Source organism: Paenibacillus camelliae (genome assembly GCF_023715345.1).
In the GTDB taxonomy this organism is placed as follows: Bacteria; Bacillota; Bacilli; order Paenibacillales; family Paenibacillaceae; genus Pristimantibacillus; species Pristimantibacillus camelliae.
Genome location: NZ_JAMBNY010000001.1, coordinates 57,672 through 173,014 on the forward strand (window position 1 = coordinate 57,672; position 115,343 = coordinate 173,014).

At 41.4% G+C, this 115,343-nt stretch carries 123 protein-coding genes, 2 riboswitches and 1 other annotated feature (2 of these 126 cut by a window edge); of the genes, 97 read left to right on the plus strand and 26 right to left on the minus strand.

Translation table 11 applies throughout. The annotated features are described in order from the left end of the window. From M3180_RS00260 to M3180_RS00290, 7 genes are all read left to right on the plus strand, one after another. Positions 1–776: the 3' end of an APC family permease gene (locus M3180_RS00260; protein WP_251665218.1), read on the plus strand. It extends 844 nt beyond the left edge of the window; the window shows 776 of its 1,620 coding nt (coding positions 845–1,620); its start codon lies beyond the left edge, outside the window; it ends in the stop codon at positions 774–776. Between the two features lie 480 nt (positions 777–1,256). Further along, a complete protein-coding gene (locus M3180_RS00265) occupies positions 1,257–1,940 on the plus strand; it encodes an MOSC domain-containing protein (RefSeq protein ID WP_251665219.1) in 684 nt (227 codons plus the stop codon). A gap of 32 nt (positions 1,941–1,972) precedes the next feature. Beyond that, positions 1,973–2,947, plus strand: coding sequence for a phosphotransferase (locus M3180_RS00270; protein WP_251665220.1), 975 nt, complete (start codon positions 1,973–1,975; stop codon positions 2,945–2,947). 21 nt (positions 2,948–2,968) lie between these two features. Further along, complete coding sequence (locus M3180_RS00275) at positions 2,969–3,904, plus strand: polysaccharide deacetylase family protein (RefSeq protein WP_251665221.1); 936 nt, start codon at positions 2,969–2,971, stop codon at positions 3,902–3,904. Positions 3,905–3,934: 30 nt separating this feature from the next. Beyond that, positions 3,935–4,894 carry an AAA family ATPase gene (locus M3180_RS00280; protein ID WP_251665222.1) on the plus strand — a complete coding sequence of 320 codons (960 nt, stop codon included), beginning with the start codon at positions 3,935–3,937 and terminating at the stop codon, positions 4,892–4,894. 5 nt (positions 4,895–4,899) lie between these two features. Then, entirely contained in the window at positions 4,900–6,006 is a 1,107-nt protein-coding gene (locus M3180_RS00285; protein ID WP_251665223.1) for a DUF58 domain-containing protein, read from the plus strand. Further along, positions 6,003–7,331, plus strand: coding sequence for a DUF4129 domain-containing protein (locus M3180_RS00290; protein WP_251665224.1), 1,329 nt, complete (start codon positions 6,003–6,005; stop codon positions 7,329–7,331). The genes M3180_RS00285 and M3180_RS00290 overlap by 4 nt, the downstream gene beginning before the upstream one ends. Positions 7,332–7,405: 74 nt before the next feature. Here M3180_RS00290 and M3180_RS00295 read toward each other — a convergent pair whose 3' ends face one another. Together M3180_RS00295 and xerS are read right to left on the minus strand one after the other, a co-directional pair. Continuing rightward, the gene (locus M3180_RS00295; protein ID WP_251665226.1) at positions 7,406–8,410 is read right to left on the minus strand and encodes a YpdA family putative bacillithiol disulfide reductase; all 1,005 of its coding nucleotides are present in this window, start codon (positions 8,408–8,410) and stop codon (positions 7,406–7,408) included. Between the two features lie 67 nt (positions 8,411–8,477). Beyond that, complete coding sequence (gene xerS, locus M3180_RS00300; RefSeq protein ID WP_251665228.1) at positions 8,478–9,560, minus strand: tyrosine recombinase XerS; 1,083 nt, start codon at positions 9,558–9,560, stop codon at positions 8,478–8,480. 147 nt (positions 9,561–9,707) lie between these two features. Here xerS and M3180_RS00305 point away from each other — a divergent pair, with 147 nt between their 5' ends. The 3 genes from M3180_RS00305 to M3180_RS00315 are packed head-to-tail and all read left to right on the plus strand — an operon-like array spanning position 9,708 to position 11,726. Continuing rightward, positions 9,708–10,397: a DsbA family oxidoreductase gene (locus tag M3180_RS00305; protein ID WP_251665229.1), complete on the plus strand. Its 690-nt coding sequence runs from the start codon at positions 9,708–9,710 to the stop codon at positions 10,395–10,397. Between the two features lie 18 nt (positions 10,398–10,415). Further along, on the plus strand, positions 10,416–11,462 hold the full coding sequence (locus M3180_RS00310; protein WP_251665230.1) for a lactonase family protein: 1,047 nt from the start codon (positions 10,416–10,418) through the stop codon (positions 11,460–11,462). A 45-nt stretch (positions 11,463–11,507) separates the two neighbouring features. Next, on the plus strand, positions 11,508–11,726 hold the full coding sequence (locus M3180_RS00315; protein WP_251665231.1) for a cold-inducible protein YdjO-related protein: 219 nt from the start codon (positions 11,508–11,510) through the stop codon (positions 11,724–11,726). 107 nt (positions 11,727–11,833) lie between these two features. Here M3180_RS00315 and M3180_RS00320 read toward each other — a convergent pair whose 3' ends face one another. Further along, positions 11,834–12,148, minus strand: a complete 315-nt coding sequence (locus tag M3180_RS00320) for a DMT family transporter (protein ID WP_251665232.1) — start codon at positions 12,146–12,148, stop codon at positions 11,834–11,836. Continuing rightward, positions 12,149–12,520 (minus strand): DMT family transporter, encoded by a 372-nt coding sequence (locus M3180_RS00325; protein ID WP_251665233.1) that lies wholly within the window; start codon positions 12,518–12,520, stop codon positions 12,149–12,151. A 210-nt stretch (positions 12,521–12,730) separates the two neighbouring features. Between M3180_RS00325 and M3180_RS00330 the strand changes: the two genes are divergently transcribed. Next, positions 12,731–13,636: a radical SAM/SPASM domain-containing protein gene (locus M3180_RS00330; protein WP_251665234.1), complete on the plus strand. Its 906-nt coding sequence runs from the start codon at positions 12,731–12,733 to the stop codon at positions 13,634–13,636. 372 nt (positions 13,637–14,008) lie between these two features. Here M3180_RS00330 and M3180_RS00335 read toward each other — a convergent pair whose 3' ends face one another. Beyond that, positions 14,009–14,797 carry a helix-turn-helix transcriptional regulator gene (locus M3180_RS00335; protein WP_251665235.1) on the minus strand — a complete coding sequence of 263 codons (789 nt, stop codon included), beginning with the start codon at positions 14,795–14,797 and terminating at the stop codon, positions 14,009–14,011. Positions 14,798–14,924: 127 nt separating this feature from the next. On the opposite strand from M3180_RS00335, the gene pyk reads away from it, so the two are divergent. After that, complete coding sequence (pyk, locus tag M3180_RS00340; protein WP_251665236.1) at positions 14,925–16,343, plus strand: pyruvate kinase; 1,419 nt, start codon at positions 14,925–14,927, stop codon at positions 16,341–16,343. A 138-nt stretch (positions 16,344–16,481) separates the two neighbouring features. Here pyk and M3180_RS00345 read toward each other — a convergent pair whose 3' ends face one another. Next, positions 16,482–16,769, minus strand: coding sequence for a hypothetical protein (locus M3180_RS00345; protein WP_251665237.1), 288 nt, complete (start codon positions 16,767–16,769; stop codon positions 16,482–16,484). A gap of 216 nt (positions 16,770–16,985) precedes the next feature. Between M3180_RS00345 and M3180_RS00350 the strand changes: the two genes are divergently transcribed. From M3180_RS00350 to M3180_RS00375, 6 genes are all read left to right on the plus strand, one after another. Next, positions 16,986–18,542 carry an ABC-F family ATP-binding cassette domain-containing protein gene (locus M3180_RS00350; protein ID WP_251665238.1) on the plus strand — a complete coding sequence of 519 codons (1,557 nt, stop codon included), beginning with the start codon at positions 16,986–16,988 and terminating at the stop codon, positions 18,540–18,542. A gap of 168 nt (positions 18,543–18,710) precedes the next feature. Continuing rightward, positions 18,711–19,058: a hypothetical protein gene (locus M3180_RS00355; RefSeq protein WP_251665239.1), complete on the plus strand. Its 348-nt coding sequence runs from the start codon at positions 18,711–18,713 to the stop codon at positions 19,056–19,058. 68 nt (positions 19,059–19,126) lie between these two features. Further along, a complete protein-coding gene (locus tag M3180_RS00360) occupies positions 19,127–19,765 on the plus strand; it encodes an NAD(P)H-binding protein (RefSeq protein WP_251665240.1) in 639 nt (212 codons plus the stop codon). 185 nt (positions 19,766–19,950) lie between these two features. Next, on the plus strand, positions 19,951–20,046 hold the full coding sequence (gene comI / locus M3180_RS00365) for a competence inhibitor ComI (protein WP_227793437.1): 96 nt from the start codon (positions 19,951–19,953) through the stop codon (positions 20,044–20,046). A gap of 402 nt (positions 20,047–20,448) precedes the next feature. Next, positions 20,449–21,168, plus strand: coding sequence for a YebC/PmpR family DNA-binding transcriptional regulator (locus tag M3180_RS00370; RefSeq protein WP_251665241.1), 720 nt, complete (start codon positions 20,449–20,451; stop codon positions 21,166–21,168). A 26-nt stretch (positions 21,169–21,194) separates the two neighbouring features. Beyond that, entirely contained in the window at positions 21,195–22,106 is a 912-nt protein-coding gene (locus M3180_RS00375; RefSeq protein WP_251665242.1) for an alpha/beta hydrolase, read from the plus strand. A gap of 412 nt (positions 22,107–22,518) precedes the next feature. Here M3180_RS00375 and M3180_RS00380 read toward each other — a convergent pair whose 3' ends face one another. Continuing rightward, positions 22,519–23,079, minus strand: coding sequence for a maltose acetyltransferase domain-containing protein (locus tag M3180_RS00380; RefSeq protein WP_251665243.1), 561 nt, complete (start codon positions 23,077–23,079; stop codon positions 22,519–22,521). A gap of 339 nt (positions 23,080–23,418) precedes the next feature. Between M3180_RS00380 and M3180_RS00385 the strand changes: the two genes are divergently transcribed. Continuing rightward, a complete protein-coding gene (locus M3180_RS00385) occupies positions 23,419–24,339 on the plus strand; it encodes a tyrosine-type recombinase/integrase (RefSeq protein WP_251665244.1) in 921 nt (306 codons plus the stop codon). Here the strand turns inward: M3180_RS00385 and M3180_RS00390 are convergent. Beyond that, positions 24,336–24,734, minus strand: coding sequence for a thiol-disulfide oxidoreductase DCC family protein (locus M3180_RS00390; protein WP_251665245.1), 399 nt, complete (start codon positions 24,732–24,734; stop codon positions 24,336–24,338). The two genes, M3180_RS00385 and M3180_RS00390, sit on opposite strands and share 4 nt — an antisense overlap. Before the next feature lie 58 nt (positions 24,735–24,792). Here M3180_RS00390 and M3180_RS00395 point away from each other — a divergent pair, with 58 nt between their 5' ends. Further along, positions 24,793–25,887 carry a metallophosphoesterase gene (locus M3180_RS00395; RefSeq protein WP_349774450.1) on the plus strand — a complete coding sequence of 365 codons (1,095 nt, stop codon included), beginning with the start codon at positions 24,793–24,795 and terminating at the stop codon, positions 25,885–25,887. A 106-nt stretch (positions 25,888–25,993) separates the two neighbouring features. On the opposite strand, the gene M3180_RS22655 is transcribed toward M3180_RS00395, so the two are convergent. The 4 genes from M3180_RS22655 to M3180_RS00405 all read right to left on the minus strand — a co-directional run bounded on the left by M3180_RS22655 (position 25,994) and on the right by M3180_RS00405 (position 28,767). Then, positions 25,994–26,125 (minus strand): hypothetical protein, encoded by a 132-nt coding sequence (locus M3180_RS22655; protein WP_285855540.1) that lies wholly within the window; start codon positions 26,123–26,125, stop codon positions 25,994–25,996. 151 nt (positions 26,126–26,276) lie between these two features. After that, complete coding sequence (cydS, locus tag M3180_RS22660; RefSeq protein ID WP_285855541.1) at positions 26,277–26,402, minus strand: cytochrome bd oxidase small subunit CydS family protein; 126 nt, start codon at positions 26,400–26,402, stop codon at positions 26,277–26,279. Beyond that, a complete protein-coding gene (locus tag M3180_RS00400; RefSeq protein ID WP_251665246.1) occupies positions 26,389–27,420 on the minus strand; it encodes a cytochrome d ubiquinol oxidase subunit II in 1,032 nt (343 codons plus the stop codon). The genes cydS and M3180_RS00400 overlap by 14 nt, the downstream gene beginning before the upstream one ends. 9 nt (positions 27,421–27,429) lie before the next feature. Beyond that, positions 27,430–28,767, minus strand: a complete 1,338-nt coding sequence (locus M3180_RS00405) for a cytochrome ubiquinol oxidase subunit I (RefSeq protein ID WP_251665247.1) — start codon at positions 28,765–28,767, stop codon at positions 27,430–27,432. A 276-nt stretch (positions 28,768–29,043) separates the two neighbouring features. On the opposite strand from M3180_RS00405, the gene M3180_RS00410 reads away from it, so the two are divergent. The 3 genes from M3180_RS00410 to M3180_RS00420 all read left to right on the plus strand — a co-directional run bounded on the left by M3180_RS00410 (position 29,044) and on the right by M3180_RS00420 (position 30,910). Continuing rightward, complete coding sequence (locus M3180_RS00410; protein ID WP_251665248.1) at positions 29,044–29,421, plus strand: fluoride efflux transporter FluC; 378 nt, start codon at positions 29,044–29,046, stop codon at positions 29,419–29,421. After that, the gene (crcB, locus tag M3180_RS00415) at positions 29,418–29,789 is read left to right on the plus strand and encodes a fluoride efflux transporter CrcB (protein WP_251665249.1); all 372 of its coding nucleotides are present in this window, start codon (positions 29,418–29,420) and stop codon (positions 29,787–29,789) included. Before M3180_RS00410 ends, crcB begins: the two co-directional genes overlap by 4 nt. Before the next feature lie 128 nt (positions 29,790–29,917). Further along, on the plus strand, positions 29,918–30,910 hold the full coding sequence (locus M3180_RS00420; protein ID WP_251665250.1) for a glycoside hydrolase family 43 protein: 993 nt from the start codon (positions 29,918–29,920) through the stop codon (positions 30,908–30,910). A gap of 135 nt (positions 30,911–31,045) precedes the next feature. Here the strand turns inward: M3180_RS00420 and M3180_RS00425 are convergent, their stop codons facing one another. Next, a complete protein-coding gene (locus M3180_RS00425) occupies positions 31,046–31,585 on the minus strand; it encodes an NADPH-dependent FMN reductase (RefSeq protein WP_251665251.1) in 540 nt (179 codons plus the stop codon). Positions 31,586–32,165: 580 nt separating this feature from the next. Between M3180_RS00425 and M3180_RS00430 the strand changes: the two genes are divergently transcribed. The 3 genes from M3180_RS00430 (at position 32,166) to M3180_RS00440 (ending at position 35,504) form a co-directional block, all read left to right on the plus strand. Beyond that, positions 32,166–32,474, plus strand: coding sequence for a Dabb family protein (locus tag M3180_RS00430; RefSeq protein WP_251665252.1), 309 nt, complete (start codon positions 32,166–32,168; stop codon positions 32,472–32,474). Between the two features lie 223 nt (positions 32,475–32,697). Then, positions 32,698–33,681, plus strand: coding sequence for a ketoacyl-ACP synthase III (locus M3180_RS00435; protein WP_251665253.1), 984 nt, complete (start codon positions 32,698–32,700; stop codon positions 33,679–33,681). 341 nt (positions 33,682–34,022) lie between these two features. After that, on the plus strand, positions 34,023–35,504 hold the full coding sequence (locus M3180_RS00440) for an Lsa family ABC-F type ribosomal protection protein (protein ID WP_251665254.1): 1,482 nt from the start codon (positions 34,023–34,025) through the stop codon (positions 35,502–35,504). Positions 35,505–35,678: 174 nt separating this feature from the next. Here M3180_RS00440 and M3180_RS00445 read toward each other — a convergent pair whose 3' ends face one another. Beyond that, positions 35,679–36,380 carry a GntR family transcriptional regulator gene (locus M3180_RS00445; protein WP_251665255.1) on the minus strand — a complete coding sequence of 234 codons (702 nt, stop codon included), beginning with the start codon at positions 36,378–36,380 and terminating at the stop codon, positions 35,679–35,681. 114 nt (positions 36,381–36,494) lie between these two features. Here M3180_RS00445 and M3180_RS00450 point away from each other — a divergent pair, with 114 nt between their 5' ends. From M3180_RS00450 to M3180_RS00470, 5 genes are read left to right on the plus strand one after another with little or no spacing between them, the layout of a single operon-like run. Next, a complete protein-coding gene (locus M3180_RS00450; protein WP_251665256.1) occupies positions 36,495–38,099 on the plus strand; it encodes an ABC transporter substrate-binding protein in 1,605 nt (534 codons plus the stop codon). A gap of 3 nt (positions 38,100–38,102) precedes the next feature. Beyond that, positions 38,103–39,092: an ABC transporter permease gene (locus M3180_RS00455; protein ID WP_251665257.1), complete on the plus strand. Its 990-nt coding sequence runs from the start codon at positions 38,103–38,105 to the stop codon at positions 39,090–39,092. Next, a complete protein-coding gene (locus M3180_RS00460) occupies positions 39,082–39,891 on the plus strand; it encodes an ABC transporter permease (RefSeq protein WP_251665258.1) in 810 nt (269 codons plus the stop codon). The genes M3180_RS00455 and M3180_RS00460 overlap by 11 nt, the downstream gene beginning before the upstream one ends. A 15-nt stretch (positions 39,892–39,906) precedes the next feature. Then, on the plus strand, positions 39,907–40,701 hold the full coding sequence (locus M3180_RS00465; protein WP_251665259.1) for an ATP-binding cassette domain-containing protein: 795 nt from the start codon (positions 39,907–39,909) through the stop codon (positions 40,699–40,701). Continuing rightward, positions 40,698–41,306: an ABC transporter ATP-binding protein gene (locus tag M3180_RS00470; protein ID WP_251665260.1), complete on the plus strand. Its 609-nt coding sequence runs from the start codon at positions 40,698–40,700 to the stop codon at positions 41,304–41,306. Before M3180_RS00465 ends, M3180_RS00470 begins: the two co-directional genes overlap by 4 nt. Positions 41,307–41,453: 147 nt before the next feature. On the opposite strand, the gene M3180_RS00475 is transcribed toward M3180_RS00470, so the two are convergent. After that, entirely contained in the window at positions 41,454–41,780 is a 327-nt protein-coding gene (locus tag M3180_RS00475; protein WP_251665261.1) for a YnfA family protein, read from the minus strand. 147 nt (positions 41,781–41,927) lie between these two features. Here M3180_RS00475 and M3180_RS00480 point away from each other — a divergent pair, with 147 nt between their 5' ends. Continuing rightward, positions 41,928–42,326, plus strand: a complete 399-nt coding sequence (locus tag M3180_RS00480; protein ID WP_251665262.1) for an RrF2 family transcriptional regulator — start codon at positions 41,928–41,930, stop codon at positions 42,324–42,326. A gap of 169 nt (positions 42,327–42,495) precedes the next feature. Next, entirely contained in the window at positions 42,496–43,404 is a 909-nt protein-coding gene (locus M3180_RS00485) for an NAD(P)/FAD-dependent oxidoreductase (protein ID WP_251665263.1), read from the plus strand. A gap of 184 nt (positions 43,405–43,588) precedes the next feature. On the opposite strand, the gene csaA is transcribed toward M3180_RS00485, so the two are convergent. Beyond that, on the minus strand, positions 43,589–43,918 hold the full coding sequence (gene csaA, locus M3180_RS00490) for a chaperone CsaA (protein WP_251665264.1): 330 nt from the start codon (positions 43,916–43,918) through the stop codon (positions 43,589–43,591). 320 nt (positions 43,919–44,238) lie between these two features. Beyond that, positions 44,239–44,475, plus strand: a binding site (T-box leader). A gap of 93 nt (positions 44,476–44,568) precedes the next feature. Between csaA and M3180_RS00495 the strand changes: the two genes are divergently transcribed. From M3180_RS00495 to M3180_RS00520, 6 genes are all read left to right on the plus strand, one after another. Then, complete coding sequence (locus M3180_RS00495) at positions 44,569–46,122, plus strand: 2-isopropylmalate synthase (RefSeq protein ID WP_251665265.1); 1,554 nt, start codon at positions 44,569–44,571, stop codon at positions 46,120–46,122. A 213-nt stretch (positions 46,123–46,335) separates the two neighbouring features. Continuing rightward, positions 46,336–47,547, plus strand: a complete 1,212-nt coding sequence (locus M3180_RS00500; RefSeq protein WP_251665266.1) for a GNAT family N-acetyltransferase — start codon at positions 46,336–46,338, stop codon at positions 47,545–47,547. Between the two features lie 70 nt (positions 47,548–47,617). After that, positions 47,618–48,409: an SDR family oxidoreductase gene (locus M3180_RS00505; RefSeq protein WP_251665267.1), complete on the plus strand. Its 792-nt coding sequence runs from the start codon at positions 47,618–47,620 to the stop codon at positions 48,407–48,409. 236 nt (positions 48,410–48,645) lie between these two features. Continuing rightward, positions 48,646–49,353 (plus strand): SGNH/GDSL hydrolase family protein, encoded by a 708-nt coding sequence (locus M3180_RS00510; RefSeq protein ID WP_251665268.1) that lies wholly within the window; start codon positions 48,646–48,648, stop codon positions 49,351–49,353. A 228-nt stretch (positions 49,354–49,581) separates the two neighbouring features. Next, complete coding sequence (locus M3180_RS00515; protein WP_251665269.1) at positions 49,582–50,517, plus strand: aminoglycoside phosphotransferase family protein; 936 nt, start codon at positions 49,582–49,584, stop codon at positions 50,515–50,517. 364 nt (positions 50,518–50,881) lie between these two features. Continuing rightward, positions 50,882–52,624 carry a proline--tRNA ligase gene (locus M3180_RS00520; RefSeq protein WP_251665270.1) on the plus strand — a complete coding sequence of 581 codons (1,743 nt, stop codon included), beginning with the start codon at positions 50,882–50,884 and terminating at the stop codon, positions 52,622–52,624. Between the two features lie 117 nt (positions 52,625–52,741). Here the strand turns inward: M3180_RS00520 and M3180_RS00525 are convergent, their stop codons facing one another. After that, positions 52,742–53,356, minus strand: coding sequence for a TetR/AcrR family transcriptional regulator (locus M3180_RS00525; protein ID WP_251665271.1), 615 nt, complete (start codon positions 53,354–53,356; stop codon positions 52,742–52,744). Positions 53,357–53,541: 185 nt separating this feature from the next. On the opposite strand from M3180_RS00525, the gene M3180_RS00530 reads away from it, so the two are divergent. From M3180_RS00530 to M3180_RS00550, 5 genes are all read left to right on the plus strand, one after another. Further along, the gene (locus tag M3180_RS00530) at positions 53,542–54,729 is read left to right on the plus strand and encodes a YhgE/Pip domain-containing protein (RefSeq protein ID WP_251665272.1); all 1,188 of its coding nucleotides are present in this window, start codon (positions 53,542–53,544) and stop codon (positions 54,727–54,729) included. A gap of 279 nt (positions 54,730–55,008) precedes the next feature. Then, entirely contained in the window at positions 55,009–55,962 is a 954-nt protein-coding gene (gene argC, locus M3180_RS00535) for an N-acetyl-gamma-glutamyl-phosphate reductase (protein ID WP_251665273.1), read from the plus strand. Positions 55,963–56,223: 261 nt separating this feature from the next. Beyond that, complete coding sequence (locus M3180_RS00540) at positions 56,224–56,748, plus strand: helix-turn-helix domain-containing protein (RefSeq protein ID WP_251665274.1); 525 nt, start codon at positions 56,224–56,226, stop codon at positions 56,746–56,748. Positions 56,749–56,833: 85 nt separating this feature from the next. Further along, positions 56,834–57,913, plus strand: coding sequence for an AI-2E family transporter (locus M3180_RS00545; RefSeq protein ID WP_251665275.1), 1,080 nt, complete (start codon positions 56,834–56,836; stop codon positions 57,911–57,913). A gap of 391 nt (positions 57,914–58,304) precedes the next feature. Further along, positions 58,305–59,285 (plus strand): aldo/keto reductase, encoded by a 981-nt coding sequence (locus M3180_RS00550; RefSeq protein WP_251665276.1) that lies wholly within the window; start codon positions 58,305–58,307, stop codon positions 59,283–59,285. 169 nt (positions 59,286–59,454) lie between these two features. Here M3180_RS00550 and M3180_RS00555 read toward each other — a convergent pair whose 3' ends face one another. Then, positions 59,455–59,664: a hypothetical protein gene (locus M3180_RS00555; RefSeq protein WP_251665277.1), complete on the minus strand. Its 210-nt coding sequence runs from the start codon at positions 59,662–59,664 to the stop codon at positions 59,455–59,457. A 165-nt stretch (positions 59,665–59,829) separates the two neighbouring features. Here M3180_RS00555 and M3180_RS00560 point away from each other — a divergent pair, with 165 nt between their 5' ends. Further along, entirely contained in the window at positions 59,830–59,988 is a 159-nt protein-coding gene (locus M3180_RS00560) for a YfhD family protein (RefSeq protein WP_251665278.1), read from the plus strand. Positions 59,989–60,006: 18 nt separating this feature from the next. Continuing rightward, entirely contained in the window at positions 60,007–60,375 is a 369-nt protein-coding gene (locus M3180_RS00565) for a hypothetical protein (RefSeq protein ID WP_251665279.1), read from the plus strand. Positions 60,376–60,467: 92 nt separating this feature from the next. On the opposite strand, the gene M3180_RS00570 is transcribed toward M3180_RS00565, so the two are convergent. Together M3180_RS00570 and shc are read right to left on the minus strand one after the other, a co-directional pair. After that, positions 60,468–60,806 carry a L,D-transpeptidase gene (locus M3180_RS00570; RefSeq protein ID WP_251665280.1) on the minus strand — a complete coding sequence of 113 codons (339 nt, stop codon included), beginning with the start codon at positions 60,804–60,806 and terminating at the stop codon, positions 60,468–60,470. 58 nt (positions 60,807–60,864) lie between these two features. After that, a complete protein-coding gene (gene shc / locus M3180_RS00575; protein WP_251665281.1) occupies positions 60,865–62,760 on the minus strand; it encodes a squalene--hopene cyclase in 1,896 nt (631 codons plus the stop codon). 181 nt (positions 62,761–62,941) lie between these two features. Here shc and M3180_RS00580 point away from each other — a divergent pair, with 181 nt between their 5' ends. The 8 genes from M3180_RS00580 to M3180_RS00615 all read left to right on the plus strand — a co-directional run bounded on the left by M3180_RS00580 (position 62,942) and on the right by M3180_RS00615 (position 72,295). Beyond that, positions 62,942–63,484, plus strand: coding sequence for a hypothetical protein (locus tag M3180_RS00580; RefSeq protein WP_251665282.1), 543 nt, complete (start codon positions 62,942–62,944; stop codon positions 63,482–63,484). An 84-nt stretch (positions 63,485–63,568) separates the two neighbouring features. Further along, entirely contained in the window at positions 63,569–65,821 is a 2,253-nt protein-coding gene (locus M3180_RS00585; protein WP_251665283.1) for an ATP-binding cassette domain-containing protein, read from the plus strand. Positions 65,822–65,990: 169 nt separating this feature from the next. Then, positions 65,991–66,317: an ArsR/SmtB family transcription factor gene (locus tag M3180_RS00590; RefSeq protein WP_251665284.1), complete on the plus strand. Its 327-nt coding sequence runs from the start codon at positions 65,991–65,993 to the stop codon at positions 66,315–66,317. Next, positions 66,317–66,706 carry an SRPBCC family protein gene (locus M3180_RS00595; RefSeq protein WP_251665285.1) on the plus strand — a complete coding sequence of 130 codons (390 nt, stop codon included), beginning with the start codon at positions 66,317–66,319 and terminating at the stop codon, positions 66,704–66,706. The genes M3180_RS00590 and M3180_RS00595 overlap by 1 nt, the downstream gene beginning before the upstream one ends. A gap of 54 nt (positions 66,707–66,760) precedes the next feature. Beyond that, the gene (locus M3180_RS00600; protein WP_251665286.1) at positions 66,761–67,468 is read left to right on the plus strand and encodes an FAD-dependent oxidoreductase; all 708 of its coding nucleotides are present in this window, start codon (positions 66,761–66,763) and stop codon (positions 67,466–67,468) included. 291 nt (positions 67,469–67,759) lie between these two features. After that, entirely contained in the window at positions 67,760–70,177 is a 2,418-nt protein-coding gene (gene helD / locus M3180_RS00605; RefSeq protein WP_251665287.1) for an RNA polymerase recycling motor HelD, read from the plus strand. Between the two features lie 159 nt (positions 70,178–70,336). Then, a complete protein-coding gene (locus M3180_RS00610) occupies positions 70,337–71,668 on the plus strand; it encodes an acyl-CoA thioesterase/bile acid-CoA:amino acid N-acyltransferase family protein (protein ID WP_251665288.1) in 1,332 nt (443 codons plus the stop codon). 207 nt (positions 71,669–71,875) lie between these two features. Beyond that, a complete protein-coding gene (locus M3180_RS00615) occupies positions 71,876–72,295 on the plus strand; it encodes a DUF1259 domain-containing protein (RefSeq protein WP_251665289.1) in 420 nt (139 codons plus the stop codon). A 79-nt stretch (positions 72,296–72,374) separates the two neighbouring features. Here M3180_RS00615 and M3180_RS00620 read toward each other — a convergent pair whose 3' ends face one another. Further along, entirely contained in the window at positions 72,375–73,568 is a 1,194-nt protein-coding gene (locus tag M3180_RS00620; RefSeq protein WP_251665290.1) for an MFS transporter, read from the minus strand. Between the two features lie 228 nt (positions 73,569–73,796). On the opposite strand from M3180_RS00620, the gene M3180_RS00625 reads away from it, so the two are divergent. Continuing rightward, positions 73,797–75,509: a hypothetical protein gene (locus tag M3180_RS00625; RefSeq protein WP_251665291.1), complete on the plus strand. Its 1,713-nt coding sequence runs from the start codon at positions 73,797–73,799 to the stop codon at positions 75,507–75,509. 176 nt (positions 75,510–75,685) lie between these two features. Then, a complete protein-coding gene (locus tag M3180_RS00630; protein WP_251665292.1) occupies positions 75,686–76,318 on the plus strand; it encodes a LysE family translocator in 633 nt (210 codons plus the stop codon). Between the two features lie 55 nt (positions 76,319–76,373). On the opposite strand, the gene M3180_RS00635 is transcribed toward M3180_RS00630, so the two are convergent. After that, a complete protein-coding gene (locus M3180_RS00635) occupies positions 76,374–77,723 on the minus strand; it encodes an amino acid permease (protein ID WP_251665293.1) in 1,350 nt (449 codons plus the stop codon). Positions 77,724–77,928: 205 nt separating this feature from the next. On the opposite strand from M3180_RS00635, the gene bcbE reads away from it, so the two are divergent. Continuing rightward, positions 77,929–79,221, plus strand: coding sequence for a bacillibactin exporter BcbE (gene bcbE / locus M3180_RS00640; protein ID WP_251665294.1), 1,293 nt, complete (start codon positions 77,929–77,931; stop codon positions 79,219–79,221). A gap of 122 nt (positions 79,222–79,343) precedes the next feature. Here the strand turns inward: bcbE and M3180_RS00645 are convergent, their stop codons facing one another. Both M3180_RS00645 and M3180_RS00650 read right to left on the minus strand, forming a co-directional pair. Next, entirely contained in the window at positions 79,344–79,820 is a 477-nt protein-coding gene (locus M3180_RS00645; protein ID WP_251665295.1) for a GNAT family N-acetyltransferase, read from the minus strand. A gap of 38 nt (positions 79,821–79,858) precedes the next feature. Continuing rightward, positions 79,859–80,812: a TRM11 family SAM-dependent methyltransferase gene (locus M3180_RS00650; RefSeq protein WP_251665296.1), complete on the minus strand. Its 954-nt coding sequence runs from the start codon at positions 80,810–80,812 to the stop codon at positions 79,859–79,861. 209 nt (positions 80,813–81,021) lie between these two features. On the opposite strand from M3180_RS00650, the gene M3180_RS00655 reads away from it, so the two are divergent. Continuing rightward, complete coding sequence (locus M3180_RS00655) at positions 81,022–81,996, plus strand: hypothetical protein (protein ID WP_251665297.1); 975 nt, start codon at positions 81,022–81,024, stop codon at positions 81,994–81,996. Positions 81,997–82,056: 60 nt separating this feature from the next. On the opposite strand, the gene M3180_RS00660 is transcribed toward M3180_RS00655, so the two are convergent. After that, entirely contained in the window at positions 82,057–82,515 is a 459-nt protein-coding gene (locus tag M3180_RS00660) for a hypothetical protein (protein WP_251665298.1), read from the minus strand. A gap of 204 nt (positions 82,516–82,719) precedes the next feature. On the opposite strand from M3180_RS00660, the gene arsR reads away from it, so the two are divergent. From arsR to M3180_RS00790, 26 genes are all read left to right on the plus strand, one after another. Next, the gene (arsR, locus tag M3180_RS00665) at positions 82,720–83,034 is read left to right on the plus strand and encodes an arsenical resistance operon transcriptional regulator ArsR (RefSeq protein WP_285855542.1); all 315 of its coding nucleotides are present in this window, start codon (positions 82,720–82,722) and stop codon (positions 83,032–83,034) included. A 69-nt stretch (positions 83,035–83,103) separates the two neighbouring features. Continuing rightward, positions 83,104–84,399, plus strand: a complete 1,296-nt coding sequence (locus M3180_RS00670; RefSeq protein ID WP_251665299.1) for an arsenic transporter — start codon at positions 83,104–83,106, stop codon at positions 84,397–84,399. A 15-nt stretch (positions 84,400–84,414) separates the two neighbouring features. Continuing rightward, the gene (gene arsC / locus M3180_RS00675; protein WP_251665300.1) at positions 84,415–84,816 is read left to right on the plus strand and encodes an arsenate reductase (thioredoxin); all 402 of its coding nucleotides are present in this window, start codon (positions 84,415–84,417) and stop codon (positions 84,814–84,816) included. Positions 84,817–85,056: 240 nt separating this feature from the next. After that, a complete protein-coding gene (locus M3180_RS00680) occupies positions 85,057–86,088 on the plus strand; it encodes a TlpA family protein disulfide reductase (RefSeq protein WP_251665301.1) in 1,032 nt (343 codons plus the stop codon). 107 nt (positions 86,089–86,195) lie between these two features. Beyond that, a complete protein-coding gene (locus M3180_RS00685) occupies positions 86,196–86,456 on the plus strand; it encodes a metal-sensitive transcriptional regulator (protein ID WP_251665302.1) in 261 nt (86 codons plus the stop codon). 47 nt (positions 86,457–86,503) lie between these two features. Beyond that, a complete protein-coding gene (locus M3180_RS00690; RefSeq protein ID WP_285855543.1) occupies positions 86,504–86,983 on the plus strand; it encodes a DsrE/DsrF/DrsH-like family protein in 480 nt (159 codons plus the stop codon). Between the two features lie 10 nt (positions 86,984–86,993). Next, positions 86,994–87,335 (plus strand): rhodanese-like domain-containing protein, encoded by a 342-nt coding sequence (locus tag M3180_RS00695; RefSeq protein WP_251665303.1) that lies wholly within the window; start codon positions 86,994–86,996, stop codon positions 87,333–87,335. Positions 87,336–87,346: 11 nt separating this feature from the next. Next, complete coding sequence (locus tag M3180_RS00700; protein ID WP_251665304.1) at positions 87,347–87,646, plus strand: rhodanese-like domain-containing protein; 300 nt, start codon at positions 87,347–87,349, stop codon at positions 87,644–87,646. A gap of 56 nt (positions 87,647–87,702) precedes the next feature. Then, a complete protein-coding gene (locus M3180_RS00705) occupies positions 87,703–88,263 on the plus strand; it encodes a sulfurtransferase TusA family protein (protein WP_251665305.1) in 561 nt (186 codons plus the stop codon). Between the two features lie 50 nt (positions 88,264–88,313). Continuing rightward, on the plus strand, positions 88,314–89,441 hold the full coding sequence (locus M3180_RS00710) for an MBL fold metallo-hydrolase (RefSeq protein ID WP_251665306.1): 1,128 nt from the start codon (positions 88,314–88,316) through the stop codon (positions 89,439–89,441). 26 nt (positions 89,442–89,467) lie between these two features. Next, positions 89,468–89,695: a sulfurtransferase TusA family protein gene (locus M3180_RS00715; RefSeq protein WP_251665307.1), complete on the plus strand. Its 228-nt coding sequence runs from the start codon at positions 89,468–89,470 to the stop codon at positions 89,693–89,695. A 58-nt stretch (positions 89,696–89,753) separates the two neighbouring features. Next, positions 89,754–90,533 (plus strand): sulfite exporter TauE/SafE family protein, encoded by a 780-nt coding sequence (locus M3180_RS00720; RefSeq protein WP_251665308.1) that lies wholly within the window; start codon positions 89,754–89,756, stop codon positions 90,531–90,533. A 453-nt stretch (positions 90,534–90,986) separates the two neighbouring features. Further along, positions 90,987–92,054: a ribosome small subunit-dependent GTPase A gene (rsgA, locus tag M3180_RS00725; protein ID WP_251665309.1), complete on the plus strand. Its 1,068-nt coding sequence runs from the start codon at positions 90,987–90,989 to the stop codon at positions 92,052–92,054. Continuing rightward, on the plus strand, positions 92,051–93,064 hold the full coding sequence (locus M3180_RS00730; protein ID WP_251665310.1) for an aminoglycoside phosphotransferase family protein: 1,014 nt from the start codon (positions 92,051–92,053) through the stop codon (positions 93,062–93,064). The genes rsgA and M3180_RS00730 overlap by 4 nt, the downstream gene beginning before the upstream one ends. Before the next feature lie 206 nt (positions 93,065–93,270). Then, on the plus strand, positions 93,271–93,588 hold the full coding sequence (locus M3180_RS00735; RefSeq protein WP_251665311.1) for a PadR family transcriptional regulator: 318 nt from the start codon (positions 93,271–93,273) through the stop codon (positions 93,586–93,588). After that, positions 93,575–94,144: a DUF2812 domain-containing protein gene (locus M3180_RS00740; RefSeq protein WP_251665312.1), complete on the plus strand. Its 570-nt coding sequence runs from the start codon at positions 93,575–93,577 to the stop codon at positions 94,142–94,144. Before M3180_RS00735 ends, M3180_RS00740 begins: the two co-directional genes overlap by 14 nt. 65 nt (positions 94,145–94,209) lie before the next feature. Beyond that, positions 94,210–95,013, plus strand: a complete 804-nt coding sequence (gene lgt / locus M3180_RS00745; RefSeq protein WP_251665313.1) for a prolipoprotein diacylglyceryl transferase — start codon at positions 94,210–94,212, stop codon at positions 95,011–95,013. Between the two features lie 106 nt (positions 95,014–95,119). After that, positions 95,120–96,382, plus strand: a complete 1,263-nt coding sequence (locus M3180_RS00750) for an erythromycin esterase family protein (RefSeq protein ID WP_251665314.1) — start codon at positions 95,120–95,122, stop codon at positions 96,380–96,382. A gap of 277 nt (positions 96,383–96,659) precedes the next feature. Further along, on the plus strand, positions 96,660–97,730 hold the full coding sequence (locus tag M3180_RS00755; RefSeq protein WP_251665315.1) for a S41 family peptidase: 1,071 nt from the start codon (positions 96,660–96,662) through the stop codon (positions 97,728–97,730). Positions 97,731–97,817: 87 nt separating this feature from the next. After that, a riboswitch (ZMP/ZTP riboswitch) is annotated at positions 97,818–97,897 on the plus strand. 47 nt (positions 97,898–97,944) lie between these two features. Further along, positions 97,945–98,790: a bifunctional 5,10-methylenetetrahydrofolate dehydrogenase/5,10-methenyltetrahydrofolate cyclohydrolase gene (locus tag M3180_RS00760; RefSeq protein WP_251665316.1), complete on the plus strand. Its 846-nt coding sequence runs from the start codon at positions 97,945–97,947 to the stop codon at positions 98,788–98,790. A gap of 216 nt (positions 98,791–99,006) precedes the next feature. Beyond that, positions 99,007–99,363 (plus strand): hypothetical protein, encoded by a 357-nt coding sequence (locus tag M3180_RS00765; protein WP_251665317.1) that lies wholly within the window; start codon positions 99,007–99,009, stop codon positions 99,361–99,363. 25 nt (positions 99,364–99,388) lie between these two features. Beyond that, positions 99,389–99,922 (plus strand): DUF5412 family protein, encoded by a 534-nt coding sequence (locus M3180_RS00770; protein ID WP_251665318.1) that lies wholly within the window; start codon positions 99,389–99,391, stop codon positions 99,920–99,922. Positions 99,923–100,042: 120 nt separating this feature from the next. Beyond that, positions 100,043–100,627 (plus strand): hypothetical protein, encoded by a 585-nt coding sequence (locus M3180_RS00775; protein WP_251665319.1) that lies wholly within the window; start codon positions 100,043–100,045, stop codon positions 100,625–100,627. A gap of 195 nt (positions 100,628–100,822) precedes the next feature. After that, positions 100,823–101,674 carry an ABC transporter ATP-binding protein gene (locus tag M3180_RS00780; protein WP_251665320.1) on the plus strand — a complete coding sequence of 284 codons (852 nt, stop codon included), beginning with the start codon at positions 100,823–100,825 and terminating at the stop codon, positions 101,672–101,674. After that, complete coding sequence (locus M3180_RS00785; RefSeq protein ID WP_251665321.1) at positions 101,671–102,381, plus strand: fluoroquinolone export ABC transporter permease subunit; 711 nt, start codon at positions 101,671–101,673, stop codon at positions 102,379–102,381. Before M3180_RS00780 ends, M3180_RS00785 begins: the two co-directional genes overlap by 4 nt. Beyond that, complete coding sequence (locus M3180_RS00790; RefSeq protein ID WP_251665322.1) at positions 102,378–103,106, plus strand: ABC transporter permease; 729 nt, start codon at positions 102,378–102,380, stop codon at positions 103,104–103,106. Before M3180_RS00785 ends, M3180_RS00790 begins: the two co-directional genes overlap by 4 nt. Positions 103,107–103,275: 169 nt before the next feature. Here M3180_RS00790 and M3180_RS00795 read toward each other — a convergent pair whose 3' ends face one another. Next, positions 103,276–103,710, minus strand: coding sequence for an adenine nucleotide alpha hydrolase family protein (locus tag M3180_RS00795; RefSeq protein WP_251665323.1), 435 nt, complete (start codon positions 103,708–103,710; stop codon positions 103,276–103,278). Positions 103,711–103,834: 124 nt separating this feature from the next. Next, positions 103,835–103,987, minus strand: a riboswitch (cyclic di-AMP (ydaO/yuaA leader). Between the two features lie 670 nt (positions 103,988–104,657). Between M3180_RS00795 and M3180_RS00800 the strand changes: the two genes are divergently transcribed. The 13 genes from M3180_RS00800 to M3180_RS00860 form a co-directional block, all read left to right on the plus strand. After that, complete coding sequence (locus M3180_RS00800) at positions 104,658–107,540, plus strand: Na+/H+ antiporter subunit A (RefSeq protein ID WP_251665324.1); 2,883 nt, start codon at positions 104,658–104,660, stop codon at positions 107,538–107,540. 1 nt (position 107,541) lies between these two features. Further along, a complete protein-coding gene (locus tag M3180_RS00805; RefSeq protein ID WP_251665325.1) occupies positions 107,542–107,883 on the plus strand; it encodes a Na(+)/H(+) antiporter subunit C in 342 nt (113 codons plus the stop codon). After that, the gene (locus M3180_RS00810) at positions 107,876–109,360 is read left to right on the plus strand and encodes a Na+/H+ antiporter subunit D (RefSeq protein WP_251665326.1); all 1,485 of its coding nucleotides are present in this window, start codon (positions 107,876–107,878) and stop codon (positions 109,358–109,360) included. Before M3180_RS00805 ends, M3180_RS00810 begins: the two co-directional genes overlap by 8 nt. 6 nt (positions 109,361–109,366) lie before the next feature. Next, the gene (locus M3180_RS00815) at positions 109,367–109,846 is read left to right on the plus strand and encodes a Na+/H+ antiporter subunit E (RefSeq protein WP_251665327.1); all 480 of its coding nucleotides are present in this window, start codon (positions 109,367–109,369) and stop codon (positions 109,844–109,846) included. After that, complete coding sequence (locus M3180_RS00820) at positions 109,843–110,139, plus strand: Na(+)/H(+) antiporter subunit F1 (protein WP_251665328.1); 297 nt, start codon at positions 109,843–109,845, stop codon at positions 110,137–110,139. The genes M3180_RS00815 and M3180_RS00820 overlap by 4 nt, the downstream gene beginning before the upstream one ends. After that, complete coding sequence (mnhG, locus tag M3180_RS00825) at positions 110,126–110,482, plus strand: monovalent cation/H(+) antiporter subunit G (protein WP_251665329.1); 357 nt, start codon at positions 110,126–110,128, stop codon at positions 110,480–110,482. Before M3180_RS00820 ends, mnhG begins: the two co-directional genes overlap by 14 nt. Positions 110,483–110,494: 12 nt before the next feature. Beyond that, complete coding sequence (locus M3180_RS00830; RefSeq protein ID WP_251665330.1) at positions 110,495–110,788, plus strand: hypothetical protein; 294 nt, start codon at positions 110,495–110,497, stop codon at positions 110,786–110,788. 236 nt (positions 110,789–111,024) lie between these two features. Continuing rightward, positions 111,025–112,245: a GTP-binding protein gene (locus M3180_RS00835; RefSeq protein ID WP_251665331.1), complete on the plus strand. Its 1,221-nt coding sequence runs from the start codon at positions 111,025–111,027 to the stop codon at positions 112,243–112,245. Between the two features lie 155 nt (positions 112,246–112,400). After that, positions 112,401–113,111 (plus strand): lantibiotic protection ABC transporter ATP-binding protein, encoded by a 711-nt coding sequence (locus M3180_RS00840; protein WP_251665332.1) that lies wholly within the window; start codon positions 112,401–112,403, stop codon positions 113,109–113,111. Then, positions 113,105–113,827, plus strand: a complete 723-nt coding sequence (locus M3180_RS00845) for a lantibiotic immunity ABC transporter MutE/EpiE family permease subunit (protein ID WP_251665333.1) — start codon at positions 113,105–113,107, stop codon at positions 113,825–113,827. Before M3180_RS00840 ends, M3180_RS00845 begins: the two co-directional genes overlap by 7 nt. 8 nt (positions 113,828–113,835) lie before the next feature. Next, the gene (locus tag M3180_RS00850; protein ID WP_285855587.1) at positions 113,836–114,579 is read left to right on the plus strand and encodes a lantibiotic immunity ABC transporter MutG family permease subunit; all 744 of its coding nucleotides are present in this window, start codon (positions 113,836–113,838) and stop codon (positions 114,577–114,579) included. Positions 114,580–114,588: 9 nt separating this feature from the next. Then, complete coding sequence (locus M3180_RS00855; RefSeq protein WP_251665335.1) at positions 114,589–115,248, plus strand: response regulator transcription factor; 660 nt, start codon at positions 114,589–114,591, stop codon at positions 115,246–115,248. Next, positions 115,239–115,343, plus strand: the 5' portion of a protein-coding gene (locus M3180_RS00860; RefSeq protein WP_251665336.1) for a sensor histidine kinase. The gene runs 1,281 nt beyond the window's last position; 105 of the gene's 1,386 nt are visible here — the first part of the coding sequence; it begins with the start codon at positions 115,239–115,241; its stop codon lies beyond the right edge, outside the window. Before M3180_RS00855 ends, M3180_RS00860 begins: the two co-directional genes overlap by 10 nt.

The following is a 115,343-nucleotide window of genomic DNA, read 5'->3' on the forward strand; positions in this document are numbered from 1 at the left end:
GTGATGCCAGCTCACAAGCGGCTGAGGAGACGATTGAGCCGAAGGTAAGAACGGCATGGTCGGCATTGCTCTCAACGTGCTACTCCTATATGGTCGGGATGATTTTAATGCTTGTGCTTGCGATTGTATATATGAACTTAGGTATCCAAGCAAATGGGGCAGCGGGTGAGCAGTGGTTTATGATACTTGCTGAACGGACGCCACAGCTTGGCGTTGGGCTGATGCTGCTAGCTTTACTAAGCTGCTGGTTTTCAGGCTCAACGTTATTGCATGTTAGTGCACGTACATTAATGGCAATGGCACGAGATGGCATTATTCCTTTGAAACAAACGTTATCTAAAATCAGCTACAGTAAGCAAAGTCCTCAGCACGCCGTCATTGGCGTACAAGTACTAGCATGTATGATGCTGCTGGTGCTTTATATGATCGGTTCAACTGAGTTTTTCATCGTTAGCAGTTTGATCTCGTTCATTAGCTATGCTGTAATCTATGTGCTGCTTCTGTATGGCGTACCTCTCGATCAAAAAACAACGCTGTGGAAGCTAGAGGAATGGGATAAGCCGATTCGCTTACTAAGCATACTTGTACTAATCGCATTAGTCAGTGCTGCTGGTTCTAGCTTGACTGCTTATGAGCTAGCCATCATCATATTACCTACTCTAGCAGTGCTTATCTACGCTGTCATAGCCAATGGATTTACGACAAAACTGCTGCAATATGATGTGACGAGCAGTCGAGATTTATTCGAACGAGAAAGAGAGCTGCCTTTACAATGAAGAGGGGGAGGTAGCTGTTTCTTAAATTGTGATTAAGGGTACTTCATGGAAGAAAATTAGATGATGAGTGATAGATCATAAGCGAAGCGATAGATAGAATCTGAAGACAACGATGAAATCTCAAAGCCTATGACTACCCATTAACATCAAGAATGACCCTATAAATAATCTATAACATGAATATTTAATAGAGGAACTACAGATATTTATATGGTATAAAGAATATAGAGTTATAGATGGCGAAAGAGTGGAAGGCATAGTGGATTATAGTCGTTGTGGCCATTCGTTATTTTGGGGAAATAAGCTGCTTATCGTTACTTATATTTCCCGGGTAAGCGCAGAACTTTACAAATGTCGCCTTGCTTTCGACGGTAGAACACGAAGCAAGCAGCAAGTTATTTTGTCGAAATGACGCATAAAATCTAACTATTTTGCCAATTCCGTCAATTAGAAGCTATAATACTTGTAGGTGGTGAATTCATGGAAATAAGAAGGGAAATTGTGAAGAACGTGCCTGAAATTATCTCCTTTCAAGTTGGAGTTCCTCAGATGATTAAGCATGGAAAGAAAGAAGTTCCAACCGCAATCTACAAGCAATTTTCTAATAAAAGTCACTACGTATCCTCACTTGGTGTGGAGGGTGACGAGCAAGGTGATAAAATTCACCACGGCGGAGTAGATAAAGCGGTATGTGTCTATCTTCAAGAAAGCTATAAGCATTGGGATCAGCTAGGGAGACCACTTGAGCCCGGCGCATTTGGAGAAAATATGACGATTTCAGGCCTTGAAGAGGATCAAGTATTAATTGGCAATACATATCGAATAGGTTCACTTATTGTTCAAGTTAGTCAGCCAAGACAGCCATGCTTTAAGCTCGGCATTCGTAATGAATGGCCACAGCTCGTACAGCTATCAATGGAAAGCGGTTATACGGGGTTCTATCTAAGAGTGCTTGAAGAAGGAGAAGCAAGCTTAGGTATGGAAGTAGAACTTATCGAGCAAGCACAGCATTCCATGTCGATTAAGGCTGCCAATCGCATCATGTATAGTAAACAAAGTACAGTACAGCAATACGTGCAGCTCGCATCAATTACTGAGCTTGCTGAAGTGTGGAAAGAAAGCTTGGCAAGAAAAATAGAAAAACTAAAGCAACAGACTCGTTAAAAAAGAGGAAAATAGAAGAGGGAGGCTCATCAATGGAAGGTTTTATGTCCGCTGAGCTGGAGCAGCTTTTAGGCCAGTATGCATGGCACGGTCAGCCACGGATCATTCCTGGCTTAAGCGGCATGAATAATACGACGATTTTTCTCGAAGACGAGCAAGAACGATCCATTATTCGAATTTACAACAATCATGCTGACCAGCAAAAGCTGATGTTCGAGCATCAGATGCTGCAGGCATTGCAGAAGCAGACATTAACGATCGCGACACCAGTACCAGTAATTAACAGGATGGGGAGTACCGTATCTAAGCTGCAAAACGGAAAGCTAGCGGCCCGCTATCGTTACATTGAAGGCGAGCGTCCATCGGTTGCGAATGCTAAGCAATTAAACAGCCTCGCGGAGGCTACTGCAAAGCTTAGTATAGCGCTGTCAAAGGTTGAGTTAAGTGAGGTGCCTGCATATAGCCCATATTATCAGCTGGCTCAGAACTATCTTCCTCTCGATGAGCCTACAATGCTTCACTTACTCGGACACGAAGAGATTGCCCAGCTAGAAGAGCAGCTTTTGCTTATTCAGCAGGAGCGTGGCCAGCTGGAAGAGCTGGAGCATCAATTAAGCAAGCTTCCCCATCAATGGATTCACGGGGACATTAACTGTAGTAACGCACTTACTGTACAGGATAACGTGATCGCTATTCTTGATTTTGAATTTGTAACACGTGATCTTCGTGCTATGGAGCTTGCAGTGCTGCTGTCAGAGCTCATTAAGCCTAATATCGACGAGGTCACAGCAAAACTTCTTTCGATGCAAAAAGCGTACGTGTCGATTGTAGCCTTAACTGACAGCGAGCTAGCATTGCTGCCTGAGCTTATTAAGCTGCGAAGCGTGGATGTTGTCATGCATTTTATTGAACGCTTCATGCAGGGGATCGACCCGATTGGTATCGTTGTAGCTATGATCAAGAACGCAGCTTATACCATTACATTTGTAAATGAGCAAATGAAATAAGATGAAGGTGAGGGATGTACGATGAGTTTAACGCTGGCTCAGCAGTTAGGCTATACAGAGCAGGATCGTCTGCTCATTATTAATGGGGATGATTTTGGGTTAAGTGCATCCTTCAATGCGGGCATTCAAGAGCTGCTCGAGGCGGGCGCAATAAGCTCTGCTACGGTGATGATGCCATGTGCATTTGCTCGTGCTGCTGCCGCATGGAGTGCAAAGCATCTGCAATATGATGTTGGTGTTCATTTTACGTTCACTAGTGAATGGGAGGCTTACAAATGGGCTCCTGTTACACGCAATGCGGACGTGTCGAGCTTGGTGACAAGTGAGGGATATTTCCACAGTGATTGCTTAGGCTTTGAGCAGTCAGCGGCGCCAAGTCAGGTCGCGCTTGAGCTGTATCATCAGATTGAAATGGCGCTGCATCTCGGGATGAAGCCTACTCACGCGGACAGCCATATGGGCAGTCTGTACGGCTTAGCGACAGGCAAGCACTTTTTGCTGGAAGCACTTGATGTATGTGCGCATTATGGCCTCCCATTCCGCCTTCCGAGGTTCGTAAATGAAGCTCAGCAAGAGGTCGTACCAGCTCAGCTTGCTCCACAATTGGCAGCGCTTGCGCAGCTTGCTGACCAGAAAGGAGTTGTTATCGTCGATTATTTGATCGGACTTCCCTTCGAATCAAGGGGAAATGAGACAACGGATAGCTTTCTGCAGGAGCTAATGGATTATCTAAAAAAGCTAAAGCCAGGTGTATCGGAGCTAATTGTACATCCAAGCAAGCCAGCAGCAGAATTACAGTCTTTTCATGGTCAAGCAAGCAAGCGGGTTATTGAATGGGAAGCGTTAAGTAAGCCGGATGTGAAGCAGTTTTTACAAGAGCAGAATATTAAGCTCATACACTGGAGAGAATTGCAGCAGCTTCAGCGAAACCAATCACGGCGAAGTTATCCATTCTAATAAGGAGTCTATATTATTGGAGGCGGTTTAGTGAACCATTCATCGATACAGGATATTTTTCAAGCCGTAAAAAGCAATGTAGGAAAGGTTATTGTCGGGAAAGAAGAGGTTATTGAGCAGCTAGTGATTGCATTAATTACGAACGGTCATGTTCTGCTAGAGGATGTACCGGGAACGGGTAAAACGATGCTGGCGAAAGCTCTAGCCAGCTCGTTATCCCTGCAATTTAAGCGCATCCAATTCACACCAGACTTGTTGCCTTCTGACCTTAGCGGTATACATTACTACAACCAGAAGAGCGGAGAGTTTGAATTTAGAGCAGGGCCGATCTTCAGCAACGTACTGCTTGCTGATGAGATTAATCGTGCAACGCCAAGAACACAATCGAGTCTGCTGGAATGTATGGAGGAGAGACAAGTGAGTATCGATGGAATTACGATGCCACTCGGTTCTCCGTTTATGGTTATTGCTACACAAAACCCGATTGAGCAGCAAGGAACCTTTCCACTTCCAGAGGCTCAGCTAGATCGTTTCCTATTTAAGATAAAAATGGGCTATCCAACAAGTGATGAAGGACTACAATTATTGAAGCGCTTCAAGGATTCCAACCCACTTATGCAGCTGCAGTCAGTAATAACGAAGCAGCAGCTGGAGGAAGCTTCTGCTAGCTATATGAGTGTTAGTATATCGGACGAGCTGCTTGCCTATATCGTTGCGATTGTCGAGGCTACACGTGCCTTAGATGATGTCCAGATCGGTGTTTCCCCACGTGGAAGTCAAGCCTTGCTACGAGCAGCTCAGGTTTATGCTGCGCTACGGGGAAGAAGCTATGTCGTACCGGATGATATTAAAGCGATGGCTTCTCCAGTTCTTGCGCATCGTCTTGCGCTTAGAGGCATTCATCGAGGCAGCGATGCGGCAGAGCAAGTCATTGCTAGGGTTCTGCAGCAGGTTGCTGTACCAACAGAGCCAATGCCACATGGAGTGTAACGAAGATGGTGCTGTTTTGGTTTTTGTTAACGACATTAATAATCATTGCGATTCAGAATATATTGTTTCGCAGGTTGGGCTTTCGCAAAGTAGAATATACGAGACAATTTGTAGATCGTACCTGCTTTCAAGGGGATACCACATTGCTTGTTGAAACCTTAAGCAATAAAAAGAGGCTGCCAATCCCTTGGCTTTACGTTGAATCTTCTTTAGAGGCGGCCTTACAATTTTCACATCAAGATAACTTCTCCGTTAGTAAAGGGACTCATTATCAAAATCACCAAAGCTATTTTACACTATCAAGTGACCAGCGAATTAAACGAACGCACGCGCTTGTTCCTATGAGACGAGGCGTCTATAATTTGCAAACGGTAACATTAACGAGCGGGGATTTACTCGGTATATCTAGACAATCGAAGCAAATTCCTCTGGATTCCCAGCTTATTGTTTATCCGAAGCCGATCACGATTCCTTTCGATCGAATTCCTTACCATAGCTGGCAAGGTGATCAGATCGTTAAACGATTCATTATGCCTGATCCATTCATCACGGCTGGTACTAGACCCTATCAATATGGAGACTCCTTAAAAGCAGTTAATTGGAAGGCGACAGCGCGTACAGGTGCGCTGCAGGTTCATCAGTATGAATTTACTGCGAACCGAAAGCTGCTCATTATTGTAAATGTTGATGACAATGAAGGCATGTGGCGTGCCGTTTCTAATATTGAATTGATCGAGCGGAGCATTAATGTAGCAGCTGGTGTGGCTAAGCTTGCGATAGATCAAGGGATGGAGTGCGGCTTTGCTGCAAATATGCGAGGTATTGAACATGCGGATAGTGTGTGGGTTGCTCCAGCTCGTGGGGATGGTCAATGGTATGGCATGCTAGAGGTGATGGCACAGCTACTGCTTGAGCGGACAGAGCCGCTGAACGATATGCTGCTCCGTTATGCTGAGGAAGGCTTGTCACAGCACGATATATTTATTATTAGCACCTATTGGAACGAGGCAAATGAGCAGGCGGCACAGCAGCTTCGACGCAACCAAAACGCTGTGCTTGTGCTTCAGACAGACGAGCTGTCAGAGGACTTAGCGAAGGAGGCGGTCCAATGAAAGCTACGAATCTGAAACGATATGCTATGCCGTTGTGGCAGGGCATCGTGGAGCTCATTTACTTTTCTCCGGTATGGCTAACGATTGCCATCTATAGCTTACCGCTTTCGTTAATTATCCCTTGGGGCTTATCGTTGCTAATAAGCTATATGCTACCAAGAGTGGTCGCACACCATCGTACGAGCATTAGGAATGTATATCGTATAGCAACGGTCCTTGTGCTAGGCATCGCGCCGCTCTTGCTTATTACTGCTGTTACCGCCGTAGAGCTAACATTAATCGCGTGGCTTGGCTGTGCATTCGTAGGTATTCTCGTTGTACATAGTAGTTTTCGAGCTTTGCTAATGCAGTGGACCAACAGCTTTTCTGTCATATTAATGCTCATATTGTTGCTATCAACGATTGCGCTGCAGCTGTTAAAGGTTATCGTACTTCATGAGCTTTCCGACTATAATACGATCTATTATGGACTAGGCATTATCGCATTCGTGCTTTTTCTATATATTCATAATGAGCGTACCATTAAGGATCAGCAGATGATTGATGAAGGCTCGTCGACGATTAAACGCTCGGTCATGATGAATCGCTGGTATATTTCGATTCTAGCGCTTCTCATTATCGGTATTGCTAGCGCAAGAGAGATTCAGCGCTTCATCGAGCGCTATGCAGAGCAGCTGTTTGCAGCCATTCTAGCTTGGTTGTTTACAGATAGAGAGGCTGAGCAGCAAACAGCAGAAGCGCCGGCAGCGCCAATGCAGCCGATTATGGAGATGGGACCCGAACAGGAGCCGTCAAAGTTTTGGCTATTGCTCGAAACGATTGTAAAGTGGCTCGCTATCAGTGCCATAGTCGTTGGTGCTATTTTTCTATTGATATATGCCGTGAAAAAGCTTTTGCCTGCTATAAAGAAATTGCTGGCGCATTTGCTTAAGCTAAAGTCACTGCAAAGCAGTGCTGATAAAGGCTATACCGACATCATTGAAGATATTAAGCATGAACGACATAAGGAAAAGCAGCAAAGGAAACATAGAAGGCCTGCCTCTCCAGTGAAAAAGTGGGGGCGTTTATCGCCTGCGGAAAAGGTTAGGGCATTATATCGCTCAGTTATCGAGCATGGCTTGCGCAGTGGAAAGCCATTAGCGCAGCATTTAACGGCTAAGGAAAGTATAGCTCTGCTGAAGCAGGAGGAGGCAGTCTCATCACAAATGTATGATCAGCTGCTTGATCGCTACAATGATGTGAGGTACGGTGAGCTTGAGCCTAATGAAGCCGAGGTAGAGCAGCTGCGTACTCAAGTAGAGAATGCTTCAAAACATAAACGTTGATTGCAGCTGTGTTGCGGTATCTGATCAGAACGATAGAAGGGAGTCCTGCTAATCGATAGCAGGACTCCCTTTGCTTATTCTGTATGAGCTGTGACGTTGCCTTCTCCTAGAGTCTTTAGATGGGCTGCGATCTTGTCACCATGGAACCTTCCAGATTCAATGAAGATCTCATTTGCATCCTCTTTGCGAGAAACAACAACACCTGCCAAATATATGCCCGGCACATTACTTTCCATCGTTTCTTGATTGAAGGTTGGATGTCCTTCCGGTTCAAACGTGACGCCAGCTGTAGTTAGAAACTCATGATCTGGGTGAAAGCCCGTTAAGGCGAGGACATAATCATTGTCTAGATTGATTATGCCTTCTGGTGTTGAAACCTCAATAGTACGATTGTGAATCTGTTCAACGCGAGAGGAGAAGAGCATTTTTATATGCCCGTTTTCTACCTTGGACTCAATGATTGGTCGAACCCATGGCTTGATGCTTTTAGAATATTGCTCCCCGCGATAAATAATTGTAACTCGCGCACCAACACGCTCAAGCTCTAATGCTGCATCGATAGAGGAGTTGCTGCCTCCAATAATCGCTACCTCTAGCCCCGTATATGGGTGTGCCTCGCGGAAAAAATGACTAACCTTCGGAAGCTCCTCGCCAGGGATGCCAAGCATATTCGGATGATCGAAGTAGCCAGTAGACACGATGACATATTTCGCTTCATATTGGTAGGGTTCATCGTATTGATTAACAGCATCAAGTATAAATCCGTTATCCGTTTTTGTAATACGCTGGACAGTCATAAACGGTTGAATACGCAGGTTATGACGCTGAGCAGCGGTACGATAATAGTTTAACGCTTCTAGCCGAGTTGGCTTGTCGTTGGCCGTTGTGAATGGAATGTCGCCAATCTCTAAACGTTCCGCTGTACTGAAAAATGACATATATGTAGGGTATTGTGAGATTGAATGAACGATATTTCGCTTTTCGATAACTAGCGGTTTAATACCGATTCGTTGAAGTGAAATCGCAGCTGCAAGACCACATGGTCCAGCTCCAATAATAATCGTATGTTCTTGTATCATCAGTAGGTTCCTCCTCGTAAGCTTGTATCATTGTAACTCTTTTATATAAAGTGAGCAAACGAAGCCGTTACTCCTCCTTAGAGCGATCAATCGCTTCAGCCATCGTTTTATCGGTTAGGTGAGCATAGATTTGCGTCGTTTCTGGTGAAGCGTGTCCGAGCTGCTCTTGCGTTTTATAGATATCATTGCGCAAATAGTAATCAGTCGCAAAGGAATGTCTAAGCTTGTGAACGGATAAATAAGGCTTGCCAAAATGCGTTGCGTATTTGATAACCATCGCTTGAATGGCTCGCTTCGTCATTCGTGAGCCTTCTTTTTTGCCATTGGCAATCGCTAGAAATAAAGCTTTTTCTCTTTTCGGTGCATGATAGCTCATGTCGCGCAGCTCCATGTATCGCTGCAGATCCTCGACCGCTGCTTGACGAAAGTAAACAGGAGTTTTGAACGTTTCGTCGTTTTTACCTTTACGAAACACATAAACTAGCTTTTTCTTCATATCGACATCGTCAACATTAAGATTGACAAGCTCTGAGACACGGAGTCCTGAATGAAGAATTAAGCTTATAATACAGCTGTCACGGACAACATTTAATTGATAGGAATACATTGCTTGCTTGTTGCGGGCGATATCCTTGCCATAATCACTACGCACGTAATGGAGAAATTCATCGATCTCATGCTCCTGAAGCAGCTTTCCTTCGAGCTTAGCAGCTGTATCCTTCGCCTTATGCGTGCGTTTAATGGCGACCTTGGCCATGACATTGCGTTTAAGCAGTGGGTAAAACTCTTCATCCTCAGCAATTTGGCTTAAATAATGAAACAACGAGCGCAGGGATGATAGCTTGCGCGTAATCGTCGTTCGGCTATTCCGTTCCTCCTTGTAGGTGGATAAAAACAATCGGTAACCATCGATCGCTTCCATCCGCAGCTGCTCAAGCTCTATTAAGCTCACATCCTTAACGGACGTAGCCTTTGATAGACCCTCTGCCATAAGCCAATGAAAAAAGGTCTCGTAATCTCGAATATACTCTAGCAAAGAGGAGGGAGACAAATCTGGCAGCTTGTATTGGATAAATTGTTCAACATACCAAGGCATGCTCGGAAGCCTGCGATCTAGCTCTTGTCGATCCTTAACTTTAATAATATTCATTGCATGATCTCCTCTATAATAGAAAAACTACCTTTAGTCAATATTGTACCAACTGTTGCGTTGGGGTACAATAATTGAGACTTAGCAAGAAACGAGCAATCGTTGAACAATAGCGCTACATTGGCTTAGGATGAGGGGGATATTACGTTGAAGGTAGAAATATGGTCTGATTTTGCTTGTCCTTTCTGTTACATAGGTAAAACATATTATGAGCGTGCACTTGAGCAATTTCCGCATCGCGAGCAGATTGTGACTCAATATAAAAGCTTCGAGCTTGATCCAAATGAATCACAAAAGCGCCCTACAATTGAATCATTAGCTGAGAAATACGGAACCTCCGTGCAGCAAGCCAAGGAAATGACGAGTGGTGTGGCAAGTCGTGCCAAGGAAGCTGGCTTAACGTTCAACTTTGAACATATGATGACCATTAATTCACTGGATGCCCATCGAATCGTGCATTACGCTGAAACCGTTGGAAAGTCCAAGGAGCTTGTTGAGGCGCTGTTTTATGCATACTTTACTGAAAACAAGGACCTATCCGATCGCCAGGTGCTTATATCCATAGCTGAATCTGTCCAGCTTCAAGTGACAGAGGTGCTAGAGGATGAACAGAAATATAAAGCTCAGGTTAGAGCGGATGAATTTGAAGCACAGCAGCTAGGTGTTCGAGGCGTGCCGTTTTTTGTAGTCGATCGCAAATATGCCATTAGCGGCGCTCAGCCTGTATCTGTATTTGTAGATACGTTGAACAAGGCATGGTCTGAGCGTTCAAGTGGCTTACAGCATGTTGAAGCTGATGGTGATGATAGCTGCGGTCCTGATGGATGTAAAGTTTAATAGGGGAGAGTGATAAGCATGTTATTATTTGTTGGTTCTTATGCAGAAGAGACAGAACAAGGTGTAGAACTATTCAAATTCGATGAAACAAACGGACAGCTTGAGAAATTAGCCGGTTATTCAGGACTAAAAAATCCGACATTTCTAAATGTTAATCCTGCCCAAAATAGTGTTTATGCGATATGTGAGCAAGTCAATGACGATGGCGGGAAATCAGGGGCAATCGCACATCTACGTTACAGTGAAGAAGGCTTCGAGCTTGTAAAGCTTCAGCCGTCCGTAGCTGGTACAACCTGTCATATTCAACGAGATGAGCATAATAATTACTTAATCGTTACAAGCTATCATGGTGGAATGGTTGGCCTTATTAAACTGAACGAGGATGGATCGCTTGGTCAGGTTGCAGATATTGCCCAGCATGAAGGTCGTAGCGTAAAGCCTCAGCAGGATCGTCCACATCCACATTCAAGCTTCTTTAGTCCAGATGGCAAGTACTTGTATGTTCAGGATCTTGGATTAGACAAGCTGATGATCTACGCACTAGACCGTGAGCAGTCTAAGCTGATCAAGCAGGGTGAGGCTGATCTGCCAGCTGGCTCAGGCCCGCGTCATTTAACATTTCACCCGACAAAGCCCATCGCTTATGTCATCAATGAGCTGAATTCTACAGTTACTGGTTTTAGCTATGATGCTGCAACGGGAGCTTTGACAGAGCTTCAGCATATCTCAACATTGCCAGAGGGATACACCGGTGAAAATGGCACAGCAGAGATTCAAATTTCGGCAGATGGACGTTATGTGTATGGATCGAATCGTGGTCATGATAGCATTGTCGTTTACGCCGTAAATGAGCAGGGGGAGCTATCCGTTATTCAGCATATTTCATCCGGCGGAGGACATCCTCGACACTTTACTCTGACGCCATCCGGTCGACATCTGCTAGTGGCAAATCGTGATAACAACAATATAGTTGTGTTGGAGCGGGATGCTGAGACAGGTCAACTACAGTCCATAGGTAAAGAAGCATTCTCGACTAAGCCAGTTTGTCTTATTCCTGTTCAATAACATTCTAAAAAAAGACACTAACGTACGTAAGGGGAACATTTAAGCGTGACTACTACTAATACATCAACAGATCTAAAACCTACCAAAATTTTGAAATGTAAAAATGCTGAATGTAAAGCGTGGGTTCGTGAAGAATTTGCGCAGCCCGACCAAACCTGTCCAATTTGCAAAGGCCCTATGCTTCGAAGCATGCGCCATTTGCCATCGGTGCAGAATAAAGTTCCGCGTCAGCCTAAAAAGCCAAAAAGTGAATTTGATATTTAAATACAAAAAAGCAGCAGTTCCGCGAGAGAACTGCTGCTTTTTTTGTGTAGCTCATTTAGTTTTAGTATATAGCGAAAATAGATAACGTGTAGATAAACGTGTTATTGCTAGCTTAATAGCTTAAGACCGATTACAGAAGCGATAATGACTGCAATACAGAACAAACGAGCTGCATTTTTAGACTCTTTATAGAAGATAATCCCTATAAGTGCACTTCCAGCAGCGCCAATGCCTGTCCAGATCGCATAGGCAGTACCCATTGGCAGCTCCTCTAAAGATAGCGTTAGAAATAAAAAGCTTAAGCCGAATCCGATCACGGTTATCGCTATATTTTTGAACGATATTTTCTCGTTTAGCTTGTTAATGCCTATTACACCCAGCATCTCAAATAAACCTGCTACAATGACAAACAACCAGCTCATCTAAGCATCCTCCTTCGCTGCGCGCGATTCTTGTTGCGAACCGTCATCTGAACCATGCTCAGCAAGCTTTAAGCCTATTACAGCTGCTAATAGTGCTGCAAGCAATCCGATTTTACCCCAATGTACGGGCTCATTGAATATCAGCATTTCAACGATTACTGTACCAGCAGCACCTAAACCTACAAATACGGAGTATGCCGTGCTTGTCGGTAGCTTATAAGTTGTTAAAATAAAGAGATAGAAGCTTAAAATAATTGCGAGAATTGTACCGATCCATTGAAGTGGGGTAGTGGAGTATTTTAAGCCAGAAACCCAAACAACCTCGAACAAACCGGCAATAACGACGATTAGCCAGTACTTATTGTGCTTCATTGTGAATCCTACCTTCCAACATAACTAGAATAATAACAGAAGTAGCTTAAGCTTTTATTGAAATGTGATAGCTTAAGCTTTTATTGAATAAGAAGGATTATAGCGCAGGTATGAGGGTGAAGCAATAGTCCATCGCTAGTATTGATGTGCTTGCTTAGCATAGTGTGATATGATGAGGTTATACTAATAGATGAAGAGGCGTAAGAAGAAATGAATAGAAGATTTAAGAAATTTTATATTGAAACAACAAGCATTTGTAATTTATCTTGCTATTTTTGTCCTCCAACAGAGCGTGCAAAGGGATTTCTATCTATCGAGCAATTTTCACATACATTGGATGAAATAAAACCATATACGAACTATATCTATTTTCACGTAAAGGGAGAGCCGTTGCTCCATCCGAAGCTGGATCAGCTGCTTGATATTGCACACGACAAGGGCTTCAAGGTCAATATTACGACGAATGGGACGCTCATTCGGAAAAATAGAGAAAAGCTGCTTGGCAAGCCTGCGCTACGCCAAATGAATTTTTCATTGCATAGCTTCGATGGCGATCCGGGCAGTCGTGACCTAAAGCAATATTTAGCTGACATCTTGGAATTTGTAAATGAAGCTCGAGCAACAACCGATATGATTACGTCATTTCGTTTATGGAATTTATCTGAGGATAACGAAGAGAATGTTAAAACGAGACGCAATCGTGAGCTGCTTGAGATGATTGAGCGAGCATTTGAGCTTGATTACGAAATCCAAGAGGTGTATATACCTGGGACAGGCTCAGGTATGAAAATTGCCGATCGTGTCTATATTAACCAGGATCCACAGTTCCGCTGGCCGGCACTTGATGAGGAAGAGGACGATGGGGTAGGCTTCTGTCATGCGCTGCGTAATCAGGCAGGCGTATTGATAGACGGAACGGTCATCCCTTGCTGCTTGGATGGAGAAGGCATACTCAAGCTTGGCAATGTAAATGAGCAAAGCTTCTCCGACATTATCGCAGGTGAACGTGCAACAGCGATTTATGATGGTTTTTCACGTAGAAGAGCGGTGGAGGAGTTGTGCCGGAAGTGTGGGTATAGGCAGCGGTTTGGCAAAACCTCCAAGAAGGAAGCGTAGATGTGGCTTAAAACGTCCGACTTTGATGACGATATAGGGCGTTGTAGTCTAGTCGACGGCGAATCTTGAACGCTACCGAAAACTCCGGTGCTCACGTACCAAATACGTACGCTGCGCTCCTCGTTTCTAGTAATAGCACCCAGCGGAGCACAAGTCCCAATATAAGCGACCCTCCTTCCGTAGGAAGGTTCGAGCGATAGGGGGACTTGAGCGGAGCGATGAAAGCCGAGCTATTAAACCTTCATTGGAAGGGGGAGGTATAATAGCACGACTTTGATGACAAAATAAATAGTTAACCACATTAATTACTAGTATCCTTAATGTGGTTAACTATTTTTGTTTAAAGCTATTTGACCGCTTGTTATGCGGTATTCAGGAGCTTGAGCCGCTTCGTTCTTGCATGTAGTGACTTGGTGGATTGCCGAACGTACGCTTGAACAGACGTTGGAAATACGATACATCGGCATAGCCCAAATACTCCGAAATCTCTGTAATCGATAATAGGGAAGCGGACAGCATATACATCGCTGTTTTCATCCGTACTGCATGGACATACTCGCTAATCGTCTGACCCGTTCCTTTCTTAAATAGGGAAGCGGTATAGCTTGGACTACGTCTTATATAGTCGGCAAGTACATCCTTCGTAATCCTCTGACGATAATGAGATTGTATGTACTGCTTCATACGTTCAATATGAATGAGTGATGCAGGTGCCAGCTCCCCGCGATCTAGCTCGCGCTGCCAAAGGACAAGTGTATCAAGCAAGTAAGCACCAATTCGTAGTGCTGCGTAAGGCTGTTCCTCCTGTAGCTCCTTCCACAGAGGGCGCAGGCGCTCTATGCTGCGATCATACAAGCCCGTCGATAGAATGAGCCAATTGTTTTTCTGTAATAGCGGCAGCACTTGTAGAAGCTCCTGGCTGCATGTGAAGGAGAAGCTGTACTTTTGATGTAGTCCTGTTTGCGTTGAACGCTCCTCATAGGAGCAATTAGCTGGTGCGAGCACAAATTGACCTTTTTCAGCCGTCATCGTGACATCAGAGGTATGAAAGATACAACTACCGTAGGTAATGATGTAAAAATGATACTCCGCGCTGCTATGTTCAATGGAAGATGATCGGTTAGATCCTTCCGTATGTGTTAATGTCAAATTTTCGAGCATAATGTCACCTCGGTACACTATAGTTCATCCATTATACTATATTTCATGTACTAGAAGTATAAAAAGGGCTAAAATGGAGACATCATAACAACCAAAAAGAAGTTTTAATGTCAGAAGGAGATCAAAAATGAGCCACACTAAAATTGTATGTACAATGGGTCCATCAAGTAATTCAATTTCGATTCTTAAGGAAATGATGCTGGCAGGCATGAACGTTGCACGCTTGAACATGGCGCATGGCGAGCTAGCTGATCATAGCGCACGCATTAAGCTTGTTCGTGAAGCTGCAGAGGAAGCTGGTAAAATTGTTGCAACGATGATGGATATTAAAGGTCCTGAAATCCGTATCGGTACGCTTGAGGAATCAAGCTACGAGCTAAAAACTGGCGATACATTCACACTTACTACAGAGCAAATCACTGGTAACGGTAAGCGTGTAAGTGTCAACTATCCGGATATGACAAGTGTTATTAATGCTGGTGATGTTATTCTTATTGATGATGGTCTAATTGAGTTACATGTGAAGGAAGTGCAAGGCTCTGATATGCATTGTGAGGTTATGAACGGCGGTGCATTAAAACCTCGCAAAGGTGTCAATTTGCCAGGTATTCGTACGACTTTACCGGGAGTAACTGAACGCGATATCGTTCACATTAACTTCGGTATCGAAGAAGGAATTGATATGATTGCTATGTCCTTCGTACGTAAAGCCGAGGATGTTCTAGAAGTTCGTCAAATCCTTGAAGATCAAGGAGTTTCTCATATTCAAATTATTTCTAAAATCGAAAACCAAGAAGGTGTCGATAATCTAGATGCGATTATCGAGGCTTCTGACGGAATCATGGTAGCTCGTGGTGACCTCGGTGTGGAAATTCCAGCAGAGGATGTACCAATGATTCAGAAGGTAATGATTGAGAAATGTAATAAAGCTGGTAAGCCAGTTATCGTAGCAACTCAAATGCTTGATTCTATGCAAGTTAATCCTCGTCCAACGCGTGCAGAGGTTAGTGACGTTGCAAACGCGGTGCTACAAGGCGCTGACGCGATTATGCTTTCTGGCGAATCTGCTGCAGGTAAATATCCGCTAGAATCAGTTAAAATGATGGCGATGATTGCTGAGCGTACAGAATCTACAATCGATTACTCGGATAGCTTCAACAAGCATATGAATACAAAATCTAGCTCCGTTACTGAAGTAATCTCACAAGCAGTTGTAAACAGTTCACTGCAAATTGGTGCGAAAGCGATTCTTACACCAACAGAAAGCGGCTTTACAGCACGTATGGTTTCTAAGTATCGTCCAAAGGCACCAATTATTGCGATCACTCCAAACGAAAAAACTTTGCGTCGTCTATCACTTGTTCGTGGCGTATTCCCTGTAAAAGGCGAATATGTAACAACAACAGATGATATGTTCAACTCTGCGATTCGTAACAGTGTTCGAGCAAACTATGTTGAAGCTGGTGACTTCGTTGTGATCTCTGCGGGAATTCCAAGCGGTCGCGCTGGTGCAACAAATCTTATTAAAATTCATCAGGTTGAGTAGATGTAACGAGTTAGAGCCTGTTAGGTACGCCTAGCAGGCTTTTTCATTTGCTAATTGTAATAGGCATCTATTGAAAAGCATAAAGCCAGCGTGCATCGATCGCACACTGGCTTTAATAGGAACCATTACATCGAAACGTCAAGCCTTTAATAACGGAAATTCTGGATTTGGATATTGAAATTCATTGCGATAGCATTGTGTCGATTCATCATAGATCGATTGAGACAGCTGATGCGATATTTCAAATATCGGTAACGATGGTTCGATATGTAGTGTCGAACCAAAGAAGGAGCAATTGACAAATTCAAAATCCATACAAGTTATTAATATGACGCAGTTCGAGAAGATACAGTTTTTGAAGGCAAAGCCATCAAAGCAAATCGTTTCGTTTTCAAAATGTTCATTCATAATTAAGCTAAGTTCCATCAGTTAGTCACCTCAAAGAAAAATTTCGGAATAACGTAATGGTAACAAATCGCTACATTTTTGTTTGTCACTTTATGTATGGCGGATTGCATATACTTATCGACAAAACCTGTGAAAGAGTGATAGACTTTGTATGTTTTTATAGGAAACGGTTGAGTATAGAGCGGATTTCCGATTATAATATAGCGAGAAATGAACAAAGAATAGGGTGCTTACATGAGTATATTAAACGTAGAACGTCTGAGCCATGGCTTCGGCGATCGTGCAATTTTTAATGATGTTTCTTTTCGCTTGCTAAAGGGCGAGCATATCGGATTAATCGGTGCCAATGGTGAAGGTAAATCCACATTTATGAATATTATTACAGGCAAGCTGCAGCCAGACGATGGAAAGGTTGAATGGTCACGTCGGATGCGTGTTGGGTATTTGGATCAGCATGCCGCGCTGCAGAAAGGAATGACCATTCGTGATGTGCTTAAGGGAGCATTCCAATATCTGTTCGATATGGAGCAGGAAATGAACGATATGTATCTTAAAATGGGCGATGTATCTCCAGAGGAGCTAGAAAAACTGCTGGAGGAAGTAGGCAACATTCAGGATACATTGACGAATCAGGATTTTTACCTAATTGATGCAAAAATCGATGAGACAGCTCGTGGCTTAGGGCTTACCGACATCGGTCTCGACAAAGATGTACATGATCTAAGTGGTGGTCAACGTACGAAAGTATTGCTTGGGAAGCTATTGCTAGAAAAGCCGGATATTCTGCTACTGGATGAGCCGACGAACTATTTGGATGAGCAGCATATCGAATGGCTAAAGCGTTACTTGCAGGAATACGAAAATGCATTTATATTGATCTCTCATGATATTCCGTTCTTAAATAGCGTCATTAATTTGATCTATCATATGGAAAATCAAAAGCTTGAGCGATATGTTGGCGACTACGATCATTTTATGCAGGTTTACGAGATGAAAAAGCAGCAGCTTGAGTCTGCTTATAAACGACAGCAGCAAGAAATTGCTGATCTTAAGGACTTTGTTGCGCGTAACAAAGCGAGCGTTGCAACACGTAATATGGCGATGTCACGTCAGAAAAAGCTCGATAAGATGGAAGTCATCGAGCTGGCGAAGGAAAAACCAAAGCCGCAATTTAATTTTAAAGAAGGCCGCACGTCTGGCCGTCTCATCTTCGAAACAAAGCAGCTTGTTATCGGTTATGGTGAGCCTTTGTCCCGTCCGCTTGACCTCCGCATGGAACGCGGACAAAAAATTGCACTTGTCGGTGCTAACGGTATCGGTAAGTCGACACTACTCAAATCCTTACTCGGCATCATTCCTGCTGTTGATGGAGAGGTCGAGCGCGGAGAGAGCTTAGAGATTGGATACTTCGAACAGGAAGCACGTGAAGATAACTATAACACTTGTATTGAGGAGATATGGAAGGAATTCCCGTCCTATACACAGTTCGAGGTACGTGCTGCACTAGCCAAATGCGGCTTAACGACGAAGCATATCGAAAGTAAAATTCAAGTACTGAGCGGTGGAGAAAAAGCAAAGGTTCGTCTATGTAAAATCATTAACCACGAATCCAATGTTCTCGTGCTCGATGAGCCAACGAACCATCTGGATGTTGATGCGAAGGAAGAGCTGAAGCGTGCGTTAAAAGCTTACAAGGGCTCTATTCTGTTGATTTCGCATGAGCCTGAGTTTTATAAAGAGGTTGTTACCGAGATTTGGAACTGCGAATCCTGGACAACGAAAGTATTTTAATTAGATTTATTAAGAGAGACGGACCTTAGTCCGTCTCTTTTTTATGTTCTCATATCTTCTATACTCTATTGTCGTTGCTTGAATGGAGTCATGCAGGTTAATTCACCTATGTTCTGCAACATTCCCGTCAAAGTTTCGTCTATCCTTCAAAAGGGAGGAGAAACTGTCATGAGAACATTAAATATGATGGCCATCATCATGATCCTCGCAATGCTGTTCGTGGGATGCTCTACTATAAATGAAGATCAATTAATTGAATTTACAATTGCCAAAAGAATTGCTGAAGAAGCTCTTACCACAGACGAGAGGTCAACTGTGTTGCCGTGGAAAAGGGAAATTGTCACTCCCATTTCTGTTGAAAGGGTTCCTAGTTATATAGATACGAAGGACTTATCCACTGACGCGAAAATTTACAAGGTAGAGATTCAGACTAGTAAGGATGAGATTGTTGGACCAATAGATATCTATGTTGATGTCGTAAGCGAAACAGTTATTGGACGCCAACTTAGAAATTAGCATTAGTAAAAAAAGGAAACGTTGATATGAGCAAAACGTACTATATGTATATATTTAGGAGGTGTATAATGGACAGGCGTTATAAGATAGCGATCATCGGTGGAACTGGCAGGGTAGGGCGTTATGTTGCGGCGCATGCAGTACGAGAAGGCTATCAGGTTCGGATGCTTGTTAGGGATCGTAATCGATTGACGTATCACGACGAACAGATCAAAGTAATTGAAGGACAAGTTCAAGAGCTTAATACGTTACGAACACTTCTAGAAGGCTGTGATATAGTTATCAATACATTTGGGCAACCAGCAAAAGAAGATCCGATTTATAGCAAGGTAACGGCGGATTTATTTCGTGTGATGAACGAGCTTAACATTAGTCGTTATATCGGAGTTTCAGGTGCCTCTTTAACGATTAATGGAGATAAGAAGAATGTAATAAATAGAATTGGAGCAAGCTTGTTTAAGCTCTTCTTCCCTAAATTAATTACAGATAAGCTGCTAGAGTGGGACATTATGTTAGCTAATAAGCAAATCGACTGGACATTGATCAGACTACCCTTTGTGATAGACAGCTTACAGTCTAAGAGGATTAAGGAAAGCTTAATCGATATGCCAGGTACTAAGATTACGAATCAAGATATCGCAGCCTTTATTGTTAGCCAAATCAACGCAAGAACATATGTACATAGAGCTCCTTTTATATCACATTGAGGAATGAGCAGCTCTATTCGCAAGCTCAGCAAGACTTCAGTGCTTAACATTGCACTTAACCTGTATTGCTATCTGATACTTAAATTACTGTAGGTAAATATTGTATATTAAGAAGATTGAAGGTAAAATAGAGCTACAATTGAATCTTGGGTGGGTATGGTTTCCCTTCGAAAGGGGGTGAGGCCATGGAAGTGAAGGATGCGTTAACGATTATGTTTCTTTTTGGATCGTTCATTCTTGCACTTTTAACATACATTAATAACAACAACAAGAAAAAGTAAAACCCACCCGAAGATTGACAGCCGACGGTGGGTTTAAACCATTTATGACTTAAATGGGAACATCCATCCAAGCCAATTGTACTGACCAAGTGTTCCAGCACTTGGTCTTTATTATGTATATATTACCATATACGAGTAGATTAGCAAAGGTTCAAATCAGTAAAAATTATACATGAATATACGTAATATTAATTATGTAAACTAAGTATATTAAATGAGTGATTTGGTTAAAGGTGACAACTTAAATATTAGCTAATAAAGTCGAATCGTGCAAGTGTTTTACATTGTTCATTTAATGCAAATTCAATTCAAATTTTTATGTTTTAAATCGGTTTAGCTGTGTTTTTATTACTAAATACGCTATAATGGTATTGTACATTTTATGAAGAAAGTGGGAGCAAGATGGGCCGTAAATGGAATAATATCAAAGAAAAAAAAGCGTCGAAAGATGCAAATACAAGCCGTGTCTATGCGAAATTCGGAATTGAAATTTATGTAGCAGCAAAAAAAGGTGAGCCTGATCCTGAATCAAATCGTGCGCTAAAGGTCGTTCTTGAGCGTGCGAAAACATATAACGTGCCAAAAGCGATAATCGATCGTGCGCTAGAAAAAGCGAAAGGCAGTGCGGATGAGATCTACTCTGAGCTGCGCTATGAAGGCTTTGGTCCCAACGGATCAATGGTTATTGTTGACGCGTTAACGAATAACGTCAATCGTACTGCGCCAGAGGTACGTTCTGCATTTAATAAAAATGGCGGCAGTATGGGCGTGAGCGGTTCTGTATCGTATATGTTTACACAGACGGCTGTTATCGGGATATCTGGAAAAACCGAAGATGAAGTGATGGAGCTTCTAATAGAAGCTGATGTTGATGTTCGCGATATCCTTGTTGAGGATGAGGACATTATTGTTTACGCTGATCCAGAGTATTTTCAGGCTGTACAGGAAGCCTTCCAAGCAGCAGGTGTTACTGAATTTAATGTAGCAGAAATTACGATGCTGCCAAACAATGAGGTAGATCTATCTCCTGAAGCTCAAGCACAGTTTGAAAAACTGATTGATGCGCTGGAGGATCTTGAGGACGTGCAGCAGGTATACCATAACGTTAATCTAGAAGATTAATTAACAAGAGAAAACGGAGGTTCGGCATGCATATCGAAACGATTCAGCTGTGGGAGGAATTCCCACAAGTAACGTTAACGGCTTACATCCCATACGAGGTTGCGCAGGAAGGACAAGCAAGTCCTAAGCCAGCTTTATTGGTATTGCCAGGTGGGGGCTATCTATATACTTCTGATCGTGAAGCAGAGCCCATTGCATTAAGATTTGCATCGCTTGGCTACCGTACATTTGTGTTGCATTATAATACGTACTACGGAGCGGCTCCTCTTACAGCAGAGCAGCAGAGCAATCCGAATCCACACGTCAAATTTCCACAGCCACTATACGATGCGGCAAAAGCAATTGCCACGATTCGTAGCAGGGCGGCGGAATGGAATATCGCAGAAGACCAAATTGCTGTTGCTGGCTTCTCAGCAGGAGGACATCTAGCAGCAAGCATCGGTGTACACTGGAATAGAGCGGATGTAGCCGAAAAGCTTGATGTTCAACCAGAAGCAGTGAAGCCGAATGCACTAATTCTTGGTTATGCGTTAATTGACAATCAGCTAGCTATGGAATGGATGACAGAGCAAGATAAAGAAAAATTTACTGGTCTGTATAATGAAATTAATAAAGCAATGTTTGGTGAAAAACAAGCGACGGCAGAGGAGCTAAAGCAGCTTACTCCATCGCATTTTGTAGGACCGCATACACCGCCAACCTTCCTGTGGCATACATCAGAAGATGATCTCGTCTTGTCTGCACATTCATTGACCTTTGCCTTGGAGCTGTGCAAGCATCGTATACCGCACGAGCTGCATGTATTCGAGAAGGGCGGACACGGCTTGTCTCTAGCTGATGCTACGACTTCTACGCATGCAGGACAAATGAATGCAGCGGCTTCGCAATGGGTTGAGCTGGCGCATCATTGGCTGCAGTTGCATTTTACAGTAAAATGAAGCTAACTCATTCTAAAAATTCATTTTAAAGATGAGACAACAAGTTAAATCCGCCACGACGATCATTCTGCGACAAGGATGTCAATCGAAAGGCGGATTTTTTATAATAGTATTCATAAAAATAATTATGTAAACTAATATGGATTAAAAGATTAATTTATTGTTTAAATGGATAATCGACTTTTGCTGTAAAAAATATTAGTTGTAGGTGTCAGTAAAAATAAGTATTAAATTATGTTCTTAATGATTCAATCCATAAAAAAGAAGCTAGGTAACGAAGAGGAGAAGGCCAGTGAATATAAAAAACGGTAGTCCAGGACATAATTGACCCAGACTACCGCTTTCTCACTTGCACTATATATCACATCTCGTAACGTTCATAACATTTATAACGTTCTGATGATCCTTGATCTTACAATTCAATTTCCTTAATAATTCTAGCAGGATTTCCGCCTACGACAACATTGTCCGGTACGTTCTTCGTTACGACTGCACCTGAAGCAATCACCACGTTGTCACCAATCGTTACCCCTGGATTAATTGTAACATGACCGCCGATCCAAACATTATTGCCAATGGTTATTGGTTTAGCAAACTCCACACCAGAATTACGCTCGGTTGGATGGAGGGGGTGGGTAGCTGTGTATATATGTACACTAGGGCCTAGCATGCAGTTATCTCCGAATCTTACTTCAGAAACATCTAAGATGGTGCAATCGAAGTTTGCAAAGAAATTTTCCCCAACGTAAGTATTATAGCCGTAGTCAAACCGAATATTCGGCTCCATATATAGATTGTTTCCCGTTGAGCCGAGTAATTGCTTAAGAATGGAAGTGCGCTTCTCAATCTGGTCATCCTGCGACTCATTAAATTCTCTAACTAGTTTTCTAGCACGCAAACGATCTGCACGAAGCTCGGGATCTCCAGCAAGGTACAATTCGCCTGCAATCATCTTTTGTTTTTCTGTTTTCATCGTAAGCCTTCTTTCAGTATAAGTTCGTATATATACAACGATACAGGTTTGACCTTAACAATTCAAGTAAAAGTGGGGGCATGTTAACCAGTATAAGCATCAGTGATTATAGATCTCTTTAACGGATACAAGTCAATAGAGTTGAAATTAACAGTTGAGGCGTACGAGATTAATGATTTGTGTGATTAGCTTATGCGGCCCAAAACTGCTATAATAAAGTGCACAAAATCTATGTTTTGCGCACTTTTGATTTTAAGCGATTTTATTGGACAGGGTCGAGCTCTTATTGGCTACTTTCTCAGTTGAATAATACATAAATTGTAAGGGGATGGAAACCTGATGATAGAAGAGCGCTATGAAGAGCCGGTTAACGTATTTCAGCTTTGGATGAAGCAGGCCGGCTATGCAGATACAACAAAAAAGGAATATGTAAGAGAGGTTCGGAATTTTTTAGCTTATTTAGATGGTACTGAGCTTAAGCATGTCAAAAAGCTAACGATTGTTAGCTACCTTGTTCAGGAGAAGGAGCAGCTATCTGACCGTGCTAGAAATCGAAGCCTTGCAGCACTGCGAAGCTTTTTTAAAGCACTTATTGACTTTGAGCTGGCTGTAACCAATCCAGCGCAAGAAGTAAAAAAATCCAAAACAGAACGAAATCGTAAACCGATTTATTTGGAGCAAGAGTTGCTTGCATTAACGATCAATTATATAGAAGGGAAATACCAAGAGCGTAACATTGCACTACTGTTATTAATGGCATACTGTGGATTGCGGGTAGGAGAGGTGCATCGTCTAAATATAAGCAACTATGATGAGGAGAAAGCAACGATTACCGTGCTTGGAAAAGGGAGGAAGTGGAATGAAATTCCGTTAGCACCCGAGGTTAATCAATATATGAAGCGTGTGGTACAGCAAAGAATTCAGCCTTACCGCCCGCAGGACGAAGCATTTTTTATCTCTCAAAAGGGAAGAAGGCTTTCTATCCGCCAAATACAAAAAATTATATCGGAAATGTTTAAGCAGCTAAAAGCTGAACATGCTGAATTACAAGGACTACAATTGTCCTGCCATAAGCTTCGCCATTCCTTCGCTACGTTAATGTTACGAAACCAAGTGGATATTCGAGTCGTAAAAGAACTAATGGGGCACAGCTCCATTGATACGACGATGATCTATACCCATATTCACGATGAAGAGAAGAAGCATGCTGTAGCATCGATTCGTATGCCTGATCTACAAACCGAAATAAACGTCCGCTAATCTAAGTATCGGGCTCTTATCTCAGGAGTGGGGAGCATGCATGCTTTCGCTTTGCCAAACCATTGATAGCGACGCTTAGCAATATATCGATAGACAGCATTACGAATGAAGCCAGGGATGATATACAGTACCTGAGCAAGCGGCCAAGCTCGATGTAAATATTTTGTAAGACGGATCGCGGCATCAGAGTATACATAGGCTTTACCGTGATCGATTAGTACAAGCGAGTCAAGCTCGACTGGAAGCTGGTGCTTATCGCGAAGCGCTTGACCGAGCTCACCTTGCTGTGAGGCAAAGCGAATGTTCGTATGTGGATCTCGAGCAATAATCCATTGAACCGTACCATTGCAGAAAGAGCATTCCCCATCGTATAGCAGTATGGTATGTGTGTTCATGCGATCACCCCTTTATTACTTTTTTTATTACTATAATAGAAAGGATGTCAAACTACAAGTGATTTTCATACTAATTGTGACACTCCTCATTTATGCGGGATTAGTGTTTTATGTGGCATGGAGCGGTTATCGCGGAATAGGAATTAAGGGCAAACGATGGTTTCTCATAGCCTACAGCATAATCATGTTATTCCTTTCTGTATCCTTTATTTTAGCTAGATTTGGCAGTGGCAGCACGCTATTAGCCGTTATCGGAAACTACTGGTTAGCACTATTTAGTTTATCTTTAATGATCTTACCACTGGTTCATCTTATCATGCTAATTCTGCGATTAACGTCATTACATCGGGAGAAAACACGGGTAGCTGCAGCTCGCATAGCATTCGTTGTACTAGTTGCTGCATTAGCTTACGGTAGCTATATGGCCTATACACCTAAGGTGAATACGTATACGATCGATATCGACAAGTCTTATCCTGAGGACTTAAACGTCGTCATGTTCTCCGATACGCATTTTGGATACTTATCTGGTAAAAAGCATGCAGAAAGACTCGTTAAGGAAGTAAATGAGTTGGAGCCTGATCTCATCATTATTCCTGGTGACATCATTGACGATGATCTTGAGATCGTCGAGAAAAAACAAATTTTTAACATATTAAGTGGGCTAGAGGCTAGGCTGGGCGTGTATGGTTCACTTGGGAACCACGATAAATTCCGTGGCGAGTTATCAGAGTTAATCACTGCCATCGAAACGGCTAATATCGAAATACTGTATGATGAGACAGTTACGATCGAAGGAGGACTTGCTCTTATTGGTCGAAAGGATTATTCTGAAGGGGAACGTCTTGCAACGGAGCAATTAACATCTCAGCTTGATCAATCTCTGCCGATCATTCTACTCGATCACCAGCCATACGAATACGATGAAGCTGAGCAGGCTGGTGTTGATCTTGTTGTATCTGGTCATACGCATAGAGGTCAAGTCATGCCAGGAAATCTAATTACAAATCGATTATTTGAAAATGATTGGGGCTATCTGAAAAAAGGTCAGCTTCATACAATTGTTAGTTCTGGCTATGGCTTCTGGGGACCGCCGATTCGAATTGGAACGCAATCGGAAATTGTACAGATCCATATCAATTTTAATAATTGATTTTTGTAATGCATTTCAATAATGAAATTAATTAATGTCATTAACTAACCTCAAAAGGCATTTCATCACTTAGGAAAGGTATGTTAAACATGCAGTGTAAAGCTTGTCATACACCTATCGCAGCCAATGCAATAGCATGCCCAAGCTGTGGAGTTACGAAGCCGAAGTCCATGAGTTCCCGCAGCAAAAAATGGCTACTTACCGCAGCGGTAGCAGCCGTTATTATCATTGTTATCATTCCATTGGTTGCCTCACTTTTATGGATGCAGTCCAACTAATAGCTGTACATGCAGCTGTAACATTGCTACACAAGAAAAGCCAGCACGCCTAATTTTATGCTTATTCGTAAGCTGATAAATGAGGCAAAATGCTGGCTTTTTCGTGTTAAGCTAATTGTTTCTTGGATCCTTCTTCTCATCTGTATTGCCCATCGAGCCCCATACAACAAGAAAACTAATCGCGATCGCGAGAACGATCGGGGGACACACAAGCACTAAAAATTCATCGAGGCTCATATCCATGCTTTCCTTTCACATAATCACTGTTGAATAGAAACAGCTTTAATAGGAGATATAACGAAGGCACCAACAATGCGAGACCCAATATAAACGCCACAACGAGCGCTAGCGCCATATTTGGGTTTGTGAAATTGTCGTAAATGCTTACGTAAGGATAGAGAACGTAAGGCAAATGTCCTGCTCCATAGCCATAAAATGCGAATGCAAATTGAAGAATAACAAATACAAACGACCAACCTAGCCTCTGATTCGAATATAGCAAGTAAATCGCAATCAGAAAACAGAGGATTGAGAGCAAGAAAACCCACCATATCTCAAGCAAATTATTAAAATGCTCCCGATTGTGATTATAGATGGAAAAGAAAACAAACAAACTTGCCAGCAATGTCGGTAAGCTCCAGATTAAAGCATAGTTCCGCACCACTCGATAGGCGGCTTTATCCGATGCCTTGAAGGCATAATAGCTCAGAAACATCGCGGAAATATAAAGCACGCTAACGAGAGCGAGCACGACAACACTCCAAGAGTATTGGCTTGTAAAGAGCTCCTTAGCGAGAAATATAACCTTTCCATTATCATTCACTTGAATGTAACCGCCCTCTGATATCGTTAGAACGGTCGAGAGAGATGCAGGGATGAGCAGGCCCGTTGCGCCATAAAGCAGGTTATATAGTCGGTTATTGGCTTTACCATAAAAGGTAAACGCATAATACGAGCCACGAATTGCAAGTAAAACAATAGCAATGCTGCCTGGAATTAATAGCGCAGTCCCTAGATAATAACCGATGTCAGGAAAAAATCCGATGATCCCGACAAAGAAAAAAACGAGAAAAACGTTCGTCACTTCCCAGACAGGGGAAAGATAGCGTTCAATCATATTGTGAATGATATGTCTCGTACCGCTTATCGTACTGTAGTACATAAAGAAGCCGGCGCCGAAATCAATGGAGCCTACAATTAAATATCCGAATAGAAAGGTCCAAAGCACAGTGATACCTAGCAGCTCAAAATTCATAATTCACCTCTATTTCTCATATAACGCTAGTTCGTCTGCAACCTTGTTTCTCTTAAACATTCTCGTTAACACTCGAATAGACGATATAGCGAGTACTGTATATAGCAGGAAAAACATTAAAAGCATCGTATCTACATGCTCTGACCTCGTTGCACCCTCTGTCGTAGTCATGATGCCGCGCACCACCCAAGGCTGACGACCAACCTCTGAAAAGATCCAACCATGCTCAATCGTGAGCATGGCAATAGGTGCTGCGGCAACGACGAGTGCAAGCAGCCAGCCACGATAAATGTTCCCTTTCTTACGGATAAGCTCTATCATGAACAGCAAAGTAATCAGTACCATCATCGCTACTAATCCCATTTTCATATCAAAAATATAGTGGACCCATAGTGGTGCCCAATGCTCCTCTGGGAATTGATCTAGTCCTACCACCTCGGCAGAAGGGTTGCTGAAAGCTAATATACTTAGGCCATATGGGATTTCAAGACCGTATTTGACGGTATTATCCTCCTGCAGCACACCACCTAATATAAGGGGCGCATGCGTCGACGTTTCGAAGTGCCACTCTGTAGCCGCTAGCTTCTCTGGTTGATAGACCGCTAAGTATTTACCTGATAGATCACCGATGATGACCGTAGCAACCATAAAGACAAAGGAGCAGATCATCGTAAATTTTAAAGCCTTACGATGATAGGTTTCCCGTTGCCCGCGAGCATAGGCAAAGGCAGCAATAGCAGCCAGCACTAACCCGCACGTTAGATATGCAGTCGTAAGCACATGCGAAATTTTCGTTGGAACAGCAGGGCTCATCATCGCTTGAATAGGATTGACATCTGTAATCATGTTATTTTCATAGGTAAATCCAACAGGATAGTTCATGAACGAATTAACGATCGTGATGAATATTGCCGAAGCACCTGAACCGATTACAACAGGAATAAGCAATAGCAGATGAGTTTTTCGATTTTTGAAACGATCCCAGGTATATAAATAGATACCTAAAAATATAGCCTCAAAAAAGAACGCAAAGGTTTCCATAAAGAGTGGAAGTGCAATGGATTGTCCAGCAACCTGCATAAAGCTGGGCCATAGCAAGCTCAGCTGTAAGCCAATCGCTGTACCCGTAACGACGCCAACAGCAACAGTTATCACATAGCCCCGGGACCATCTTCGCGCTAATAATATGTAATGAAAGTCATTTTTTCTAATCCCTATCCATTCAGCTAGACCAATATAGAGTGGGACCCCTACACCTATCGTAGCGAATATAATATGAAACCCTAAGGTTAACGACGTTAACCATCTACTGAATAGAACAGGATCATAGGTATAAAGCAAGGTCACCGTTTCCAACACTCCTTAAAACATTTTGTGAAGCAATGCAGCAAGCATGATGATGCCAACGACGAAGCAAGTCATAATTAAACGACGTTCCTGTCGTTCGATGATATTGTCCTTTTTCTTTACTGATTTTTTCATTGGCAAAAAACTCCTTAGTAAATCATTCATATTTATGATGCCAATCGAGCGCAGAACTATTCATAATGAAGAATGAAAACATATGACTGCGACTTCGTTTTTGTTAATATAGTAGAACAAGCATATGAAAGAGGGGATAGGATGGGCAGCTATCGTTGGGTAGCATTAGGAGGCGCAGCTGGAACATTGCTGCGCGTGGAGGTAAACACACTTTTCCCGCTTGCACACGGGCTGCATACGGTATGGATTAATATAGTGGGAAGCCTACTGCTTGCCATACTTTTTACACTCATGCCTGCACATGAAGAACGAACTCGCCGCATAAGATTGACGCTAGGTACGGGCTTGCTGGGCGGGTTTACAACGATGTCTACGTTTAGCTTAGATGTCGTAAAGCTGCTTGAGGCAGATGAATGGGGCTTGGCTGGATTTGTAATTATCGCAAGTTTGCTAGGCGGGCTACTTGCTGCTCTATTAGGTGTGTGGATCGGTAGAAGGGTTAGGGGCGAAAATGGATGATTATACTAGGTGCGGTTATGATGGGCTCGCTTGGAGCATGCCTGCGGTTCTATATTAGTCAGCTTACGATATGGAATCACGTAAAGAGCTTTCCTTATGCTACTTTAGTCATTAATGTTACTGGCTCTGCTTTGTTAGGCGTGCTTTGGAGCTTATATGAGCATCAGCTAATTAGTGAGCTTGCTTGGCAATGGATAGGCGTAGGATTTTTCGGTGCATTTACAACGTTTTCGACTTTTAGCTATGAATTAGTCCAGCTTGTGGAAAGGAAAAGATGGACTGCTGCTGCAGCATATATGCTGGCAACAGTCATCCTTGGTACAGCTTTTGCAGCAATAGGTATAGCTATCATTGGTTATTTTTGTTAAAGCCTGAGGGATTCAGGCTTTTTATGTATGATTTAATAAATATGTATTGACAACGCTATCATTTTGCGCAATAATGAACGCGTGTACATTAATCATAAAACCAATTAAAACATAGAGGAGAGAGCGATATGTCAAACAAAGCTAAACAAAATGAGCCTTTAGTTACTCATATCTATACTGCAGATCCTTCAGCACATGTATTTAACGACAAAATCTACATTTATCCATCCCATGACTTGGATCATGATGGTGAAAGTAATGATAACGGGGATCAATATAAAATGGAGGATTACCATGTTCTATCGATGGACGATATCGATGCGCCTGTCGTAGACCATGGACAAGCTTTGCATGTTCGTGACGTAAAATGGGCAAGCAAGCAAATGTGGGCTCCAGATGCTGCATTCAAAAACGATACGTACTATTTTTATTTCCCAGCACGTGATAAGGAAGGCATTTTCCGTATTGGTGTAGCGACAAGTAAAAATCCGGAGGGACCATTCGTTCCTGAGGACAACTACATCGAAGGAAGCTTCTCCATTGACCCAGCAGTATATGTTGATGATGATAATCGCGCCTATATGTATTTCGGTGGATTATGGGGAGGACAGCTTGAAAAATGGCAAACTGGTGAGTTTGTTGCCGATGCTCCAGACCCAGACGAAAATGGACCAGCCCTTGGACCAATGGTTGCTGAGCTTACGGATGATATGCTTACCTTTAAGACTGCACCGCAAGAGATTAGCATCGTTGATGAGGACGGCAATCCACTGCTAGCAGGCGATCACGATCGTCGATTCTTCGAAGCACCTTGGGTTCATAAGCATAATGGCTACTACTATCTGAGCTATTCTACTGGTGATACACATTACCTAGTATACGCAATTAGTAAATCTCCTACTGGACCATTCGTATACAAGGGTAGAATTTTGGAGCCAGTACTTGGCTGGACAACACACCAATCTATCGTACAATTTAAAGGAAAATGGTATTTGTTCTACCATGACTGCTCTCTATCTGGCGGTGTGAATCACAAGCGCAGCGTTAAATTCACTGAGCTGAAATACCGTGAAGACGGAACGATTGTGACAATTCATCCTTACGCTGATGAAGAAAAATAAATGCATAGCGTAAGCTACAAATAAGCCTATCTGCTATTAAAGATTCTATAGAGGAGTCTTGAATAGCCAGATAGGCTTTTCCTTATTTATATCACATTACACGTAACGTTTTAACGTAAAGCAAAAGGGAGAACATCAACGTATCGTCTTAAGCGCCTTACTCCAGCGAATAAGCTGATCAAGCATCTCATTTACATTATTGAGGTGTAGGTCTTGAGGTTTAAATTCAGAGCCATTTACAAAATCGGTGAATAGGGATAGAGCAGGGTGCACACGAACGTCAGCAACAAGCAGCTCACCTAATATACCACGTAAATGCTCGGCAGCACGTGCTCCACCTACCGAACCATAGCTGACGATGCCTGCCGCTTTGTTATTCCAAGCCTCACGGGCGTAATCAAGCGCATTCTTCAATGCTCCGGTTATACTGTGATTATACTCCTGAGTAACAAAGACAAAGCCATCTAGTGCTGCAATCGTGTTATTCCAGCGAGCCGCTTGCTCGGTAGCATCCGCTTCACCTAATAGCGGTAGATTGTAATCTTTAATGTCAACAATCTCATATTGTGCATCGCCACGTTTATCCGCAATAGATTTTACCCATTCCCCGACCTGAGGACTTACTCTTCCTTCGCGTGTACTACCTAATATGATCCCGATTTTTAGATCAGACATAATATCCTCCACTTCTCATATATAATTCATCTGTTTAATGAGCACTGCTCGTCGTTAGTATGCTGTGGTCAAGATGCTGTTATTCAAAGGGAGAAAACCTTAATTTAATGGTATCCATAAATCTGATCATCAATTTTTATTGCGGGTTATGAGGGTTACAATTAAGCTGAAAATAATATAAAATAATATGGTGAAATATAACAGTTTAACGGTTACATTGTCGTTTCATTAATTGAACAAGGGGAAGAAAAGGTGCAAGAGATAATTCCTAATTTATGCACGTGGCTTATTGGCATATGTTTTTTAGTTACGATTATTTATTGGATAACATCAAGTGCCGTTGAGTCATCAAAACTAGCTAGAGAAGTACGGGATCTAAAGCAAATGATGCAGCAAATTTTGAATGATCAGCAGAATCCAGTGAACAGTCCAGTGAATAGCCCATTGAACAATTCAGTGAACAAAGAATTTGTATATTGTACTAAATGCTCTACGAAATTATCCTCAAGTGAACATATATGCCCATCCTGTAAGCAGCAATAGTAAAATTAATAAATTTAATTAAAAGTGAGGCAATCGAATGAATACATCCATTATTCACTCTGTTATTTTTACACTTAAGCATGAGAAGGATTTAGCAGCAGCTCGCCAATTTCTAGCTGATGGACAAGCACTACTTAGCTCAATTCCGACAGTAGAGAACTTTCAAGTTTTTCATCAGGTAAGTTTGAAAAATAACTACCAATACGGATTCTCTATGGAATTTGAATCTCAAGCCGCTTATGATGCCTATAATGAGCATCCAGTTCATACTGCGTTTGTAAAGGATCGCTGGGAGAAGGAAGTAGTAGATTTTCTTGAAATTGACTATAAGCACTATCAGCAGTAATTTAGTAACAATAAGAAGAAAGCTTGCTAACATACTTTGGCTATATCCAACCTACAACTATGTAACATTCAAAAGGATCAAGTTTGGTGAATAATCATTTCTCCAATTCTTGTTCCTTTTTTTATGTGAGTACATATTATTTTGCAGAAATATAGTATCAAGTATTAGTATCTGGTACTAATCTATGGTATGATAAACTTGAACGTACAATTGGAGGTGTCATATGAATCAATCGAAAGCTAAAATTACAGCTATAGGCTCTTATGTACCAGAGAAAGTGATGACCAATGAAGATTTCTCTAAAATCGTAGAAACAAGCGATGAGTGGATTGTATCCAGAACAGGCATAAAGGAAAGAAGGATTGCTGCTGAGCATGAATATACGAGTGATTTAGGCTATAAAGCCGTGCTGAATCTCGTTGAGCGATACGGAAAATCGATTGATGACGTCGATATGCTGATCGTCTGTACGTTCACGCCGGATGTGGCAACACCAAGCTCGGCAGCAATTATTCAAGCAAAACTGGATATTCGTCATGCAGGCACATTAGATCTTAACGCTGCCTGTGCTGGATTCACCTATGGTATTCATATGGCAAACGCCTTAATTACCTCAGGCTTGCATAAAAAGATATTAGTTATTGGCTCAGAAACACTAAGCAAAATTACTGATTACGAGGATCGTACAACCTGTATTCTGTTTGGAGACGGTGCAGGTGCGGTGCTCGTTGAATATGACGAACATGAACCAAGCTTCATTACGCATTATATGGGCTCCGAAGGAGAAAAAAGCAAAAATCTATACTGCTCTGGCATTTCGAATCATCTGTTCGGTGAGGAGCTAGAGCATAAACAGAGAATTGTGCAAAATGGGCGAGAGGTGTATCGTTGGGCTGTTACGACTGTGCCTGAAGGGATTCGCACGATGCTTAATGGCATTAACTACCCTATCGAAAATGTCGATTGGTTTGTGCCACATAGTGCGAATTTGCGAATGATCGAATCGATCTGTGAGCGCACAGGAATTAGTCTTGATCGAACATTATATAGCCTAGAGGATTATGGGAATACCTCTTCAGCTACGATACCTTTAGCTCTAGATCTAGCCGTGAAGGCTGGACGTATTAAACAAGGGGAACACTTACTGCTATATGGTTTCGGTGGTGGCTTAACCCATTGCGGGCTACTCATAAAGTGGACATTGTAGCAGCTTGCTGGAGATAAATTACAGGATTGGGTTGTTTTTTTATAGCTGCTATGATATACTGCCAGTAATTTAAGGAATGGAGTTGAACGGTGTAATGGATTTTTCTTGCTAATTGTAAAACGATGAATATCGATTTTTTCTGTGATGAGAAGAAATACGCTATCCGTCTGTTTTAAATGATTGCAAGAAACGTTACATTCTTCGCTCTATATGTATATCCTTTTCATTGATGACTGTATATGCCGATATACTGTTGTTTTTGACTTGCTATATTTATTCGAGCTGCAGGAAGTAACTTTCTTGCAGCTCTTTTTATGTTTAATAGCAAGGGGGATAACATAATGTCTATTATTCAAGTTTCTCAGCTTACATTTGCCTATGATGGAAGCTATGACAATATATTCGAGGATGTAAGCTTTCAAATCGATACCGATTGGAAGCTTGGCTTTACGGGAAGAAATGGGCGAGGAAAGACAACCTTCCTGAAGCTGCTGCTTGGTCAATATGAATATAGCGGTACCATTAGTGCATCCGTTAGCTTCGATTATTTCCCGTTCGTAATCGAAGACGAACACCAGCTTACAGCCTACCTGGTGGAGGAGCTATGTCCCGATTATGAGCAGTGGCGCTTGCTCCGTGAGCTATCCTTACTTCAAGTAGACGAGGAAGTATTGTATCGCCCATTCTGTTCATTATCTAACGGTGAGCAGTGCAAGGTCATGCTTGCAGCACTGTTCATGAAGGAAAACAACTTTCTGTTAATTGATGAGCCGACTAACCACTTAGATGCAGAAGGAAGAAGGATCGTAAGTCAATATTTGAAAAGAAAGCGCGGCTTTATACTCGTCTCGCATGATCGCAGCTTTCTAGATGATTGTGTTGACCATATCCTATCAATCAACAAAACAAATATCGATATACAGAGAGGAAACTTTAGCAGCTGGTGGGAAAACAAGCAGCTTCAGGATCAATATGAGCAAGTAGAGAATGAAAAGCTTAAGCAAGATATTAAACGATTATCAGAGGCCGCAAAACGTACCAATCAGTGGTCACATGAGGTAGAAAAAACAAAAAATGGAACGTTGAATTCAGGCTTGAAGGTCGATAAAGGCTACATCGGCCATAAGGCAGCAAAAATGATGAAGCGTTCCAAAGTACTAGAGAAGCGCCAGCACGATGCCATTAATGAAAAATCGAAGCTCCTTAAAAACATTGAAAGCAACGAGCCTATGAAAATGACTCCGCTTCATTATTACAAGTCTAAGCTAGCTGAATTGCAGCGCATCTCGATCCAATACGGTGATAAGCCGGTATGTCGTGATGTCAGCTTCTCCATTAACCAGGGGGATCGGATTGCGATCACCGGAAAAAATGGATCTGGCAAGTCAAGCCTGCTGAAGCTAATTTGTGGAGATGAGCTCGATTATTCAGGTTCAATGCTAAGAGGTAGTCAGCTAATCATTTCCTATGTTTCTCAGGATACTGCGCATTTGAAGGGGAACTTAAAGGATTATACACGTACGCAGGGCATAGACGAGGCGCTATTTAAATCGCTGCTGCGCAAGCTGGATTTCTCACGAGATCAATTTGAGAAGGACATGGCACATTTTAGTGGAGGGCAGAAGAAGAAGGTGCTGCTTGCGAAAAGCATCTGTGAGCCTGCTCATCTGTACATTTGGGATGAACCGCTAAATTTTATCGATGTATTGTCACGCATACAGATTGAAGAGGTATTGCTACAATACGAACCAACCATACTCTTTGTTGAGCATGACCGTCTCTTTACTGAACGCATCGCAACCTCGACAATTGTGCTTCAATAGCGAGTAAATCCGACTAGGTTACCTCGCACATCATGAATATATAGAGCAAACACAAAAAGCACCTGGCTAATATTAATCTGTACCACTCGCTACATTGACTCTTTAAGCGAGGGCCGTACGAATTAATTAGTTAGCTAGGTGCTTTTTCATCTGTAGAGCAATATAATGTTCAAGCTAATCTTGAAAATAAGCCGGATATTTTTTCTGAAGCAGTGGAATGTCATCATCTAATTTATTCAGATGAGCCTCAAGCTGCTGCTTGGCTGCCAAAGCATCACCTGATATGAGTGCTCGAAGCAGCTCGGAATGCTCCTGTACCAGCTTTTTCGTTAATTGAAACTCCTTCATTGCTAAGTAGCGATAGCGATTAAGATGTCCTCGCATATGGTACACTACTTCCAGCAGTGTTTCATTACCTGCTAGCTTTAATATGAGCTGGTGGAATTGTTCATCGAGCTTAAGAAAGGCTAGCACGTCCTGACGCTCAGCAGCCTCCTGTTGCTGCTTCAATAACAGCTGCAATTGTTGCTCAGCTGCTGTATAACGAGGCTGATTAGCATCCCATTGCTCTGCAACGAGCTGGAAGGCACTACTTTCTAAGCTAAATCGAACGAAGCTGCTTTCTTTAACTTTTACATCAGAGATTAACGATATTTTCTTCGTTCGCTGCGGTAATACTTGCAGCAGCTGTTCATTGACAAGCATCTGAAAGGCCTCTCGAATCGGTGTTCTGCTTATGCCCAGCTGTTCAGCTAGCTCGACTTCCATAACCATCTGTCCTGGCTCGAGGTTTAATGTGATGATTGCATCACGAATTGTCTCGTACGCCTGATAGCCTAGGCTTTTATAGCTTGTTGCAGGCTGCAAAAAATACATGGATTATTCCACCTCAGTGTGCTATGATAATTTAGTTTTTAAGTATACATGTATACACGTATACAAGTCAATATACGTCCATTTCGTAAGAGTAGAAGGAGTAGAAACATCAATATGATTCGAAAATATGTTGTAGCATCGATTACATTGCTCGCAATTCTTGTAGCTGGATGTGCTTCGCAGGGGAACAATCATCTACAGGAAGGCAAGACAAGACCACAACCAGCTGAATTAGTGCTAGCCATTGGAGGTGAGCCGGCAGAGGGATTTGATCCCACTACCGGATGGGGACGTTACGGCTCACCGTTATTTCAAAGTACATTGTTTAAGCGTGATAGTCAGCTAAACATCATCGGTGATGCAGCTGTTAGCTATACGATCAGTGACGATGGGCTAAGCTGGCAGGTTGAGCTTCGCGAAGATATTGAATTCAGCGATGAGACGCCACTCACTGCTGAGGATGTCGTCTTTACCTTTGAAACAGCGCAGCGAAACGCATCAGTTGTTGATTTGACCAATGTACGAAGCATTACAGCTCTGAGCACCTATCAGGTTCAATTTGAACTAGAAAAAGCACAATCAAGCTTTATCGATTTGCTTACTACGATTGGGATTGTGCCTAAGCATGCTTATTCAGACCGTTATGCTCAGCAACCAATCGGATCGGGCCCGTATAAGCTAGTGCAGTGGGAAAAAGGGCAGCAGCTGATCGTTGAGCAGAATGAGCGCTATTACGGTCCGCAATCAAGCTTTAAGCGATTAGTATTTTTGTTTCTAGATGAGGACGCATCGCTTGCAGCCGCCAAGGCTGGCAAGGTGCATATCGTAGCAGTTCCATCTACCTTTAGTAAGCAGAACATAAATGGGATGAAGCTTAAAGCAGTTCAATCTGTCGACAATCGCGGCATTATGTTTCCATATCAGCCTGAGGGGAACAGTACGGCAGAGGGATACCCAATCGGCAATGCAGTAACGAGTGAGCTTGCCATTCGACAAGCCATGAATATTGCGATTGATCGTGAGCTGCTTGTAGAAGGGGTGCTTGAAGGGTATGGGACTCCAGCCTATTCCGTGAATGATCAGCTTCCGTGGTGGAATGAAGCTTCTGTCGTTCAGGATGCTGACCCAGATGCTGCTATGAAGCTGTTAGCAGATGGAGGCTGGTATGACAGTGATGGTGATGGAATACTAGAAAAAAATGGTGTGAAGGCGCAGTTCACCTTGCTGTATCCCGCTGGTGATAGCATCCGTCAGTCTTTGGCAATTGCGGTAGCCGATATGATTAAGCCGATCGGTATATCCATTCAAGCTGAAGGTAAAAGCTGGGATGAAATCGGTCGTCTCATGTACTCGCAGCCCGTTATGCTAGGCTGGGGAAGTCTCGATCCACTAGAGATGTATCATGTATACAGCAGCTCATATGCAGGGGTAGGCTACTTTAATCCCGGATATTACAGCAATGATACAGTTGATCAATATATGAAAGCTGCGTTAGAAGCAGTGGATATGGAGCAGGCACACGAGCTCTGGAAAAAGGCACAATGGGACGGTACAACAGGGCTCAGTACGAAAGGTGATGCCCCATGGGCTTGGCTCGTGAATATTGACCATCTATATTATACCTACGAACAGCTTGATATTGGGGAGCAGCCGATTCATCCGCATGGTCATGGCTGGCCAATAACAAGTAATATTGATCAGTGGAAATGGGTGGAGTAAGCGATGCGGATACCTACCTTATTGCTACGTCAGCTAATGAGACTCGTTTTGCTGCTTGCCTGTGTAAGCAGCTTGACGTTCGTACTGATGAGCAATTCTCCAATCGATCCAGTTCAAGCCTATATTGGTGCAGATATGCTGCGTGTAGGGGAGGAGCAGCGTGCAGCTATTGCGGAGCATTGGGGATTAAATGAGCCTCCAGTGCAAAGATTCTTTACTTGGCTTAGTGCAATAGTAAGAGGCGATTTTGGTACCTCAATCATATACCGCCAGCCAGTCGTTGAAGTGATCCAAGAGAAATTTATGAGTTCAATCTCACTATTAATGATAGCTTGGCTATTATCCGGCTTTATTGGATTTGCAGCTGGTGTTGCTGCAGCAATGAAGCGAGGTACTTGGCTCGATCGGATCATTCAATGGTATTGCTACGCCTTATCTTCTACGCCAACCTTCTGGGCTGGTGTGCTGCTGCTGCTGTTATTTACAGTGTGGCTGCCTATCTTTCCAGTTGGGTTAGGAACACCTATTGGTGTTCGTGCAGATGAAGTCAGTTGGCTGGATCGAGCCTACCATATGATCCTTCCCGCAATAACGTTAAGTCTTGTTGGTGTTTCTCATATCGCACTTCATACACGTGAGAAGCTAATTGAGGTGTTATCAAGCGAGTATATAACATTCGCAAGAGCAAAAGGGTTGAGTGGCCTCCAGTTAGTGTGGCGGCATGGCTTGCGCAATATCCTTTTGCCAGCGATAACATTGCAATTTGCATCGTTCAGTGAGCTGTTCGGAGGAGCGGTGCTCATCGAGCAGGTGTTCTCATACCCTGGCCTTGGACAAGCAACGGTTGAGGCAAGCACTAGAGGTGATGTCCCGCTTCTTATGGGTATCGTACTGTTCAGCACATGCTTTGTCTTTGTCGGCAATTCGATCGCTGAATGGACGTATCGCATCATTGATCCGCGCATTAAGGAGTGGTACAAGCATGAAGCGTAGCTATCTCCTTACCATCATTAGCGCAAGCGTACTTCTTGTTGTTCCTTTACTGCTTGCAGCGCTGCTTAGCAGCAAGGGCTTGCTGTCACAGCTTGATGCTAGAAACTTATCTCCTTCATGGAATCATCTGTTCGGAACAGATTGGCTAGGGCGAGATATGCTTACGCGTACGATGAAGGGCTTGGCGCTGAGCATTGGCGTCGGCACGGCAGCATCAATTTCAAGCGCGATTATTGCATGCATTCTAGGACTAATCGCCGCAACGCTTGGAAAAACAGCAGATCGTATCATTACATGGTTAATTGATTGCTTTTTAAGTGTACCTCATCTTGTGCTGCTCATCCTCATTGCGTTCGCTGCAGGCGGCGGGATGAAGGGGGTCATCCTTGCTCTGGCACTTACGCATTGGCCGAGTCTTGCGAGACTATTGCGTGCTGAAATCCTAGCGATGAAAGTCGCTCCTTATGTCATCATATCGAAGCAGCTAGGAAAATCATCATGGTGGATTGCAACAAGACATATGCTGCCACATCTACTTCCTCAATTTATTGTCGGTGCATTGTTAATGTTTCCACATGCGATTCTGCACGAGGCAGCACTTACGTTTTTAGGCATGGGATTATCACCGCATCAGCCGGCGATCGGCATCATATTATCCGAATCTATGAAGTATATCTCTGCGGGTATGTGGTGGCTAGCAGTGTTTCCGGGCTTATGCTTGTTTATCGTCGTGCGAGCCTTCGATATGCTGGCTCGCAGCTTATATTCAATCATCGACCCAAGCCGTGCACGGCAATAGAGAGGAGGAGCAACCATGCATCTGCTAGACATTCATCAGCTTTCAATAGCCTTTGAATCCTATGATTTTAGAATGCGTAAGCGTACAATGCCAGTTATTCGAGAGCTCTCTTTATCTGTACAAGCAGGCGAGATATTGGCAATCGTTGGTGCGAGCGGATCTGGAAAAAGCCTACTCGCTCATTCTATACTTGGACTTCTGCCAGAGCATGCCGCCATATCTGGCAAGCTAACGTTCGATGGTCAACCGTTAACAGATAGACGAATGCGGCAGCTGAGAGGAAATCAGATTGCATTAATCCCGCAATCCGTACAGTATTTGAACCCGCTCATGCGCGTTGGACAGCAAGTGGAAGAGGCTGTTCGTATAGGTAATCCTAAGCTGGAGCGGCAAAAGGTATTTGAGCGTTTTCGTCTGCCACAGGCTGCTGCTGCCATGTATCCTTATCAGCTGTCAGGTGGAATGGCTAGACGTGTACTCGTATGTATCGCTGCAGTAAGCGGTGCTAAGCTAATCATTGCCGATGAGCCTACGCCTGGCCTTGATGAACAGGTCGCTCAAGATACACTACTGGTCTTTCAGCAAATGGCTGACCAGGGAACAGCGATTCTGTTCATTACACATGACTTAACCGCAGCAGCGCAAATTGCGGACCGTGTTGCTGTACTGCATAGTGGTGAACTGATGGAAATTGCGCCCGCTTCAAGCTTTACTGGAGAGGGTACTGCGCTTGTACATCCCTATACACGGGCATTATGGCAGGCACTGCCACAGAATCAATTTATTCATGTGAAGGGGTGGCAGTCATGAAGCTGGAAGCAATAGGCATTGGTAAGCAGCTGCCTGATAAGAGCTGGCTGTTTCGCTCCATTGATTTATCAATTCGTCAAGGCGAGATTGTTGGCTTGCAAGGAGCCAGTGGAAGTGGAAAGTCATCGCTATGTCGCATCTTAGCTGGAATGGATTCACCCACAGAAGGTGAGGTACGGATTAACGGTCATCTCCTGCCCAAAAGAGGCTATCACCCAGTACAGCTTGTTTATCAGCATCCTGAGCATGCGGTTAACCCACGCTGGAAGGTGGGCGCTATATTGAATGAGGGCTGGCAGCCAGATGATGAGCTGCTGGATGCACTGCATATCGATCGAAGCTGGTTTAATCGCTGGCCCTCAGAGCTATCGGGTGGCCAGCTGCAACGTATATGTATTGCCCGTTCCTTGAGTCCACATACGAGTTATTTGCTTGCCGATGAGATGACAACCATGCTTGATGCCATTACGCAAGCACAAATCTGGAAAACCGCACTGCAAATTGCCGAGCGACGCAAGATGGGCATGTTAGTTGTCAGTCATGATCGAGCATTGTTACACAAGGTTTGTGATCGAGTCATTGATTTTCATGCATGGACAGTCTAGGCGACCTGTTCAAGTCATGCTGAGATATGAGCTTGATATACGTGAATTATATTAAAAGGCTGTATAGGCTTCTTCAAGCGAGCACAATCGCGCTGAAGGATGCATATACAGCCTTTTATATGAAAGGTATGTTGATCTGGGGCTGCGTTAGCTTCTTGGTGCCCATAGCATAACCGCTACTCCGAGCAAGCAGATCGCTGCACCTAGCCAATCATATAGATCGGGTGCTTTTTTATCAACGAGCCATCCCCAAAGCACCGCAATAACAATAAAAACACCACCATACGCCGCGTAAACCCGCCCGAAATTAGGAAAGCTTTGCAGCGTTGGCAATATGCCATAGATAACAAGTACAGCTGCACCTACTGCACCATACCATAGAGGCTTGGACTCTCTTAGCCAAAGCCATATCAAATATCCGCCACCGACTTCTGCAAGCCCTGCAAGTATAAAAATTAAGATTGATAAAAACATAATATCCTCCTGTTGTAGGCTCTGCACTAATACTAGCATGATTATATCTGACCATGCGACAGCTTGATTGAAAAAACTGTAATCTGCTTGACATTGATTTACACTATAGATATTATAGACACATAAAGTCTATAATTGGAGGACATCATGAAATATTCAAAAGCGACCAGCTATGCTCTTCATACGATGATGTATCTAATCGCTTATACCGAAGATAAGCCGATTGGTGTTCAGCTTCTAGCAGAGAAGCAAGGGGTTTCACCAACGTATTTATCTAAAATACTTACGAAACTGGTTAAGGCAGGACTAATCGAATCAGCAACTGGTGCTGGTGGCGGTTATCGCTTGAAAAGGCAAGCTGATGAGATTAGCTTTCTTGATGTAATTCACGCTATTGAAGGATTGACCTCGTTATTTGAATGTGTGGATCATGTCGATTCGCAATGTCAAATCCATCAAGTCATGCTTGCAGCTGAGAAGGACATGGAGCGATATTTGCAAAATAAAAAGCTTATAGAGCTTGCCTCCCATGTACGAGAAGCTTAGCCGTAGTAGAGCACTATCATTAAGCTTAACCATGATGAACTGATAGCAAGGAGCTATACCTATCTACATCGACTCATAACTATGAGCGGGTAGGGGGAGAGCTCCTCTATATATACTCACATTACAGACATAACATATCTATAATATCTATATTGGATGGAGGCGTTTTATGTTATACGATTGCGCAATTATAGGCGGAGGTCCCGCGGGATTGAATGCGGCACTTGTGCTTGGTAGAGCCAAAAGAAAGGTCATAGTGCTGGACAGCGGTAAGCCAAGGAATCGAGTCGCACATGAGTCACACGGCTATTTAACTCGTGATGGAATTAAGCCTGCAGAGTTTAGAAAAATCGCGAACGAGGAGATTCATCGTTATCCATCTGTAGAAACGATGCAAGCAGAAGTTGAATCGGTAAGCAGAACGAAGAACGGCTTTGAGCTGAGGCTTGTGTCAGGAGAAATCATTCCAGCACGTAAGCTGCTACTAGCTGCTGGCATAAAGGAAGTACTGCCGAACATTACCGGTATTCATGAATTTTACGGTAAAAGCTTGTTCAGTTGTCCTTTTTGTGATGGCTGGGAGCACCGCGATCAACCGCTAGTACTCGTGTCCGATACTCCTCATCTGTTCCATTCGATTAAGCTGCTATATAACTGGAGTAAGCAATTGACCGTGTGCACGAATGGGAAGCAAATTTTGGAGGAGGAACAGCTGAATCAGCTTAGAGAAAGAGGGATTCCTGTCATTGAACAATCCATTGCAGCATTTATCGGATCAGATGGTAAGCTTGAGAAGGTTCGGTTTACCGACGGCTCACAGATTGAATGTAGTGGCGGAATGGTTGCTACACAGTTGTCTGCCAATCTAAGCTTCCAGGAGGAGCTGGGCTATGAGTCAACAGAAATGGGTGGTATCGTGACGGATCCGATGGGGAAAACGACAGCAGAAGGCGTTTTTGCTGCAGGAGATGCTGCATATGTCATGCCTTCTCAGCTTATTATTGCCGCAGCTTCAGGTAGTAAAGCTGGTGCTGCAGTACTCGCTGATCTCATTGAAGAGGAATGGCAGAATGACTAGGTCAGACACTTCACTATCATTATCGAACTAAACATTATCGAACTAAACATTACCGAACGTACAGATCACAAATAATTTATAATTCTCGAAGGATAAAGCTCCTAAGAAAACTTGGTTTCCATTGCAACCACGTCTTTTTAGGAGCTCTATCCATTGCATCATTAAAGTATGTGAGTATTTAGCATTAAGCAACCGGCGTTCCATTCTTAACTGGTGCGTCAGGTCTTAATAATACAACATCGCCTTCCTCTGGAATCCCCCCGATAACTAGCACTTCAGATTCATAGCCAGCTATTCGTCTGATTGGAAAATTAACAACGGCAACCACTTGTTGACCAATAAGCTTATTCGGTTCATATCTCCTCGTTATTTGAGCAGACGAACGCTTAATGCCAATCTCGCCAAAATCTATCTCCAGCTTAATTGCAGGTTTCCGAGCTTCTGGAAAATGCTCTGCTTTTAGTACAGTACCAATACGGATATCTAATTTTAATAAATCATCGATCATTGCCATACGTTTATCTAACTCCTTTATACAGATAGCTACATAAGAGCACTTAAACTCGCGCCGTTATTACTTACGATATTATACATTATTTTACTAAGGAATACTGTCCAATCGTTTCAATATAGATTACATATAGCCTACTTTCGTCACATGACTTGTGCTTCGGATGTCATCGGCTGGTTTGATGGAGATGAGTAATATCTCAAATCGCAACCTATCCTTTTTAAATGATAATTTTCATTGTCAAAATTCCATTTGTTAATTATTTCAAAAGTTTTTCTTGACATCAGCTTTTTTAATCCATATAATCTCTAACAACAACATATTGAAATGTATTGATTAGAAATAGTAGAAGTAAGCTGAGCTTGCAGAGAGCCGTTGGTTGGTGTGAAACGGTAGTATCATTTACTTTGAACTCGTCTATGAACAGCTGCCTGAATCTGTAGGGTAAGCCGGAATTCCACCGTTAAAAGGATAGATGGTGTTGGCCATCGAAGAAGATTATTTTATTCGATGAATAAAATAAATTAGAGTGGTACCGCGAGTTAAAACTCGTCTCTATATAGAGACGAGTTTTTTTGTTGATTAAAGACCGGGTTTAATCAAACTCGCTTCACATAGATGCTTGTTATATTTCTATTGAGGGAGGGTTCTCCATGAGCCGAAAAATTATCGTCTTGGATACTACGCTGCGTGATGGCGAACAGGTTCCAGGTGCAAAATTAAATGTTAATCAGAAAATTGAGTTTGCTCATCAATTGAAAAAACTCAATGTAGATATGATCGAAGCAGGCTTCCCATCTTCATCGAAGGGTGATTTTCTAGCCGTTCAGGAAATTGCGAAGCAGGTAGGAGAAAGTGTGTCAATTACAACACTTGCACGTGCCGTAAAGAGTGATATTGATGCTGTCTATGAAAGCATAAAGCTTGCCCAGCATCCATTTATCCATATCGTGCTAGGCACGTCCAACATTCATGTTGAGAAGAAGTTTAATCGTTCGAGGGATGCTGTGCTGCAGATGGGGGTTGATGCGGTTCAATATGCCAAAAAGCTACTTCCGTATGTTCAATATTCTACGGAGGATGCATCGCGATCCGATTTCGAATATTTGTGGACTACCATTGAGGCTGTCGTTAAGGCTGGAGCGACGATCATTAATATCCCCGATACTGTTGGTTATGCTGTGCCTGAACAGTTCGGTGAGCTGATCTATAAAATTAATGACCGCTTAAAAAATTTGAACGATCAAGTGATGTTAAGCGTGCATTGTCACAACGATCTGGGTATGGCAACAGCCAATACTCTGAGCGCTATTAAAAACGGTGCAGATAAGGTTGAATGCACCATTAACGGCCTTGGTGAACGGGCTGGCAATACAGCGCTTGAAGAGGTGGTGATGGCACTTAAGGTGAGAGAAAACTTCTATCATTGCTACACCGATATTCATACAACGGAACTAAACCCTACCTCAAAAATGCTTACTCATTTGACAGGCCTTGATGTGCAAGTAAATAAAGCCATTGTAGGTGATAATGCCTTTGCCCATTCATCAGGCATTCATCAGGATGGATTGCTGAAGGATAAGCAGGTTTACGAGATTATGTCTCCAGAGGAGGTAGGCGTGGATAGCATGGAGCTGATCTTAACCGCGCGATCAGGACGACATGCATTTAAGAATGTGGTACAAAGAATTGGTTTTACGCTTAGTGATGAGGAAGCTGAGATGCTGTTTCCACAGTTTCTTGAACTAGCAGATGGGAAAAAAGAAGTGTATGATCATGACGTTTTCGAGCTAGTTAGTAAGCATTTTACTTCTACTACACAAGCAAATCACCGGATGTTCGAGCTAATCTCGTTTGAGGTTACGACGAATGATACGAATCCGTTTGCATCGGTTGAGCTGAAATATGGTGATCAACTGCTAAAAGGAAGCGCAGGAGGGAATGGCCCGATTGATTCGCTTTACTCGGTTCTGAAGGATATCGCCAAGCTAGATGTGAAGCTGAAGGATTACAAGATTTACAGCATCTCTAGAGGCAAAGAAGCGATTGGACGAGTAAATATCCAGATCTCATATGAGGACAAAACGTACAGCGGACGTGCGATGGATACAGATATTATTAAAGCGAGTGCGATGGCTTTTCTTAATGCATTAAATGCAGTAATGCTTGAGGAAACAACTAAGAAGGAAGATCATGATAAACAGTAGCAAGGCTATAGCTGTGACAAACTAAAGAGCATATCAGCAAACAGAAACAACCTTTAGATCGATGGTGAGGATGCACTCAAGTGAATGCTTGGGCGCATCTTTTTTATTCAATACGCACCAAGGACTATAGAAAACGATCACCTTATCTGCTTCACAGAATATTATCGGATGATTCGTGTAAACCTAAAAAAAATGCTAAGGGGAGTCTACGACATGCATCGCAAACAAAATTTGAAAATGAAAAAGGTTGATCTATCACATCTGGAGCAATATTCCCGTCTGTTGCGATATGTCTTTCAAGTTACACATAAGGAGCTTATGAAATCAGGCTGGGATGAGGAGGAGATCGTTCGCGCCAAATCACCGGTGCTGGAGCAAGCGGATGTTATCGGCTGGTTTGATGGAGATGAATTAATCTCTCAAGTCGCAACCTATCCTTTTCAAGTGAGAATTTTCAGCCAAACCTATGATATGGGCGGTGTAACGGGAGTGGGGACATTTCCCGAATATTCTGGTCAAGGACTAATGAACCGATTGCTGCTGCAGGCATTAACCAATATGCGAGAAAGAAACCAATCCATCTCCTACTTGTACCCATATTCGATTCCATACTACCGTCGTAAAGGTTGGGAAATCATATCTGACAAAATCGTATTTGAGGTTCAAGACTATCAATTGCCTAAAAATAGACCAGTACCAGGTGATGTCTCACGCGTTGACCCTGAAAGTGAGGACGTTATTAGAGCCTACGAACGATATTCACTCATCACACATGGAGCTATGCTTCGTAATGACCTTGCGTGGAGCGAATATTGGCGTTGGGATTCTGATGACTTGATGGCTGCTGTCTATTATAGCGAGGATGGAGAGCCAAGCGGCTACATATTGTACTGGATCGAGGATGAGGTTTTTCACGTCAAGGATATGATTTTTATCGATGAGGAAGCGCGTAGCGGACTTTGGAACTTTATTAGTGCGCATTTTTCTATGATATCTAAGGTAACCGGCAATATTCACACCGATGAGCAGCTGTCATTCCTGCTAGAGGATGCAGATATTAAGGAATCCATCTCGCCTTACTATATGGCACGAATTGTAGATATTGAGCAATTTATTGCGAAGTATCCGTTCAAGCCAGACATAACGGAACGGGAATGGACATTTACGCTCAATGACCCATTACTGTCATGGAACCAGGGGACCTTTACTCTACAAATCGATAAGAATGGTAAGGGTAGCATAACACGCTCTACAAAGCAAAATGAGGATAGCATCAGCATTCAGACGATGACGACGATGTTACTCGGATATAAACGTCCTGAATATTTGCGTAAGATTGGTCGCATAAAGTGCGCACCAGAAACACTTGATCTATTAGAAGATGCGATTGAGCAGCATACGCCGTATTTTTCGGATTTTTTTTAAGAGGCTGGTAAAACTATGATTAAGCTGTAACGATTCTAATGATGCTTTTAACGGGAGGTCGTATACGAGAATGACAGATAACAATAACAGTCTAGACAACAAGGTTGCAGTCATTACAGGTGCTGCTTCAGGGATAGGACAAGCGACAGCCATTGCTTTGGCGAAGGCAGGAGCTAAAATTGTACTTGTCGACCTAAATAATCGACGAGCGGAAACGACAGAGGAGCAGATCAAGCAGCTAGGTGGGGAATGCATCTTTGTCGATACCGATGTTGCCGATCCTAAGCGCGTTGAGCAAGCGATTCAACAAGCTGTAGATACATTCAAAACCATCGATATTGTGTTTGCGAATGCTGGTATCAATGGCACGGTTGCGCCAATCGAGGATCTTACACCAGATCAATGGGAAGAAACGTTAACTACAAATCTAAAAAGTACATTCCTTACGATTAAATATGCAATTCCACATATGAAGCAAAACGGTGGAAGCATCATCATTACGAGCTCGATCAATGGCAGTAGAAAGTTTTCTGGATTCGGTATGTCAGCGTACAGCTCCTCGAAGGCAGGGCAGGTTGCCTTTGCTAAAATGGCCGCACTAGAGCTAGCACAGTATAAAATACGTGTAAATGTAATCTGTCCAGGCGCCATTCAAACCAATATTGGTGAGAACACGTTCAAGCAGCCAGAAGTGGAAAAGATTCAAATTCCAGTTGTCTATCCTGAAGGAAGTCAACCGCTCGAGCACGGCCCTGGTAAACCTGAACAGGTTGCTGATCTCGTTAAGTTTTTAGCATCCTCGAGCTCAAGCCATATCTCTGGTACAGAAATCTTTATTGACGGTGCGGAGACGCTGCTTTAGAGCGCAGCTGCGATTGTTAAGCATCGATGCAATAGCTTAGCGTATTAGGAGAAAGAACAATCTTTTTAGAACTACTTTGCGGCACCCGAGTGGTGCATTCCTTATGCACCACTCGGGTTTTTAGCTTATGTACTAACGTTCGTCATATCGAAGTTATGACACTCATCATCTGCAGTTTCACTCCGCACATTGATATAATTAGGTGGAGAGAAGTGTACGGAATGGGGGAATGAATAATGCTGAACGGCAGCTTGAACATAGGTATATTTGGTGATTCCATCGGCAAAGGGATTTTGCTTCGCTCGGATTCCAATCGTTACAGTACATTGAAGATGGATCTGCAGAAGCTATTTGGCACTAGTGACGAGAAGCTTTCTATTCAAAACTATAGTATGATGGGAAGCACGGTAACGAAGGGACTCGCAGTTTTGGATCGGCATCTAGATAAAGTGAAGCACTTTAAAAATGTACTGCTAGAGTTTGGTGGCAATGATTGCGACTATAACTGGAAGGAAATATCGGACAATCCGCAAGCGAATCACGAATGCAATACGCCAATACCAGTATTTAATAAGAAATATACTGAGATGATCGCCAAAATCCGTGAGTGTCAAGGGAACCCGATTATGCTGACATTGCCGCCATTGGTTCCAGATAAATATTTTGAATGGATTTCTCGTAATCTGAATAAGGATCATATTCTGACATGGCTTGGAGGCGATGTGAACGTAATCTATCGTTGGCAGGAACTGTATAATGCCCAGGTTACGCGGCTCGCTTCACAGCTATCAGTACCACTTATCGATATTCGTTCGGCATTTCTTCTGAACCATGACTATCAAAATCTGATCTGTGAAGACGGCATCCATCCCAATGAAGCAGGATATGAGCTAATCTATAAAACCGTATCTGAGCAATATCGTCAAACGATTACTATACGCTAAATGAATATATGCAATATTAAGACTCCTCGTTATCGAGGAGTTTCTTCTTTATGATTGGATACCACAGGAAAATTGATCGATAAAATAAAAGGATAAAAATGTTATAATAGTGCAAGCAATGAAAGGAGTGATGTTGTATGTTCATCAATAAATCCAAGTTTCTTATTCTTATAGGGGATTACGTATTGTAATGTAACGTTTTTCCCTAATCTGAGAGGGGAAGAATAGTTGAAGAGAATTGAAGTGCCGGCTATAGAGATAGGAGAAATCACTGAACACTATTTCGGAAAACGAGTGGAATTAGAAAGAGTAACAAAAGGGAGCTCTACTTACGTATTTCGGATATTCACAGATCATCAAACGTTTTATCTTCGAATATTGCCAGAGCAAGCTGCTAGTTTCGATGCTGAGGTTAAAGTGCTTAGGCTTCTACGGAGTAAAGGAATTAACGTTCCTAACGTCATCTATTACGAACAGAGAAATCATCTCATCGGTTTATCTATTATGGTTACAGAAGAGCTATTAGGTAGTGATCTAGATCGGCCTGACTTAGAGATCGATCATGACAACCTCGCACAAATTCTATATCATGCAGGTGAACAAATCGCTCTAGTCAATCAGATTGAACTAAAGGGCTTTGGTGAGATTGATCGAGCTGTAAATGCTACACTGACTGGTGAGCACGAATCTATGCGATGCTACTACGAAGAGTTTTTAGAGCATGATCTGTCTATATTACATCATTATGGCTTACAGGATCATTCGATAAATGTGGTGAGAACTGCTTTAGAAGAAGGCTTCGAATTCATCAACGAACAAAGGGCTTATCTGGCTCACGGCGACTTCGATACATCGCATATATTTCAACATCACGGTGCTTATAGTGGAATTATTGATTTCGGTGATATTAAAGCGGTGAGCGCTCGGTATGACCTAGGTCATTTTAGAACTCATGATTTCTTAGGTGGATATGAAGCATTATTGTCTGGATATAACAATGTTAGGAAATTGTCGGAGCGAGACAAGGCAGAAATTACGCTCTGGGCACTATTTATCGCAGTAAGAAGGCTGGGCATGATTCATGGCAGACCGAAAGGTTTTTACCACGCTCATCTATCGCAATCTATAAAAACCACCATTACAGAATGGCAACGATTAGGATAAGGTATCGTGTAACAGCATATAGTTGACTTTTTCGTTACTTTCCGCTACAGTATTGAACAATTATATATTCTAAATGCGCCTGATCAAGACCATTTTGCTCCATGCATCGCTGAACAGAGAGGAAGTCCACCGGCTGAAAGACTTCTCGAAACGATTGAGCAAAGTCCCTATCTTGTGAGCAGTAACGATAAGTTATTCGCTATCGTTACCGGTTTAACTTGCCGTTATACTAATGAAGGACTAAAAGCAGTGTAATTGTGCTTGCTTTTCGTCGAACTAGGGTGGTATCACGACACATTCGTCCCTAACGAATGTGTCTTTTTTATTTTCTACCGATATTAAGCAATCCATAGGAGGGCTGGAAATGAAACAAAGCCAATTGTATTTTTCTACATTACGAGAAGCGCCAGCTGATGCAGAGGTAGTTAGTCATCAGCTAATGCTAAGAGCTGGCTTAATCAAGCAGCTAGCGGCTGGTATCTATAGCTATATGCCGCTTGGCTTACGTGTACTTAAAAGGATAGAGCAAGTCATTCGCGAGGAAATGGACCTTGCGGGCGCACAGGAAATACTAATGCCCGTCATGCAGCCTGCTGAGCTATGGAAGGAGTCAGGTCGCTATGATGTTTACGGACCTGAGCTGATAAGACTAGCTGATCGACAGCAACGAGAATTTGCGCTTGGTCCTACCCATGAGGAAGTCATAACTTCGATAGTACGTCAAGATATTAACTCCTATCGCAAGCTGCCAGTAACGCTTTATCAGATTCAAACGAAGTTTCGAGATGAACGTAGACCACGCTTCGGCTTGTTACGCACACGAGAGTTTGTTATGAAGGACGCCTACTCGTTCGATACGGATTGGGAAGGGCTAGACACGACCTATCATCGCATGTATGAGGCATATAACCGAATTTTTACGAGATTAGGACTAAATTATCGTGCTGTAGAGGCAGATGCCGGGGCAATTGGCGGAGAAGGAGGGACGCATGAATTTATTGCACTGGCTGATATTGGGGAGGACACCATTGCACACTGTGATCAATGTCAATACGCAGCGAATATTGAGCAAGCATCGGCAAAGGTTAACCCATCCGATTTTGTCGAAGTAATAGCTCACAGTCAGACAAGATTTAATGATGCACCGCTTGAAAAGCTTTATACACCTGGCATGAGCACAATCGAGCAGCTAGTGCAAAATCTTCGTGTTGACGCAAAACAAATCATAAAAACGATGCTGTTTATCGTTGATGGTCAGCCCGTTGCTGTCGTTGTTCGTGGAGATTATGAGGTTAATGAACTAAAGGTAAAGAATTATTTAAGGGCATTAACTATTAATCTAGCTAACGATCACGAAGTTGCAGCACATATATCCTCTGTTACTGGCTACGTTGGTCCAATCGGCTTAACCGTTCCAGTACTCGTTGATTATAGTGTGCTCGAATTAACGGACGGCATCCTAGGAGCCAATGAGCAAGACTACCACTATAAGCATGTGAACGTAAGAAGAGACCTAGACGTCACGCATGTTTCAGATTTTCGCAATGTTGTTGAAGGTGATACTTGTCCACGCTGTGAGGCAGGACGTTTACAGTTTAATAGAGGAATTGAGCTGGGACATATATTTAAGCTCGGGACAAAATACAGTGAGAGCATGTCAGCTACATTCCTTGATAAAGCCGGGAAATCACAGCATTTCGTGATGGGCTGCTACGGTATCGGCATATCCCGAATATTGTCAGCATTAATTGAGCAGCAGGTTGAAGGGGATGGGATTGTATGGCCAACAATTATTAGTCCATACCAGCTTCACATCATCCCAATATCCTACGCAGATGAGAACCAGCGAGAGCTTGCAGAACGAATGGCCACACCATTAGAGCAAGCGGGGATTAATGTGCTAATCGATGATCGAGATGAACGAGCAGGTGTGAAGTTCAAGGACGCGGATCTAATAGGTATCCCGTATCGTATCATTGTTGGCAAAGACGCTGCAAGCGGTAAGGTGGAGTGGATTGACCGCATAAACAATACTAAAGATTTGCTTGATGCCTCAGCCGTAGTGGAACGAATTAGCACTATCTACTCGGGCAGTAAAACGATATAGAAGCTATAAAACCATAGTAAATGAAGAATGCCGAAAAGCTTGAGCTTTTCGGCATTTTGATGTTAAGCATGATGATTAGGTCACGCGTCATGAGCATGATCATCATAGAGCGGATGTTTATTCATGTAAGCCAGTAACCTTAACCGGTCCTTGAGCAATAAGACGCGTCATAATTAGTGCCAGCTCTCGCGGTGATTGATGCTGACCTGATTCAAACCAATGCTGCAGTACACCGACATTGGCCGACGAGATAAATGCAATCAAGTAATCCTTTGGCACCTTAATATTCGAGGCTTGATCCTCTGGAATAAAGTCAGTAAGTTTATTAAATAATTTTTGCTGCATAAATTTCCTTATGCCCATTGCGAATGCAGGATCTCCCTTAGGGCCTAGCATTAGCTTACTAAAATCAGTATGCTCATACCAAAACTCGAGTATGGCAACAATTTTCTCATACGGCTCATCACGCTTTGCAGCTTTAAGCAGCTCATCGATTTGAATTTCATTCGCGAGTAATGAGAGCTCATCCATCAATTGTTGCTGACATTGTTGAAGCAGATCCGTTACATCCTTGTAATGAAGATAGAACGTGCCACGATTGATCTCAGCACGCATCGTAAGATCACTAACAGTTATTTTCTCCAGTCCTTTTTCCTGCATCAGTTCAACCAGTGCTTGGCGAAGAAGCTTTCTTGTTCGAAGCTTTCGCAAGTCTGTCTTTTTAGTCATCATTACATTCCTTTCGCAAATTTCTTAATACGAATTTATTTTTCAATCAACAGATAGCAATGAAAGTGTTGAATATTGAACATCTCGGCGATTTATTGATTATTGATGTTTTTCCTATGCTCATTATAATTGACAGTGTGATTAATAATCAACAACATGTTCATTAAATTGAAAGGATGGCGTTGGAATTGTCTTTATTGAAGCAGAAAATATTATGGATAGGTGGAGCTGCTGTTTTTGTCGCACTTATCATTTTTGGTTTAGCGATGATGGGCTCAGTACTAGGGGCAAAAGCTAAAGCATTACCGGTAGCTCTTGTCATGCTTGATCAGCCAGTGGATTTGCCAACGGGCGAAAAGATCGCATTGGGTGAATTAGTGAAGCAAAAGGTTACAGAATTGGATCAGCTACCAATTAACTGGATTACAATGGACTCCGAAAGTGATGTTCAAGCAGAGCTAGAAGCTCAAAACGTATATGGCGCCCTCATTATACCGGCTGATTTCAGCAGAGGAGTGTTGTCTATTCAATCTCCTTCACCTGTTCCTTCTACAATTAAGCAATATCTTAATGAAGGAATGAATAGTCAGGCTGCATCAGCAGTTAAAACTATGCTGAATCAAATGATGGATATGATGCAAAGCGAAATCTCTCAAAATCTATTGAGCCAAATAGGGGAACAGGCAGAGCAATTGCCTATCCATACTGCAAAAGCACTATTAACTCCGTTCCATATAGAGGAGATCGTCGTCCATGCTGTGGGCAGTAATAACGGTAATGGCACTGCACCAAATATTTTGACGCAGGTAATTTGGATTGGAAGCTTGATATGCTCTATTTTCCTATTTTTAGCTGTTAGAAATTGTCGACAAACAACCGACCGTAGATTCGCAGTTGTTACTGTACAATTAATTGTAGGATTGGTCTTAACTGCTGCTGCATCAGGCTTTACGGTTTGGATGGCCAATACTTGGTATGGAATGCATATAAGTAATCCTTTGCACGTTTGGTTGTTCTTGTGGCTTGTAGCTGCTGCTTTTTTCCTCCTCCAATCAGCACTGTTAAGCTGGATCGGTTTCCCGGCAATTGGTTTACTTGTGTTGCTTCTGTTCTTCTCGTTACCATTGTTAAATATGGCACCTGAGTTTATGTCGCAAACAACTCAAGACTGGCTATATTCATGGACTCCGCTTCGTTACGCAGCAGCTGGTCTAAGAACGATCATGTATTACGGTGGAGAAGGGATGTCATTAGCATATCGTGTCATGTGGTGCATTGCAGCCGTTGCAGCAGTAGTTCTACTAGCTTCAAGTGCTCGAAAGGAAAAGACTGATAAGCAGAAGACGGGGTTACTGTCGCTACCTACAAGTAAATAACAAAGGTTGTACGACAGCATACATGTAAATGTATTAAAAAATGAATGGACTCATAGAACTTGAACAAACGGTAGCTAGATTAACTTTGCTACCGTTTGTTAGTTGTGAGCAACAACACGATTAATAAAATTCTCTTGTGAGATAGAAGCATGGTAAACGTAATGTACTGCTGTATGGCTTACATGCGCATAAGTAAGGTATTAGTAATTGAATAAAATTACATATGAATGTATAATTATGCAATATTGAACATATGTATACCATGTTTGGAGGGAGAGAATGAAATATAATGTGTTTATCGACGGGCAAGAAGGCACGACTGGTTTAAAGATTGTTGAGGATTTATCAAAGCTAGCAAACATAGAGGTTATGCGCATAGATGCTGACAAGAGAAAGAACACAACGGAACGCAGCAAGCTGCTTAATCAAGCTGATCTTGTATTTCTATGTCTACCTGATTCTGCGGCAAGAGAATCCATCGAGCTAATTAAGAATACAGACACTAGAGTTATTAATACGAGTACTGCCTTCAGGACTGACAACGATTGGGTGTTCGGTTTGCCCGAGATTAAAGGTCAACGAGAGCTCATTCGAGCCGCCTCTAAAGTATCTGTCCCAGGCTGTCACGCCACTGGCTTTATCTTAACCATTCGACCACTCATCGATGCTGGCTTACTTCAAAAGGATTATCCAATATCGTGCTATTCACTAACGGGGTATTCAGGTGCAGGTAGAAGTGGGATTGAGGAATATGAGAATCCAGTGCACATAGCGTCAAAGCTTTTGCATGCTCCAAAGCATTATGCATTGCGGCTCGATCATAAGCACTTACCTGAAATGAGCATGTATGCTGGACTCTCGCATGAACCGCTGTTTACACCGGTTATCGCAAATTATCGGCAAGGGATGGCAATGACCATTCCGCTAATAAGCAGAATGCTACCGAAAAAATCCACTGCCCAAGAGATCCATGAGGCTTTAGCGGAGTACTATTCGTCGGAACCATTTATTCATGTCATGCCATTTCAATCTGAAGCATACCACGATCATGGAAGATTCGACATTACGGCATGCAATCATACAAACCGTTTGGAAATCTTCGTATTCGGCAATAATGACAACATCAATATCATATCTCGTTATGATAATTTAGGAAAAGGTGCATCGGGTGCTGCGATACAGAATATGAATCTTATGCTCGGTTTTGATGAATGCAACGGTTTAGTAAAATGATTGATGAATCGATGGCAGCCGGTGAACGTGGGCTGCCGTTTTATGTGATCATAGGCACATATGCTAACTATTCTATTTACTGTTAATGCTCTTGCAGCTATTTTTGTACAATATATCGATAGTGCAAGTTCTAATACGTTTATCTTAGCAACTAACAGTTGCAAAAGCTCTTCAACTAACGCTCGCTACAGCTTTATAGCTCAATTTGCTATGATGAAATTAGTATAATCTGATTCTTCAGAGTAAGAGAGGAGAGAGTATATGCTGGATTATAAAAAAATCGGCGAGAGAATTTTGCAATGTAGAAAGAATAAAAACATGACACAAGTAGAGTTATCTGAGATGCTCGGCATAAGTCATCAAGCTGTATCTAAATGGGAAAAAGGGATGAGTTTGCCTGATATTGAACAGTTATTACGGCTCACAAAACTGTTTAACCTGACGATGGAACAAATATTGTTAGGACATAGTGAAGGGCTAACGGATGAGAACGTCGTAAAGACTGAAATAACGAGTTCAGATTCGTCAGAGTTAGTATGGAGTGAAGTATTAAAAGTAATAGAAAAACAAATAAATGCACAAAGCTACAAGACATGGTTCCAAACTGCAACCGGAAGATTAGAAAACGAAACACTCATCGTTTGTTGTCCGAATCCATTTTCCATGGAGTGGCTTCAAACTAAATATTCCTTCCTGATCAGGCAAACCTTAGATGCTTTAACAGGGGGAGCCAATATTACTCTAGAATTTCAGTCGACTACACAAGTCCAGGTGAACTCACAATAAATTTTATAAAACCAAATGCGCATATAAACGTATGTAATGCTTGAACACATTGCATCATACATAACCTGTTAAAGGAGTAATATCTTTGTTCAAATTAAATCGAACCATTCAGATTGCTTTGCTTGTTGCGCTGATATTTGTCATTGTCTTTCTATACTCTAAGGTAGATTACTTGTTTACCTCTTTGTATGGATTGATTCAGGTGATCTTCGTTCCTATCCTGTTAGCGGCATTTTTTTATTATCTGTTGCGGCCCGTTATTCGTTTACTCGCTAAATACAGAATAAAAAAAATCTTTTCGATCCTCATCATCTTTTTAATACTTTCGGCATTAATTGTCTGGTTCATCGTCGCGATGCTGCCATTGCTGCAAAAACAGTTTATCAGTTTGATAGAAAATGCACCTAGCTTCTTTGATGCCATCGGTAAACAGATTACAGAATTGCAGCAGCAGGAAATGTTCCGAACGATTTTCCCAGCTACGGACTTTGATTGGTCGACGGTATCCAACTACATTAATAAAGGACTATCAAGCATCAATGCTTATATCGGTAGCCTAGTGAGCTTCGTGTCCAATTTCACCATTGTACTATTTATCACACCAATTATTCTGTTCTTTTTACTTAAGGAAGGCGAGAAGCTGCCGACGCGCATTGTTAATGGATCTCCAGCGCGTTTTAAGAACGATGTACAGGAAATGCTCGAGGAATTTGATAAAGTACTTAGCAGCTTTATTGTCGGCAGAGTGCTGGTCAATGTTTTTTTAGGTGTGTTGATGTACATTGGCTTTATCATTATTGATTTGCCATATGCACTGCTGCTGACAACCATTGCGGTTATCGCAAATTTCATTCCATTCGTTGGAGCAATACTATCCTCAGTACCAATTGTAATCGTCGCACTAGTGGATTCACCGTCCAAGGCGATATGGTCTCTGGTCATTATTTTGCTAGCACAGCAAATTCAGGATAATCTGATTGCACCTTATATTTTTGGGAAGCAGTTGAATATACATCCTCTAACTACAATTATCCTTGTACTAGGTGCAGGGAAAATGGGTGGGATTATCGCTATGATTATTGTGATACCAGCCTATCTCATTCTAAAGGTTATTGCGATCAAGGTTTATACGTTGTTCTTTAAGGAGAAATGGGAAAACCTATAGCACTAAACATAAAAACGAGCGTATCTAGTTTATAGATGCGCTCGTTTTTATGTATACGATCTCGTATTACTGGGGGTCATTCTTAATGATGCTTATACCTGCAACAAAAAGATAGGCAAATGTGGAAAGCATAACTAGAACCAAAATCGTTGGCAGCATTATATTTTCCTCCTCTAGAAGTATTTATACATTAGGTATTGATTGCTTCCTATTTTAGCAAAATAAACAATCAATTTATATAAGAATACGCTTCTTTCGAAAAGTCTTCATAGTTGTGACAATTCAGTTAACTGACTGCTCTGGCCATTAAGTTGATACAAATTTGTCCATATGAGATAATTGTTGTGAACTCTTATCTTATCATTCTATAGTGAGAAGGCGAGGTAAATAAATGGAATACATAAAGCTAGGCAATACTGGTTTGGATGTTTCTCGAATTTGTCTCGGTTGTATGAGCTTTGGCGATGCCACAAAATGGACTCATCCATGGGTGCTTAATGAAGAAAACAGTCGTCCGATCATTAAGAAGGCATTAGAGCTAGGAATTAACTTTTTTGATACGGCCAATATTTATTCCGAAGGAGCTAGTGAGGAAATTGTCGGTAGAGCGTTGAAGGACTACGCGAACCGTGATGAGGTCGTTATCGCAACAAAGGTATTCTTCAGAATGCATGAAGGACCGAATGGAGTTGGTCTTTCACGTAAAGCGATTATGTCAGAAATTGATAAAAGTCTTAAGAGACTTGGAACAGATTATGTGGATCTGTACCAAATTCATCGTTGGGATTACCATACACCGATTGAAGAGACGATGGAGGCTTTGCATGATGTCGTTAAAGCTGGGAAGGTAAGATACATAGGCGCTTCAGCTATGTATGCATGGCAATTCCTTAAGGCGCTGCATGTCGCCGATTCGAATGGCTGGACTCGCTTCGTGTCCATGCAGAACCATATGAATCTTATTTATCGGGAAGAAGAGCGTGAGATGATGCCACTCTGCAGAGAGGAAAACATCGGTGTTATTCCTTATAGTCCATTAGCTGCGGGGCGTTTAGCGCGCGAGTGGACAACGGAGACCAATCGTTCTAAAACCGATAAAGCGCAACAATCGAAATACGGTGCTACCGCTGAATCAGACCGATTGATTGCCGACCGCGTAACGATGATTGCAGAGAGTCGCGGAGTTCCTCGCTCGCATGTGTCTCTTGCTTGGCTGCTTCAGAAGGAAGCCGTAACTGCTCCAATCATTGGAGTGACGAGTATAGAGCAGCTAGAGGAGTCCGTACAATCGATTACTCTAAAGTTGACCGATGAGGAAATCGCTTCATTAGAGGAGCTTTATGTACCACATAAAGTCGTTGGAGCTTTATAGATCAAGCGTTTTGTCGCTTACGATAATAGATAATACAGGTGAAGCTGGAGAATGTAAATTCCTTGCTTCACCTGTTTTTGTTCAATCGAACAATTATTTTATTTCGCAGAGTGAGAGTGATTCAATGATTCATATTGAACACTTCTGACTCTTTATCAGGAGCATTTATTTATTCAGCTGGTCTGTTTTCACTAAATATTTTTCTTTCCTGCTGAAATTCTGTAATTTCTTCGCCACCATTAAAAATAAAATTCGTATCGTTGTTACTGATACTGCATGCCTCTTTTCCTTCTTTGTTCAGCGGCGCTAAATTATTTAATGGTTGATTAGCTTGTTGTTGTGCTTGCTGTTGATTTTGATTTTTTTGTTGGTTGTTCATGCTATTACTCCTCCTCTAAAAATAATGGACTGCGGTCATATCCTTTGAATTTAGCTCAATAAATATGTACGTCTAAAGCATTCAACGATTGGTGTCTTTATAAGCGTCATAAAAACATAAAAAACGGACAAAATAACGAAAATCATGCTGTGAGGTGATAAAGAAATGGAGAACAAGCGTAAACAAAATCAATCTCAGAAAAAGCTACCGATAAACGGTATTGAGGATGTAGAGTTTTCGATGGAGCTAGCCGACGAAGAAGATATGGAGGCACTCGAGCGTATGGAGCAAGCAGATCGTAGACAGGATTCCGAATACGAGTAAGAAAGAAGGCTGCAGTAGTTGGAGAAAAATATATTAGCGTATTTTAAGAGTCCGGAAGAAGCACAAAAAGCAGCAAAACAATTAGAAGCATTAGGCACGATTGATATGAGTATTGATCGTTTCTCCAAAAATCCTGGAGGAGAACTAAACAGTATTACGAATCCTGTTACCGGAGATATTTCAAGCCTTGCCACGCTTTCACTTAATGCGGATATCTCTAGTAGAGATGATGGAATATTATTGGCAGCCGGTACAGACGCAAGTGGTTATAGCAGCGGTGGCGATCATGGACCAACAGGGAGAGACATACTACTGACCGTTGTCGTTGATGAAAGCGTTCATCAGCAAGCGATGCAAATATGTGAGCAGGCTGGTGGGCTTATATAGAGCTTAGCGTTCACACTAATTTTGCCACATCATATGCTTTAGCATTCGATATGTAAGAGCAGACATACAAATAACGATACGCCGGTGACCCCTCACCGGCGTATCGTTACTTTTGTTCCAACAGGTACAGTTTCTGCTAGCTGCAAGACATCCTCATTATACATGCGTATACATCCTTGCGAGACCTCATGACCGATCGAAGCAGGGTTATTCGTACCGTGTATGCCATAGTGTGGTTTGGATAAACCCATCCAAAAAGCACCAAATGGACCGCCAGGATTGCGCTGTTTATTGACGATGGTGAATTCACCAACTGGTGTTTTCGACACCATCTTACCAATTCCTACTGGAAATCCTCGTACAACGATATCGGAATCAAGAAGATAAAGCATCCTATCAGAAAGATCTACAATGATTCTGTAGTTTGGCATCCGCATCAGCCTCCTAGTTATTCATATGAGAAGCTACGAGCGGATGACTGGGCTAAGCTTATACATATTTTTCATAATAATGACTTAAGGCGAGTAGGGGATAGATATATCGATAGCTATGATAATGAACATAGAAGTTACCTGGTAGTCCAGCGCCTGTAGGGTATATCGTAGGCCAACCGTTTTCATTAATTAATGCCATTAACCTTTTTATACCTCTGTTAATTGCAGAAGTCGGTCGATCATGCATAGCAATTAACGCATCTAATGCCCATGCCGTTTGAGAGGGGGTGCTATGATGTAGAGGGGTGTACTGCATGCGGCGATCACTTGTACATGATTCTCCCCAGCCACCATCTCGATTCTGTATGGAATACAGCCATTCTATCGCTTTCTGCACTTGTTTGTCGCTCGAGGTAATCCCTACTGCACTTAGGCCAGTTAATGCTGCCCATGTGCCATATATATAACAAATTCCCCATTTCCCATACCATGAGCCATCGGCCTCTTGATTGTTCATTAGCCATCGAATGCCACGCTGAATATGATGATTGTCGTGCTTAAGCTTACTGTAATGGCCGAGGTATTCAAGCGTTCGACCTGTTAAGTCTGCCGTCGAAGGATCAATCGCTGCTGCTTTCGCACCATCTAACGCTAACCACGTCACCATTTTATTATCTACGTTCTTCTCAAATGCAGGCCAGCCACCATCGCTGTTTTGCATAGAGAGCACCCAATTTAGACCTAAGACTGAAGCTTCTTTATAGGACTCATTTTCCTGAGACATACTATAGATCGCACGTAATGCCGCAGTCGTATCGTCAATATCGGGATTGATCGTGTTTGACTCAGAAAACCCCCAGCCGCCAGGAGCTGCTCCTTCGTTATGTACGCTCCAGTCTCCTTTTTTGTGCTGCTGCATGTTTACTATATATGAATTCGCTTTTAAGATAGCAGGATGACTAGCTTTCACGTTGGCTTGCTGCAGTGCATAGCTTAGCAAAGCAGTATCCCATATCGTTGATGGCGAGTTTTGTATTGTAACGGTATGACTTGAGCTATAACACCTCATCTGTATAAGCCCCTCGATTGCTTTCTTAATGGTTGGATGCTGACGATCATAGCCTAATGCTAATAAAGAGAAAACCATTAAGATCGTAGAGCTTGCATAGCTGTACAATGTTCCATCATCCTCAATTCTATCAAGCATAAATTGCACCGCTTTTTCAGAGGCGATATCGTTCAGAGAGGAACCCAATAAACGATTACGACCTTCTTCTATCCGCTCCTGCATCTGTTGGTACGAAGCAGATTCGAATTCCTCAGCTTCATAACGAGTTGAAGGGGAAACGAATAGGTCATCTAGTGGATAAGGAGACTGGATGTGGAAGTCTTGCTTAGCCATAATAAGCATAGGGATAAGATGAACTCGTGAGTAGCCTGAAAACTCAAAGAAATTAATAGGTAAATAAGTAGGTAGGAGGAGCATTTCCATAGGGATGGATGAGATAGCTTTGGGCCAGCGCTGCTGTCCTGTAATGGCGAGCATCGCTTTGCATAATAAACCTTTCGTGTTAGTGATTCCTCCTCTAGAGCGGATAAACTGTTTAGCTTTCAAGATGCTATCATCGTTTAATTGGCTGTAGCCAGAAAACAGCAACGCTTGTAAATTATCGATCGTCGCAGCTAAATTTCCATCCTCTTCATCCTCATAAAGCTTCCAGCATCCATTGGGCAGCTGCTCCTTTATAATTCGTTGGTGGAGCTGCTGAATGAATGCTTCGTCCTCATAATGTAATGTTCGCAATAAAATTATCATATACGCGTCAATAATGGTGCCATTCTCAAAGCAAAAACGCCAAGTACCGTCCGCTTGCTGCTGCTGTATAAGAAACCTAGTTAATTGGTTGATGTCCGCTTTTAAATCAAACTCTCGAACTTGTTCGGGATTCATGCTACACCTCCTAAGCAATTTATAAATTATATAGAAACGAAGACAAATTCATGTATAGAAGGTGAAGTTAATAGATTTACAATATTATACAGTTCTCGATATACTGTATAATAGCTGCTTCAACATATGTAAACCTCATCTATGTGCTCCGTATTATTGAATCTGCTAAGGAGGCCGTTCGATGGATGAAAAAATCATTAATCGTGATTGGGAATTATCGGAAAGAATAAACGCGCTTGCTCGTCATTATCTCTTGGAAGGAAATACGGTAGAAGAAGCAATGCAGAAGGTATTACATTCAGAGGAGTATCGAGACTGGATTGCAATTCCGCGCTGCTTTTCAATTGATCCTGAACAAAAGAGATATTATCAAGATATAGAAGCTGACATCACCTGGAAAAAGTACACGGCTAGAATTGATCATTATATTCATTCATATTTTACAGGTTCAAGCTCTACTAAGCCCATAGAGTTAGGCGAATATGACCAGATCTTTATGGGCCTTGGAATGCAAATAACTCCTGAGCAGCTTGGCTATGAAATTGCCGAGCTTTCTCGTATGGTAGGTGTGAATAAACCATTAAACTACGGTCATTTATTATGTCTATATAATGGTACATTACTCTCCGATCTTGAAGAGGAGCAACTCGACAGTTTAGTTTCAAGAAAGGAAGAGGTTGTTCAATTTGTGGATGATGTCTATGCGAGATATCGTATGAAATAAATGGTTTAGATTCCTCTAGAATTATACACAATGAATGGTATAATAATCGTTCGAACTAATCAAACCTATAGAAAGGGTGTTACTATGAGTGAATCGAATCAAGAATATATTATTATCTCATCTGCAAGAGAGAACAATCTTAAAAACGTTTCGCTATGGATTCCTAAACGAAAAATCACCATCTTTACCGGCGTATCTGGTTCTGGAAAATCTTCGATTGTCTTCGATACAATTGCAGCAGAATCACAACGCTTATTGAATGAAAACTTTAGTATGTTCGTTCGAAATTTTCTACCTCGCTATCCACAGCCTGACGCGGATGCGATCGAAAACCTGAGTATGGCTGTTATTGTGGACCAGAAGCGTCTCGGCGGCGGTTCTCATTCAACGATGGGAACGATTACAGATATATCACCAATATTAAGGCTACTTTTCTCCAGAATAGGTCAACCTCATATTGGACATGTCAATATGTTCTCCTTTAACGATCCACAGGGCATGTGTCCTGAGTGTAATGGGCTGGGTCGAAAGCTAGGTGTAGACATGAACAAAGCCATTGACATGTCAAAATCATTGAATGATGGGGCATTGATGCTGCCAGATTATGCAGTAAACGGCTGGGATTGGTCAATGGTCGTACAGTCTGGCTTCGACCCTGATAAGAAGCTAAGCGACTATTCAGAGGAAGAACTGGAACAGCTTTTGTACGGTAAGGCTAAAAAAGTAAAAGTAGAATTTGCAGGAAAGCCAACGAATATTACAGTGGAAGGCGTTATCGAGAAATTCACTAACAAATACATAAAGCAGGATCTAAAAGCAAAGTCAGAACGTACCCAAAAAGCGGTTACACCGTTCATCTCCGAGGGACCGTGCTCCAGCTGTCACGGTGCAAGGCTGAGTCAAGCTGCACTTAGCTGTAAAATAAATGGACTTAATATTGCTGAGATGTCTGCAATGGAGGTCGGTCAGCTCATTCGAGTCGTGAAGGAGATTGACAATGAGGTTGCTTCCTCCATCATCAAATCACTTACGGAACGATTGCAGCATCTGGTCGATATCGGACTGGATTATTTAACACTCGATCGTCAGACGGACACCTTGTCTGGCGGTGAATCACAGCGCGTCAAGATGGTTAAGCATCTAAGTGGTAGTCTCGTTGATGTTACGTATATCTTCGATGAGCCTAGCGTTGGCTTACATCCACGAGATGTGCATCGTCTCAATGAATTGCTGCAGAAGCTGCGAGATAAAGGGAATACGGTCATTGTGGTCGAGCATGATCCTGATGTTATTAAGGTAGCCGATCATATCATTGATGTCGGCCCTTATGCTGGCAGTCGAGGGGGAAATATCGTATACGAAGGGAGCTATCAAGGTTTACTGGAATCAGGTACATTAACAGGCAACCATATGAAGCATCAGCTCCAGCTGAAGCAAGAGTGCAGACAGCCATCTGGCAAGCTTTCGATCAAGGATGCAACCTTGCATAATCTAAAAAAAATTAGCGTAGATATTCCAACCGGTGTGCTTACTGTCGTTACCGGAGTTGCAGGATCAGGTAAAAGTACGCTCATCAATGAAATATTTCTTAGTCAGCACCCTGACGCAATCGTCATTGACCAATCGGCGGTAGGGGTGTCAACCCGCTCGAATCCTGCAACCTATACCGGTATTATGGACGATGTGCGCAAAGCATTCGCTTCTGCCAATAAGGTGAGTGCAGGCTTGTTTAGCTTTAATTCCAAGGGAGCCTGTGAGCATTGTCAAGGACTGGGCGTTGTGTATACGGATCTAGCATTTCTAGATAGCGTGAAGCTGCCCTGTGAAGTATGTGAAGGCAGAAGATTCAAGGAAGAGGTGCTTGAGTACAAGCTGAATGGAAAGTCGATTGCCGATGTACTGCAAATGACAGTAGAGCAGGCTTTAGAGTTTTTTGAGCTGAAGGAAGTCAAGCGCAAGCTGCAGGCGATGAGTGATGTGGGACTGAATTATATTACACTAGGTCAGCCGCTCAGCACATTATCGGGGGGAGAATGTCAGCGTATTAAGCTAGCAAGTGAGCTGCATAAGAACGGCAGCATTTATGTCATGGACGAGCCCACGACAGGCCTGCATACGTCCGATATCGGTCATCTGCTAGCGATCATGAACCGACTTGTGGACGCTGGTAATACCGTTATCGTCATCGAGCATAATCTTGAAGTGATAAGTCAAGCTGATTGGATCATTGACATGGGACCAGATGGAGGTAGTAAGGGGGGCCAGGTCGTGTTCGAGGGCACACCTTCTCAGATCATTGGTGCGGAGCAGTCGATTACAGGGAAGTACTTGAAATAACCGCAGTCAATACGGTTACGTCCACGATTAAATAGATAAGCCTTACTGGAGATCCTTATTCACAGGGTCTCCTATTTATTATGTGCTAAAAAAAGTTTTACTGGACACCAATTGGTGTCCTATAATTGAGACACTGATTGGTGTCCAATTAGGTAAAGGGTGGAGGAAATTGAACGAGAATAAACAAGAGCGTGATGTGTATATAGCGATAGCAGACCCGACGAGGCGTGAATTGTTACGTTTATTGGCTGATGCAGAGGAGCTTCCTCTGCATGAATTAACTTCCCATTTTAACATGGGACGTACGGCTGTTTCTAAGCATTTGACTATACTTAAAGAAGCTCAACTCGTAACGGATCGTAAGGTAGGCAGAGAAACAAGATATCGTCTGAATGCAGCCCCCCTTCAAGAAATTCAAGACTGGGTGTCCTTTTACGAAAAATTCTGGAATGAAAAAGTAATGCTCCTAAAAAACTTTTATCGGAGGAATAATTAATGGCAGAGCTATCATTAAACTTTCAGTTTAATAGTCCCATCAATAAGGTATGGAATGCACTAACGGATTCAAGTACTCTTGCACAATGGATCATGGAAAATAACTTCAAACCGATCGTAGGATACAAATGCCAATTCCGTAATGAGCAAATTAATTTAACGGTAGATTGTGAAGTATTAATCGTAGATGAGCCTTATACATTGTCTTACACCTGGGTTGGTGGACCGATAAATACGATCATTACATGGACGTTAAAGGAAGAGAATGGGATAACGCACTTACAGCTGGTGCAAACTGGATTTGAAAAAGAAAATCAAGCCTTCCATGGCGCGAAATATGGCTGGTCTAGCATGGTTGAAGGACTAGAAAAAATGCTCGAGACTTTGTAATTTGCAATAGATTACTGTTTTATTTTGGGAAAATAAACTTAAGGAGAGGGATGTATGAGTTTTATTAAAGATATGATCTCGGTTTTCAAAAAGAAGGAATTAAGGTTTCGAGAAAGCTACAAGGAAGCAGATGAGGTATACACTTTTCTGTTTGAAAAAGACAAGAGCTTAACCTGGAATGCTGGGCAATATGGCTTGTTAAGCGTTACTCACAAGTCTATCAAAAACGGCACAAAACCGTTCAGCATCGCATCAGCACCTTCAGAGAATGTTGTACGAATAACAACACGGATTAGTGGCGAACCAAGTGAATTCAAGCAGGCATTGCTCGAGCTAAAGCCTGGTATGAGTATAAAAATGGGCGGACCTGTAGGCGCTTTTTATCCAACAGATTCTCGACCTTCACTCTTTATTGCTGGAGGAATTGGAATTACGCCTTTTCGTTCGATCTTAAAGCAATTAGAAGTAGAAGGTAGTAATGAGCAGAAAGACATTCAGCTACTTTATATGGATAGCAACAACACACATCTATATAAAGATGAACTAGACAGAATTGCCACTAACACATCGATACGTATCACATATATGGAATCGAAGAATGAGCTGCAGCAGGAAATCGATAAGTTTATCGCTAAACATAAGGATAATGGCAATTATTTTATTGCAGGACCAAAATCGATGGTAGACGATGTCACTAATTATGTAAAAAATCAAAATATTCCAAAGCGCAATATTAAGAAGGATGCTTTTTTTGGGTATTAATGAACGCAAATAGAATAAATAGAAGAAGCCCCTTGAGTATTTCAAGGGGCTTCTTTGGCTGCTTGACGCTACATACGTTTAACCACTAAACAATGGGTTCATACTGCTTTATCAAAAGAGCTAAAAATAGATTGAAACAAAAATAGCGCTATGATATAATCAATAGCGGCGTTTTCAGATCAAACAAAATCGTATAGTTTTCCTAATCATATCTTAATTATACAACTACAGATTTGATTTGTCAACACGCTTTGCATTTCCCAAAATAAGGTATAAGGAGTGTGTTTCCACATGGAGGCGAAGGAATGGCAGCAAGAACAGGAACGGCTGAAATGGGTCAGAAACAAGTTGATGGCAAGAATTAATGAACTGGAACCCGAGGTTGCAGGACTAAGAGATCAAGCTACAGACATCCGAAAAAGATTTTGGGAAGAAGTTACGATTAATACCAGCACACAAGAAGATTTCGAAGAGACCTTCTATACGATTATCCAACAGTCCGCGTTATTGGCTGAACGCGAGCGTGGACTTAAACAGTTACAGCAGCAATGGAAAAATATGAATCGTTTGCTTTCATCTCCTTATTTTGGGCGCCTCGACTTTCACGAGGATGGACAAGAGAACATTGAACAGATCTACATTGGCGTATCCTCCTTCATTGACGAAGACGAATTAAGCTTTCTCATCTATGATTGGCGTACGCCTATCGCGAGCTTGTACTACGATCATACTCCTGGCCAAGCGTCTTATAACACTCCAGCAGGTAAGATCGAAGGGACCATGGAGCTGAAACGACAATTCCAGATACAACAGGGGCAACTGATCAATATGTTTGATGCTAATGAGACGATCGGTGATGAATTACTGCAGCAAGTGCTTGGCGAAGGTGCCGATGCTCAGATGAAGACGATCGTGGCTACGATACAGAAGGAACAGAATACGATTATTCGTAATGAACAAGGTAAAATGCTTATCGTACAGGGGGCTGCGGGGAGCGGGAAAACGTCTGCCGCATTGCAGCGTGTTGCTTACTTGCTATACAAACACCGCCAGACGTTAAAGGCCGATCAAATCGTGCTTTTCTCACCCAATCCTATGTTTAACAGCTATATCTCTACCGTTCTACCTGAGCTAGGAGAAGAGAATATTCAGCAGACAACCTTTCAAGAATACCTAAATTATTGGGTAGGTTCATCACTACAGGCAGAGGACCCTTTTGATCAAATGGAATATGTATTAACCGAACAAGGAACGCCGGAATATGAAGCTCGTCTTCAAGGAATGGAATATAAAGCTTCTGAGGCTTTCTTGAACGCTTTACACAACTATGGTATGTGGCTGGGACGCGAAGGTATGCGCTTTGTATCGATTCACTTTCGAGATCAAGAGCTTATTACCGCAAAACAAATGAAAGAGAAGTTTTATAGCTACGACCATTCACTATCGCTTTCCAATCGCATCATGCTGTTGCAGGAATGGCTGCTAGATGAGTTGGCCATGTTAGAGCGTGTTGAGCGAAACGCAAATTGGGTGGAGGAAGAACTAAACTACCTTGACACTGAGCAGTATGCTGAAGTCTTCGGAATCCTTCATAAAGATAGAGAAGTATTAGACATCGCCGAACAGTATGCTATAGTTCGTGAAATAGTGACCAACAATCGTCGTAAGGATGAAAGCGACTATGACTTTGCGCAAAATGAGGAGACTCAACTGCGACGCAGCATCGTAAAAGAATACTTCAAACCATTAAGAAAATTCGTGAGAAAGCTCTCTTTCGTAGATATTAAAGGCATCTATCTTCAATTATTTGTCGATGAACCGACTTATCTAGAGCGAACAAATACAGCTTTCGTCCCATCTCTATGGTCAGAAATATGCAAGCATACTAAAGAAGCCTTGCTCCACAACAAGTTACTTTACGAGGATGCCACGCCTTATTTGTATGTAAAAGAACTCATCGAAGGTGTCCGAATGAACAAGGACATACGATATGTGTTTGTTGATGAGGGGCAAGATTATTCACCGTTCCAATATGAATATATTAAAAAGCTATTCCCTCGTGCGCGAATGACAGTGCTCGGTGATTTCGGTCAAGCGATATTTATGCAATCTACAAGCTTAGACTCTTCCAATTCTCAGCTTGTTAACCTATATGGTGAATCCGAAACAACGCTTATTCGCTTATTACGCAGCTATCGTTCAACGAAAGAAATTGTAGAATTCACCAAATCTATGCTTCCTGAAGGAGATAGTATTATTCCTTTTGACAGAAGAGGTCCAAAACCACTTCTTAAGAGATTCGAGGATGGAGAAAACCGTGTTCAACTAATGGTCTCAGACATTGAGTTGCTGAAGGCTGAAGGATTATGCTCTATCGCGATTATTACAAAAACTGCAGCCGAAAGTCGTGCGGCCTATGAATCGCTAAAATTCCAAGGCGTTGAACCATTGCACCTCGTTACGAAGGAGACCGAAGGCTTTGATCAGGGAATAAAGGTCATCCCTGTGTATCTTGCCAAGGGGGTAGAATTTGATGCAGTCCTCGTCTATGATGCTTCATCCGAATCCTATCGTCAAGAGAACGAACGCAAGCTTCTGTATACCGCGTGTACACGGGCCATGCATCGACTCCATCTATACTCAATTGGCGAATGGTCACCGTTCGTGCACGCACTACCAGAGAAACTGTATGAGAAAGGTTCATATTGAAGATCTAATGCTTAAAGCCTTGGCCGAAACTGGTCAAGGCTTTTCCTATCAATGATTCGGCTTAGATATAGCTATTATTATTCAGTATTAGCAATCTTAAACACTTTGCTTAATATAATGAGGATACGAACGATTATTGATTGCAAATGAGGTGTAGCAATGAGCGAACGTAAACCAATGGCTAGACTGTTTGTTTCAGCGATAAGATCAGGCATAAATGAACAATTTACGATACAACTACATACGAATCAACCACTAAAAAAATATAAGATAGAAGCGACTACCGAAGATGATGAACGCAATGTATTTCGTTCAAGCGCAGCCTTTTATACCAATGAACATGGCCTCATTAATTTAAGCAAGCAAGCTCCTATTGCTGGGGATTATGAAGGTGTAGACAGCATGGGCTTAATATGGTCTATGCGAAGTGTAGAGAAGAGAGAAGGTAGATTTGTAAAGCATTCTTCGGATCCAATTAAAATTCGTCTACATGCCTATGACCATGACCAGTTAGTAGATTCTCAATCTATCATCCGTACATTTTATCCAGTAGAAGAAGTTGTAAAAGAATCCATAGCGAACGAATCCATCCTTGGAACGACCTATTCTCCAAAGGCACAAGGAAAATTTCCCGCAGTCATTGTTGTGGGTGGATCTGACGGAGCTGTACATGAAGCAGCAGCGGCAATGCTTGCAGCTCAAGGGTATGTTGTACTGGCACTTGCTTATTTTGGAAGAGAGGGCTTGCCGAAGGGCATTGAGAACATCCCGCTTGAGTATGTAGATCATGCTTTTCAATATTTAGAAAGCAAGACCAACGTTGATCACCATAACCTTGGAATGATTGGCTTTTCACGAGGTGCAGAGCTGACAATGCTCTATGCACTTCATTATCCTAAATTAAAGTCTGTTATCGCCGTTGCACCGAGTGCAGTTGTCTTTCCAGGTGTTGTTAACTTTCAGCCTATCGATGCGCCTGCATGGACTTTTAAGGGCAAGCCGTTAAAGTATTTTAAAGCAAAAAGGACCTTGGGCGATACTGCTACGTTTTTTTATCATTGGATCTTCCGCAAGCCTTATTCCGGCCTACCGTCCATTCATAGAAATCTGCAAGATACAAGACAATTAGAGGATAACGCGATAGCGGTTGAATACATTCATTCGCCGATGATGTTTCTATCTGGAACAGATGATCATGTTCAGCCTGCGGAATTCTTTGCGAAACGCATGGAGCAAAGACTCAGCAACCACCCTTACCATGAACTGAATGAATTTATTTATTATGAGGACGCAGGGCACTTTGCTGCATTCCCAGGCAGTCTGCCTAATCTACCACAAACAGTAGGTGATACTAACTATAATATGACAATGATATTTGGTGGAACAAGAAGGGCAAATGCGAAAGCGGCACTTGAATCCTGGGAACATACGCTCAAGTTTTTAGATAAGACGCTTAAAGGACATAAGCTTGTGAGCCATAATAGCAGATGATCATTCGATTATGCTCTTCCTTAGAAAAAAGCAACGGCAGTCGAGGACTAGTTCCGTCCATGGCTGCCGTTTGTTGTGTGCAATAAAGACATTAGTAACGTGCATCCATTGACTAAATAAGCCTAATTTAAGAGCCATAGTGTATCGTCCCGTTCATATTTCAAAATTAAACATACGATAGATTGAAAATATTGAAGGAGGTTTCACATGGCTCGTAGAGTGAAGGTAAGTCCACGCTTTGAAAGGCTTTGTATGCGATTCGGAAGTATTTTGGGAGGGGAATCACAGGTTGTAAGGGGTCCTGTATGCTTTGTTACACGTATGACTAATTTAGATGAAACCATTTTAGGAAGAAGAACACACTCTCCACTGGTTTCAATGCAAATGTTCTCCTTCGAATCCCTCGATCGTTCAGGGCGTGCGCTGTGCTTGGGTGAGACAGCCGTACATCAAAATCAAGTTAATCGTTTACTCTCAAACCTTCGTAAACGCGGGATAAAAGTAACAGCCGTGCACAATCACTGGCTAAATGAAAATCCACGCCTAATGTATATCCACTGGGAAGCTATTATGAATCCTATACTGTTCGCTAGAAGAACGAAAGAATCGATTAGATTTCTTGGCTAATAATTATGATAAAGGTTGAAGGAGCTGCATGATTGTAGCTCCTTCTTTTACTAGCTTCACCTGAATAAATGTGATTTCTTTACCCTTTATTTACTTCGAAATCAGCCTTTTTTCTGCTCCCCATTAGATACAGTATGAGGATAACAAGCATAAACGCTGCAGAATAAGTAAATGTCATGCCATAGCCAACCCATTTTGCTAATATCCCAAGTCCGACGGACCCAATCGCTAAGCCTGAATCTATAAAAATGAGAAGCATCGAATTAGCCGTTGCTTTTTTCTCAGGTGGAACAAGCGTTAACGCCCAAGCTTGAATAATGGGATGAATAATCGCAAATGCGACACCGAACAACACCCCGGATACTAATACGAGCCACATTTTCGTCGAGAAGCCTAATAGAATTAAGCCTCCAGCACCTGCGATTGCGGCCGGTATAATAAGGACTCTGTGACCAAATTTATCGAAGATTTTGCCCGAAAACATGCGAATGATGACCATCGCAATTCCTTGTGCAATGAAAAACTGTGAGATGCTTCCGCCTACATTAATCTCCTTACCAAATGCACCCATAAAGTTAACGATTCCTGCGATAGCCATATAATTGAATGCTACTAAAATACATGGAAGCAAGACACGCTTATCGAACATGTACTTATAGAAGGGTTCTTTTTGGGTCTGATGAAGTGGACGTTCTGCTTCTTTCTTTTTCGTATTTTTTACGAAGAAGCTGCAAAGCAATGAGAAACACATCAACGCAAGCGTCAACATCATCATCGAGCGGAATGAAAATCTTGCAAGGTAAGAGATTGCGATTAGAGGTCCGAGTGTTGTCCCCACGCTTGTCGACATTGCGAAAAATACGATGCCTTCACCTAGTCTCGATTTTGGCACAATATTACTTGAGATCGTAAAAACTAAGTTGGTAAGCATGCAGAAGCCAATACCTTGTAGTGCTCGGATAAATATTAGAAAAACAACGGAATCGTTCAAAAAGGTAAGTGCGATTGTACCTAGAAAATATATGAGGGAAATAATAAGCAGCAGCTTCATATTGATCTTCTGAATAATTACACTGGCAAAGAATCTAGTGATAAGCGATGCTAACATTAAGGTTGTCGTCATAATTCCGGCAATGGCAGGATTATCACTAATCGTTGACACAAAGATCGGGAATCCAGCAGTAATCATATAAAAGGATGCGAACATCACTAACGACAACAGAATAATGATTAAGTACTGGTTTGTCCACAATTTCACTTTTATTTTACCCATAGTCTGAAACCGCCTTTCAAGGCTTTACTCATTGAGTTGCTACAGCATTGCTCAATCATTTTTTCCTTAATGTGAAACTTTATGCAACAGTCCTCATTCTGAATCTGAAGGGCTGCTTCTTAATGCGTGAAGATTACAATTCCAACAATTGTAATCTTTGGTATAATGAACGTAATTCCTATATTTTTAATAATGAATAAGGAAGCTTTCTCATAGGGGGGAAGTGCAATGTACCGAAGTGGTATAACGATTATCATGATTATCCTTACAATGCTAATTACGTTGTCAGGCTGCAAAACAAATTCCTCGGAAGAAGATACATATAAGCAACAACGCATTCCAGTAATAGACAACGTACAATATATTAAAATCTCGAAGCATGATGAATCTGTTCATCTTTCACATTTTGATCAAGAAGTGTTAGATGCCATACTGCAGGGGCTAATAGTTGACGCTAAGCCTTCCTTTATTGACGATCCGGAACATGTAGGTGAAATGTACAGCATGGAAGTGGTCAGTGATACGGCATCGATAACGTACAAGGTGAATGATTTACGCTACACCGACGCTCAGGACTCTAGCGTAAAGCTATATGCCACGATCGAAGATAATCAAAGTTTAGCATGGGAGCTTCCATCTGCCTGGATGCGTATGCTATTAAAAGAGAACCCAACTGGTGCAACAGAGCCACTACTACATGTCAGCATAAATGAGAATAGCAATAGCGTGATCGTGTTGGCTAATCGCGATATGAAGCGTAACTCGGTATATCAAGCGATAAAGGATACTGTAACATTTACCGGGAAACAAGAGGAGAGGAAGCTTGACTATTCAGTCCATATTACTGATCCTCAACGATTTGTTGTCCGGTTCAATACTTTAGAGGAAAAGGAAGCGGTATATTTTCGATTAGATGCTGTTCAGACCGTGTCTGGTGAGTCATTTGCAGGGGATAGACCATCTTACCGCAATCAAGTCATTCTATATGGTAAGCCAACCTTTCAAGGTTTAAGGTGGGTCGATATGCATGGTGAAGCCGTTCGTGAACAGCGCTTAGATTCTGCGCTTCTACTGCAGCCGATACGAAACGCGAATCAACAGCAAACCTCCCTTATGGTATATGATACACAGGATCGTCAGACACTGATTAACCTTGATACTGGTGAAACGAAACCAATACATATCAAGCAATGGCCTGGAGCTGAAAACGGCTATGGCAATGATTATGGAACAAGTGTACTCTTCACGGATCAAGTAGTAGATGGAACATCGTACGTAGTGAAGGGGAATCGATACATTTATCGTTATAGCGCTTCTGACGACGTTGATGAATTACAAAAGATATATGACTCGGATCGACCTATCTATGGAATCGCTGCTTCCCCAGATAATCGTCGTATAGCCATTCTTGTTCCATCAGATCCTTCGATCGGTCCTGAGGCGGATTTGATCGTTATGGATGAGGAAGGTCATATCTTATTCATAAAAGAGAGAGCTAGTTATGTCGGACATAGCGAAGGATTTCTTTTTGTATATCCAATGACTTGGCTTAATGAACAGACGATTGTCGTACCCATCATTGGATTAGGAGAGGATAGCTTTTACCGTGGCAAGGCTTATATTCACTTAAATGAGGATAAAACTAAGCTTGAAGCCGATATCATGCTGCCTGACGCTGCACTGAGCTTATTAGAGACCGTTGTCGGTGATGCACATGAATCTGACATTGCAAGAGTTTTACCACATTCTGACGCTGAGAATAACCGATATTATGCTGTGGAGATTTCGTCAGGTAATTGGTTAATCGATATCGTTGAGAATAAGCTAAGCTGGCTAGGAACTGGGATCTTAGCACAGTGGAATCAGTTAAACGAGCTTGTCATATGGCAGACAGCACAACAACAGACTTCGGCTTATTATATCGGAGTAGATTTACCATAACTCGATATACAGCAGGTTGTCCGATCCGATTAAGATCATATTGTTAGACGTTTATTATGAAATTTATTTTGAAAAGGCTATCCACTTTATGGGTAGCCTTTTCATATTTTATATATTTCAAGAATAAAATGGTACAAGCATGAAAGCTGACGTTAAAAAATAGGGGAGTGTGTAATTTGGGAATTGTATTCGGATATATCTTTTTAGGTTTATCATTGTCTGCACCGATAGGGCCGATTAATGCTGCTCAGTTAGATGCCGGCATTAAAAAAGGCTTTTGGCATTCGTGGTTAATTGGTTTAGGCGCTATGACCGCGGACATTGTATATATGCTTATGGTTTATATGGGCATCGTGCATTTTATTAATATTCCCTTCATGCAAGCCTTTCTATGGCTATTTGGCAGCTTCGTTCTCATTTATACGGGTGTAGAGAGTCTAATGGGGATTGAACAAGTGGCTGAAGAGAGTAAAAGAAAGACCGGAGACACTCGCTTAAAATCGTTCATATCAGGCTTTTTACTATCACTCTCTAATCCTTTGACAATTTTGTTTTGGCTTGGCATTTATGGGTCCGTGCTCGTTGAGACAGCATCAAAATATAACATTGAACAGCTTATCGTCTATAGCTTAGCTATTATTTTTGGCATTTTTATATGGGATGTAACGATGGCGGGCATCGCCAGCTTTGCCCGCAAATGGTTCACAGCCCGCACACTTAAAGGAATCTCGATATTATCTGGCTTATCATTAATTGGGATTGGCTTATACTTTGGCTATAAGGCGGTTGATCTTCTCTTTTTATCGTAAAAGTGTAGCTCAAAGCTGCATCAAAACAAATCTAGATCAAAACAAAGCTAAACAGTTATGAAGCTGTTGACAGCTCCTTCTTCTTCCACTTTTTACGTAGAAGCCACGTAATCGTTGTAATGATCACAAGAAAGCCAACACTTACAAAAAATCCGGGTCGGCTTGTATGATGGAATAAGGAACCGGTGATTGCTACACCTATAATAACGATCCCAGTAATCCGCTTAACCTTACCTAACGTATTGAGTTTCAATAATTTTCCCGACGTAATAAGGATAAACGCCCAGTTGTATATAAGCATTAAGCCTGCTGCTGTTGTAAAATACTCATAAATACTTCCAGGAAGCAGCATTGATAAAACAATTGACACAATTAGCCCAATCGTCGTTAAACCGATGGCTAGAAATGGGCGATTCATTACCTGCTTAGCAAAGAGCTTTGGCGCATCCTTATCCTCGGCTAGCGTAACAAGCATGCTTGTAATGGCAAATAATGATGCGACCATAGTAGAAAAGCCTGCAATAATTAATATGGCGATAAAAATATGGGGCACTAAAGGAAGCGGATATTGATTCAATGCCTGCATGAAAGGACTTTTACTAGTGTCCAGCTCCTTCCATGAAATCAAAATTAGGGTAAGGATAAGCGAGCATACGTAAATAATCGCAAGCAAGCCGAGCATGACTTTACCAGATTTCGGTGCATCCTCAGGCTTTTTCAATCTCATCGCCATAATCCCCATAATTTCAATACCACCAAATGCATAAAAAGCGAAGAGCAGGGAGGACCAGAGTCCCATTATGCCCTTCTCGAAAAAGCTCTCCCACGGAAAGGCAGGCTGTGATTTGCCTTGACCAAGTACGCCAAATAAAGCAAGGGCAGCAATGACGATAAAGATGACGATTGCTGACACTTTAATCACAGCAAAAATATTTTCCATCCGTTCAAAGCCCTTCGTTCCAGCAATAATTATGGATAAGCCTAACACGGCAAAGATGGAGGCTAAAATCCACATTGGAATATTAGGAAACCAGAAGCGAGCAAAAATCGATAACGCTGTTAATTGACTTCCCATAATTAACAATTCTGACGTCCAATAAGCCCATCCACTGCTAAAGCCTGCCCATCCGCCATAAGCTTTTTTAGCATATGAGCGAAATGATCCTTCTAATGGCTGCTCGGAGGTCATCTGTGACAGCGCATCGAATACCAGATAAGTGCCAAGGGCAGCCACAGCAAATGAGATTAATGCAGCTGGTCCGCCAATATTGATGGCGAGTCCTGAACCTAGAAAATAACCCGTACCAATCGTACATGCAACGCCTAATAGTGATAATTGCCACCAGCTTAGCTTATTTTGATTATCACTTGACTTATCTATATTGGGCTTATTCTTGCTCGTCATTCTAATCCTCCTAGGAAATGTTACTCCGTATTATGCCCATATTAAATTTGTCATTCCTAACTGTAGCTGTATATAAAATTTCCATTCAACGAACAAAGATATCCAGCAAGTTATTAATGGCATTAAATGTATCCGAGTCGGTGTATAAATCCGAAAATTTAACCCACAATAGTCAGCAAAGTGAATATTAAGAGGTGGATCATCTATGAAGAGTCAAAAAGGGGCTCTTATTGCACTTGCGTCTATTCCGCTCATTATGACGCTTGGAAATTCTATGCTAATCCCGATATTGCCTCAAATCGCTAAGCAGCTTAACATTAGTGCATTTCAGGTTAGTATGATTATTACGGTATATGGGTTAATTGCCATTGTCATGATTCCTATCGCTGGATACCTATCCGATCGTTTCGGCCGGAAAAAGGTCATTCTGCCATGTCTAATTATAACGGCAGCGGGTGGAGCAGTATGTGTAGCTGCAGCATGGTTTATGAAAGGGGCAATCACATATTATGTCATTCTGGCAGGAAGATTCCTGCAAGGAGTTGGCGCTGCTGGTGCATTTCCAATTGTGATCCCGTTTATAGGTGATTTATTCAAGGATGAAAAAGAGGTAAGTAAAGGCTTAGGGGTGATCGAAACAGCAAACACCTTCGGTAAAGTGCTAAGTCCAATATTGGGCGCTTACCTAGGCCTTCTAAGCTGGTTTGCCCCGTTTGTTGCGATTCCTATTCTTTGTTTGATTTCATTTTTACTTGTTGTATTTATGGTTAAAAAACCTAAGACGACAGCAAAGCGTGACGAGAGAAACTTGAAGGAATTTATGCAGGAAATTAAAGCGATATTAAAGGAAAAAGGTCGCTGGCTTTATGCTATTTTTGCTATCGGCGGTATCTGTATGTTTGTTACGTTTGGAGTGCTGTTTTATTTATCTGAGGTGCTTGAATCAAAATATAATCTCTTTGGAGCAACAAAGGGCTATGTATTAGCGATCCCCCTTGCTGCACTTTGTCTTGCCTCTTTTATTACTGGAAAGATCATAGGCGAGAACAAGGTGCGTATGAAGTGGCTCGGCTTTGGCGGCATGGTCCTTATCGGAGCCTCCATGCTAGTGACAGGGTTTTCCAATGAAATTTACTTTATGGTAGGCTTTCTCATATTAAGTGGGATTGGAGTAGGGGTTGTATTGCCTTGCATGGATGCCTTAATTACAAGAAGCATCGAGAAGGATAATAGGGGGACAATTACATCTCTATACAGCAGCATGCGCTTTATAGGGGTTACGTTAGGTCCTCCGGCAGTATCGTTATTAATGGGAGGCGGTCATTGGGCATTATTCGGTACAATGGCTGGTCTTGGGGTTATTGGAGGTTTATTAACATTATTTGCTGTTAAGCCCGGTGATACTGGGGAAACAGAAAAACAAGAGCGTAACGAAAATGGTAACAAAACAAAGAAATTAAAGCTTACGAAGCCGATTATTCCACAAAGAGTCCGGTAACAAATTAAAATATACATGCATTCGTGCTATTAGGGTACGAAAAAAGAATTATGAAAGTGGATTAATGTAATCCTTAGCTTTCATAATTCTTTTTTTATTGTGAGGGGTGACTTCTCTTATGATCAATGCAGTTCTTTGATGTACCATGCATCCATCGCTGAATGCTCGGAGCCTGGCAACGGTTCCTGTAAAAGCTGGAATCCATATCGTTCATATAAGCGACAAGCAGCCTTCAATTCGTGCTTTGTTTCTAGATAGCACATTGTATAATACTGTGAGGCGAAGGACAGAGCTGTTTCCATCAGCTTTTTTGCAATCCCTAAGCCTTGTGCCTGCGGTGTTAAGTATAGCTTTTGCAATTCGCATACCCGATCTTGCTCGTTATATGGTGCAATGCCGATCCCACCAACAATTTCTTTATCCTGCTCAACGACCCAGTAATTCGCATGCTTTAAGCTGTTATAATATTGATATAGTTCTCCTAGCTGAGGATCATAATAAGCAGTGCCTGGTATCGCTAAACCAAGCGATTTCAACGAGTCCTGTATGATTTGCTTAATACGATCATTGTCCTGTTTGTCTATCTGACGTATAATCATCTGTTCTCTCCTTATGTTCTCAGCAACGATGCTACGGTTTAACGGCATACGATGATTTGGCGAATAAAGTTTCCTTTTCGCGTAGTACAACGATCTACAATGGTAAAGCCTAGCTCATTAAGCATATGGTCAATATCTGCGACCGACACAATGACGAGTTTATTAGCAATCCGTCTAGCGTGCTTCAGCAAGTAAAATTGATTTTCTTCTGTCGCATGTGAAAAATGATTGTAAGGCAAATCCAAAATAGCAACGTCATAATGCTCGGTAACTTCGGCAATATCCCCGCATACAACGTCCGTCTCCATATTAAAGTGCTTCAGATTCTCTCTCGTTCCTCTTACTACAAAATGATTAATATCTCTTCCAACAATATCAACATTCATAGACAATGCTTCTACTAAGACGGTACCAATGCCACAGCAAGGGTCAATCACGGTTAGTTCTTCGATATCGGGAACAGCAATATTCGTTATCGCTCTTGCAACTCTAGTACTTAATGCGATGGAATAGCTCTTTGGTTTATGCATATGTTGGAGCCATATTGCTTTACTTTTTATATAGATTCCAAAATACCAACGACCACCAAGTGTTATTATGCCATATTCAATATCAGGTACACGCATATCAGCTTCACCATCAATGGCCATGCCAAGCTGTCGTTCAATATTCCGTCTTTCGTCATAGTCAATTTTACTGGAGTCCTTTAGGTCATTCGTTTTTATATAGTTGATCTTAAACGTTTGGTTATTTAACTCCAGCTGCTCAACCTGAGCTATAATATCAGAAAGCTTATCTCCTTCATATAGAATCTCTAAGCGCTCACGCATGAAAGGGCTGCGATCTGGATCAATCTCAATTGTGCTGAACATATAGGGCTCATTGCTATTGAAATCATCTCCAAAAAACGATCGTGCTTCTAAATGAAACAATTCCGTTTCCTCTGGGCGACAACCGTATGTGTAAATAAATAATTGCTGCTGTTGGCTCAATATTTTCATCCTATTCTCTAGAGAAAGCATTCTTTTAACTTCTTATTATACGATAAAACGTTAGAATAAGACAGATAGCGGCTTAGAGCGCCTATGCTAGATAAAGAAGATGAGCCATAGTTCTTCTTGATAAATTCCACAGCATCCAATTTCTGCTATAATGTCTATAATAGATGAGCCAAATACAGGCATATTGGATAGGAGGACGTATGGAATTAGTAAAAAAAATGACGGTTTTACTGCTAGTCGTTATGATTGCTCTCGTTATTTACTATGGCCAAAGCATAAAAAAAGAGTTAAGAGCAATACAGGAAGAAAACGCTAGGCTCTATCAAAATTATTTAAATCAAACCATCAATCATGGCAATCACGTATTAAGCTCCATGGAAAATCTCATTCTTGAAAATAACAATTTCATCGTGGATTATAAGCATAAAATATTGAATGTCGATTTAGCTGGGAAAAGTGGAGAGATTGAATTTGAAGTAATTATGAAGGAAGTTGGCTCAAATCGTTCCATTGTTGGTCAATTTGAAGAATTAGGTGGTACCGGTAGCTATCCTGCTGAGTTTGAAAGGCTAGAAGGATTGACCTATCGTACGATTATTAATCTAGACTTAGACAAAAACTATAAGCTGCAGCTATACGAAGTAGCAGATGGTGGAGCAACTAGACAGCTAAATAATAATCAAATTTCACTGCATTTATATAATGAATTTTATGCTAACCGTATACAAAGTCTAGGCTCAAGCACTACCACATCAGCAGACAGAATAGTCTATCAACATTCATTCGGGTTTACAGGAGAAAAGATCGAAGGAGCAGATATCGATAAAGTTATACTGGAGGCAATGGATGAGCAGCAGAATGTCATTGCCGAGTTTGATATCACGAGTAGTGTTGTCATTAGAACGAATCACAATGCAGAGCTAGAGGATCAATATAGATTAGCATTAGCCTCAGGGCAGCTAGCATATGAGATGACCTTCCAGGAATATCTTGCGGAATTTGGTTATGCCCTTGAGGATGCTGAAGCGGGTATCGGAACGTCTTCTTTACAATACAGCGTAGAAAAAACATTGACTGAAGCTGATCTACCTGAGTATTGGGATCTGATCACGAATGGCAACTATTACTTTACGTTAAAGGTTATCTTCGAGGATGGTATTGAAATTAAAATGTAGTATAGCAAACCAAATAAGAAGCAGTTAAGGAACTGGGGCACATATGCCCCAGTTCCTATTTTATAGGGGATCTTTAACTTCAATCGCTGCGGCATAGGTGGCCCGATTATTTCCAGACCATTCCCCCGAGACAGTTAGTACGTAGTTTCCAGGCTCTGATGGGAGTATAAACGTATTCCCTTGTGGTCGTATCACTTGGTCTGAGTTCTCCCAAAGTGTTACTGAAACGCTATCGGGTTTGTTTCCTTCGAAATATAAAGTAAGAATTGTATTTGGCTTTATAATGTAAACGGTCGTATCTTTTACTAAGCTATCTGGGGTCGGGGAGTCGGCAATTGATTGATTCCACTGATAAGAACCTTTAATAAACTCAATCATTTGCCCGTCTGCTTTTCCCATAGCATTAGGCGGTGAATTAGATAATATCTTCGATGTTGAGCATCCCATACTAATCACAATGATCAAAAGCATGCAGATACCTAATATTCGATTGCTCGCCAGTATCAATTTACTTTTCACAAGCTAACCACCTTTCTTGGTTGATTATGTAGACGTAGGATTTCTAATGTATGTTGCGATTAAAGTCGTGAGTAACTTACCCATTAGTGTATTCTCCAAGCTTTCGATAATAAATCAATTTTATTTGATTTATTAGTTGCAAAAGCATAAACGATTTTTATATACTTTATACATCAAAAAAAGTTGATGAAAGGAAGTCTGTTTATGACTGTTATAAGTGGACAGTTTGAACAATACGAAAAGAAATTCAAAGCTTTAGCTGATCAGAAACGGCTTGAGATCATGTATGTGCTTTGTCAAAAAGGCCAAACATGTGTATGCGATTTAACAGAAGCTTTCGGGATGACACAATCAAAGCTTTCTTATCACCTTAAAATTCTATTGGAGGCCAACTTAATTACTAAGGAAACAAAAGGAACTTGGAGCTATTATGATCTAAATGATATTGAGGTTAATCATTTACTTTCCGAAGAGCTCTGTTGTGTGTTCCGGAAAACAGGAAAAGGAAGCTGTTGCTAATATTTCTCATTATGGCTCGATAAATATGAGGAATTGTATGCATGGTATTAGTGATGGAGGTTAAATGTAGTGACAACAGCAATATTAGCAACAATTATTTTTTTATCAACACTTATTCTCGTTATCTGGCAGCCAAAAGGATTAAATATTGGTTGGAGTGCTTGCGGCGGAGCTGTCCTAGCTTTGCTATTAGGAGTCGTTGGATTAGATGATGTCTTCGAGGTTATTGGAATTACGTGGAACGCCACATTATCGTTTGTTGCTATTATTCTTATTTCGCTGATTTTAGACGAGATTGGGTTATTTGAATGGGCAGCCCTACATATGGCACGAGCAGCTAAGGGCAATGGAGCGAAAATGTTTGTCTTTATTAGCATGCTAGGTGCGATTGTCGCAGCCCTATTTGCGAATGATGGTGCTGCGTTAATACTGACTCCAATTGTGTTAGCGATGGTTCGTCATTTGGAATTTAAGGAGAAAATGATCTTTCCATTTATTATGGCAAGTGGATTTATTGCAGATACAACCTCATTACCGTTCGTTGTTAGTAACTTAGTTAATATTGTTTCTGCCGATTTCTTTAATATCGGGTTTGTACAATATGCTTCTAGAATGATGATTCCTAACTTGTTCTCAATAGGAGCCACAATTAGTGTCTTATATATTTATTTTAGAAAGAGCATACCAAATACGTATGCCTTATCAAAATTAAATAAACCTAGAAAAGCGATCAAGGACTTAAAAATGTTTCGCCTTTCCTGGTATATTCTAGGTTTATTATTAATTGGATATTTTTCCAGCGAATTCACTCGAATACCGGTATCGATTGTAGCTGGCTTCATTGCCATCTTCTTTTTATTGATGGCCCGTAAGAGTAGTGCGGTAAATATAAAAACTGTTGTTCAAGGCGCACCTTGGGCCATTGTGTTCTTCTCGATAGGAATGTATGTTGTTGTATATGGCTTAGGTAATGCATGGCTAACTGAATCGCTAGCTGCTGTCATTCAAGCAACAGCGGATCAAGGCTTATTTATTGCAACGATAAGTATGGGCTTTATCGCTGCTTTCTTATCTTCAATAATGAATAATATGCCGACCGTTATGATTGATGCTTTAGCTATTGCTGAAACGAGTACTTCTGACACGATAAGGGAAGCTCTTATTTATGCCAATGTCATTGGCTCTGATCTAGGTCCGAAAATTACACCTATCGGATCGTTAGCAACCTTAGTATGGCTTCATGTTTTATCGTTAAAAGGAGTGAGAATCTCATGGGGAACCTATTTCAAAACAGGTATAATTTTAACGATTCCTATTCTGTTCATTACTTTAATTGGACTATACATTTCTATACTAATCAACTAAAAGGGGACAACCATTATGACTAAAAAAACGATATATTTTTTATGCACTGGAAATTCTTGCAGAAGCCAAATGGCTGAAGGCTGGGCAAAAAAGCATTTAGGAGAAGAGTGGGAGGTAAAAAGTGCGGGACTTGAAGCACACGGATTAAACCCAAATGCAGTTAAAGCTATGAAAGAAGCGGGAATTGATATCTCAAAACAAACATCGGATGTGATTGATCCCGAAATATTGAATACAGCTGATTTAATTGTCACTCTTTGCGGACATGCAGCAGACAATTGTCCAGTTACTCCTCCACATATAGAACGAGTACACTGGGGCTTTGATGATCCAGCAGGAAAAGAATGGTCAGAGTTTCAGCGTGTTCGTGACGAGATTGGTGATCGGATCAAGCATTTCGCTGAAACCGGGAAATAAGAAGCAGTAAACATGGCAAAAAACTATGATATTTCATACTAAGCGGCAGCCGACAAAAATATTAGGCTGCCATTTTCATTAAACTAAGATAATCAGTACGATTAAGCTGATAAACTTGATCTCTGATCTGTCATTCTATTGAGCTTTAATGTTCATTAGATAAATGAAGTATATTGTTGACTTTATACCTATACGCGTATATGTTATTGTAAATATCTTTCCTTATAGAGAGGAGAAAAAATGACATATCTAACACTTGGACAGTTTTCTATACCCATCAGCTGGTTAGCATTTTTGCTAGCCATAATTTACAGTGATTTTAGAAATAATAATAAAGATGACACAACAAATAAGATATTAAACCGACTTCTATGGTCGTATTTGATCGTATGGAAATTCAGTTACATCCTATTTGCTTGGCCAAGCTTTAGATTATCGCCCATATCCCTGTTGTATTTTGATGGTGGCTTAAAGGGGCATTTACTGGCCATTCTAACAATGACCATCCTACTAGTGAAGACTCACCGCGGTTTTATATGGGAAGTGGGGTGGAAATACTGGGCACGCTTTATGGCAGTCTTTCAGCTAATTAGCTATAGCTTCAGCGAGCATTGGTTATTAGCACTAACCTCGTTAATACTGTTCATCATGATTGAGTGGAAGTGGAAGCTATGGATATTATTTGCCCAGTGGACAATCCTTCTATGGAGTGCAGGTTGGGGCGATCCATTCGTCATCGCTCATGGCATGGTGCTCATATCGCTTCTAATTAAACAGAGGAATAATCATCATATTACTCTTGTTATCATATTAAGCTTACTCGCAACGGCGCTAACCGATATACGTACACTAACGTCTACAACGGAAAGATTGCCAATCGACTTAATGACCACAACAAATGAGCGATATATCTTGTCAGAGCAAGAGCAGCAGCTTACGATCGTTAATTTTTTTGCAACGTGGTGTCCGCCTTGCCAAGCGGAGATGCCACATCTACAAAAATTTGCTGAACATTTACCTCATGGGGTAGAGTTGATTGGTATTAATTTAGCTGACCGTGATCATGGACCAGAAGCTTTACAAGCCTTTATGAGCAAATATAACGTAACTTATCCCATCTTGTTAGATGAACGGGATGATTTCGGGCAAGCTTATCGAATTAAAGCAATACCGACTACGGTAATCTTAAATGAGGAAGGTCAAGAATTAGAGCGCATAATTGGTCCTGTAAGTGAGCAACGATTACATGAGTTAGCTAAGAAATATCAATGACTGTAAAACGATGATTAGATCATATTATAAAAATAACCATTGACATTATACCCCCATGGGTATATTATATGGCTATATTCGATCATTGAAAGAAGTGAGGTGAGGTAATGAAATACGATGCGAAAGTAACAGCGAGAATAAAAAAAATTGAGGGTCAATTCAGAGGAATATTGCGCATGATGGAAGAAGAGAAGGATTGTAAGGAAGTCATAACACAATTAAGTGCGGTTCGTTCTGCTGTAGATCGAGCGATCGGTGTTATTGTTACTGAAAATTTAGTGGAATGTTTATCGAAGGAAGACGTCGAAGCAATAGATAAAAATGAGATGGTAAAGCAAGCTGTAGAATTACTAGTAAAAAGTCGCTAAGACTTTTTATTTTTACAAAAATTAATACCCATAGGGGTAGGGGGATAATGATGGAGAAGAAGAAAACGACGATTGTTCTATTTAGTGGAGATTATGATAAGGCGATGGCAGCTTATATCATTGCTAATGGTGCAGCTGCTTATGATCATGAGGTAACGATATTTCATACCTTCTGGGGCATTAATGCACTTCGTAAGCAAGCACCAGTAAATGTGCAAAAAGGCTTTCTAGAGAAGATGTTCGCAAAAATGATGCCACGTGGCGCTGAAAAATTAGGGCTATCGAAAATGCAAATGCTAGGTATGGGGCCAAAAATGATTAAGCATGTAATGAAAAAGCATAATGCGCTGACACTTACTCAGCTTGTCGAAATGGCACAGGAACAAGGCATTAAACTCATTACGTGTACAATGACGATGGACTTGTTAGGTTTGAAAGAAGAGGAATTATTAGACGGTATTAAGTATGCAGGCGTTGCAGCTTATTTAGCTGATGCAGAACAAGGGAATGTGAATTTATTTATATAAGAGGTGGGTTATGGAAACGATCATATTAATTGCCCTCATTGTTTTGTTTTTCATTTGGCGTATGAGGCCAGTAAAAGGCGTCACTACCATTTCAACGGAACAGCTTAAAGCAATGAAGAATGACAGCAGTAAAGTATTTATCGATGTTCGGACACCAGCCGAGTTCAAAGCACGCCATGTGAAACCATTCGTAAATATGCCTCTCGGTTCAGATTTTTCTAAGCTGCCGAGGGATAAAGAAATTGTGGTCATCTGTCAAAGTGGAATGCGATCTAAGCAAGCATGTAATCAATTAAAGAAAATGGGCTATTCCAACATGATCAATGTTCGTGGTGGAATGAGCGCATATTAGGAGGAAAAGCGATGAAAACCATCTTGCCACAAGAGGTTCAAGCAAAGCTAGAAGCAGGGGAAGCATTAAATATTATCGATGTTCGTGAAGTGAACGAAGTTAAAGAAGGTCATATTGCTGGCATCATTCATATTCCACTCAAGCTACTCGAATTCAAAATGCATGAGCTAGATAAATCAAAAGCCTATATTATCGTTTGTCGTTCAGGTGGCCGAAGTGGTCAAGCTACAGCCTTTCTAGAATCCTATGGCTATCATGTCACCAATATGACGGGTGGCATGCAGGAGTGGACTGGTGAAGTTAAGCAATAAAAAGTGAATGGCTTTCACCTTCTAATAAGTAAGATCAAATGAATGGAGGAATTATAATGATTAAATCAGATGTGCAATTAGATGCAAAGGGTTTAGCTTGTCCAATGCCTATTGTTCGTACGAAAAAAGCAATGAATGATGTACTCGAGGGACAAGTTTTAGAGATTCAGGCGACAGATAAGGGATCAGTTGCTGATCTTGCTGCTTGGTCAAAAACTGTGGGGCACCAATACATCGGAACCCATGAGGAAAGTGGAGTTTTCTATCACTATATTCGGAAATGTGATCATGAGGCAAATGAGCAGCAAGATAAAACCTACGATAAAACGATCTCAATAGAAGATGCGATCAAGGGGGAAGGGTTCATTCTTGATGTACGAGAAGCGGCTGAATTCGCATTCGGTCATATTCCTGGTGCCCATTCAATCCCAATGGGAGAATTACAAAACCGCCTTAAAGAATTAGATCAAGATAAAACGATTTATGTCATTTGCCGTACAGGTATGCGCTCGGATTTAGCTGCACAGCAATTAGCCGAGGCAGGCTTCCGAGACATTTATAATGTGTTGCCGGGAATGTCGGGTTATACAGGGGATTTAGAGAAATCATTGGGGTAGATCATTAACCCTATTATTTTTTCAAAAATTTATACCCAGGGGGGTACAAGATGATGTTAAGAAAATGGACTGCTGCAGATGTAGCACGCAAGGTTATTGAGAACAAGGAGTTATTTATTTTAGATGTTAGAAACGCAGATGCATTCGAAGAGTGGAAAATAGAGGGCCATCATTTTCAATATCTAAATATTCCGTATTTTGAGCTTTTAGATGGAGTAGAAGAGATTTTGCCACAAATTCCAACGAATATGGATGTTCTAGTCGTATGTGCGAAGGAAGGCTCCTCCATCATGGTAGCTGAAATGCTTTCCGAAGCTGGTCGTGAGGTTGGCTATCTTGAGGGTGGAATGAAAGCATGGTCCATGCATATTGAACCGATCAAAGTTGGCGAGCTGGCTGGCGGAGGTGAATTATACCAATTTGTTCGCTTAGGGAAAGGCTGTTTATCCTATATGGCGATCTCTGAGGGTGAGGCAGCCATCATTGATGCCGTCCGCTTCACAGATGTATTTACGACGTTTGCAGAAGAAAAAGGGGTAGCGATTAAGCATGTACTTGATACACATTTGCATGCTGATCACATTTCAGGTGGACGCCACATTGCAAGCCAGACAGGTGCAAGCTATTATTTGCCGCCTAAAGATGCTGAGGAAGTCGTTTTTGATTATACACCACTTACCGATGGTCTTACAATTCAGTTGGGCGCTTCACGCATCGAGGTTGGAGCATTATACTCTCCAGGTCACACCATCGGATCCACATCATTTGTTATTGATGAGCAGTATTTGTTAACGGGAGATATTCTATTCATCGATTCCATTGGTCGTCCAGATTTAGCAGGTCTTGCTGAGGACTGGGTTGCGGATTTACGGGAGACATTATACTCTCGCTACCGCAAGCTAGCAGACGGTTTAATCGTATTACCTGCCCACTTCATGATCCTTGATGAATTGAATAACGATGGAACAGTGGCAAAGCGTTTAGGTGACTTATTCGAGGAAAACCACGGATTAAACGTAGAGGACGAGGATGTATTCCGCTCTATGGTCACGGATAACCTACCACCTCAGCCAAATGCTTACCAAGAGATTCGCCAGGTTAATATGGGGAAAATCACACCAAGTCATGAAGAACAAACCGAAATGGAAATCGGTCCAAACCGATGTGCAGTTCGATAACCTATACAAGAAGGAGAAATAGACAAATGAACATTACAAAAACTTTAGATGCTAAAGGTTTAGCATGCCCGATGCCGATTGTACGTACGAAAAAAACGATCGATACGCTACATTCAGGTGAGATATTAGAAGTCCAAGTAACCGATAAAGGGGCGTTACATGACTTTACGGCTTGGGCTTCCGCAGGTGGTCACACGATCGTTAATCAAAAGGAAGAAGCCGGCGTCATATTCTTTTATATTCAAAAGGCGTAATAAATATAGCGAGTAGAGATTAGTCTACTCGCTTTACTCATTAGAAAGAAGGGGCGAGATGGATTATTCAATTACATTTATTATCGTTATCTTTGCACTTGGATTTATAGGGTCATTCCTCTCAGGAATGTTAGGAGTCGGAGGTTCAATTATTAAATATCCGTTGCTTCTATATATTCCGCCGTTATTTGGTCTCGTGGCATTTACCGCGCATCAAGTATCGGGTATTAGTGCTATTCAGGTGCTTTTCGCCTCTATAGCTGGTGTGTGGGCCTATCGCAAAAGTGGATTACTGCATAAAGATCTAATTATATATATGGGAGGCTCAATATTAGTTGGTAGCTTTATCGGTAGTTACGGCTCAGGCTTTCTATCTGAAAATGCTGTAAATATCGTGTATGGCGTACTTGCACTGATTGCGGCTATTATGATGTTTATCCCAAGTAAAAAAGTAGAAAACGCTGAAATGCTCCCGTTTAACAAGCTTCTAGCGAGTAGTCTCGCATTGGCAGTTGGTATTGGCTCAGGGATTGTCGGTGCAGCAGGTGGTTTTATACTTGTTCCGATCATGCTCACCATATTAAAAATCCCAACCCGAGTAACTATAGCAACGAGCTTAGCGATTACGTTTATCTCATCGATCGGTGGAAGTGTAGGGAAGATCATCACCGGACAAATTGATTATTACACAGCCTTCATCATGATTGTAGCTAGTATTATTGCAGCTCCATTAGGTGCCAAAGTGGCACAGAAAATAAACGTAAAGCTATTAAAATGGCTGCTTGCGATAATGATTGGTGCAACAGCAATTAAAATTTGGATTGATCTCTTAGGGTAAAATCTGTTTGTATCTTAAAATTTCTATTGCATTTATACAAAGATATATGTAAATATATAGAAGTAACAACTTTTCAATTTTTTCCTGCGAAAGGAGATGTTTTTAATGACTGCATATATGGTATTGGTGGTTTTGACTTAACCGAATATCGGGCATAGTTCAATCCAATTCCAATCTGGATATTTGGAGTGAAAACTGCGGGAATTCACCCGTATTGTTTGCTATGCCGTAAACAGTAACCTTTCGTGAATACTGCTGTTAGCGGGAATGGGTGTTGCTTCGTGCAATTGCTCATCCTATAACCTGGATACGACGTGGTCGTATCCTTTTTTTGATTATTAGCCTACATTAGGCTTCTATCGCCGCGAACAAGCAGCTTCTTAAGAGGCTGCTTGTTCGCGGCATTTTTATGCCCAAAAACAAACTAACCTTAGTTAGGAGAGATCGAATAAAATGATTGATTTGAAACAATATGGCTATATTGAAGCTGAATCAGCACCGATTGGTTTAATTCCGGGAAGAATTACGGAGCTTCAGCGAGATCAGTATACTGTTATTACTGAGCATGGAGAAGTGACCGCTGTATTAAAGGGCTCATTCTATCACAATGCGGAGCATCGGGACGAATTTCCGTGCGTTGGCGATTATGTATTTCTGCAATATAACGACAGCGGCGTTTCGCGCATAGTTAGATTACTTCCTCGACGGTCCAAATTTTCACGCGCTGATTACTCAGGACACGCCGCAGCGTACGCCAAAACGATACTAGAGCAAGTGGTAGCAACGAATTTTGATTATGTATTTATCGTGTCCTCCCTAAACTGGGACTTCAATGTAAGCCGTATTATGCGCTACCTGACACAGACACGGCAGAGCGGCGGCCAGCCGGTTATCATTTTAACTAAAGCTGACCTGACACCAGATTACAGCGCACAATTAGCTGAGGTACAACATATTGCTCCTGATGTACCTGTACTTGCCGTTTCTAGTCACAGCGGAAGTGGCCTAGACAGCTTAAGCGAATATTTACAGCCAGGCAAAACGATTGTATTTCTCGGTATGTCCGGTGTAGGTAAATCCTCACTGCTAAACGCTTTGGCGAATCAGGAAGTGATGACCGTCAAAGGAATCCGTGAAGCCGATAGTCGTGGTCGGCATACGACAACACATCGCCAGCTGTTCATGCTTCCTTCTGGTGCGATGGTCATTGATACACCGGGTATGCGCGAGCTAGGTCTGTTTGGCGCAGAGGAAGGAATTCGTGCAGGCTTTAGCGATGTAGAAGAGCTGTTCACTCAGTGTCGCTTCACGGATTGCCAGCATAACGCTGAGCCCGGCTGTGCAGTTGTTGAAGCCCTCGCCGATGGATCTTTGGAACAGGAGCGCTGGGATCGCTACCTCGTTCAGAAACGCGAAAATAAATTTGTAGATGATAAATCAGGCTATCTCAGAGAGAAAAGGACATTGCAAAAATCAATCGCAATGTATCAAAAGAGCAAAAAAGGAGGGCGCAAGAAATGAATAGTGATGATAATATCGTAAAGCAAGAATTACTGATCAAGGCATTAAGCAATATGCTTAATCAAACGATTATCCGTGCAGATTACAACTTAAAAGCGTTACAAGGCGGCACCATTGGCAGGGTGCATCTAGTAACAGGATTGGCTGAAACCGCAGATGGTGAGAAGCAGCCCTATAAAATGGTGTGGAAAACACAGAAGAAATTTGAGCGCTATGGTGATCCAGATTCATGGCGCAGGGAATATGACCTCTATGTATCGGATTTCAAGCAGGTTTTCTCCGATTCATTTCGCTCACCGGAATGTTATCATGCTGAAATAATTGGTGATGAAATTCAGCTGTGGATGGAACATATAAATGGCGTATCGGGCCTGAATCTGACTCCGGCAATGGTTGAGCACATCGCTGAGCAATTAGGTCGATTCCAAGGGAGGCTGTATGCTGAACGACCGCGCACACTTCATAACCAGCCTAATCTAAGCAAGGTAGAGTATATGAAAAACTATTATCTTCGATATCGGTCATGGCCTGTGCTGTACGATTACATTCGTTCAGACGAATGCGAAATTCCAAAGCATCTGTGTGATATGCTCATAAACTTTGATACCGATGCGGACGAAATATTCAATCGTATCGAGCAGCTGCCGATCGTGCTCTGCCACAGAGATTTTTGGGTAGAAAACATATTCTATTCGGATGGTAAGCTCGTGCTAATTGATTGGGATACCGCAGGATGGGGATATATGGGCGAGGATATCGCGAGCTTAATAGCAGATGAAGCGGACATTAGTCATATGGTTGATTATTATCAGAAATGCATCCCGGCATATTACCGAGGTTTCTCACAATATGCGGATATCTCCAATAACTCCAAGCATTGCATTCACGAACTGATTCTTGCTATGTTCGGCTATAGACTTGTAGAATGGTTTAAATTTGAAGAGTCACCAAAGGATCGATCCACGCACCTTCATACCCTGCAGAAGATATACGAGATGAAAGATATTTAGAGTTAACTTAGCAAGTCAGCGTACTCATCAATTCTTAGCAACTACTAACTAACCAGCTAGTATGATTAGCCGCCGATTTTTAATCGGCGGCTATTTTTGTTTAAATTATTTTGGCTAATTTTGCAAATGTTATTGACTATTCAGTTGAACTGTATTATTTTATTATTAAGTTGAACTGTACAGTCGAACTGAATAGAGGTGAGAGTATGAAACATAAGCTACTTCCATTGTCAGAGACGATGCATTATATTTTGTTAGCATTACGTGAACCACTTCATGGCTACGCCGTAATGCAGAAGATAGAAGAGATGAGTAAAGGTACTGTTATTTTAGCAGCTGGTACATTATACGGTGCCATTGAAAACTTACAAAAACACGGATGGATTGAACCCGTTGGAGAGTCAGGTCGAAGAAAGGTTTATTCGATAACTAGTGAAGGACGCCACATCTTATCAATAGAGCAAGACCGATTACAGCATATTTTATCACTATATGAAGGAAGTGAATCGAATGAAAAAAATTAAGATGTTTTTTGATATAGAAAAAGAGGAGCAATGGCTGAACGAGCAATTACAGCAAGGCTTTCGTTGTACGAATATTAGTGGATTAGGGGTATATACATTTGAGAAGACAGACAAACGTTATGTGATGCGGCTGGATTATCAAGGATATTTATCACATAAAAAATTCAATGACTACAAGGGCATATACGAAGACTATGGCTGGGATTATATTAATAGCCCCTCGCTTGTCGGAATTCGGTATTGGCAAAAGGAAGATGATGGACATACCGATATCTTCTCTGATCGCGAATCTAAAAGTAATTATTATAAACGATTAATGGGGTATTCATCTGGTCTAGTGATCGTATTTTTAGCTTTTTGTTTTATGATATTCAAGGATTCAGGCTTGTATTTAGCTGAAGGACTTTGGAGCATGCAAGGTTCATTATTCTGGAAGGCATTTATATTTGAAACTCCGTTTGCATTACTAAGGCTGCTTCCTGCGATAATGGTTGTTTTATTCGGTAGCAGTTACTACAATGCGTATCGCAAGTACTCCTTATTAAAGGATAAATAGGACGCGTGGTGGCTGATTAATCTGAGGGCCATTGAATTTGAATAAGCTGGAGGAAGATAATTTGAATGTATAAAGACCTCTTTCATATATTTGGTTATACCGTTCAGAGCCATGCGGTAATGTCGGTTATTGCTATCTTTTTAGGCTTTGGTGTCGCTCTAACATTAATGAGAAAAACAACGTATTACGAGCATATCTATAAATCTATCTTTTGGGCTATAATTGGCGCTATTATCGGTGCAAGGTTATGGCATGTATTCGTATTTCATTGGCCTTATTACATGCAGCATCCAGGTCAAATTGTTGCGATCTGGCAAGGTGGAATTTCAGTATTAGGAGCAATTGTTGGTGGATCTGTTGCTCTTATTATATATTGCTTAAAGCATCGCCTGGATTTTTTAGATCTTGGGGACTACCTGTCGCCAGCAATGATGCTAGGGATGGGAGTTGGACGCATTGCGTGCTTTTTGACAGGTGATGCTTTTGGCAGACCAACGGGTCGTGAGTTCGGTATAACCTATCCCAAGGGTACTATTGCTTACAATACATACGGAGATCAACCATTATGGCCGGTGATTTCATGGGAGATACAAGCTGACTTTGTTGTATTTGCAATCCTATTATATTTATTTGGTAAAAGACTACCTAAGGGATTTCTTTTCTTTGTATATCTATTACTGTACGGCACTGTCCGTTTCTTTCTCGAATTCTTTAGAGGAGATTCAGAACGGTTTGCTCTCAACCTCACAGGGGGGCAATGGACTTCACTTGGTTTTATTATTGTTGGTTTAGTGTTAGGTATATGGGTTAGTATTCGAGGACTAAAAAAACCAGTGCATAAAGCACTGATAGGTGATTTTCAGCGATAAAATGCACTATTATGCAGTGAACTACAATGGACTGAGTAAGATCTAGATAGATGCGAACAGTATCAAATAGGAAGTTTGAAAATTCAGACAATATGGGAGATGTGGCATGTTCTTTAAAAAAGTTTCTAACTTGTTTGTAGCTATTTTTCTATTAGTTTTATTATCTGGATGCGGGACTGGCGGGGAGGTTGATGCAGCAGATCAATACATATCTACCATTGAACAAATCGATATTCCAGATGATATAAAGGTTATCGGATTAGGTGAGGCAACACATGGCAATATTGAATTTCAAGAGTTGAAAAAAGATGTTTTTGAAGTATTGGTAAGGAATGAAAATGTCCATGTATTTGTTCTAGAGGGTGATTTTGGAGCCGGACAGCAAATTAATCAATTTATTATAAGTGGAACAGGTACTGCAGAAGAGGCAGTTAACAGCCTCGATTACAGTATTTATAAAACGGAGCAAATGATTGATCTTGTCCAATGGATGCATGATTATAACTTATCGGTAAGCGAGGACAGCAAAGTTTATTTCTATGGAAATGATATGCAACGATATGACTATAGTAAAAAAGGTGTGCTTAATTATTTTAATGTTGTAAGCCCTGATGCATTCAGAAAATATACATCACAGCTGGAACATGTTTCGAATGATACAATGCGTGAGCTAACGAAGAATCAATTAATTGAAATCAATAAAACAATAGAAGACATCATATTAGACCTACAGACAAATGAAGAGCTTTACGTAGAACAATCGTCTACCGAAGCCTATCTCTTTGCTTTACAATATGCACAAATCTTGAAGCAGCGTACAAATCTGTTTTTACATGAAGGTAATTACTCGCAGCTTCGTGATCAGTACTTAGCTGATAATTTGCAATGGATTGTTGACTTTGAATCGGAGCGAGGTCACGATAAAATATTCATTACCGCTCATAATGGGCATATTGAGAAAACGTCTGCGTCGTTAGCTGGCTACAAATCGATGGGGAATTATGTAGATGAAATCTATGGGGAAAACTACTTTGCAATCGGTACTGATTTTATTAGCAGTGAATTTCAGGCGAAAAGCGGAAGCTCTGGTAAACGAAAAAAATATTCAGTGAAGAATAACAATGATTTAGTTAATGCTTTCAGTGAGATAGAGTCAAATGTTTTCTATGTTGATTTTGAAAAAGCAAGTAAGTCAGATGAGTTATTCAATATTATTTCAAAACAACAAAAAATGGCGAATATCGGAGATGACTTCCGCTGGTGGTATAAGGCGACAAAGACATTTTATACGATTGAAATGATACCTAATGAAGCATATGACAGTGTTATTATTGTAAAAAAAGCTACACCAACTAGCGTCATAGAATAGCTATATAGGCATCCTGCAATAGATCTGTATTTGCAAAAGTAGCAATATTCAGTCTAGAAGCATATAATTTGATTCTTTTAAGAGAACCCAACAGGGTTCTTTTTTTATGCTAAAAGAGTAAATGTGAAAAATTCTATAAGATAAACATTGTCGAGGAAATCTCCTGTTACATAAGATCATATTATCTGTTTTTTACAATTTATTAAGTAAACACAAAGATAAATGAATAATTTATCTTTGTGTTATATACATTTTCCAATCTGTATTATATAGTTGAATGAGAGAAACTAGTAATATAAGGAAATCAACAATAATGCGGTGGCAGAAAGGAAGATACAAAGTGACCTCACTTAAACTGGATAATGTTTTTATTGAAAAAACGATTGATTCTCTTGCTGAACTGCTACTTGAATTTTACATTTTCCCAAAGACTGCACAAGAGATGAAGGCTTCGCTGCTTGAAAAGCTATATGAAGGAAAATATTACAAGATTGAAAATGGATTTGACTTAGCAGAGAAAATAACGGAGGATCTACAAAAGATAAGTAATGACAAGCATTTGATTTTTACCTTTCATGAATCGATTCTGCCACTTAAGCAGCACGATCCGATCAATGATGAAAGTTTATTATTGCGGCTTAAATTAAATAATTATGGCTTTGAACGAGTAGAGAGGCTACCAGGCAATATAGGATACATGGTCATAAATGAGTTTGCATATCCAGAACATGCAGGCAAAACTGCAGCACACGCAATGAGCTTTATTGCAGATACCGATGGATTAATCATTGATCTCAGAAAAAACTATGGTGGTTCCTCGTTAATGAGTGCATTTATTGCAAGTTATTTGTTAGATGGTTCACCACCAGTACTATTAAATGACATCTATTGGCGACAATACGATATGACTCAATCCATATGGAGTTTACCTTATGTTCCTGGAGAGAAATTTGGCGCAAAAAAGCCTATTTATATCCTAACGAGCTCCAATACTGGATCCTGCGCTGAAGAGTTCGCCTACAGTCTACAAGCCATTCATAGAGTGAAGGTTATCGGCGAAAAGACAGCGGGAAAAGCAAATGCTGGCAGTGTTCATCGTGTAAATGACCATTTCGAGGCTTTTATACCAAATGCTTATCCGATCAATCCGATAACTAAAGGGAGTTGGGATGGAATAGGAGTTATACCTGACATCGAATATCCCCAAAGTGAATCTTTTGAAAAGGCCTATCATTTACTACTCGAACAGCTATTGCAGCAGTTTAGCAGCGAGCCTGTAGAACCTGCACGAGAGTTTTTGATTGCCGAAATTGAAAAAATCCTCACTAATGATTATGGTAGAAGTTAGAGAACGCAAAGTAGAAAAATAACGAATTTTATAACCAGATAATAGTACTTGCCAATGATAAATAATCAGACTATAATATAGTAAATTTTTGGTATGTGCGACTGGCGTAAACGTGGAGTACCACGAGGAAGCACATATGTATACAGCCGTACGCCTGGGCAGAGGTAAGGGATATCATCCCTTACCTCTTTATGTTTAGAAAGGGCTGATGAACATGAACAGAGAAACATTGATCTTAGACGGAAAACAAGTTGCTGACAGCATAAAAGCGAGCTTGGCTGAACGAATTACGAAGCTTTCCAAGAAGGGGATCGTACCTTGCCTAGCAACGATATTAGTAGGTGATAACCCGTCATCGCATACGTATGTGCGAATGAAGGGAAATGCCTGCAAAAGGCTAGGCATGCAATCGATCCGAATAGATCTCCCGGCAAGTATTACGACAGAAGAATTAATATCACAAATTCATAAGCTAAATGATGATCCCGACGTACATGGAATATTGTTGCAGCATCCGGTCCCACATCATATCGACGAGCGAGCAGCATTTGATGCGATAAGCATCGAGAAGGATGTAGATGGAGTAACTACTCTCGGCTATGCACTAAATGCTTTTGGGATCGCCAATTTTCCATCTTGTACACCAGCTGCTATTATGGCTATTCTTGACTATTACAACTTACAGGTTGAAGGGAAGCATGCAGTAGTGATTGGCCGAAGCCCTATTCTTGGAAAGCCAGTATCGGCAATGCTGTTAAATCAAAATGCTACCGTTACGACATGCCACTCCAAAACAGTTAATCTAGAAGATATCGTTCGACTCGGGGATATCGTAGTTGCGGCTGTAGGAAAACCTAATTTCATACAAGGGGATTGGATAAAGCCGGGTGCGATTGTACTTGATGCTGGTTACAACGAAGGTAATATCGGAGACGTAGATTATAATGCATGTCTGAAGAATGCTTATGCCATTACTCCAGTTCCTGCTGGGGTTGGTCCAGTAACCATTGCCACCCTGCTAAAGCACACGGTGGACGCTGCCGAAAATACATTACGTTAATGGGAACGATGGAACAATAAAGCAACGATAGCTTAAGTTTATTTTTCTTCACAGACTTCTTAAACGCACTATTACTAGTGCGTTTTTTCTATTTTAGAGGTTGGTAATGGAGAGGACTAGATTCTAAGTTGCTTCATCCAAATATTAGAAACAATCTTGCGCTTGATTTCGTCATATAAACTGAGTCAATCGTAATAAGAATGTGGAGGGATGTAGATGTTATATATGCTAATCAGTTTCATTTTTATTGTAATCTCTATATTTACGATGAGAAAAGCTGGAATTTCTAGCCCATATTCTAAAGCCTTCGCCCTCGCCATTGCATTATCTATAGTAGCTGTTGTATGTCTTGCTCAAAACTACACTCAGAACTTAATTCCAGAGGTAAACGATGGAATTGCTATTGCTAATCAAGTGGCTTACTCGATTATTGGTGAAAAAGGCTGGTCTCAGCAAAGGTTTCGAGATATTTTTGAAAATTCCACATATCTCACGCTCCTATTAATTGTCGTATTCCCTGTCGTTCATATTGTCGAGTCAACAATGCAGAAGAAAACAACTTCAAGTGCCTAGTCACTTCCAATATTTGAGGTGAGTTATGAACAGTAAAACAGTCCAATTTCACAATAGATATGCTTTTTATTTCATCATATGCTTGTACATAATAACGGCATATTCTCTATATTCGAATATTCATAACACCTGGCTAATCACTCCGCCACACGCTGTAATATTATTGCTGACTATTGTAGCATTAATTATGGGGATCATCGGCATTATGGATGGATCCAGCTGGAGAGCGAAGCTAAGAAGCCTGCTATCGACCATTTTTTCTATATTGTTAATCTTATGTCTATGTATAATGATGTTCTTCACAGGTATGTTTACTGGTGAGAAAGAATGGATAAAGACAGTACGTTCTCCTGACGGTCAATATACGGTGGATTTTTACTATGCGGATGCAGGTGCAAGGGGTAGCTTTGGAATATTAGGAGAGTTAAACGGACCACTTTGGTTTAAGAAGAGAATTTATTACGAGAAGAGAGCGGAAGTTGTTAATATTCAATGGGAGAATGATCATACGATTCTAATCAACAATAACACTTTGAATCTGAAGGATGTTGAACACTAAAGCTCTCAGCAAGTCAAATTGGATATATGAACATTTTCGTCGTTGGTTGATTTTATCTTTTTTGGTAACAATACAACTATCTTTCCATACGACGTCTATAAGAAGGTGTGTTACCGGTACATGAAGCGAGCTTACTTTATCTATTTACTCATATTCAGTTTTTTCACCTCCAATATCTATGTGCATGCAACAGATAACACACAAACTGATATTCCTCCTTTTGAAAAGCCTTATCTCGAAATCGGATTTAAATCAGTTGAAGAAGCATTAAAGGAATGTGAAATACATAATCAACGAGAACTTCACTTGCCAATTAAATTACCACCGGTACAATTTACTCATCACTTAGGAAGATGTATAAAGGATAAGAATAACCATAATGACGAACTTAATATCGAATATCTCCACGAAGCACACGGGGAGTACCATTATATGATCGATATAAGACCAATTGAACAGAGAATGGATTTTGAGAATTCAAAAAAATATAAGAAAATATACAAACTCAGTGACGATAGCCATGCAATTTACTTTACTACTAAAAGAATATTGTATGGAGGAGGATCTATGTTTAATGGAGGATTTAACATTCTAGTCTTTGAGAAAAGTGGTTGGCAATATCGTCTTTCGATTGACAGTCGTTTAGAGAATCAAGTTACAGCGGATATACTAGTTCAAATTGCCGAATCAGTAATTTCAGATTAATAATTAACAGATAAACAAACTATGAATTAATTAAGCGATGAAATAATATAGAAAGAGCTTGAAATGAGCAACAAAAAAATATTGTAAAAATCAACCAGACGTGATAAGTTGAAAGTATAAAACTGAACATTGGTTTAACTGGAGGAGCCTGCACACAGCGGGCTCTTTTTGTCTTTAAAACGAAGGGGGATTTAAATGATTGATGTACAGAACCTTAACTTTACTTATCCGGGAAGACTAGAGCCGACGATTCATGGTATGAGTTTTAATATTCAAAAGGGGGAAGTTTTCGGTTTTTTGGGCCCATCAGGAGCAGGGAAAAGTACAACGCAAAAAATATTGATCGGTATACTGAAGGGATATCAAGGCAGTGTCAAAGTGATGGATAAAGAGATTAAAGATATCGGCCCTAACTACGAACGAATAGGAGTAGCGTTTGAGTTTCCAAACTTTTATTCCAAGTTTTCTGTGTTAGAGAACTTAAAATTCTTTGGTTCACTCTATGCTGGTCGTACTGAAAACCCAAAAACGTTACTTGAGCAGGTCGGCTTAGATCAGGCAACAAATATGAAGGTTTCTCAATTGTCCAAAGGAATGAAAATGCGATTGAATTTTTGCCGTGCACTCTTAAATAACCCAGATATCCTCTTCCTTGATGAACCAACCTCAGGTTTGGATCCCGTCAATGCCCAGCGGATGAAGGAGTTAATTCTAGAAAAAAGGAAAGAAGGTAAAACGGTATTAATCACAACACATAACATGCAAGCAGCTGAGGAATTATGTGATCGTGTCGCTTTTATCGTAGATGGACAAATTAAGCTAATTGACTCCCCTCGGGAGCTTAAACTTCATAAGGGTAAACAAAGAATTGTTGTCGAATATCGGAATAAGGGGGAATTAATGAGTGCAGCATTTCCCCAGCAAGGAATAGGTGAAAATCATACATTTCTAAATCTGATAAAAGAGTACTCCATAGAGACGATTCATTCTCAAGAGGCTACACTTGAGCAGATTTTTATTGAAGTGACAGGGAGAAGGCTAATATGAGATTCATTACTGCTTTTGCTTTTGATATCAAATTCCAGTGGCGTCATGGCTTTTATTTTGCATATGCCTTTGTATGTGCTTGTTATTGGATCTTACTGAACTATATTCCGGAAGCGTATCTGCACAAGAGTGTTATATTATTAACCTTTAGTGATCCAAGTGCACTGGGGTTGATTTTAGCTGGAGGAATTTTACTCCTTGAGCGAGATCAAGGAATACATGACCCTCTTTTTGTTACACCTATGCGAACCCGAGATTATTTGTTTGCAAAAGTAGCTTCTTTATCATGTTTATCTTTAATAGCAGCTTGGGTGATTCATCTAACTTCAATCGGAATTCCGAAGTCACCTGTATTGTTTTCAGTTGGCGTTGTGTTAACTTCGAGTTTAATGACATTATTATCAATCAGTGTTGTCGTTCGTTACCATACGATTAACGGCTTTATCATGATGTCTCAAGTCTATGCATTACCTTTAGCACTTCCATTGCTCGGTTTTTTTGACATCTGGAATACTAAGCTTTATCTTCTTCCAACGGAAGGGACGTTACTTCTATTGGAATCCGCCATCTCTGATTTGACAACTGTACAAATTGGATATTCTCTTTTTATTCTGCTCATATGGAATTATGGGATCTATGTCTGGGCTAGCTACTCTTATAAGAAATATGTGCTGGGGAAAATAGGAGAGGGGAGAGATGGATTATGAAAAAGTATCTAGTGCTATTAATGAACGATTTCCGACACGCAGGAACTGACCCGGTATTAATCGTTGGATTTTTAGGTCCTTTGATCTTAATCATACTCACTCGCTTTGGATTTCCAATGACAGCTCATTGGCTAGAGACAAGTTACTCCTTTGATCTAAATCCATATAGAGACTTTACTTCAGCTCTGTTTATTGTCACCATACCAATGCTGTTAGGTATGATGACTGGATTATTAATGTTGGATGAACGAGATGAGAATATAATCTCCTATTTTGCAGTAACCCCACTTATGAGAAAAGGTTACTTAGTATACAGATTGATATTACCTATCGTGATAAGCGCTATATGGTCAGTAATGTTTTTACTATATTCTGGACTCATTGAGTTTCACATCGAATATTTACTGATGCTCGTCTTATTGGTCATCGAAGCACCATGCTTTGCAATGCTAGTGGCAGCTTTCTCTGCAAATAAAGTTGAGGGATTAGCCTTATACAAAATAGGTGCAATTGTATTTATTGCTGGACCCATCGTGATTTTTTTTGTACCAGATGTGTGGCAATGGGTAGCGGTATGGATTCCGACTTTTTGGCCCACAAAAATATTTTTAGAGGGGTCTAAAGGTGAAACGTTCGCTGCAATCTACAATTTTATCATTGGATTTATGGTTCATATTGCCTTACTCCTAATGATCATTCGATTGTTTATTAGAAGAGCAGATTAGAAGCCATACGTATATAACAGCAGTTCGTACCGGACAAAATGCAATTGCCTTAGCCCGATAGAAGCTCGAACTAAGGCAATTGCACTAATGTATATTCCAATTTTGTGAAATACGAAAATCTGCTAACTAAAGCTCTTGAGCAATTACGGTGAGTCCGAAGTGGCAATTCCTATAAAGCCTGACGATTCCCTTTCTGTTCCAATTGATAGGAACGATGAAGTGAAACGATATGTATGTCGACCTCGTTAAGTCGATATAGCAATTCATTCACGATAGAACCGTTCATAATTTCCTGCCAACGAGTTTGCGGGGATTGACCGATAATCAATTGTGTAATGTTATATCGCTTGGCAGTTTCAGCTATGATTTCACATGTTTTTTTGTTTTCGTTGGATTGGACCAGTAGCGTTGCTCCCCATTCATCACTTTTGCTTTTCCAAATTAAATCATTATTTGACTTTGCTTGATTATTTTCTCCATAACTAACACTTAGTACATATAAGGGACATTGAAGTAATTTCGACAATTCACCTCCACGGTGGATTAGTTGCTCACCATTTGCAACGTGACTAACGCATACCATAATTTTTTCACCGCTCGTCATTGCTATACTCCTTTGTTGGATATTCATTGTATTGTTTGTGTACTGGGCAATCAAAAAAGCTTGGGAGCAGAGAAGTCCGCTACCAAGCTTTTGGATGTGTCATAACAAACCCAAAAATGCATGAAGGCTCTCTCATTACGCTGACGAGGTTAGCTGTCGGATTCGGGTCTGAGAGTACCCGTTCTTTCTAGATTCAGAAAGAATTCACCCCTGAAGCAGTTCATGCTTCTTTGGTTCCCCCGCTCCTCCCTAAAGGAGGATTAAGCAGTGATATATTGATTTATCGTAACTCATACTAAAATATTTTTAGCCAAAAGTAAAGAGATCTTCCGAAATATTGTTGAGCATAACCTACTTTAGGGGGAATTTGCGTAATAAGTTGCTATGGTAGAGTAGGGCTGAATTCCGTGAAATCGTCGTTTTTGGGCAAAATACGAACATATTCTCTAGGATAAAAAGATGCGAATGAGTTTATACTTTGACCTTCTGATACATTAACGTCATTTATCCATTTTACAAAAAGTAAATGCGAATTTGTTTGTTCATTGCTAGCATTATTGAGCCAAAAACCTGATATTAGTATGGCGAGAAATATAATAGAACAGGTGATAATTTGACGGCTTGGCAAAAGATCTCCTCCGTACGTTTTTATCAACAGTGTGACCTGATCCTAAGGTAACTATACATAATCGTTGCCAAACTGCTTCAAGAAAAAACCTGATTTTGCTTTACAAATGACTGAGAATACGTTAAATTAAATTTTAACATATGTTGGTCGTTTTTATTTCGCGAATATAATGCACTTACAATATCATATGAGTAAGACCCTGGAGGAGCCTGCACACAGCGGGCTCTTTTTGTGTTTTTTTATGTTCTCCATGATCTAGCGATTTGTTTGCATCGAAATGGGAATGATGAAAAATAGAATGAAAGAAGGAGGAACTTGATTGTCTTTACTACATGTAGCTGTTTTCATACCTTTTTTATTCTCTGCGGGGCTGCTAGTCAGTCGTAAGTTTCTTGAAAGTATGCATAGAGGGTGGCTGGCTTTGCCGGTTCCAATCCTGCTTTTTGTATTCTTTTTGTGGCATATTCCGCAAGTTCAAGAAACTCCAATCATCCATGCAGCGTCGTGGATTCCGAGTCTTGGCATTACGATTACTTTTAATTTGGATGGCTTATCTTTATTGTTTGCGCTATTAATCAGCGGTATCGGCTTACTTGTTGTTCTGTACTCGATTTATTATCTTGATGAAGAGAAAAAAGACCAGCAGCGTTTCTATGCATATCTTCTCCTGTTCATGGGAGCAATGCTTGGTGTTGTTCTTTCTGATAATTTACTTGTTCTATATGCTTTCTGGGAGATAACCAGTATCGCGTCCTTTTTATTAATCGCGTACTGGTATGAGCGAGAAAGATCGCAGTATGGAGCATTAAAATCCATGCTAATTACTGTGTTTGGTGGCCTGGCGATGTTTGCAGGATTTATTCTGCTTTATGTCATGACGGGAACATTTAGTATACGTGAGATTATATCTCAGGTTGATAACATTACAGGGCACTCGCTCATCTTACCAGCACTGATACTAGTGCTGCTTGGAGCCTTCACCAAGTCAGCGCAGTTTCCTTTCCATATATGGCTGCCAGATGCTATGGAAGCTCCTACTCCAGTAAGTGCTTATTTACATTCAGCTACGATGGTGAAAGCAGGCTTGTACCTTGTTGCTCGATGCAGTCCGATATTTGCTATGCAGGCCCAATGGTTCTGGATTGTTTCGATCGGTGGTCTAATAACGCTAATATACGGATCGATGAAGGCGGTAAGACAAACTGACTTAAAGGCACTACTCGCTTACTCGACGATTAGTCAGTTGGGATTAATTATGTGCTTGCTGGGACTTGGCTCTGCAGCAGGCTTGCAAACCAGTACTGCGACCTCATTATTCTTTGCTCAGGCCACAACAGCGGGATTATTCCATTTATTCAACCATGCCGTGTTTAAGGGTGCCTTATTTATGGTTGTTGGTATTGTAGATCATGAGACTGGAACGCGTGATTTACGAAAACTAGGCGGATTAATTCGCATAATGCCTGTTACGTTTACCATTGCGTCTATCGGTGCATTCTCCATGGCAGGCTTACCGCCATTTGGTGGATTTCTGAGTAAGGAAATGTTTTTTACCTCCGTGCTGAATATAAGAGAATTGAATATGTGGAGCTTGGAAAGCTGGGGGATTTTGATTCCTGTATTGGCCTGGATTGCAAGTGTATTCACCTTCATGTATAGCATCATTCTATTAGTCCGTACATTTGGAGGGAAATATGACAAGGAGCGTTACCATAATAAGCCGCATGAAGCGAGCATTGGCTTACTCGTATCTCCGACAGTTCTAGCGTCACTTGCACTTGCTATTGGTCTATTTCCAGCTCTTCCTGCAACTTGGTTGATCGAGCCTGCGATGACTTCTGTACATCCTCATTTACTTACACCGGGTGAGCATTTTCATATCCATATTCGAATGTGGCATGGATGGACGACAGAGGTTTGGATGACTGCAGCGCTAATCGCGATTGGGGCTTTACTGGTCATCCTATACAAAAAGCGAGGCTGGGTTCTTTCAGGCAGTGGCGAGAAAGCGCGCTTTACCCTGAACCGACTATATGACAAGACTCTTGAAGGTAGTGAGTATGCTTCCGAGAAACTGACTTCGTTATATATGAACGGATCGATTCGCCAATATTTGATCTACATTTTTATGTTTTTCGTGATTGCACTTAGTACTACGATGCTAGCACTACCAGTTTTCACGCTAGACTTTAGTGATCATGCACCGATTGATGGCTATGAGCTTGCTGCAATTGTAGCACTTGGCTTAGCAGCGTTAGCTGTACCTCTGTCTCAAAATCGAATTGCATCGATTTTGCTAACAGGTGCTGTTGGATATATGGTGACATTGCTGTTCGTACTGTTCCGAGCGCCAGATTTGGCATTAACGCAGCTTATTGTTGAAACAGTGTCTGTCGTACTCTTCTTGTTGTGCTTTAAGCATTTACCTAAGCTGAAGAAGGAAAATGTAAAAATAAGTTTCAAGATGACCAATGCCTTGATTGCTGCTGCTGTAGGCATCGTCGTTACGTTCATTGCGCTAGGCGTTAGCAGTGGTCACGATATCAAATCCATCTCCGATTATTTTATTAAGGAAAGCTATCATCTAGCCGGTGGTAAAAATATGGTTAACGTTATCCTCGTAGATTTTAGAGGCTTCGACACGATGCTGGAAGTGGTTGTATTAGGTATTGCTTCGTTAGGAATATACGCCTTAGTAAAGCTTCGAGTTGAGGATAGAGGGGACCAAACGTCCAAGCTGGATACGAATAGACTGGCAGGTTTTGTTGGGAAGCGTCCATTTAACAGCAATGATGTCATCCTGATGACTGCTGCACGGATCATTATTTTTATCATTGTTCTGTTTTCGATTAATTTGTTCTTTGCTGGACATAATGCGCCAGGCGGAGGCTTTATTGGTGGATTGCTGACTGCTGCAGCCATCATATTGTTTGCTATTGCCTTCGGTATGGATGCTGTCAAGCGAGTACTGCCTGTCAATTACCGAACAATGACGGGGATCGGTTTACTCATTGCTGTGCTTACAGGAGCAGGCTCCTTCTTATTCAAAGCTCCTTTCTTAAGTCATTCATTTGGACATTTCCAGCTGCCCATATTAGGAGAAACGGAGCTTGCCACGGCTGTTATCTTTGACCTTGGTGTGTATCTGTCTGTCATAGGTGTAACCTTGACAATAATATTGTCAGTAGGGAGGGAGCGTTAAGATGGAATTGGTTATGGCGATCACGACAGGCTTGCTTTTTGCTGTTGCTGTCTACCTTATTTTGTCTCGTAGTGTACTACGCATTATACTTGGAACCTCCCTGCTAACACATGGTGTTCATTTGCTAATAATGAACATGGCAGGTTTGAAAAGGGGCTCCGCTCCTTTAATCAGTGAGGATACGATGAGTTATACCGATCCGTTGCCTCAAGCACTGATCTTAACTTCGATCGTTATTAATTTTGGTGTAACGGCTTTCTTTCTTGTACTTGCTTACCGTGCTAATCAGACACTAGGAACGGACGACTTGGAGAAGCTGAGAGGGGGAGACGAGAATGAATAATTTGATTGTACTGCCTTTACTGCTTCCATTATTGAGCGCGATTATATTGGTTTTCCTCCGCAAACAAGTTGCTGTCCAACGCTCGATTAGCGGCATAAGTGCACTGCTTAATATTGTTATTGCCGTTATACTCGTTGGCCAGATTCAAAGCGATGGCATTCAAACGCTGTATATGGGAGGCTGGATCCCTCCATACGGGATTGTATTTGTAGCAGATATGTTTGCTGGCCTGCTCATACTAACAGCTTCAGTAGTAGGCGCTGCTTGTATATTTTATTCATTTAGTAGTATTGGTGAAGAAAGAGAACGTATGTATTTTTATCCCTTGGTTCAATTTTTGCTTGCTGGCGTATACGGCTCATTTTTAACTGGAGATTTATTTAATTTATTTGTATGCTTTGAGGTCATGCTCATTTCATCCTATGCGCTAATCGTGCTTGGAGGAAGCAAGCGTCAGCTGCGCGAGTCAATCAAATATATGCTAGTCAATATTTTATCGTCAGCACTATTCGTAACTGCGGTGGCCTATCTCTATGGTGCTCTCGGTACGCTAAATATGGCCCATTTGTCGCAGCGAGTAGCTGAGGCGGGGCAAGGGGGCATGCTAAACGTCATTGCGATATTACTGATGATTGTTTTCTCGCTAAAAGCTGGCCTTTTCTTGTTTTTTTGGCTGCCAGGCTCATATGCCGCTCCGCCCGCTGCGATTCGTGCATTGTTTGCAGCTTTGCTTACAAAGGTTGGTGTATATGCCCTTGTTCGTACATTCAGCTTAATCTTTTACCATGATCCTGCAGTTACCCATACATGGCTTGGCTGGATGGCGGGCGCTACGATGGTGCTCGGCAGTATTGGTGCCATAGCCTATCGAAATGTATCGAGTATTCTGAACTATCAGGTTGTCATAGGTATTGGCTTCATTGGCCTTGGCTTAGCCATTGCAACGCAGGCAGCCTGGGATGGTGTCGTTTTTTATCTCATGCATGATATGCTGGCGAAGGTTCTGCTTTTCATATTAGGCGGCATGCTCATTACTGCAGCTGGAACGGAAAAGTTATTAGAGATAAGAGGCTTAATTGATCGTTATCCATTGATCGGCTGGCTGTTTCTAGGGACAACGCTTGCTCTAGTAGGAATTCCACCGTTAAGTGGTTTTCCTGGAAAGGTGATGCTCATACGCAGCGCATTTCAGGAGCAAGCATTCGTACTAGCCGCGATCGGCTTAATATCTAGCTTTTTCGTACTTTACTCACTCATTGTTGTGTTTAAGCAAGCATTCTGGGGATCTGAGCTTGATCAAGAACCACGTACTACCGTACCTCCTCGATCCAAATTGTTAAACGGCACCATATTAGCGGTATTTGCTCTATTAGTATTTCTAGGTGTTAACGCTGAATGGTTATACGAATTTGTTTCTCATGCTGGTCATGTTATTGCAGAGCCAGACTTGTATATTCAAGCCGTAATGAAGGAGTAGATAGAGATGGCTATTCAAATATTACTTAACCTTATGTTGACTTTCATCTGGATGTTTTTACAAAACGACTGGACACTTGGTGGCTTGACTGTTGGGTATGTGCTTGGCTTGCTAATCGTAGGCGCGTTCCGTCGCTTTTTCTCAAGACCATTTTATATGAGGAAAGTATGGGCAATGATTCGCTTGTTCCTGTTATTTAATAAAGAATTATTGCTTTCTAGTTTTACGGTTGCTCGGCAGACAGTCTCACCTAAGCTAAGCTTCCGACCAGGAATATTTGCATATACAACAGAGCTTGAAACCGATTGGGAGGTTACATTACTTGCTTGCTTAATTAGTCTGACTCCAGGGACGTTGACGTTGGAGGTATCTCGGGATAATAGGTATCTTTATATTCATGCGATGGATATCAAAGATGTTGAGGAGCATATTAAACAAATTAGAAATACGTTTGAGACAGCCATTCTGGAGGTGAGACGTGCATGATTGACGGGATGCTGACAACAGCACTTGCACTATTAGCAATTGCTTTGCTTGGTTGTATTTATCGCTTGCTGCGTGGTCCTTCATTATCCGATCGGATCGCCTCACTCGATACGTTGGGTATATGTACTCTTGCGTTAATCGCAGTTGTGAGCTTGAAATTTCAAACACAAGCCTATTTTGATGTCATTCTCGTTCTAGGTATATTAACGTTTATTGGAACAGTAGCGTTAGCGAGATATATCGAAAGAGGCATTGTCCTAGAGAGTGGGGATGAGATGAATGATAATCATTGAATATGCTGTCGTAGGCATCGTTTTATTTGGCGCTATATTTTGCGCTCTAGGTGCTTTCGGGCTTGTTCGTTTGCCAGATGTTTATCTGCGCTCGCATGCAGCAACGAAGAGTGCGACACTCGGCGTGCTTTGTGTTCTTTTAGGTGTATTCCTATATTTTTGGCTTGTGCTGGATCACATAAGCATCAAGCTTTTGCTCGGGATTGTATTTGTATTCATTACCTCGCCAGTAGCAGGACATTTGAATGGTCGTGCAGCCTACCGCAGTGGAGTAGCGCTTTGGAGAAACAGTGTTCGTGATGATCTTCATAAGAAGAAAAGTGAAGCTCCTAGCACTGAATAAAGGAGAACATTTATGACTAGAGCTATTGCTGTTCAGCCATATATCATTATCGAACGTGCCATTACAAACCAAAGGCAACAAATTACAGTCCATCAACATGAGCTGTACTTGTTCGAATCAAAAATTGTTTCACGTCATCGTGAGTATTCGCTATATAATGTGTACGACCTGTCTTACAAAATTATTAGTGGTGATGAAGGCTTTTTGTATTTGCACACGAACCAAGGTGTTCATTCCTATATGGTAAAAACAGATCCGTCGATGTTTATAGAGGAGTTCAAGCTACTGCGTAGCTTGCAATCATAGAGATTTTTGTTGAGTCTTCTAAATCAGCTATCCTATGTAAAAACCGCGCTCTGCGTGGTTTTTTTTATCCGTATATCTCGATTATAAACGGCTTCATTTAAAATTTTCAGGAATCAATTGACAGGAGTGGCAGTGAGATGGTATCCTCTAATCGTAATTATTACGATTAATTAAAGTGATGATTACAGTTTATTTTTGGTGTAAGCAACTAAAAAAGATATAAGAGGTGTGTACCAATGAATATTGATAAAAAGCTGCCTGTAACTGTTCTAAGTGGATATTTGGGAGCAGGGAAAACAACAATTCTTAACCATATTCTGAATAACAGGGAAGGCATGAGAGTCGCAGTCATTGTAAATGATCTGAGCGAGGTCAATATAGATGCTGATTTGATTCAGGGAGGCGGGGGTCTTTCACGTACCGATGAGAAGCTGGTCGAAATGTCGAATGGCTGCATTTGCTGCACGCTTCGTGAAGATTTGCTTCGAGAAGTAGAAAGATTGGCCTTAGAACAGCGCTTTGATTATATTTTGATTGAATCAACGGGTGTAGGTGAGCCTGTACCTGTTGCCCAAACCTTCTCCTATATCGATGAGGAGCAGGGAATAGATCTGACCAAGTTTTGCAGGCTTGATTGTATGGTTACCGTTGTGGATGCCTATCGTTTCTGGAGCGATTTTTCCTCCGGCGACACATTGCTTGACCGGAAGCAGGAGGTCGCAGAGGATGATGTCAGGGAAGTGGTTGATCTACTAATTGATCAGATCGAGTTCTGTGATGTTCTGATACTGAATAAATGCGATCTAGTTGATGAGAAGGAGCTAGATGAGCTAGAAACCGTTCTTCGAAGCTTGCAGCCGCGTGCCAAATTCATCCGTTCTAATCGTGGGCAGGTAGATCCGGCCGAGATTTTGAATACCGACTTGTTCGATTTTGTAGAAGCAAGTCAATCAGCAGGCTGGATGCTTGAAATGGCGAAGGATCATCATACTCCCGAGACCGAGGAGTACGGAATCTCCTCTTTCGTTTATGAGCGAACACGACCTTTCCATCCGGAACGATTAATGAACTGGATGCGTGAATGGCCGGAAGAGATCGTACGTGCCAAAGGGATTGTATGGCTCGCCACACGCAATGATATGGCACAGAGCATTAGCCAGGCTGGACCTTCTATCCAATTCGGACCAGCAGGTAAATGGGCTGCGGCACTACCAGAAGCAGAGCTGAAGGAAGTGCTATTGGAGGATCCGTCTGTAGCTGAGTCCTGGGATGAACGATATGGCGATAGAGTAAATAAGATAGTGTTTATCGGCCTTGCTCTGGATCGCTTGAAGATCTCTAAAGAGTTAGATCAATGCCTGTTAACCGATAATGAATTAATCGCGGATTGGGCTAAGTTTCATGACGAGTTTCCTAATTACTCGGATGTACAGATGGAGCAGCAGCTTGCTAACTAGCGTGTGATTAGGAAAAGGAGTTAATAGAAGTACAGCTAAAAAGTCTTGCACAGCAGGGCTTTTTTTTATTTCTACAGATCCTTATGAATTCCTTATAATTACATTTTATTCTTAAACTATCAAAGAAAGTAATGATGATAATGGAGGTAATTAGAATGTCAGATTACACCTTAGAAGTAAAGGATCTAACTAAAAAGTTCAACAGTCAGATTGCTGTAAATAATGTTTCATTAAGTATTCGAAAGAATTCAGTTTATGGATTACTAGGACCAAATGGAGCAGGAAAATCAACGCTCTTAAAAATGATTACAGGGATGATGAAACCGACCTCAGGATATATCTATATTGAGGATCATCTGTGGACGAGACAAGATTTAAGGAATATAGGGGCACTAATAGAGCATCCGACCATCTACCCTAATTTAACTGCAAGGGAAAACCTGAATGTGGCTTGTACGATTTATGGTCTTCCTAAAACAAGGATTGAAGAAGTACTTCAAATTATAGGCCTGCAGCATTCGGCCAAGAAGAAAGTAAAGAATTTCTCAATGGGTATGAAGCAGCGCTTAGGACTCGGAATAGCAATTATTCATAACCCGAAGCTGCTCATTCTTGATGAGCCTACTAACGGTCTAGACCCAATTGGTATTGAAGAGCTAAGAGCTTTGATTACAGCTCTGCCCTCTAAAGGCATTACAGTTATTTTATCCAGTCATATTTTATCAGAGGTAGCGCAAGTTGCTGATGAGATCGGTATTATTTCGGATGGAGTGATTGGCTATAGTGGAAAGGTTGATCCAGATCTTGATCTTGAAAAGCTATTTATGGAAATCGTAGCAAGAAATAGAGGTGTAAACGAATGCTAGAACTAATTAAAGCGGAATTTCAAAAGAGCAAACGTACAACTACCAATACATTCGTTGTGATAGCTCCATTATTTACACTATTCATTTGTGCATTATGGAGTGGAGGGCAAGCTGGAGCTTACAACTGGTGGTATACGATGTTTCTTCCAGGTATGATCTCAATCATTTCTTCGCAAGTCATACTTAGAGAGAAAAGTCTTTCGTATAAAGGCATTCTTTTATATCCAATCAATAAAGCTGCTGTGTGGTTAGCAAAGATATTGTATGTTAGCCTATTGGTTATCTGTTCGAATGTGATCTTTATGATTGGCATTGAAGTTGTCGGTATTGCTTTTGGAACGTATATTCCTTTGTCGGCAAATGTATTGGCAATCGTTATATTAATTTGTACCTTAGCATTTACGATCCCGATTTCATTATTTTTAACGGTTAAATTTAACATGTTTGTGACGGTACTCTTTAATATTGGTATGTCGATCATTGGAGTAGTAAGCTTTGGTTCGAGTTCATTTTTAAGTTCCTTACCTTATGCAACACCTTCTGCATTAATGGTACCGATTCTGCGCATTTTGCCAAATGGACTCCCTGTACCTAGTGATAGCGAATTGATTCATAACAAGGGAATTGCAATGGATTCGATCATAAATTTCATCGTATTTATTATTTTGGCCCTACTTACTACGATTTGGTTTAAGCGGAAAGCGGTGAATCAATAATGCAACTCATGAGACTATTGAAGGCTGATCTATTGAAATTAAAATTTACCCATATGATATGGATGCACGTATATATCCCACTATTAGGACTATTCATTTTTTTAAGTTATTTTTCTTATGCTCCCTGGAGCAATTTTGATGAGATCATCGTCTATATGCAGGTATTGTGTATCGTATTTCCTATATTAATTGGTATCATCACTTCAATGTTAGCAGATCAGGAATGGTCAGCAGGCGGCTTTCAGATCATGTTATTTCATTCCGATCCAAAGTATTTAACGATGGCGAGTAAATTAATATTATCCTTATTACTGGGGATGATCAGTACACTGTTAGCAGTTTTAGGGTTTTATATCGGCTATTCATTTATAGATAATGCTATATTCAGTATTACGGTATATTTAGCTGTTGCCGGAATAATTATTGGGAGCAATATCTTTCAGTACATTCTGCATTTATTTCTAAGCTTTAGATTTTCGAAAGGGATATCGATTGGCGTAGGCATAGCAGAAGCACTTGCCGTAGCATTATTTATTACGGGCATGGGGGACGGAAGATGGCCTTTCGTTCCAAGCACATGGAGTATTAGATTCATTGCTGCTTTACTAACAGATACTGAACATGTAAGTGGACATTTGTTAGATCCCTTTTTACATTTAGGCGTTATAATATCTATTGGTGCTACTGTTTTATCCATCGTGTTGCTGTTAATATGGTTCACTCGCTGGGAAGGAAAAAAGCTGGAAGAATAGGAGCTTGCAATGGCAAATATTTTAGTCGTGGATGATGATACTACCATTCTCACTTTAATCGAGAATGTCCTTATGAAAAGTGGGCATTTTGTAAAAAAAATTGATAATCCTGAGCAGGTTATGTTTGAAAATTTACATTACTTCGATCTTATTATATTAGATATTATGATGCCTAACGTTAACGGGTTTGAATTATGTTCCCGAATAAGAGCTCAAGTCGATGCTCCTATCCTATTTCTGACTGCGAAAACAGAGGAAGCAGATATTATCAAGGGATTAGGTCTAGGAGCGGATGACTACATAAAGAAACCTTTCGGCGTTCATGAGCTGCGTGCAAGAGTAGAGGCTCATATTAGAAGGGAACAAAGAGAGAAAATTCATACCGTTCATTTAGGCAATATTAGATTCTTTATGTCTAGTAAAGAGTGCTTTATATTGGAACATAAGCTACCACTTACTAAGAGCGAATATGAAATAAGTGAATATCTAGCCCTTCATCACGGACAGGTTTTTTCCAAGGAGCAAATATTTGAATCCGTTTTTGGATTTGACAAAGAGAGCAATGTTTCTGTAATCGTTGAGCACATCAAAAACATTAGAGCGAAATTCATAGAGTATAAAGAGGAACCGATAAAAACAGTGTGGGGAATAGGATACAAATGGGAATAAGAAAAAGTAAAAAGCTTCGTACCATATTTATTGAATACATCATATCTATTGGGTTTTTGGTTATTCTCTTAATCGTAGCCAATTATATTTTATTT

Bases quoted from the DNA above. Each gene is read 5' to 3' on its own strand.
- M3180_RS00835 (WP_251665331.1), top strand. From the start codon at position 111,025: ATGAATATTGATAAAAAGCTGCCTGTAACTGTTCTAAGTGGATATTTG.
- M3180_RS00350 (WP_251665238.1), top strand. From the start codon at position 16,986: ATGAGTATATTAAACGTAGAACGTCTGAGCCATGGCTTCGGCGATCGT.
- M3180_RS00505 (WP_251665267.1), top strand. From the start codon at position 47,618: ATGACAGATAACAATAACAGTCTAGACAACAAGGTTGCAGTCATTACA.
- M3180_RS00715 (WP_251665307.1), top strand. From the start codon at position 89,468: ATGAACATTACAAAAACTTTAGATGCTAAAGGTTTAGCATGCCCGATG.
- M3180_RS00695 (WP_251665303.1), top strand. From the start codon at position 86,994: ATGGAAACGATCATATTAATTGCCCTCATTGTTTTGTTTTTCATTTGG.
- M3180_RS00325 (WP_251665233.1), bottom strand. From the start codon at position 12,520: ATGAAGCACAATAAGTACTGGCTAATCGTCGTTATTGCCGGTTTGTTC.
- M3180_RS00755 (WP_251665315.1), top strand. From the start codon at position 96,660: ATGAGAGAAACTAGTAATATAAGGAAATCAACAATAATGCGGTGGCAG.
- M3180_RS00335 (WP_251665235.1), bottom strand. From the start codon at position 14,797: ATGCTCGAAAATTTGACATTAACACATACGGAAGGATCTAACCGATCA.
- M3180_RS00760 (WP_251665316.1), top strand. From the start codon at position 97,945: ATGAACAGAGAAACATTGATCTTAGACGGAAAACAAGTTGCTGACAGC.
- M3180_RS00845 (WP_251665333.1), top strand. From the start codon at position 113,105: ATGCTAGAACTAATTAAAGCGGAATTTCAAAAGAGCAAACGTACAACT.
- M3180_RS00740 (WP_251665312.1), top strand. From the start codon at position 93,575: ATGAAAAAAATTAAGATGTTTTTTGATATAGAAAAAGAGGAGCAATGG.
- M3180_RS00480 (WP_251665262.1), top strand. From the start codon at position 41,928: ATGAAATATTCAAAAGCGACCAGCTATGCTCTTCATACGATGATGTAT.
- M3180_RS00390 (WP_251665245.1), bottom strand. From the start codon at position 24,734: ATGAACACACATACCATACTGCTATACGATGGGGAATGCTCTTTCTGC.
- M3180_RS00440 (WP_251665254.1), top strand. From the start codon at position 34,023: ATGTCTATTATTCAAGTTTCTCAGCTTACATTTGCCTATGATGGAAGC.
- M3180_RS00520 (WP_251665270.1), top strand. From the start codon at position 50,882: ATGAAACAAAGCCAATTGTATTTTTCTACATTACGAGAAGCGCCAGCT.
- M3180_RS00290 (WP_251665224.1), top strand. From the start codon at position 6,003: ATGAAAGCTACGAATCTGAAACGATATGCTATGCCGTTGTGGCAGGGC.
- M3180_RS00710 (WP_251665306.1), top strand. From the start codon at position 88,314: ATGATGTTAAGAAAATGGACTGCTGCAGATGTAGCACGCAAGGTTATT.
- argC (WP_251665273.1), top strand. From the start codon at position 55,009: ATGAAATATAATGTGTTTATCGACGGGCAAGAAGGCACGACTGGTTTA.
- M3180_RS00400 (WP_251665246.1), bottom strand. From the start codon at position 27,420: ATGAATTTTGAGCTGCTAGGTATCACTGTGCTTTGGACCTTTCTATTC.
- arsC (WP_251665300.1), top strand. From the start codon at position 84,415: ATGACTAAAAAAACGATATATTTTTTATGCACTGGAAATTCTTGCAGA.
- M3180_RS00470 (WP_251665260.1), top strand. From the start codon at position 40,698: ATGAAGCTGGAAGCAATAGGCATTGGTAAGCAGCTGCCTGATAAGAGC.
- M3180_RS00445 (WP_251665255.1), bottom strand. From the start codon at position 36,380: ATGTATTTTTTGCAGCCTGCAACAAGCTATAAAAGCCTAGGCTATCAG.
- M3180_RS00320 (WP_251665232.1), bottom strand. From the start codon at position 12,148: ATGAGCTGGTTGTTTGTCATTGTAGCAGGTTTATTTGAGATGCTGGGT.
- M3180_RS00345 (WP_251665237.1), bottom strand. From the start codon at position 16,769: ATGGAACTTAGCTTAATTATGAATGAACATTTTGAAAACGAAACGATT.
- M3180_RS00810 (WP_251665326.1), top strand. From the start codon at position 107,876: ATGAATAATTTGATTGTACTGCCTTTACTGCTTCCATTATTGAGCGCG.
- M3180_RS00285 (WP_251665223.1), top strand. From the start codon at position 4,900: ATGGTGCTGTTTTGGTTTTTGTTAACGACATTAATAATCATTGCGATT.
- M3180_RS00420 (WP_251665250.1), top strand. From the start codon at position 29,918: ATGTCAAACAAAGCTAAACAAAATGAGCCTTTAGTTACTCATATCTAT.
- M3180_RS00550 (WP_251665276.1), top strand. From the start codon at position 58,305: ATGGAATACATAAAGCTAGGCAATACTGGTTTGGATGTTTCTCGAATT.
- M3180_RS00500 (WP_251665266.1), top strand. From the start codon at position 46,336: ATGCATCGCAAACAAAATTTGAAAATGAAAAAGGTTGATCTATCACAT.
- M3180_RS00355 (WP_251665239.1), top strand. From the start codon at position 18,711: ATGAGAACATTAAATATGATGGCCATCATCATGATCCTCGCAATGCTG.
- M3180_RS00855 (WP_251665335.1), top strand. From the start codon at position 114,589: ATGGCAAATATTTTAGTCGTGGATGATGATACTACCATTCTCACTTTA.
- M3180_RS00295 (WP_251665226.1), bottom strand. From the start codon at position 8,410: ATGATACAAGAACATACGATTATTATTGGAGCTGGACCATGTGGTCTT.
- M3180_RS00795 (WP_251665323.1), bottom strand. From the start codon at position 103,710: ATGACGAGCGGTGAAAAAATTATGGTATGCGTTAGTCACGTTGCAAAT.
- M3180_RS00615 (WP_251665289.1), top strand. From the start codon at position 71,876: ATGGCTCGTAGAGTGAAGGTAAGTCCACGCTTTGAAAGGCTTTGTATG.
- M3180_RS00460 (WP_251665258.1), top strand. From the start codon at position 39,082: ATGAAGCGTAGCTATCTCCTTACCATCATTAGCGCAAGCGTACTTCTT.
- M3180_RS00430 (WP_251665252.1), top strand. From the start codon at position 32,166: ATGAATACATCCATTATTCACTCTGTTATTTTTACACTTAAGCATGAG.
- M3180_RS00625 (WP_251665291.1), top strand. From the start codon at position 73,797: ATGTACCGAAGTGGTATAACGATTATCATGATTATCCTTACAATGCTA.
- M3180_RS00780 (WP_251665320.1), top strand. From the start codon at position 100,823: ATGATTGATGTACAGAACCTTAACTTTACTTATCCGGGAAGACTAGAG.
- M3180_RS00735 (WP_251665311.1), top strand. From the start codon at position 93,271: ATGAAACATAAGCTACTTCCATTGTCAGAGACGATGCATTATATTTTG.
- M3180_RS00265 (WP_251665219.1), top strand. From the start codon at position 1,257: ATGGAAATAAGAAGGGAAATTGTGAAGAACGTGCCTGAAATTATCTCC.
- rsgA (WP_251665309.1), top strand. From the start codon at position 90,987: ATGATTGATTTGAAACAATATGGCTATATTGAAGCTGAATCAGCACCG.
- M3180_RS00815 (WP_251665327.1), top strand. From the start codon at position 109,367: ATGGCTATTCAAATATTACTTAACCTTATGTTGACTTTCATCTGGATG.
- M3180_RS00610 (WP_251665288.1), top strand. From the start codon at position 70,337: ATGAGCGAACGTAAACCAATGGCTAGACTGTTTGTTTCAGCGATAAGA.
- arsR (WP_285855542.1), top strand. From the start codon at position 82,720: ATGACTGTTATAAGTGGACAGTTTGAACAATACGAAAAGAAATTCAAA.
- M3180_RS00805 (WP_251665325.1), top strand. From the start codon at position 107,542: ATGGAATTGGTTATGGCGATCACGACAGGCTTGCTTTTTGCTGTTGCT.
- M3180_RS00455 (WP_251665257.1), top strand. From the start codon at position 38,103: ATGCGGATACCTACCTTATTGCTACGTCAGCTAATGAGACTCGTTTTG.
- M3180_RS00555 (WP_251665277.1), bottom strand. From the start codon at position 59,664: ATGAACAACCAACAAAAAAATCAAAATCAACAGCAAGCACAACAACAA.
- M3180_RS00600 (WP_251665286.1), top strand. From the start codon at position 66,761: ATGAGTTTTATTAAAGATATGATCTCGGTTTTCAAAAAGAAGGAATTA.
- M3180_RS00465 (WP_251665259.1), top strand. From the start codon at position 39,907: ATGCATCTGCTAGACATTCATCAGCTTTCAATAGCCTTTGAATCCTAT.
- M3180_RS00765 (WP_251665317.1), top strand. From the start codon at position 99,007: ATGTTATATATGCTAATCAGTTTCATTTTTATTGTAATCTCTATATTT.
- M3180_RS00580 (WP_251665282.1), top strand. From the start codon at position 62,942: ATGGATGAAAAAATCATTAATCGTGATTGGGAATTATCGGAAAGAATA.
- M3180_RS00570 (WP_251665280.1), bottom strand. From the start codon at position 60,806: ATGCCAAACTACAGAATCATTGTAGATCTTTCTGATAGGATGCTTTAT.
- M3180_RS00410 (WP_251665248.1), top strand. From the start codon at position 29,044: ATGGGCAGCTATCGTTGGGTAGCATTAGGAGGCGCAGCTGGAACATTG.
- M3180_RS00540 (WP_251665274.1), top strand. From the start codon at position 56,224: ATGCTGGATTATAAAAAAATCGGCGAGAGAATTTTGCAATGTAGAAAG.
- M3180_RS00385 (WP_251665244.1), top strand. From the start codon at position 23,419: ATGATAGAAGAGCGCTATGAAGAGCCGGTTAACGTATTTCAGCTTTGG.
- csaA (WP_251665264.1), bottom strand. From the start codon at position 43,918: ATGGCAATGATCGATGATTTATTAAAATTAGATATCCGTATTGGTACT.
- M3180_RS00330 (WP_251665234.1), top strand. From the start codon at position 12,731: ATGAATAGAAGATTTAAGAAATTTTATATTGAAACAACAAGCATTTGT.
- M3180_RS00560 (WP_251665278.1), top strand. From the start codon at position 59,830: ATGGAGAACAAGCGTAAACAAAATCAATCTCAGAAAAAGCTACCGATA.
- M3180_RS00275 (WP_251665221.1), top strand. From the start codon at position 2,969: ATGAGTTTAACGCTGGCTCAGCAGTTAGGCTATACAGAGCAGGATCGT.
- bcbE (WP_251665294.1), top strand. From the start codon at position 77,929: ATGAAGAGTCAAAAAGGGGCTCTTATTGCACTTGCGTCTATTCCGCTC.
- M3180_RS00450 (WP_251665256.1), top strand. From the start codon at position 36,495: ATGATTCGAAAATATGTTGTAGCATCGATTACATTGCTCGCAATTCTT.
- M3180_RS00770 (WP_251665318.1), top strand. From the start codon at position 99,389: ATGAACAGTAAAACAGTCCAATTTCACAATAGATATGCTTTTTATTTC.
- M3180_RS00495 (WP_251665265.1), top strand. From the start codon at position 44,569: ATGAGCCGAAAAATTATCGTCTTGGATACTACGCTGCGTGATGGCGAA.
- xerS (WP_251665228.1), bottom strand. From the start codon at position 9,560: ATGAATATTATTAAAGTTAAGGATCGACAAGAGCTAGATCGCAGGCTT.
- crcB (WP_251665249.1), top strand. From the start codon at position 29,418: ATGATTATACTAGGTGCGGTTATGATGGGCTCGCTTGGAGCATGCCTG.
- M3180_RS00785 (WP_251665321.1), top strand. From the start codon at position 101,671: ATGAGATTCATTACTGCTTTTGCTTTTGATATCAAATTCCAGTGGCGT.
- M3180_RS00655 (WP_251665297.1), top strand. From the start codon at position 81,022: ATGGAATTAGTAAAAAAAATGACGGTTTTACTGCTAGTCGTTATGATT.
- M3180_RS00510 (WP_251665268.1), top strand. From the start codon at position 48,646: ATGCTGAACGGCAGCTTGAACATAGGTATATTTGGTGATTCCATCGGC.
- M3180_RS00475 (WP_251665261.1), bottom strand. From the start codon at position 41,780: ATGTTTTTATCAATCTTAATTTTTATACTTGCAGGGCTTGCAGAAGTC.
- M3180_RS00680 (WP_251665301.1), top strand. From the start codon at position 85,057: ATGACATATCTAACACTTGGACAGTTTTCTATACCCATCAGCTGGTTA.
- M3180_RS00635 (WP_251665293.1), bottom strand. From the start codon at position 77,723: ATGACGAGCAAGAATAAGCCCAATATAGATAAGTCAAGTGATAATCAA.
- M3180_RS00370 (WP_251665241.1), top strand. From the start codon at position 20,449: ATGGGCCGTAAATGGAATAATATCAAAGAAAAAAAAGCGTCGAAAGAT.
- M3180_RS00360 (WP_251665240.1), top strand. From the start codon at position 19,127: ATGGACAGGCGTTATAAGATAGCGATCATCGGTGGAACTGGCAGGGTA.
- M3180_RS00425 (WP_251665251.1), bottom strand. From the start codon at position 31,585: ATGTCTGATCTAAAAATCGGGATCATATTAGGTAGTACACGCGAAGGA.
- M3180_RS00375 (WP_251665242.1), top strand. From the start codon at position 21,195: ATGCATATCGAAACGATTCAGCTGTGGGAGGAATTCCCACAAGTAACG.
- M3180_RS00705 (WP_251665305.1), top strand. From the start codon at position 87,703: ATGATTAAATCAGATGTGCAATTAGATGCAAAGGGTTTAGCTTGTCCA.
- M3180_RS00485 (WP_251665263.1), top strand. From the start codon at position 42,496: ATGTTATACGATTGCGCAATTATAGGCGGAGGTCCCGCGGGATTGAAT.
- M3180_RS00790 (WP_251665322.1), top strand. From the start codon at position 102,378: ATGAAAAAGTATCTAGTGCTATTAATGAACGATTTCCGACACGCAGGA.
- M3180_RS00685 (WP_251665302.1), top strand. From the start codon at position 86,196: ATGAAATACGATGCGAAAGTAACAGCGAGAATAAAAAAAATTGAGGGT.
- M3180_RS00585 (WP_251665283.1), top strand. From the start codon at position 63,569: ATGAGTGAATCGAATCAAGAATATATTATTATCTCATCTGCAAGAGAG.
- M3180_RS00645 (WP_251665295.1), bottom strand. From the start codon at position 79,820: ATGATTATACGTCAGATAGACAAACAGGACAATGATCGTATTAAGCAA.
- M3180_RS22655 (WP_285855540.1), bottom strand. From the start codon at position 26,125: ATGATAACAATGATAATAACGGCTGCTACCGCTGCGGTAAGTAGCCAT.
- M3180_RS00720 (WP_251665308.1), top strand. From the start codon at position 89,754: ATGGATTATTCAATTACATTTATTATCGTTATCTTTGCACTTGGATTT.
- M3180_RS00830 (WP_251665330.1), top strand. From the start codon at position 110,495: ATGACTAGAGCTATTGCTGTTCAGCCATATATCATTATCGAACGTGCC.
- lgt (WP_251665313.1), top strand. From the start codon at position 94,210: ATGTATAAAGACCTCTTTCATATATTTGGTTATACCGTTCAGAGCCAT.
- comI (WP_227793437.1), top strand. From the start codon at position 19,951: ATGGAAGTGAAGGATGCGTTAACGATTATGTTTCTTTTTGGATCGTTC.
- mnhG (WP_251665329.1), top strand. From the start codon at position 110,126: ATGATAATCATTGAATATGCTGTCGTAGGCATCGTTTTATTTGGCGCT.
- M3180_RS00435 (WP_251665253.1), top strand. From the start codon at position 32,698: ATGAATCAATCGAAAGCTAAAATTACAGCTATAGGCTCTTATGTACCA.
- cydS (WP_285855541.1), bottom strand. From the start codon at position 26,402: ATGAGCCTCGATGAATTTTTAGTGCTTGTGTGTCCCCCGATCGTTCTC.
- M3180_RS00775 (WP_251665319.1), top strand. From the start codon at position 100,043: ATGAAGCGAGCTTACTTTATCTATTTACTCATATTCAGTTTTTTCACC.
- pyk (WP_251665236.1), top strand. From the start codon at position 14,925: ATGAGCCACACTAAAATTGTATGTACAATGGGTCCATCAAGTAATTCA.
- helD (WP_251665287.1), top strand. From the start codon at position 67,760: ATGGAGGCGAAGGAATGGCAGCAAGAACAGGAACGGCTGAAATGGGTC.
- M3180_RS00620 (WP_251665290.1), bottom strand. From the start codon at position 73,568: ATGGGTAAAATAAAAGTGAAATTGTGGACAAACCAGTACTTAATCATT.
- M3180_RS00850 (WP_285855587.1), top strand. From the start codon at position 113,836: ATGAGACTATTGAAGGCTGATCTATTGAAATTAAAATTTACCCATATG.
- M3180_RS00310 (WP_251665230.1), top strand. From the start codon at position 10,416: ATGTTATTATTTGTTGGTTCTTATGCAGAAGAGACAGAACAAGGTGTA.
- M3180_RS00595 (WP_251665285.1), top strand. From the start codon at position 66,317: ATGGCAGAGCTATCATTAAACTTTCAGTTTAATAGTCCCATCAATAAG.
- M3180_RS00820 (WP_251665328.1), top strand. From the start codon at position 109,843: ATGATTGACGGGATGCTGACAACAGCACTTGCACTATTAGCAATTGCT.
- M3180_RS00525 (WP_251665271.1), bottom strand. From the start codon at position 53,356: ATGATGACTAAAAAGACAGACTTGCGAAAGCTTCGAACAAGAAAGCTT.
- M3180_RS00750 (WP_251665314.1), top strand. From the start codon at position 95,120: ATGTTCTTTAAAAAAGTTTCTAACTTGTTTGTAGCTATTTTTCTATTA.
- M3180_RS00270 (WP_251665220.1), top strand. From the start codon at position 1,973: ATGGAAGGTTTTATGTCCGCTGAGCTGGAGCAGCTTTTAGGCCAGTAT.
- M3180_RS00730 (WP_251665310.1), top strand. From the start codon at position 92,051: ATGAATAGTGATGATAATATCGTAAAGCAAGAATTACTGATCAAGGCA.
- M3180_RS00690 (WP_285855543.1), top strand. From the start codon at position 86,504: ATGATGGAGAAGAAGAAAACGACGATTGTTCTATTTAGTGGAGATTAT.
- M3180_RS00840 (WP_251665332.1), top strand. From the start codon at position 112,401: ATGTCAGATTACACCTTAGAAGTAAAGGATCTAACTAAAAAGTTCAAC.
- M3180_RS00700 (WP_251665304.1), top strand. From the start codon at position 87,347: ATGAAAACCATCTTGCCACAAGAGGTTCAAGCAAAGCTAGAAGCAGGG.
- shc (WP_251665281.1), bottom strand. From the start codon at position 62,760: ATGAATCCCGAACAAGTTCGAGAGTTTGATTTAAAAGCGGACATCAAC.
- M3180_RS00380 (WP_251665243.1), bottom strand. From the start codon at position 23,079: ATGAAAACAGAAAAACAAAAGATGATTGCAGGCGAATTGTACCTTGCT.